This is a genomic window from Rhizobium sp. NZLR8 (assembly GCF_019685025.1).
Classification (GTDB): Bacteria; Pseudomonadota; Alphaproteobacteria; order Rhizobiales; family Rhizobiaceae; genus Rhizobium.
Genome location: NZ_JABDVY010000006.1, coordinates 1 through 113,274, shown reverse-complemented (window position 1 = coordinate 113,274; position 113,274 = coordinate 1). Strand labels below are relative to the sequence as shown.

Here is a 113,274-nt window from a genome sequence, read left to right as displayed (position 1 = left end):
AGGAAATTCCGCCGGAGATCAACTGGGTGCTGCGCGTCGACGGCCATACTGACAATGTGCCGCTTGGCGGAACCGGCCGCTATCGCGACAATTGGGAACTCTCTTCGGCTCGCGCGATTTCGGTTGTCAAGTTTCTGATCGCACAGGGTGTGCCGGCCGACCGGCTTGTTGCCGCCGGCTTCGGCGAGTTCCAGCCGATCGCGCCGGGCGAAACACCGGATGCACGCGCCACCAACCGCCGCATCGAGCTGAAGCTGACCGAAAAGTGATCAGCTTGGCATGGACTGCCGCGCCTCCTTCAGCCGGTCGGCGAGAAAATCGCGCACCGCGGGGCTGTCGCTGAGGCCGATCGCCGCCATGTAAGCGTCGGCTGCGGCGGCATCGTCGCCGGTCCGTGCCAGAAGAAAGGCTCGCACGGCCCAATAGGGCTGATATGCCGCAACGTCGCGCGGGTCGAGCTTGTCGAGCTGTTCCAGGCCGGCGGCGGCGTTCGAGGCTCTGCCGATCACCGCAGCCTGGCTGACGCGTGCGCCGAGCGTCGGTTTCATCATCACCAGTGCCGCGTAGAGTGTCGTCAGCGCCTGCCAGTCGGTCGTTCCCGAAAGCCGGCGCGCCGCATGCACGGATTGGATCGCCGCCTGGCACTGAAAGGGGCCGAAATGGTCGAAACCTCCGGCCTTGCGCAGCAGGGCATCCGCTTCGGCTATCATGATCGCGTTCCATGCAGCCGTATCTTGCTCGTCCAGCGGCACATATCGGCCATCGCTGTCGCGCCGGGCCTTGTGGCGGGCCTCGCACTGAAGCATCAGCGACAGGAGGCCGATCGCCTCCGGCTCGTCCGGCAGCACCGTCAGAAGCGCCCGGCCGAGCCAGATCGCTTCGCCGGCAAGCGAATGGTGTTCTTCTACGCCGTCGAGACCGTCCCATCCGAGGCCGTAGGCGGCGTAGATCGCCGAAAGCACGGCGGCGAGCCGCCCTGCTAGAGCCGGGCGAGGCGGGATGGCGAAGGGAATGCCGGCATCGCGGATCTTCACCTTGGCCCGCACCAGCCGCTGGCTCATCGTCTCCGGCGAAACGACGAAGGTCCGTGCGATGGTTCTCGCCTCGATGCCGAGAACGGTCTGCAGCATCAGCGCCGTATGCACGGAGCTGTCGATGGCGGGATGGGTGCAGGCGAAGAGCAGCTTCAGCCGCTCATCGGGAAAGACGGCGTGGCCAGCATCATTCATACGTTCCTCCGCCTCCTCGAAGGCGAGCGATATCGTCGTTTGCGCATTGGTCTCGACGGTACGGTGGCGGGCCGCCTGCATGAGGTTGCGGCGCGCGGCCACCAGCAGCCAGGCTTCCGGGTTGCCGGGAACGCCGCGCTCCGGCCAGACACGAAGGGCCGAAGCCAGCGCTTCCGACAATGCGTCTTCCGCCGCCGGCATGTCGCGCGAGCGGGCGGCGAGGAAGGCGATCAGCTTGCCGTAGGACTGTCGCGCTACCTTTTCGGCAGCGCGACCGGCATCGGACGGCATTACCGCCTCACATCTGCAGGCGCGGGCGCACCTCGACCGACCCCTTGTCGGAGATCGGCACGCGGGTCGCCCATTCGAGTGCGGTGTCGATGTCGGGAACGTCGATCAGATAGAAGCCGCCGAGTTGTTCCTTGCCTTCCGGATAGGGTCCGTCTTGAACATCGTGTTCCTGACCTTTGCGACGCACGATCGTGCCGGTCTCCGGGCCTGTCAGCCCGGCGCCTCCGGTCATGATCCCAGCCTGGGCGAGCGCCTTGCTGTAGGCGACCCAGCCGTCGCGATAGGCGGGATCGCTGCGACTGGCGAAATCCTCGGCGGCTTCGCGAATGATAAGAGCATATTGCATGAAAAACTCCTGATCTCGTTGTGGCGTTGATCCGGGCATCGCGATATCGGGAACATCCCGACAGCCGTGACTCCCGGAGGAGCGGTTCAGCCGTTCCGAGACAATGAGGCGCGGCCAACGGCCATTTCGACATGGTTTTCAAGAAATCTGCAAAAAAGAGAAGTGGCGCGGAGATCACAAGCAAATAGGCCGGGCTCGAGGCGCCAGCGCTGCTTATCGGCCGCGCGGAGAGGCAGGGCGGCGTTTCACGCCGCCGCTGCCATCCTGTTCAGGCTTCGGCCTTCGTCTGGTCGATGACGTCGGCACCTGGCGTGTTCTTCTTGATCGATTCGATAGCACTCATGGCGGACGCCTTCGCCTTGTAGCCTTCGGACGAGAACATGGCTTCCCCGTTCGATGCCTTGAAGCGGAAGCGGAACTCGCCGGCCTTATCCTTATAAACTTCGAATTTATACATGGATGTCTCCCGAAACGCTGAATTGCAACCATCAGCGTCAGGGAGGCTAGATCAAAATGGCGAGCTTTTCCACTGCCTTAATTAGAATTGGCTGCTCAGCGTCCAATTGCCACGATTTCCATCGGACGCAAGCGAAAGCGTCTGCGCCGCCGCCGTCACTCCATCTGGATGTTCGCGCCCTTGACCACCGGTCCCCATTTGGCGAGCTCGGCCTTCACATGGGCGCCGAGTTGCTCCGGCGTCGAGCCGACGATGGTGGCGCTGAATTCCTTCATCCTTTCGGCAACGGCGGGGTCTTTAAGCGCCTTATTGGCCGAGGCGTTGAGGCGCATCACGACCTCGCTCGGCGTCTTAGCCGGCGCGAAAAGCGCATTCCAGGTATAGGTCTCGTAACCTGCTATGCCTGACTCGGCGATCGTCGGCACGTCGGGAAAGGAGGGCGCGCGCTCGGCCGTGGTCACTGCCAGCGCCCGCAAAGTGCCGGCCTTGATGTGGCTCGACGAAGAGGGCAGTTGTCGAACATAATCGGCACCTGATTGCCGATGACGTCGTTCAATGCCGGTCCGGCGCCCTTATAGGGAATGTGCTGCATGCTGACGCCAGCCATGGCTTTGAAGAGCTCGCCGGAAAGATGCAGCGGCGTGCCGTTGCCCGACGAGGCATAGCTGTATTTGTCGGGCTCGGCCTTCAGCAGCGCGACCAGTCCCTGCACGGTCTTTGCCGGCAATTCCGGATTGACGACCAGCACGTTCGGCACGACGACAAGCAGTGAGACCGGCGCGAAATCCTTCTCGGGATCATAGGGGGTCGACTTGAGGATCAGCGGATTGAGCGCGTGGGTCGCGACGGTGCCCATCAGAATGGTGTAGCCGTCAGGTTCAGCACGGGCGACGTTATCCGCGCCGAGATTGCCGCCGGCGCCAGCGACGTTTTGGACGATCACCTGCTGGCCGAGATCCTCCGACATCTTCTGCGCGACGATGCGGGCAACGACATCGGTCGAGCCGCCGGCCGCGAAGGGCACGACCATGGTGATCGCACGATCGGGAAAATCCGCGGCAGCGGCTGATGTGCCGGCGGCAAGGGCCGCAAGCACGCCGAAACCGAGCGCAAGGCCCGCACGTCGCGTCATATCGAAAGGCGCCATTCCTATCTCCTCCCAAGAATTTCGATAGCGATATTCCCCACCCCGGGGAATGTAGAGCTTAGGGCAGGAGGCACGAAAGACAACCGCAGGGAGGTGCGGGGGAGCCAGACTTTATGGGTATTCGGCGACACGTTTCCCGCTCGCGCATCGTCGGACGCTCAGCCGAGAGCATCCCAGTCCGGGGCAAACGGTGGCCGAACGAAGCGTTGATCCTTCAGCAGCGCCGCGACGGCTGCGCGATCCTCGTCGTCGAATCCGAGCTTGCGCAGCCCCACCGATGCTTCTCCGGCGAGGCTGGCCGCTGTCAGTCGGCCGCCTCGGGGCGGCTCTGGCCGACCAGTTCCGCGATGACGCTTGCGAGTGTCACGGTGCCCTTGACCGCCGACTTGCCCTGGTCTTGGAAGGCGATCCAGCCCTCGTTGAAGCCGTCGAGCATGCGGATACGGGACTGCGGGTTCCGAGCGCCCTGAGCGCGGAAGATCTGCTCCCAGCTGTCGCGCGCCAGAATCTCGACCCCGACGGGATGTCCGAGGGCTCTCGTGAAGGCGAAAGCGATGTCTTGCGGCGATACGCGGGCCGGCCCTTCCAATTCGACGACCCGCGTCCCGCTCCAGTTCTCGCGCAAGAGTGCGGCCGCCGTGCGCCCGACATCTTGCGTCGCGACCATCGGAAAGGTTTTGTCGGCCGGCTGCAGGAAGCTGCGCAGGACGCCTTCGTCACGCGCGGCTGGGATGTCCCACAGGGCATTCTCCATGAACCAACTGGGCCGCAGGAAGGTAATCGGCAAACCGAGTTCGCCGAGAGCCTGCTCCAGCAGCGTGCGCTGGGTCAAAAGGTTCTCATGCGGCGCGTCCGCCCCAATGGCCGACAGGCAGACGATCTTGGCGGGACGCGCCTCGGTCAGAGCGGCCACCAGCGCCTCGACCACGCTCCGCGCTTCGGGAAAGCAGGGTTTGGGATCGAATTCCGATGGCGGCAGGATGAAGACGCCCTCGGCACCGCGGAAGGCGGCGGCGAGACTCACCGCATCGTCCATCTCGGCGAGTGCGACCTCGCAGTTCATCGCCGACCATTCGGCCGCCTTGGCCCGGTCACGCAGGACGGCGCGGACGGGCAGCGTGTCGGCAAGCAGGGCGCTAGCGAGGGCGCCGCCGACCTTGCCGGTGATTCCGGTGATTGCGTACATGTCGGTTCTCCTGAAGTTGGGGCTCGCGCGGTGATCAGGCGAGCCCGGCGCGGGGATCGCAGGAAAGCCGGCTGGTAGCCGCTTGCCCACGATGGCGTTGTGGTCCCGCTTTTGTACGCCGCATCATGGAGTGATTCACGCGCATTAATATCAATGTTATAGTGATTAAAAATCACCATCATATCGGGAAGCGTCCTTCCGACATCGACGCTGGCAAGGAGGGATAGAATGGCTTTCGACACGCGGCTTCTAACCGGCGTCGGCGTCCTTGCGGCTGTCACGGAGGCTGGAAATTTCGCGCGGGCGGCCGAGATGCTCGGCCTCACGCCGTCGGGGGTGAGCCGGGCGGTGGCGCGTCTGGAGGCGCGGGTCGGCGTCCGCCTCTTCGACCGCAACCCGCGCGAGGTCAGCCTCACCGAGGAAGGACGGCGCTTCCACGCGCAGGTGATGCCGCTCCTTGCCGGTCTCGACGAGGCGGCGGCAGAGGCGGCGGGCGCTGCGGCGGTCGTGCGTGGCCGACTGCGCGTATCCGTTGACCCCTGGTTCGCCCGAATGGTCCTCGCGGCGACGCTCCAGCAGTTTCTGGTGCGTTATCCGCTTCTGTCGGTCGATTTGTTCACCAGCAACTACCGGGAGGAGATGATGGCGGGCGTCGATGTGGCGGTGCGCTTCGGGCCACCGGATGGGTCATCGCTCATCTTGCGCAAGCTCCTCGAAACACCGATCCTGACGGTTGCCGCGCCGGCTTATCTCAAACGCCATGGCCAACCGCGGTCGCCCTATGATCTCGCCCACCACGAGGCGCTCCGCTTCCGCGATCCACAGACGGGATTGCCGTTTCCGTGGGAGTTCCACCGAGGCGGCGAGCTCGTCGAGGTCAAGATGTCCAGCCGGCTGGTGTTGGATGATCCTTCCGTCGCGGTGTCCGCCTGTATGGCGGGCCAGGGGGTGTTCCAGAGCCTCGCCGTGGGTCTTGCACCCTTCCTGGCACGTGGTGAACTGGTGCGGATCCTTCCGGACTGGTCGGAGGAGCTTTATCCGCTCTATGCTTATCAGCCCTCGCGCCATCTCCCTCCGGCAAAGGTCAGAGCGTTTCTGGACTTCATCCAAGAGATTGCGGCCGGATTGTGAGGCGCTAGTCGTTCATGCGCCCGGAAAACGCGAGTGGCTATTTCGTGGCAGCGAGCACATCCTCGTTGGCGGCGTCGAATTGCAGCCGCGCCAGCCGCGCATAGATGCCGCCATGGCGGATCAGGCTCTGGTGGGTGCCCTCCTCGACGATGCGGCCCTGATCCATGACGAGGATGCGGTCGGCCTTCAATACGGTTGCTAAGCGATGGGCGATGACGAGCGTCGTGCGGCCGTCCACCAGGCCGTCGAGTGCCTTTTGCACCAGCGTCTCGCTTTCGGCGTCTAGCGCGGAGGTCGCCTCGTCGAGCAGCAGCACCGGCGCGTTCTTCAGGATGGCGCGAGCGATGGCGATGCGCTGGCGCTGGCCGCCGGAGAGGGTAATGCCACGTTCGCCGACCTCGGTCTGGTAACCCTGATCCAGCCGCGTGATGAATTCATCGGCCTGGGCCGCAAGGGCTGCTGCGCGGATCTCGTCATGCGAGGCTCCGGGACGGCCGAAGGCGATGTTATCATGGATCGAGGCGGCAAAGATGGTGACATCCTGGGGTACGATGGCAATGCGCTGGCGCAGCTCGTCCGGCGTCGTAAGCTGAGCGTCGACATCGTCGATTTTCACGCTGCCCAGCTGCGGATCGTAGAAGCGCAGCAGCAGCGAGAAGACAGTGCTCTTGCCGGCGCCGGAAGGGCCGACGATGGCGACCGTCTCGCCCGGCGTGATGGCGAAGCTCAACCCATGCAGCGCCGATTTGCCGGGGCGCGAGGGATAGGCAAAGTGCACATCGGCAAATTCGACGCGGCCACAGCCGGGCGAAGGAAGAGCCTGAGGGCTGGCGGGGGCGGCGATCGGCGAGACTTCGTCGAGAAGCTCGGTCAGCCGGTCGGCAGCACCGGCTGCCTGCGAGAGTTCGCCCCAAACCTCCGACAGCGCGCCCAGCGAACCGGCGGAGATGACGGCATAGAGCAGGAACTGGCCGAGCGTGCCGGCCGAAAGCGTCCCGGCGAGCACGCTGTGGGCGCCGACCCAGAGCACGGCGACGACGCTGCCGAAGATCAGCGTGATGGCGATCCCGGTCAGCAACGCGCGCGAGCGGATGGCGGCGCGGGCAGCCTCGTAGGCGGATTCGACGGCGGTGCCGTAGCGCGTCGCTGCGGCATCTTCGCCGTTGAAGGCCTGGACAGTGCGGGTCGCGGCGATCGTCTCGTTGGCGAAGGCGGAGGCACCGGCAAGCGTATCCTGGGCAGCGCGTGAGCGCTTGCGCACCGAGCGGCCGAAGGCGACGAGCGGGAAGACGATCAGCGGGATCGCTCCGATGACAAGGCTGGAAAGCTTCGGCGAAGTGACGATCATCATGCCCATCGCGCCGAGACAAAGGATGAGATTTCTGAGCGCCACCGAGGCTGTGGCGCCGACGGCGGATTTGATCTGCGTCGTATCGGCGGTCAGGCGCGAAACGATTTCGCCGGACTGGTTGACGTCGAAGAAAGAGGGCGACAGCCTCGTCACATGGGAAAAGACATCGCGGCGAAGATCGGCGACAATGCGCTCGCCGATGGTGATGACGAAATAATAGCGCAACGCGCTTGCGACCGCGAGCACGACAGCCATGATCATCAGCATGGCGAAGTAGCTGTTGATGAACCGACCGTCGGACTGGGTGAAGCCATGGTCGATCATGCGACGCACGGCGAGCGGCAGCGCCAGCGAGGTGATGGCGGCAAGCGCCAAGGACATCAACGCGCCAGCCACCAGGCCGCGATACCGTATGACGTAGGGCGTCAGCCTGCCGAGCGGCCGTAGCGACCGCCTCTTGTTTTCCTCAGCCCGTGCCTGCTCTGCCAACTCGTCTCCGATCGCCCGCAGGACCCGCTCAATGCGGCCTGCTGGCTCTTGTTATCTAGGCGTCCTTCATGTATAGGCACCGCATCCTAATGGGAAGCCGTAGCCATCATGACTGCGGCTTCATTTATTCAATCGGTTCTTTGGCCGCAACTGCATGCGGCAAATTGAACTCCGGTAGCGCAGGAAGATTGTTATGAAGGCAGGCATCCATCCCGAATATCACATGATCAAGGTGGTCATGACCGATGGCACCGAATACGAAACCCGCTCGACCTGGGGTTCGGAGGGTGCTGTCATGAACCTCGAAATCGATTCCAAGTCGCATCCGGCCTGGACCGGCGGCAACCAGCAGCTCATGGACCGCGGTGGCCGCGTCTCCAAGTTCAACAAGCGTTTCGGCGGCCTCGGCCTCTAATCGCTTTTGCTCGATGGAATTGAAGAGAGCCCGGTTTTGCCGGGCTTTTTTGCGTTCTCGATGTTCGGAAATAGCTGAGTTAGCAAGCAAATAAAAAACCGGCCGCAGACGCGGCCGGTTTTTATCGAATTCTCGCAGATACGGTCAGTTGTTGCCGAAGGCGGTCTGGAGCAGGGAAAGCTGGGCCTGGACGCTGTTCTGATTGTCATGAACGATCACAGCTTCGGACGGGCGGTAGATCTCGCGGTCGAGCAAGGCGATACGGTTCTGCAGACGCAGCGAGCGCTCAACGAGGTCGCGGAAGGATTCCGGCAGGTCGCCCCAGCCCGGCGCGGCGCGGTCGACGTTGAAGCCATCGAGACGAACCTTGTTCTTCTCGGCCAGCACCTGGTCGCGAGACATTTCGCCATTGTTGACGGCGCGCTGCAACAGCAGCCAGGAGGCCATCTGCATGAGGCGGGTGGTGAGACGCATCGATTCTGCGGCGTAGAGAACCGAAGCCATCCGCGGCAGAACCTTGGAAGCAGCGCGGCCCTGGCCATCCAGATAGGCGGCAGTCTCTTCGACCAGCGACATGCCTTCCGCATAAAGTGCCTTGAACTGCGAGGATGCAGCGGCGCGACCTGCAAAACTGATCGTGTTCAATCCAACTTCCGACATCGCAATAGTCCCTGTTGCACGCAGCTACATATATTCAGGTAACGCGGGCACCGACGGAAAAGTTTCCGAGCCCGGTCTTTATGACTTTAAGATGGTATCATTAGCCCAAATGCGCAAGCCGTTTCTTAAGAAAGGGTTAATCTCCACAGTTTCGTGGAGAAGCGCCGGCCAGAGGAAAAAGAAGAGCCGCAAAAGCGGCTCTCAAGGTAAAACAGGGAGAAAAATCAGACCAATTCACCGCTTGGAAAACTGTCTGAGATCCAGAGAAAATCCGGATGAGTACAGTAATACCTTATAAAGCTTAATAATTTATTAACATTGTGCCGAAGTAAGACTTGAGGCGAACTCGTTTATCCGCCTACAGCTTTGATTTTCGGGGTTTTATCGGACTATGAGCGGAAAAGGCTTTCCGCTGCCTGCCGCCCGGAAGCCTTGCGGGCGGCTTCGGCCTCGAGACGGGCGATCTCCGCCTTCAGCAAATCCACCCGCGCGTTCAGTTCGTCCACCGAAAGCATGGAGAGATCGGCGCCGATCTCGTGGGCGGTCTTCTTCTGCGGCCGGTCGTCATCGATGAAGCTCATGGGTTCTCCTCCGTTGCTGCCTGAAGCATCCTGCCGAAAAGTTACGGAATCGGAATTTAGGCCGATCCGGCCTGAATTCATCCTCAACTCTGTTTTTATGCGTGTCGCTATGCCGGAACCGCTGCACCCTTTCGGGCGACCTGCATTAGCCGAACTTTACAGCGGGATCACCGCTTTCGGGAGACTTCCCGGTTTCAGGCGGTTTGCCAGCGCCGCGATCGGCAAGCGACATGCTTTGCGGTGTCAGCATCGGCGAGGTGCCGGTCGGGATCGTCGTGTAGGCGTCACGATCGCTGGCCGGGACGGCGGCGCGGATGCGGCTCCGGATGATCGCGTAAACGGTGATCAGCACGTGGGCGATGGCGGTGACGAGGAAAAGCGCATGCGGAGTGATCACCGACATGACGGGACCGCCGATCGTCGGGCCGATTACCGTGCCGATGCCGTAGAGCAGCAGCAGTCCACCGGAGACCTTGACGAAATCCTCCGATGCCGCGAAGTCGTTCGCGTGGGCGACGGCGATCGGATAGAGCGTATTGGCCACCGCGCCGTAAAGGACCACGAGCCCAATCAGCAAGGCGGGCGACGTCGGGTGGAGCAAAAAGATCAGCAAGCCGGCAAGGGCGGCGACCCCGGACATGGCAGCGAGCACATAGCGCCGGTCGATGCGATCGGAAAGCCGGCCGGCCGGCAGCTGCATCACGGCGCCGGCGAAGATGGTGGAGCTCATCATGATGGCGATGCTGGTGTCGGAGAGCCCGGCGCCTGCGCCGAAGACGGCGCCGAGCGTACCGTAGGCGCCGTTGGCGATGCCGACGAGCAGAATGCCGAGGCAGGAGACCGGCGAATTGCGATAGAGCGCCGGCAGGTCGAGGCGCACCGCCTTCAGCGGCTGCGGCGAAGCGGCGGTCGAAAGCGTCGTCGGCAGCATGGCAATGCAATAGAAGATGCCGCAGATCATGAACAGCACCGGCGTGCGCACATCCTCGAGCGGGATCATCATCTGGCCGCCGACGACGCCGAGCAGCGTGATGCCGATATAGAGCGAGAAGATCGCGCCGCGGCTTTCGTTGCTGGCGCGCTCGTTCAGCCAGCTTTCGATGATCATCGAGGTGCCCGCCGTGGAGAAGCCGGTGACGGCGCGCAAGACGACCCACCAGACCGGATGGATGAGGATACCGCTGACCAGGGCGATGATGGCGATGATCGAGATAAAGCCGGAGAAGGCGCGCACATGGCCGACGCGGCGCACCAGCTTCGGCGCCACTAGGCAGCCGATGACGAAGCCTCCGGCCCATGAGGTGCCGAGCAGGCCAAGTGTCGTCGTGGCATAGCCTTCGAGATTGCCGCGCACGGGAAGCAGGATGCCCTGCAGGCCGTTGCCCATGAAAAGGAAGAGCGTGCCAAAAAGCAGCGCGGCGACGGACAGAAGGTTTCTCTTCATTTCCCCAGACTCGGTCTCAGTGATTTTGAAATAGACATAAGGCAGGACCTGCGTCAGCCAGCCTCAAGATGATTGATTGTGCCCCGGAATGTCTTTACGGCGTGTGGAGATCCTGTGTTCGCGCGGAAAAATGTCCGTCCTGTGACATTCCGAAAAATGGAAAAAATAAAGCATGACAAAGCTGATAGCCTTGCTGCTCATCCTTGCCATGGCGATACAGGTGATCAAGCCGCTCGGGTTTCCCGGCCTCAGGCGGCGGATGGATTTCTGGAAGATCGCGCTGATCGCTTTCGCCGTCTGGGCATTGGCATTGCTTTCGCGCGACTTCCTGATGTAACCCCTCGATCACATGAACCGGAGGCACGGCCCAAACTGCGGTCGCTAGTCCTGCAGAATAATTTCTCCACGCATGACGGAAACGCAGCGTCCCGAGATGACGACATCGGTGACGATGCCGCCCGATTTCACGACATCGAGGGTGATGACGCTGCGGCGGCCCATTTCGACGCCCTGTTCGACGGTGATGCGGACGTTCATATCGGCGGCCGGCGCAAGCGAAACGAGATAGGCGCCGAGTGCGGCCGAAGCGCTGCCGGTTGCCGGATCTTCGGGCACATTGTCGAGCGGTGCGAACATGCGGGCGCGGATAGTCCACGGATCGTCGGATGCGCGGACATAGAGGAAGAGCGAGAAGTCGTGGCCGCTCGTCGTCTGCCGGCCGGCAGCCGCCTGGAAACCGGTAAGGTTCGGGCGGGCGGCGGCCAGCGCTTCGAGCCCATCCAACTCGGCGACGGCGAAGTTCAGCCCGACGGACGCAAAGACCGGGGCGTGGACGGTGCTGACGACGACGCCGGGTTCGAGCGAGACGCAGCCGGCGATGGTTTCTTCGGCAATGGTCTCGCCGATCGCCAACGGCTGCGGCGCGCGGATGGCGGTGGCCTCGATCCGTCCGTTGTTGCGTTTCAGGCTGACTTCGACGATGCCGGCCTTTTCCTCGAAGCGCAGCTTCTCGCCGACCGGCTTGCCGAAGATCTCCGTCCGCTGGCCGAGCACATAAGCGGTGCCGACATTCGGATGGCCGGCGAAAGGCACTTCCATCGTCGGGGTGAAGATGCGCACGCGGGCGGAATTCTCAGGGTCTTCGGGCGGCAGGACGAAGGTGACTTCGGAATAGTTGAACTCGGTGGCGATCTTCTGCATCGCCGCGTCGGTCAGGCCGCGCGCATCGGAGATGACGGCAAGCGGATTGCCCTCGAAGCGGGTGGAGGTGAAGACATCGACGGTGACGTAGGAGAGGGTGTCCATGGCGGCTCCTGCTGCAGTTGCCGCTATGGATAAGCACGATCTTGCGGCGAGGCGAGCCGCTTTCTTGTCGCCGTGACAATGCAGGAAGGGGCGGCAACATGGTGTTGTCGCCCCTTCTTTATCGGAGTTAAGGCTGCTGAAAAAATCAAGCTGCCTTTTCGAGGTCCTTCTTCCAGCTGCCCTTGGCCGCGAGGCTGTTCATCTCGGCACGGTGGGTGAATTCGCGCTGGCCGGCGGCGACGTTCTCAGGCTTGCCGTTCCAGGCCTTGAGGGCGCTGTCCTGCAGGGCGCGGCCGTAGGAGAAGGTGACGAGCCAGGGCAGGTCGGCACTGGAATTGATGGCGGAAAGATGCGCCGTCGCTTCTTCGGTCGTCTGGCCGCCCGACAGGAAGGCGATGCCGGGGACGGCGGGCGGAACGGTCGCCTTCAGAACCTTGACCGTGCGCTCGGCAACTTCCGCGACCGAGGCCTTGCGGGCGTTCTTGCCGTCGATGACCATGTTTGGCTTCAGGATCATGCCTTCGAGGTTGACGCGGGCATCGGCCAGTTCCTCAAAAACGATGCGCAGCGTCGATTCGGTGACTTCGGCGCAGCGGTCGATCGTGTGGTCGCCCGGTTTCCCGTCCATCAGGCATTCCGGCTCGACGATCGGAACGATCCCGGCCTCCTGGCAGAGTGCGGCATAACGAGCAAGCGCCTGAGCGTTGGCGCGGACGGAACCGCGGGTCGGCAATGTCGACGAGATGGCGATGACACCGCGCCACTTGGCGAAGCGGGCGCCGGCTTCATAATAGCGGGCAAGGCGTTCGCCGAGGCCATCGAGGCCTTCGGTGATGGTTTCCGCAGGATATTTCGCCATCGGCTTGGCGCCGGTGTCGACCTTGATGCCGGGAATGGCACCTGCAGCGCGAATGATGTCGACGAAAGGCGTGCCGTCCGCGGCCTTCTGGAAAAGGGTCTCTTCGAAGAGGATGACGCCGGAGATATATTTCTTCATCGCCTCGTCGGAGCGGAAGAGCATCTCCCGGTAGTCACGACGGCTGGTTTCGGTCGATTCCAGGTTGATGGTGTCGAAACGCTTCTTGATGGTGGAGGTCGATTCATCTGCCGCAAGCAGTCCCCGGCCGCCTGCAACCATCTGCACTGCAATGTCTTCCAGTCGTTCGCTCATCTCGTTCTCTCCACAGCATTAAACATCGGCGATTTAAGAATATAGGACGGCGATAACAGAAGTTGATAGTGAGGAAAATGGAAGGCTAAGTCATTGAAACGATTGAAATCAATTCAATCGTTTGAATATCTGGGATTTTTTCCACCGGCTGAGCAAAAGACCGCGGAAGGCGCTCTCGCCGCCGCGGTCTATCCACATGTAAAACCAGTCGAATCGGCTTGTGACTATCTGGCGGCGTTGAGGACGGCGACGCCGGGAAGCTCCTTGCCCTCCATCCATTCGAGGAAAGCGCCACCGGCTGTGGAGACATAGGTGAACGCGCCGGCAACGCCGGCATGGTTCAGCGCCGAGACGGTGTCGCCGCCGCCGGCAACGGAGGTGAGCTTGCCGGCTGCAGTGCGCTCCGCGGCGTATTTCGCGGCAGCGACCGTGGCGGCATCGAAGGGCTCGATCTCGAAGGCGCCGAGGGGGCCGTTCCAGACGAGAGTCGAAGCGCGCTCGATCCAGGCGTTGATGGCCTCGACGGATTTCGGCCCGACATCGAGCACCATGGCATCAGCGGGAATGGCGTTGATATCGACTGTCTCATTGGCGGCACCCGCCTTGAACTCCCGGGCAATCACGCCGTCTTCCGGCAGGATGATGGCGCAGCCGGCGGTCGCGGCCTCGATCATGATCTGCTTGGCGGTTTCGGCGAGATCATGTTCGCAGAGCGACTTGCCGACATTGGTGCCGCGGGCGGCGATGAAAGTATTGGCCATGCCGCCGCCGATGACGAGCGCATCGACCTTCTTCACGAGGTTCATCAGGAGGTCGATCTTGGTCGAGACCTTGGCGCCGCCGACGATCGCGACGACAGGGCGGGCGGGATCACCCAGACCCTTTTCCAGCGCCACCAGTTCGGCCTGCATGGTGCGGCCGGCATAGGCCGGCAGGTGGTGGGCGAGGCCCTCGGTCGAGGCATGGGCGCGGTGGGCGGCGGAGAAGGCGTCGTTGACATAGATGTCGCCGTTGGCAGCAAGCGACTTGGTGAAGTCGGGGTCGTTCTTTTCTTCGCCCTTGTGGAAGCGGGTGTTTTCCAGAAGCAGGATATCGCCGTCATTCATCGCCGCGACGGCGGAGGCGGCCGCCTCGCCGATGCAATCGGACGCCGTCAGCACGGCATGATCGAGCACTTCCTCGACCGAAGGGGCGATCAGCGACAGCGACAGGTCCGGCGAAGGGCCGTCCTTCGGCCGGCCGAAATGAGCAAGCAGGATCACCTTGGCGCCCTTCTCGGACAGTTCGAGGATCGTCGGCGCCACACGCTCGATGCGCGTCGTATCGGTGACCTTGCCATCCTTGACCGGGACATTGAGATCGACGCGGACGAGAACGCGCTTGCCGCGGATGTCGGAAAGATCGTCGAGGGTCTTGAAAGAAGGCATGGGGAAATCCAGTCTTGGTTGGCGGAAGTTGCGGCGACCATAGCAAGGATCATTTGAGACGCAAGGCGTTCAACGGCCGTTTTCGCGTGTGCCTTCGTCACGTCGGGGCGGTGCTTTCGCCGCGATTTCGGAGGCGGCGGTTTCGCGGCTTCGGCGCCCTTTCAGCCGGTCGCGGATGCGTTGGATGATGTCCTTGAGATTGATGAAGATTGGCAGCGTGATCGCTGGTTCGACCGCTTCGAGCGACATTCCGACGGAGGTGATGTGGTCGTGCTCGTCGAGATCGCGGACGATGAGAATGATGGAGCCGAGACGGACGCGGTCGGCATAATCGGCCTTACCGCCGAGGCGCTGACGCATCAATTCGGCGATCGTCAGGCCCTTTTCCGTTTCGTTGAGCAGGCCGGGGCCATAGGCGGCGTCGAGATCGGCGGCGGGGCGGGCAGGTGAGAGCGCGAAGGCTCCGAAAAAATCGGCATCGTCCTCATCCACTGGCGCACGGCTGGCGAAGAGCCGGTCGAGCAGGCGGGAGTAGCTCGGCACGATGAAGAGGTAGACGAGATCGTTCTCGCGCAGCCGCCCGGCATATTGGTAGCGCATCGACTTGCCGTCGCGGATCACCAGCGAAGGCGTCGCCCAACGCGGGATGCGTTCGCCACGCAGCACTGGACTATCCTTGATGACGCGGTAGGAGAGCAGTTCGTGGTTGGCCGCGCCCGGCAGGTCGACCTCGACCTTATCGACGGCACCGATGCGCGGCGGAATGATCAGGCCGAGCTTCTTGGCGACGGGCTTGATCGTCCAGCCCTGGAGGAGCAGCGAGACCAGCACAATAATGAAGGCCGTGTTGAAATAGATTTGTCCGTTCTCAAGCCCGCCGAGGATGGGCATGATGGCAAGCAGAATGGAGACGGCGCCACGCAGGCCGACCCAGGCAACGAAGCCGATTTCCTGCTGCGTGTAATCAAACGGGAGCAGCGACAGCCAGACCGCCAACGGCCGGGCGACAAAGGTCAGGAAGAGGGCAAGCAGAATGGCGGGCACGATGATGACCGGGAATTGCGACGGCGTCGCAAGCAGGCCGAGCACCAGGAACATGATGATCTGCGCCAGCCAGGTCATGCCGTCCTGGAAGCGTTTGATGGTGCCGATCGCCTGCATCTTGCGGTTTCCGGCGTAAATGCCGGCGACATAGACGGCGAGGAAGCCGCTGCCGCCGACCGCGCCGGTGAAGGAGAAGACGAGAAGGGCAAGCGCCAGCACGAAGATCGGCGTCAGGCCGCGATCGGTGTCCAGCTTACTGACGATCAGCACGATCATCATGCCGCCGAGCAGGCCGAGGATGACGCCGAGGCCCATCTGCTGCACGAACATGGCGAGCATGCCGATATTGATGCCGGCGGAACGCTCGCCGCTCGCCAGCACCTCGACAAGGGCGATGGTGAGGAAGATCGCCATCGGGTCGTTGGTGCCGGATTCGACCTCCAGCGTTGAGCGCACCTTGTCGCGGATGTTGATGCCGCCAATGCGCAGCAGGAAGAAGACGGCGGCGGCATCCGTCGATGCGACGATCGAGCCGAGCAGCAGACCTTCCAGCCAGGTGAAGTTCAAAAGCCACATCGCCGCGAAGGCAAAGAGCGAGGCGGTAATCAGCACGCCGACCGACGCGAGTGCCAGCGAGGGAACGGCCGCCAGGCGGAAGGCCTGCATCGGCGTGCCAAAGCCGGAATCAAACAGGATGACGGCCAGCGCGATAGAGCCGAGAATATAGGCGAGGTAATTGTTGCTGAACTCAATGCCGAGCCCGTCGACGCCGGCGGCGAGGCCGATCATGAGGAAAAGCAGCAGCAGGGGGGCGCCGAAGCGGAAGGCAAGCAGGCTCGAAAAAGCGGCAAGAAGCACGAGCGCCGTCGAGACCAGCACCACGATATAAAACGCTTCCATGCCCACCCCTTTCCATCGACTGCTTGACGAATACAGCCGCCCCGGCCGATCCGCCTTACTCCAACCCCTCCTCACCCGCGGCGGTCCAGTAAACGGCAAAACGTCAGAGAAGGGTAGGCCTTGCGGCTTAACCTCGTCGCGACGCTGCATCATGCTACTGAACGGCTGCCGGACGGCCAACCGACACGGAATGCTACGGGAGAAATTGTCTATAAGGAATGTATCGGAAATTCAGGCGAGAGCAGGGCAAAAGAGACAGGCACGGATTTTTCCTGCCGGTATCTGCGAACGACAACAGGCCAAGCCACGTTTTTGCGTTCACGCGGTGCGTCTGCCTTCTCAATGATGGGAAAAGGGATTGCAGGCGCGCATGCAGAGAGCGGGGCCGCTGCTCTGCTATCCCAACACCGCCTGAAAAATGACGATGGCGAGAAACGAGAGACCGATGAACGCGGCGACCCAGATAACCAGGCGATTGGCCTTTGCAAGCACCGCAGGTCGGACGTCCCGCTTGCGGTGAAACCGCTGCCGCCGCTTGAGCGTGGTGTGGGACAAGCGTTTTTGTGCCTCTGCCATTAATCGCCTCCACTTGGATTATCTTCGCCATTGCGCGGCGCTATGCATCTCGGCAATCTATCACGCTTTGCCAGCGGATTGCCAAGTGATCAATCCTTGCCTGCGGACGGCAACGCCACACCGAACCCGTCGCGTCGGTGTGGCTTTCGAAATCGGAAAACGATGCAGATCGTCGGTCAGTCTTCTGAGTCCTCGCCCACGTCGGTCAGATCCGCGACCGGGACCAGGAAAACGACGAACTCGTCCTCGATGGTCCGTTCCGGATCATCGTCGAATTCATAGGCGTGCTCGACTTCGCTGGCCTCCTCGGCGGTTGCCTTGCGCAGGCTGAGCACCGCTTTACGGTCCCACAGGGGTTTGCCTTCGGATTCCAGGATGGTCAGATCGTCACGAAAGTCTTCCGCCTCGAAGAAATGGGTCGCTTCCTCGTGATTTTCGGAGCGAAAGCTGGCAACGGCACGGCCGGCGATTTCTACGGTAAAGTAATCCATCCATCTCTCTCATATCAGCGACACTGCTGCCGCACGGTATTGGTGTTCCGCGCCTGGCCGGTGGCCGATGCGGCGCGAGGAAACTGGGCATTTTGGAATGTCCAGGCGAGTTATCCTAACAGATCTCATCTCTGCAATGGACGAAAAGATACCAGTGCGGAAAGGTTGGTTTCGTTTGCGGCATGGCAACAAAAAGCGGCCCGGTTTCCCGGGCCGCTTGCATGTCGATGCCTTAAGAGCGCTCAGATGAGCTTGGCAAACGCAACAGCCGTGTCGGACATGCGGCTGGAGAAGCCCCATTCATTGTCGTACCAGGACAGGACGCGCACGAAATTACCTTCCATGACTTTAGTCTGATCGGTTGCTAAGATCGAGGAGTGGCTGTCGTGGTTGAAGTCACGGGAGACGAGCGGCTCGTCGGTGTAGCCGAGGACGCCCTTCAGCTTGCCATTTGCGGCAGCCATGATGGCTTCGTTGATTTCGCCAACGCTGGTGGCCTTCTTGGCGACGAACTTGAAGTCGACGACGGAAACGTTAGGGGTCGGAACGCGGATCGAGGTGCCGTCGAGCTTGCCCTTCAGATGCGGCAGAACGAGGCCGACTGCCTTGGCAGCGCCTGTCGAGGTCGGGATCATCGAAAGAGCGGCGGCGCGGGCGCGATACAGGTCCTTGTGCATCGTGTCGAGCGTCGGCTGGTCGCCGGTGTAGGAGTGGATCGTCGTCATGAAGCCGTGGTCGATGCCGACGGCGTCGTCGAGGATCTTTACAACCGGCACCAGGCAGTTTGTCGTGCAGGACGCGTTGGAGATGACCATGTGCTCCTTGGTGAGCTGGTCATGATTGACGCCGAAGACGACAGTCAGATCGGCGCCGTCTGCAGGTGCCGAAACGATGACGCGCTTGGCGCCGGCCGTCAGGTGGGCGGCAGCCTTGTCACGGGAGGTGAAGATGCCGGTGCATTCCATCGCGATGTCGACGCCGAGTTCGCGGTGCGGAAGTGTCGCCGGATCCTTGATGGCGGTGACCTTGATCGGCTTGCCGTTGCCGACGATGATCGAGTCACCCTCGACTTTCACGGTGGCCGGGAAGCGACCGTGGATCGAGTCGTAGCGTAGCAGGTGGGCATTGGTTTCGACGGGGCCGAGGTCGTTGATGGCGACGACTTCGATGTCGGTGCGGCCGGATTCGACGATGGCGCGAAGGACGTTGCGGCCAATGCGGCCGAAGCCGTTGATGGCAACCTTGACTGTCATGTTCATTCACTCCCGATAGAGTAGGGCCCGATACAGCCGGGCCTGGAATTGAGGAGATGGAGAGCGCCTCAAGGCGCCCTCATTAAAGCTTTGCTTCCGCGGCCGCAACGACGGCGTCGGTGGTGATGCCGAAATGCTTGTAAACGTCCTTCACCGGGCCGGAAGCGCCGAAGCCCTTCATACCGACGAAAGTGCCTTCCGGTCCGATAAAGGCATCCCAGCCTTCGCGGACGGCGGCTTCGACGGCAATCTTTACCGGTGAGTTGCCGAGGATTTCCTTGCGATAGGCGTCCGGCTGCTCGAAGAACAGTTCCGTGCAGGGAACCGATACGACGCGCACCGTGACACCCTTGGCTTCAAGGGCTGCGCGGGCGGCGATGGCGATTTCGACTTCTGAACCGGAGGCGAAGATCGTCACTTTGGCGTCGGCATTGCCGGCCAGCGTATAAGCGCCCTGTTCGCAGAGGTTCTTTTCGCTGTATTCGGTGCGAGACGCAGTGAGGTTCTGGCGCGTCAGAGCAAGGCCCGAAGGACGGTTGTGCGTCTTGATGGCGATCTGCCAGCATTCCGCCGTTTCCGTGGCGTCGGCCGGACGGAAGATCATCAGGTTCGGGATGGCACGCAGACCGGCGAGCTGTTCGACCGGCTGGTGCGTCGGGCCGTCTTCGCCGACGCCGATCGAGTCATGCGTCAGGACATGGATGACACGGATGCCCATCAGCGAAGCAAGGCGGATCGGCGGGCGGCAATAATCCGTGAAGATCAGGAAGCCGCCGCTATACGGGATCAGTCCGCCGTGCAGCGCAATGCCGTTCATCGCAGAGGCCATGCCGTGCTCGCGGATGCCCCAATGCATGTAACGGCCGGCGAAATCCGTCGGCGTGATCGAGTGCATCTGGCTGGTTTTGGTGTTGTTCGACGGCGTCAGGTCGGCGGAGCCGCCGAGCGTTTCCGGCAGGAAGCCGTTGATGACCTCGAGCGCGTCTTCCGAAGCCTTGCGAGTGGCAACGGTCGGCTTGGTCTCGGCAAGCTTCTTCTTGAAGGCGCTGATTGCGGCATCGAAGCCTTCCGGCAGCTCGCCTGCCATGCGGCGGGTGAATTCGGCCTTGGCCGGAGCCTTGGCCAGACCCTGTTCCCAGGCGTTGACGAGATCGACGGAGCGGGCGCCGGCTGCACGCCAGGTATCCAAGACGTCCGACGGGATGACGAAGGGCTCAGATTCCCAGTTCAGCGCCTTGCGCGTGGCGGCGATTTCCTCGGCACCAAGCGGGTTGCCGTGGACCTTATGGGTGCCTTGCTTGTTCGGGGCGCCGAAGCCGATGATCGTCTTGCAGGCGATGAAGGTCGGCCGGTCGGACTTGTGGGCAGCCTCGATCGCTTCGGCGACGGCAGCCTGATCGTGACCGTCAATCTCGATCGTGTTCCAATGAACGGCCTTGAAACGGGCGACCTGATCGGTGGAATCCGAGAGAGACACGGCGCCGTCGATGGTGATCGAGTTGTTGTCCCAGAACAGAACGAGCTTGTTGAGCTTCAGGTGGCCGGCGAGCGCGATGGCTTCGTGGCTGATGCCCTCCATCAGGCAGCCGTCGCCGCAGATCGCATAGGTATAGTGATCCTGAAGATCGGCGCCGAATTCCTCGCGCAGCTTGCGTTCGGCGATCGCCATGCCGACGGAATTGGCAATACCCTGGCCGAGCGGACCGGTCGTCGTTTCGATGCCGGTCGCGTGACCGTATTCCGGATGACCGGCAGTCTTCGAGCCGAGCTGACGGAACTGCTTCAGATCTTCGATCGTCATGTCAGGATAACCGGTCAAATACAGCAGCGAATAGAGCAGCATCGAGCCGTGGCCGGCCGAGAGTACGAAGCGATCGCGGTTCGGCCAGCGCGGCTTCTTCGGATCGAACTTCAGATATTTGGTGAACAGGACCGTTGCCACATCAGCCATGCCCATCGGCATGCCGGGGTGGCCTGAGTTCGCCTTTTCAACGGCGTCCATGGCGAGAAAACGGATTGCATTCGCCATCCGGTCGTGTTGTTCGGGAGAGGTCATGGCTTTTCCGCAAGTTCCGGGTGTCGGGGGATGGCCTCGAGCCTCCAAGACCATCGAGTGAAAGCGGCAGAGACATAGCAGTTGGGGCGGGCAAGTCAATAAATGGCAAGCCAAATCCGGGCGGGTAATGGCAATTTTGACATTTGATCGCGCGGTTGTACAAATGACAAATCACCTATTGTCGGCATGTGTAAAACGCTCATCCACAGGATAGGCCGGTAGGCAGGTGACAGGATTTATTGACGGGCCGTCGGCGAGCTGCATATCTTTTTTAAATCGCAGGATCGGCGCGGCGTGCCGATTCGCGGATCCTGCGCGGGAATCGGGAAGGCATGATGCCCACAGGCAAAACCATGGAAGCAGCGCTCAACGAATTGAGACAGGCGATTTCGGGCCTCGAAAATGCCGTCGACATGCGCGTCGAGCGGCAGCGCGAGCAGGGCGAGATCGAGGGCGAGGTGCGGCGCGTGCACGCCGACCGTTCGCGGCTGGCGCAGGAGCTCGACCAGGCCGAATTCCGCGCAAACCGGCTTGAGGAAGTCAACCGCGAGGTATCGCGGCGGCTGGTGACGGCCATGGAAACGATCCGCGCGGTTCTGGATCGCTAGAACAGGATGATTTTAGGCCAAGTTGGCCCAAAATCTGAATCCTGTTCTCATTTAAGCGTTAAGCATGATGTCGTCCGAAAACCGCTCATACCTTTCGGCATCATGCTCTCGTAGAAAGAGTTTGGCATGGCGCAGGTGACGGTAACGATCGACGGCAAGGCCTATCGCATGGCCTGCGAGGAAGGGCAGGAGGACCACCTGACCGATCTGGCGACCAGTTTCGACCGCTATGTCGGCCATCTCAAGGGGCAGTTCGGGGAAATCGGCGATCTCAGGATCACCGTCATGGCCGGTATCATGATCATGGACGAGATTTCCGAGTTGACGCGCCGCGTCGCCGGGCTCGAATCCGAGCTCGAGTCGCTGCGCGGCAACCGCGACACGGTGCTTGCGGCCACCGCCCGCACCGAAGAAAATCTCGCGGCGGCGCTCAGCGAGGTTTCAAGTCGGATTCGCGGAATCACCGACAAGCTGAACGGACGGCCCGCCCCGAACTCAATGGATCTGAATTAAATAACGACGACGTGCCGCCGCCACTGGCGCGCTGGCGCAAACGACCTTATATATCGCGATGCGGTCTGCGCCTCTCGACAGGAACCACAATCCCTGGGGCCATACTCGATCCAAAGGGAGCTGTCCCTGGCTAGGCCCGTGGGCCTGGACACACGGCGCCCACCTACGTTTGTAGGCACCCAGGATCGTAAACATCCATCGGTTGTCGTGGATCGCACCTTTCCCTTCCATCCCCTTCGACGGCGCCGGACCGACAGGGCGAACGCGGTTTACGCGTCCGCCCGGTTCAGCGCGTCCGCTATTTTTTCAGACCTGGAAGGGTGACCTGGAAGACCTGGAACAACGTGTCGACATCGGCACCGCCGTCCGCTTTGTAAGCCACACCGACCTGGAAACCATCCTGTGTCAAGAAGTCGTTGTCATTGGCGAGGAACAGGAAGTAGTCGTCCGGCAGGTTCGGGTCGAGAACGCTTGCAAGACCCATGGCTTCCCATTTTTCTGACAGGTTGTTCTTGTCGTTCGGCGCACCGTTGTGCAGGCCGAAGCGAGCAAGGTCGGCCTTGTTGTTGATGTCGATGAAGGGCGTCAGCGTCGCCGGCGTCAGCGAGGGATCGACGACGCCCTTCGGCGCGATCGGCTTGTCGGCATCGAAATCGCTGCCGGCGATATCGGTCGCATCGGAGAGGTCGACGATGTTGATCTTGCGGTAGAGCGAGGTGTCGCCCTTCAGGCCCTGGCCGTTGCCGCTGTCGCGGGCGAGCATCAGGAAGGTCTTGTCGGACAGGGCGACGATTTCGCTCTCGGCGGCGATCACCGTCTTGTCCTTGGCATCTTTGAAGACCGGCAGCGGCACGACATATTCATGCACCAGCTTCAGATGATCGGGATCGGCGGCGTCATAGATCATGGCGCGGGTATTCTGACGGGTCGAGCTGGAATCGCCGCCGTCCTGGCGGGTGGCCGACTGCAGCACTGATATGATGAACTTGCCGTCCGGCGTCATTGCCATGCCTTCGAGACCCTGGTTGTTCTGGCGTCCGGTCTCCGGATCCTTCGGATCAGGAGCGGAGGCGCCGGGGCCGGGATTGTTGGAGGCGAAGCTCAGCGCGCCCTTGCGCATCGGCAAAAGCGCCTTCGGCGGCTGGGTCGCCGAGAGCAGGTGGCCGTCGGCTGCGAAGCGGTAGATATAAGGGCCGTATTCGTCGCTGACGAACATCGTGCCGTCGGCCATGCGGATGATGGCTTCATTGTCGAGCGCGATCTTGCCGTTTACAGCCTGCGGCAGCGGCGGAAAATTGTCGGCAGCGACGCGCACGCCGGATTCCGGATCGAGACCGGTCATGTCAGCGCCCTTGTCATCGACAAAGAGCATGGAATCGACAAGCTTTGCGTCGACGCCGGACTGCTCCTTGCCGGCCTCGGGTGTTGCGCCCGGAGCAACCGGCGTGAGGCTGATCGCGATGGTGTTCAGGCGCGGGCGGTAGTCGACTGTGCCGGTGACATTGTAACCCCGGTCGGGCAGCAGGTAGAGCATGCCCTTGTAGCTGGCGCCGTCGCGGCTCCAGGCGGTTGGATCGATCGCCATGCCAGAGCCGGAACCGAAGGTCTCACCGAATTTGTCGCGTTGGTTGGCCGGGATGCGGCCGATGCCGACCAGGCCTTTGTTGATGAAGGTGAGGCGGCCGGCGGTGGCGGAATTCTCGGCCATTGCGACGGCCGGAACGGCGGCGGATGCGGCAAGAACCGCGGCGAACAACCGCGATGCATATGGTCTGACGTTTTTCATGAAAAATACCCTCTCGGTCAAAAGCGCTCTCGAAACGGCTTCCGCCGGCAGGCCGGACACCGCAGACGGTCTATGACGGGATCATGATATCTGGATGACGCTTTGCAGCGAAAAGGCCATGCCGAGAGAATGTCGGGCATCCGCGTGTCCGCATTCCAGCTTGCTGCTTACCCGGCCGGATAAGGCCCTTCGGCAAAGACCTCGTCGCGGTAGAATTTCGAGCCGACGTCCAGCGCCAAGGGGCTGCGCCATTCCCTGTTGTCGCGCAGGCAATCGAGTACGAGTTGGAAATCATATCGGGGCTGCCAGCCCAGTTCCCGCCTTGCGCGGGCGTTGACATAGACACGGTCGAGCGTCGGGGACATCGTCCACCCGCGTGATGCATAGAGGGCGCCTGTACCCGGAAACAGTCGTTCGACGACAAGAGACGCGTCGTGCCGGATCGCGACGAGATCGGTCGCCGAAAACGGCGTCGTGGCGGAGACGATGTAGCGGCCGAAGCCGATTGCCGGCGCCTTGTCGAGCGCCAGCAGATGGGCGCGGACCACATCGGCGATATCGACGCGGCGGTGAAGAAGCTCGTTGGCTTGGGCATTCTCTGCCGAATAGCCGCCGCGAATGTGAGGATCGTCGTCGATTTCGGGAAAGAAGCGCGATGTCCTGAGAATCACGACCGGCAGGCCGGAGTTGCGGGCGAAGAATTCGCACAGACCTTCGGCGGCGAGTTTCGTCACTCCGTAGATGTTTTTCGCGACTGGAAGCATGTCCTCGGTCACCCATGCCGCCGGTTCGCCGGCGGCCGGCGTCAATGCCGCACCGAAGGCGCTGGTGGTGCTGGTGAAGACGAAGCTTGCAACGCCGGCGGCGACCGCCTCTTCGAGCAGGTTCAGCGTGCCGCCGACATTGGTGTCGAGGAAATCGCGATTGCCGTGGGTCGCCACATGCGGCTTGTGCAGTGTGGCGGCATGGACGACGTGGCGGATGTCAGACATCGCCTGCCGGATGAAAGCGCGATCAGCGATCGAGCCGATCATGTCGGTGGACGCTGAGGGTTTGATATCGATTCCGCGCGCCGTCCGGTCTTGCGCTCGCAGGCTGCGCATCAGCGCCTCGCCGAGATGGCCGGCGCTTCCCGTCACCAGTATCGTCATTGCATCCTCTCCTTCGGCGGCGGCGGCTATAAAGACTGACGTTTGCGGACAACGCATGATTTATGCATGAGCATGCAGGAAAGCTGCAGGCTCAGCCGATGCTCTGACAAAGGGCCGCGATGCAAGCTGTTCGACCGCCGGATCATTATTCCGGCTGGCCTTCGAGATCGCTCCTCAACCGGTCGAGGATCGATAGAGCGTGGCCGGCGTAAGCGCTGATCCAGCGGTCATGGATGTGCTTGATCGGCAGGCTGTTCAGGTGGTTCCAGCGTTCGCGGCCTTCCTTCCGGGCGATGACCAGATCGGCTTCCTCCAGCACTTTCAGATGCTGCATCACCGTGCAGCGGTCCATTTGCGGAAACATCTCGCAGAGCGTCCCTGTGGTGCGGGGGGCATCCTTGAGCAGGTCGAGGATTTCGCGGCGGCGATGATGCGCCAGCGCCTTGAAAACGGGGTCGTCGGTCGATTCGCTTGACATGTTATGGTTTTATAACATAATGGATCCGAGTACAATGGAATACGAGCATAATGGAGAAGAGGAGAAGTGCCATGTCTCTCGGAATCCGTGTTTCCGGCCGCATCGGCCGTCCCGTCGCAGAGGTATTTGACGCCGTCGTTAACCCGAAGAAGCTCAGCAGCTATTTCACCACGATCGGCGGGGCGAGCGCACCGCTCGTCAAGGGCACGACGGTGACCTGGTGGAAGGACGCCCAAGTGGAGGTGGTCGAACTCGTGCCGGAAAGCCGCATCGTGCTCCGCTGGGATGGCGGCATCGACGACGACAAGACGACCTATAAGACGTCGGTGGAGATGAATTTCAAGCCGCTGGAGGATGGCGGCACCTTGGTGACCATCGCCGAGACCGGCTGGCGCGAGGACGATGCCGGCCGGCGCGGCAGCTATCTAAACTGCGAGGGCTGGACTCAGATGCTCTGCTGCATGAAGGCTTTTATCGAATATGGCATCAATCTGCGCGAGGGCATGTTCCTCAGCGAAATGAAGGGAGAGCCGGCCAGCGCGCCGGATGTCTGACGAACCTCAAGGAGATCGGCGGCGCAATCGTCGCATTCGCCCATAGGGGCCAGACTTCGCTTGCCTGTCACACTGCGGGTGCTAATTTCCGGATTCGATACTTCATCTCGATTTCCAGGAGATTTTATTATGCAGCTTGGCATGGTTGGTTTGGGCCGCATGGGCAACTACATGGTCCAGCGGTTGATGCGGGGCGGTCACGAATGCGTCGTCTACGACGCCAGGCCGGAAAGCGTTGCCGAACTCGCGGGCCTCGGTGCGACCGGCAGTGCTTCGCTCGAAGAGTTCGTCTCGAAGCTCACCCATCCCAGGGCAATCTGGCTGATGCTGCCGGCGGCGATCGTCGACAAGGTGCTGGCGAGCCTGATGCCGCTGCTGCAGAACGGCGACATTGTCATCGACGGCGGCAACTCGTATTACCACGACGATATCCGCCGCGGCGCCGAACTTATCACCAAGGGCATCCACTATGTCGATGTCGGCACCAGCGGCGGCGTCTTCGGCCTGGAGCGCGGTTATTGCCTGATGATCGGTGGCGAAAAGGGCACCGTCCAGCATCTATCCCCAATCTTCGCGACGCTGGCGCCCGGCGCCGGCACGACGGAAGCCTCGCCGAACCGCACCGCCGAAGCGGCTGCGGCCAGCACCGCGGAACAGGGCTACCTGCATTGCGGCCCGCATGGAGCCGGTCATTTCGTCAAGATGGTGCATAACGGCATCGAATATGGCCTGATGGCCGCCTATGCCGAGGGTCTCAATATCCTGCAACACGCCAATATCGGCGCTGCCTCGCATGTGGCCGACGCGGAAACCGCGCCGCTTGCCCATCCCGAACATTTCCAATACGACTTCAACCTGCAGGATGTCGCCGAAGTCTGGCGCCGCGGCAGCGTCATCACCTCCTGGCTGCTCGATCTGACAGCCGATGCGCTGCATGCCGACCCCTCGCTGTCGAAATATGCCGGCCGCGTCTCCGACAGCGGCGAGGGCCGCTGGACGATCATGGCGGCAATCGACGAAAGCGTGCCGACACCGGTGCTGAGTGCTGCGCTCTACGGCCGCTTCTCCTCGCGCGACAACGACGAATTCGCCAACAAGGTGCTGTCGGCGATGCGGGCGGGCTTTGGTGGCCACGTGGAAAAGCCGGCCGCCAAATCGTGAAGTCAGGCGTCGTGCGCGCCCGTTTCGCATTGTGACCTGGTGTGGCGAGGGCGGCGGCCATAAAACTGCCGGCCTTTCCTCACGGTCTTCGCTTTCGCCCTCCTTGCTGCCGGCATCGGTCGCGGCTATTCCATTGCTATCGGGAGACGTCCGCCTCGCCTTGTGTCGGCGGCCGGCGCTCCATCGGAGGGCGGCAATGAAGCGTGACATGGCAGGGATATTCAGGGTCGCCCTATTCTGGACAATGGCGCTGTCGACGCTTGCTGCGGCAGTTTCCCCAGGAGCGGCGCAGAGCCCATCTTCGGTTCCTGCCGCAGCAGGTCCGCCGGCCGAAGTGCGTGAGATGATGGAGCTCATGCAGAAACCTGAAGTCAAGCAGTGGATGTCGAACCAGATGGCGACAGCACCTGCGGGCGGTTCCGCGGCTGCGGATCAGATGTCGGTGCTGTCAGGCCTATTGCAGCATGCCCGCCGGCACGTCTCGATGGTCTCCGATGCAGCGATGACGCTACCCTTTCAGATCGGCAATGCATCCTCGCTGTTCTTCGGTGAGATCGCCGCGAACGGCTGGTCGCGCATGGTGGCGCAGTTCCTGGCGATCTTCCTGCTCGGCGCTATTGTCGAGAGCATTGCCCGTTATGCCTTCCGCCGTCGCCGGCGTCGCCTGGCTGAGATGGCCGGCATGCATTTGGCGCCGCGCGTCATCCCGGCGTTGATCTTCGCGGCGGCAACGGTGCTTGCGCTTCTCAGCCTCGGCTGGCCACCGCTTAGCCAGAGCATCGCGATCGTCTGCGTCGTCGCGCTCATCGTGCAACGCTTCACGATCTGCCTCGGCGGCGTGCTGGTCGATCTCATCTGGCTGGCGCGGGCCGAAGAAGAACGACAGGGCATCACCGCCCCGACCATGCCGGGGCGTGCCGTTGCGCTCTTCTGGTACCGCCGTTGCGCGACCTTCGTCATCTATTTCATGCTTGGCTGGGCGGTGATCCAGTCGATGGAGCCGCTCGGCTATTCCGCGAGTGTGCGGCTCCTCGTCGGTTATATCCTCGGCATCGGCCTGCTATTGATTGCGATCGCAGCGGTCTGGTCGCGGCCGCACAAGGATGAGAAGCGCGGTCACGGGACCTCCTGGGCGCTCATCGTTTATTTCCTGTTGCTCTGGAGCCTCTGGGTCGCAGGCTTCAATTGGCTGCTCTGGCTCGGCATCTATGTGCTGCTGCTGCCGCGCGTGCTTGCCGTCTCGACGATTGCGGTAAAATCGCTGCAGCAGACCGAAGCAAGCTTCCTGGCCACGCGCCGCATTGCGGCCGTGTTGCTCGACCGCGGTGTGCGGGCGCTGATCATTGCCATTGCCGCCATCTGGCTCGGGCGCATGCTCGGCGTCGGCGCCGATACGATGGCCGCCGGCGACACCATGGTCGACAAGATCGCGCGCGGCGTCATCGGCGGCATCGTCATCCTGCTTGCCGCCGATCTTCTCTGGCATGTCATAAAGGCCTATATCGACGGCAAGCTGCTCGATTCATCCGTGGATGGCGGAGCAACGGACGAAGAGAAGGCCAAACGCGCACGGATACTGACGCTGCTGCCGATCTTCCGCAATATCCTTGCCGTCGTCATCGCCGTCATCGCCGCTTTGATGGTGCTCTCCGGCCTCGGCATCGAGATCGGGCCGTTGATCGCCGGCGCGGGCGTCGTCGGCGTCGCGGTCGGCTTCGGTGCGCAGACGATCGTCAAGGACGTCATCAGCGGCATGTTCTATCTCTGGGACGATGCCTTCCGTATCGGCGAATACATCGAAAGCGGCAGCCACAAGGGCGTGGTCGAGGCTTTCAGCCTGCGCTCGGTGAAGCTCAGACATCATCGCGGGCCGCTGACGACGGTGCCGTTCGGCGAACTCGGCGCGGTGAAGAACCTCAACCGCGACTGGACGATCGACAAGATCAGCCTCAACGTCAAATACGACACCGATCTGGTCAAGGCGAAGAAGGTGATCAAGCAGATCGGCCAGACGCTGCTCGAAAATCCGGAATTCGGCCCTCATATCATCGAGACGCTGAAGATGAAGGGTGTCGAGCAGTTCGGCGAATTCGCGATCGAAATCCGGCTGTCGATGATGACGAAACCCGGCGAGCAATTCGTCATCCGCCGCAATGCGCTGGCGATGATCCGCAATGCCTTCAAGGAGAACGGCATCGAATTCGCCGTGCCGACGGTGCAGGTGGCGGGTGATCGCGATGCGGAGGTCGATGCTGCCGTCGCCCGCTACGCCGCCCATGCGCGGGCGAATGGCGAGCCGGCGGCATAACCGCCTCACATTGCACCGGCGGCTGTAATCAACAGGCCGCCGATGATCGCCATGTTGGTTTTCCAGGTGTTGATCGCGCTTTCGCGGGCCGTTCCCTGCATATCCCAGAAATTCAGCAGCATGACCGTGGCGGCAAGAGTGAAGAGGATGAGACCGAATGCCGCTGCCGTGACGAAGAGGCCCAGCATCAGCAGGAGGCCGGCAACGATCTGGAATATGCTGCCCGAGAGCAGCACCGATTTCGCAAGAGGGACGCCGCGGGCCTCGATCGCGTCGGTCAGCGGCACGATGACGAAAAAATGATGAATGCCGCCAGCGACATAGATGCCGCCCAGCAACAGACGGCCGAGGACGATCATCATCAGCGCCGGGCCATCATGCATATCGAACTGTTCTCCCGCATCTCAAATCTCCGGCAAGGGTCAAGCTCGCCCGAAGCTTACGAAAATGCAATGTGCCGTCACGCTCGCCTGCGCAAATTCGCCCCAATTGAGGGTGATGGAGGCCAAGGCGGCGGGGCTGGGGTAGCGGCGGCACGGCTTCATGGAGCTTATATGCCTGTCATGTTACGTCTTTCAAAAATGATTCCCGCCGAGCTGGCAATTGCAGCAGGATAAGAGATGTCGGGTCACGACAATTTGAAAGAGATGGAAGACGCGGACGGATTTTCTTTTCGCGGATTGTTCAGGCGTTACAGAACGCCGCTGACGGCAGCGGCGACACTCGTGGTCTTCTGCCTCGTCGGTTATGCGATCATGCAGCTCACCAACGAGGTGCGCTATGACGACGTTGTCGATGCGCTGGCGGCGACCAGACCGAGCGCTATCCTGCTTGCGTTGTTCTTCACGGCCCTAAGCTTCCTCTCGCTGATCTTCTACGATCTCAACGCGATAGAATATATCGGCAAAAAGCTGCCTTTCCCGCATGTGGCGCTGACGGCGTTCAGTGCCTATGCCGTCGGCAATACCGCGGGCTTCGGCGCGCTTTCCGGCGGCGCGATCCGCTATCGCGCCTATACGCGCCTGGGGCTTTCGCCCGAAGATATCGGCCGCATCATCGCCTTCGTCACACTCTCCTTCGGTCTCGGGCTTGCGGGGGTCGGGGCGATCGCCCTCATCATCATCGCCGATGAGATCGGTCCGCTCATCGGCGTCAGCCCCTTCCTGTTGCGGTTGGCCGCCGGTTCGATCGTCGCCATTCTGGGCGCAGTGATGATCATCGGCCGTGACGGGCGCGTGCTCGACCTCGGTCCCGTGGCAATCCGCCTGCCGGATTCGCGCACCTGGTCGCGGCAGTTCCTCGTCACCGCCTTCGATATCGCCGCTTCGGCGTCGGTGCTCTACGTGCTGCTGCCGCAGACGGCAATCGGCTGGCCGGTCTTCCTTGCCGTCTATGCGATCGCGGTCGGTCTCGGGGTGCTCAGCCACGTTCCGGCCGGGCTCGGCGTGTTCGAGACCGTGATTATCGCGTCACTCGGCAGCGCCGTGAACATCGATGCCGTGCTCGGATCGCTGGTACTTTACCGGCTGGTGTACCATGTGCTGCCGCTGCTGATCGCCGTGCTCGCGGTGTCGGCGACGGAGCTACGCCGTTTCGTCGATCATCCGGCCGCTTCCAGCGTGCGGCGCATCGGCGGAAGGCTGATGCCGCAGCTGCTGTCGGCTCTCGCCCTGCTGCTCGGCGTCATGCTGATCTTTTCGAGCGTCACGCCGACACCGGACCAGAACCTCGAATTCCTCTCCAACTATCTGCCGCTGCCGATGGTGGAAGGGGCGCATTTCCTTTCCAGCCTGCTGGGGCTTGCGCTCGTCGTTGCGGCGCGCGGCCTCGGCCAGCGGCTCGACGGCGCCTGGTGGGTCGCGGTGTTCTCCGCCCTTGCCGCACTGACCTTGTCGCTGCTGAAGGCGATCGCGCTGGTCGAAGCCGCGTTTCTCGCCTTCCTCATCTTCGGGCTCTTCGTCAGCCGGCGGCTTTTTACCCGCCATGCCTCGCTGCTCAACCAGGCGCTGACGGCGTCCTGGCTGATGGCGATTGCCGTCATTGTCGTCGGCGCCGTCGTCATCCTGCTCTTCGTCTATCGCGATGTCGAATACAGCAACCAGCTCTGGTGGCAGTTCGAATTCACCGCCGAAGCGCCGCGGGGACTGCGCGCTGTTCTCGGCATCACCATCATCTCGTCGGCGATCGCCGTCTTCAGCCTGCTTCGGCCGGCGACCTTCCGGCCGGAACCGGCGACGGAGGAGGCGCTAGAGCGTGCCGTCGAGATTGTCGCCAAGCAGGGCAACGCCGACGCCAATCTGGTGCGCATGGGCGACAAGAGCATCATGTTCTCGGAAAAGGGTGACGCCTTCATCATGTATGGTCGGCAGGGCCGGTCCTGGATCGCGCTGTTCGACCCGGTCGGCGAACATCGCGCCGTGCAGGAGCTCGTCTGGCGTTTCGTCGAAGCGGCGCGCGCCGCCGGCTGCCGGGCCGTGTTCTATCAGATTTCGCCGTCGCTGCTTTCTCCTTGCGCCGATGCCGGCCTTCGCGCCTTCAAGCTCGGCGAACTGGCAGTGACCGATCTGAGGGCCTTCGAGATGAAGGGCGGCAAATGGGCGAACCTTCGCCAGACGGCAAGTCGTGCCCAGCGCGACGGGCTGGAATTTGCCGTCGTCGTCCCTGAGGATGTGCCCTCGGTCATCGATGACCTCTCCGCCGTTTCCACGGCCTGGCTCGAGCATCACAACGCCAAGGAAAAGGGCTTTTCGCTCGGCGCCTTCGATCCTGACTACGTCTCCTCCCAACCGGTCGGCATCCTGAAAAAGGACGGCATGATCGTCGCTTTCGCCAATATCCTCGTGACCGAATCCAGGCAGGAAGGCACGATCGATCTCATGCGCTTCTCGCCGGATGCGCCGAAGGGCTCGATGGACTTTCTCTTCGTGCAGATCATGGAATATCTGCGCGGCGAGGGTTTCACCCACTTCAATCTTGGCATGGCGCCCCTTTCGGGCATGTCGAAACGCGAGGCGGCGCCTGTCTGGGACCGCATCGGCAGCACCGTCTTCGAACATGGCGAGCGCTTCTACAACTTCAAAGGCCTTCGGGCATTCAAATCAAAGTTTCATCCGCACTGGCAACCGCGCTATCTTGCGGTCTCTGGAGGGGGCAATCCGATGATCGCGTTGATGGACGCGACATTTCTGATCGGGGGCGGATTGAAAGGGGTAGTGAGAAAATGATCAGGACATTCCTTCTTGCCGCAGCATGCGCCTGCATGCTCGCGGCCGCACCAGCTGACGCCGCCGAGGAGACCACGCAGAGCTTTGAAACCGGGCTCATCCCGTCACCGCACATCTTCCTTCCGGAAGGGGAGGTAAAGGGCACGGTGATGCTGATCTCGGATGCCGCCGGTTGGGGCGACTATGAGAAGGCGGAGGCCGACAGGCTGGTCGCCGAAGGCGCCGTCGTCATCGGCGTCGACTTTCCCTCCTATATCCAGGCGCTCAGCCAATATGACGTCAGCCTCAACGATGGCTGCGTCTACATGGTTTCGGACATCGAATCTCTGAGCCAGCAGGTCCAGCGCGCGACCGGCAACAATGCCTATCACCTGCCGATCGTCGCCGGCATCGGCGAGGGCGGGGCCTTAGCGCTGGCGATTGCCGCGCAGACACCGGATGCGACGATCGGCCAGACACTTGCCGTCGATCCGGTCGCCGGCATTCCGCTTGCCAAAGAGCTTTGCACGCCGGCTTCCAAGAAGGTCGTCGGCCAGCGTATCATGTATGGCCTCAGCGACGGTGCCCTGCCGGATCCGATCGTCACCGTCTTCACGCCCAATGCCGCCAAGGATGGCAAGGCGCATGCCGAAGCGCTGAAGAGGGTCCATGCCGCGATCGAGATCCGCGATTCCACCGACGATGCGCAGACGGTGTTTGCCGATACGCTCGACGATCTCGTCACCGCTTCCGGCGCCTTCGGTAATCCGCTCGGCCTGCCGCTTGCGGTCCTTGAGGCGACCCCCGCCCTCGATACGATGGCGGTGATCTATTCGGGCGACGGCGGCTGGCGCGACATCGACAAGGAGGTCGGCGGCACGCTGCAGAAGGAAGGCATTCCGGTCGTCGGCGTCGATTCGCTTCACTATTTCTGGTCGGAACGCAAGCCGGATGAGACCGCCGCCGATCTTTCGAAGATCATCGATTTCTACCGCAAGCAGTGGAAGGTGAAGCATGTGCTGCTCGTCGGATATTCCTTCGGCGCCGATGTCGTGCCGGCGACCTACCAGCTTCTCAAGCCCGCTGAAAAATCGGCGGTGGCGCAATTATCGCTGCTGTCGCTCTCGCACCAGGTCGACTACGTCATCTCCGTTCTCGGCTGGCTTGGCCAGAAAACGGATGGTGCCGGAGGCGATCCCGTCAGCGATCTGAAGAACGTCGATCCAAAGCTCGTGCAATGCATCTACGGCAAGGACGACGATGACGATGTCGCCTGTCCGGCATTGAAGGATAGCGGCGCCGAGGTCATCGAACTGCCCGGCGACCACCATTTCGACGAGAATTACGACCTTCTTACCAAGACGATCATCGACGGTCTGAAAAGACGCCTGCAGGATTAACGCATCAGCTTCGCTTCGCTCCAGCCAAGTTCGGCGAGTTCCTCGCCGCGAAACCGCGCATCGTCGGCGACGATGAATTCGTCGAGCTGTGGCGGAGCAACGCTGGTGCCGGAGAGCATCGCATGCACCTGGCCGCGATGATGCGTCTGGTGCTGGAAGAGGTGAGCGAGCACGTCTTCCATCCGCTCTTCCTGGATGCGGGCGCCGCGATGGAGGCTGATGGTCGAGGTGAGCCTCTCCGGCGTCAGAGCCTCGCAAAGTGCGGTGAGGCGCTGATCAACCTTGGCCTGCGCTTCGGTCAACGATGAAACGTCATCGAAGGGTTCATCGACCTCGAAGGCCTGGTAGCCGAGCGTGCCGCCTTCCAGTCCGTCGACATAGAACCAGTCGACCGTGATATTGTGGTTCAAGGTTTCCTTGATCGAGGGGAAGAAGCTTGTGCGCGGCGCTTCGAATTCGCCGGGCTTCAGTGCCGCGCAGGTCTGAAGCAGACGGTGGTTGGCAAGGGCGTTGTTATAGCCAAGTTTGCGGAATGCCCTGACGGGATCGAAGGTCGGCATCGGCAGCTTTCCTCTTCAAGTGCTTCTAGAACAGGATGGTTATAGGCCCGGTCGGCCTAAAATGATCCTGTTCTGCATTAAAGAGTTAGAGCGTGATGTGATAAGAAAACCGCTCACACTTTTCTGCATCACGCTCTGGAACGGTTGCCTCAGTCTCAGTCATCGAGGTTGCCGTCGCGCCAGACGAGATGACGGGGTGCTAGGGGCAGGTTCTCGATTTCATTGGCGATGAAATAGGGCGGAATGTCGAGCGCGGTCAGGGCCGTGCGCGTTGCCGCCACCCATTTGAATTCGAGATGATTGTCGCCGTCTTCGACGCGATGAATGATTTGGTGTGGCTGAAACGGGAATTCCGGCGGGATGTCCATCAGGTAATAGAAGCCGAGTTCATGCCAGTTGCGGTGTTCGTAGCGGAAGAAGTTCTCGACGATCCAGAGCAGGCGGGAAATTGAGACTTCGACGCCCAGCTCCTCCACCATCTCGCGTTTCAGCGTTTCTTCCGAGGTCTCGCCGATTTCCGCCCTGCCGCCCGGAAAGGTCCAGAAGGGTTCATGCACGGCGCGATGGACGAGCACGTGGCCATCGCGGAAGCCGAGACCGGCGATGCGATAATTGAATCGCTCGGCGCCCGCATTCAGGCGGATGAGAGTGCGCTTGGTCATGCTATTCTATCCGAGATCGATCACGACAATTTCCGGCGGGACGCCGAAGCGCACCGGTGCGATGGAGCAGCCGAGGCCGCCGGACACGATGATATTACGACCCTCCTCGACCATATGGCCATATGCGTAACGATTGCCGTAACGCGAGGGGACGATCGGCGAACGGCCGAGGAAACGGATCTGTCCGCCATGTGTGTGGCCCGATAGCGTCAGCGAGACGCGCTCGGGCACCCGCGGAAAGATATCGGGCTCATGGGCGAGCAGGATGACGGGTGCATCGTCGGTCACCTGAGCCATCGTTCCATCGAGATCGTCGAGGCCGAGCATATGGGTGCGGCCCCACTTTTTGCCGGGCAGCAGCGCCAGCTGATCTTCGAGGCCTGCCAGCCAGAAGCCGCGGCCATCCTTTTCGACCCGAACGGCGCGGTTGCCGTAGACCGGGATTCCGACGTCGGCAAGCGCCCGGTGCCCGAACGTTTCCATGCCGCCGTTTTTCTGGGCCGACCTGTCTTCCCACCAATCGTGGTTGCCCATGATCGCATGGACGCCGAGAGGGGCCCGCAAGGTGGCGAGCGCCTTCGACCATTGGCTCGAATGCACATATTGCGTCACCATGTTCATGCCGGCAGCATAATCGCCGAGGAGAACGGTGACATCGCCTTCGAGTTCATTGGCTCTGTGGCAGATCGCGGTGATGCGGCTTGCCGACATCCACGGTTCGCAGGCATGAAGATCGGCGAGCGCGACGATGCGGAGCTTGAGCCCTGGCGTCCATCCGGGCGGGGTCAGCCGGTAGCGGGTGATGGCGAGCCTTGCCAACGGTTCATAGGCAAAGGCGTAACCGCCGAGGGACATGACGCCTGCGACACCGCCGCCAAGAACCTTGAAGAATCCGCGGCGGGTGATCACTCAGTTGTCCTCCTGGAACAGCCGGAACTGCGCAGCCTCCATATCCTTGGGCGGTTGCATTCCCAGATGTTTCCACGCGATTGCGGTCAGAACACGGCCGCGCGGCGTGCGCTGAATGAAACCCTGCTGGATCATGTAGGGCTCGATGATGTCTTCGATCGCGTCGCGCGGCTCGGAAAGCCCGGCGGCGATGGTCTCGATGCCGACCGGGCCGCCGCCGAAATTGACGGCGATCATGTTGAGATAGCGTTTGTCGAGCTGGTCGAAGCCGACATTGTCGACCAGCAGGCGGGTCAACGCCTCGTCGGCAATCTCGCGGGTGACGGATTCGGCCCTTGCCACCTCGGCGAAGTCGCGCACACGCCGCAGCAGCCGGCCGGCGATGCGCGGCGTGCCGCGGGCGCGTCTTGCAATTTCGCGGGCGCCTTCCTCGGTAATCGGCAGGTTCATCAGCCGGGCGCCGCGGCGCACGATCAGTTCCAGCTCCTCGACGGTGTAGAAGCTCAGGCGCACCGGAATGCCAAAGCGGTCGCGCAACGGCGTCGTCAACAGGCCGAGGCGGGTGGTGGCCGCCACCAGGGTGAATTTCGAGAGATCAATTTTCACCGAACGAGCGGCAGGGCCTTCGCCGATGATAAGGTCGAGCTGGAAGTCTTCCATGGCCGGATAGAGGATTTCCTCGACGGCGGGATTGAGGCGATGGATCTCGTCGATGAAGAGCACGTCGCGCTCCTCGAGATTGGTAAGCAGGGCCGCGAGATCGCCGGCCTTGGCGATCACTGGACCGGATGTCGAGCGGAAATTGACGCCGAGCTCCTTCGCCATGATCTGCGCCAGCGTCGTCTTGCCGAGGCCGGGCGGGCCGACGAAGAGCACATGGTCCAGCGCCTCGCCGCGGTTCTTCGCCGCCTCGATGAAAACTTTCAGATTGGCGCGCGCTTCGGCCTGGCCGGTGAATTCGTCCAGCGATTGCGGGCGCAGGGTGATATCGAGATCTTCGCCCCGCTTTTCCGGCGATATCAGGCGGGCGGGTTCGCTCATGAAAGAAGCTCCATGCCTGGCACGGTCTTGAATGCGTGCCGGTCAAATGTCTTAGTCGCCTGGCATCCCTCAGCCGCGGCGCGATAACCAATCAAGGCATCGGCAAAATCGGCATTGCGCGTTTCCACGGCTCTTAGCACCATGATAACGAGGGTTTGGTTTTCGATGTCCAAACCTCTGACGTGTGTCAATTTGCCGATTGCATGGACGACGTCCTTTTTCTTGAAGCCGAACCGCGCGCGCAATGCCCAATCCAGTTCCAAAAGGTTCAGCAGGGAGAGAAATCCACGATAATCCCTGCCGATACCCCCGCCGAATTTCAGTGCAGCCGCCCTTTGCTCCGGATCATCGTCGACGATGAGTCTCAGCAGGACGTTGGTATCTACGCCATAGGCGATCATGCTGCGATATCCGATTTCGATCGTCTGGCTTCATCGACCACGTCGCTGCCCGCAGCATCGGTGACGGCCACGTCGATCTCCTCCAGCGAGGCACGACCATTCGGAGGCGCTCCGAGAAGGCCTGCAAGGTCGTTGAAGTTGATCGATTTCGGTGTCATCACGACTTCTCCGTCGATGACGGAGAAAACCAGTTGATCGCCAGGTCGAAGGCCGAGAGCATCCCGCAAGTCTTTGGGGAGCGTGATCTGACCTTTGGGCGAAAGCGTAAATTCTCCCCACATCGTTCGGAAATCCCATTTTTGTGCGGCAGTTGGAATGCTTGCAAACTGGCAGAAAAGTGACAGTTTATCCTACTTTATCGCGCCAATTCTTTCAATCCCAACCTAATCAACTTTGCGCTGTCGGCGCCGTCGCCCGCCACCTTCATCGCCGCGGCAATGGCATTTGCCGCCTGGTCGCGGGAATAGCCGAGGTTCGTCAGTGCGGAAACCGCATCGGTAACTGGTGCGGCCGCGACACCTTCGCCGAGTTCCTGCTTGAGGGCAATATTGATCCCTTCCCCGGCAAAGGCCGGCGCCCGGTTCTTGAGTTCGGTGACGAGGCGCATCGCCACTTTCGGGCCGACCCCCGGCGCGCGGGAGACGGCGGTGCGGTCCTGCAGAGCTATTGCATTGGCGAGTTCGCCCGGCGTCAGGGTCGAGAGTACGGCAAGCGCCACCTTGGCGCCGACGCCCTGGACACTCTGGAGCAAATTGAACCATTCCCGCTCCAGCGCCGTCATGAAGCCGAAGAGCTTCAATTGATCCTCGCGCACATAGGTCTCGATGAACAGCATGCAGGCCTCGCCGGCCGAGCCAAGCTTGGAGAGGGTGCGGGCGGAGCAATGGGCGACGTAGCAGACGCCGTGCACATCGACGAGTACATAGTCTTCGCCGATCTCGTCTATGGTGCCTTTCAGCTTGCCGATCATGGGTCGCGGTCTTTCAAGGGTGCGTTTCGGGTGTGATAAGTTCCACGGAGGGAAAGTAAGACCGGTATCCGCCGGGATCGCGGGTCAAAATTTTGTAACCCCTGATCGTCGCATGGGCGCCGATGAGGAAGTCGGGCAATATCCGTTCGCGTCCTCCGCCGGCACGACGGTAAAGCCGGAAAGCTTGAGCAGCGGCAAATACAGCCGGCCAAGGCAGGTTCTCGCGGCGGAATTCATCCTGCGGAAGCAGTTGCTCAACTTCATCCATATCGTCGTAGCGAACGGAAAATTCGGAATAGATAATCGGATTTATGAGCACTGGCCCATCTCTGAAGACGTCGAGCAATTTCCGACGCGACCACCCATGCCAGTCCGAACTGACCACGGCCAGGTCGACGAGGATGTTTGTATCGACAAGCGTCGCCATCAGCGATCACGGGTCATCGACATGAGGTCTTCGGCATCGATCTTCTGATCACCGGTTCCTTCGAGACGACGGATCGTCTGCAGGAACCGGTCGAGCCGACCTCTATCCTCGATCTCCTGCCTGCCATTTTTCGGCGAGACAACCAGCTTGCCGTTCTCGATCGAGAAGATGACCTCGCTGTTGGCCTCGATGCCGGCAAGCTCCCTGAGATCGCGAGGGATGGTGACCTGGCCTTTGGACGTGACGCGCATCTTGTTGCTCCTTCAAAGTAAGAATTATCCTTACCATCGGAACAAGTCAAGAACAAACTAGCCGGCCAGTGCCTGCCGCATCCGGTTGCTGCCGCGATTGTGGGCATGGCAGATGGCGATCGCCAGGGCGTCGGCCGCGTCATCGCCCTTGAATTCAACTTTCGGCATCAGGATTTTCAACATCATATGGATCTGGCGCTTTTCGCCATGGCCGACGCCGATGACCGCCTTCTTCACGGCATTCGGAGCATATTCGGAGACCTGCAGTCCGGCGCGGGCCGGCACCAGCATGGCGATGCCGCGGGCCTGGCCAAGTTTCAGGGTCGCCACAGCATCCTTGTTGACGAAGGTCTGTTCGACGGCAGCTTCATCCGGCGTGTAGCTATGGACGACCTCCGCCAGGCCATCGTGCAACTGGCAGAGGCGAGAGGCGAGGTCCATGTCTCCATCGGAGGTCACGGTTCCGGAGGCCACAAACCGCAGGGAATTGCCCAGCGTGTCGATGATTCCCCAGCCGGTGCGGCGAAGCCCGGGATCGATGCCGACGATGCGAATCGTATTTTGCATGGTTCAACCTATAGCGACTGCGAAATAACTGCCATCGATATGTGAACAAAACAAAAACATTCTCGGATTTAAGCCGCTCCATTTACCGCGAATTAAAACAGATGCTTGAATTCTAGTGTCAAATACGAAGGGGGGTCTCGTGTCGCAAGGAGATAAGCCCCCCGATGTTCTGTTTAAAGATCGGTCGATCAGGCATGCGCTGCGTGCCCACGCCGGCAGGCGTGTCAGAAGGGGTTCGTCGTACATGGCTCAGAGATTTCAGTCCCTGTCCTTCAAGGTCATTGCCACATTCATTCTGCTGACCGTGCTATCGATCGCCGTGATCGACGTGCTTGCCTATTTCGCCAGCAGCCGGATCTCCGACGAGCAAGCGCTGAAGGCTAAGGAGAGCGTACTGATCTTTCGCGGCGACATGCTGCAGGACCAGCTGACGCAGCTTGAAAACCAGGCAAATTCCATCGCGCGCATCGAATCGTTGCAGATGTCGATCACCAGCCTGAAGAGCGGCTGGAAGACGATCGAGAAGACCTCGGGCGATGCCCGCGCCGAATTGAAGAAGGTTTTCATTGCGGGCAATCCCAACCCGGCCGACCAGCGGGAGAAGCTGATGAAGCCGGAAGGACCGAGCGGCTTTTATTATTCGAACCACGAGAAGACGCAGGGCGAAGTTGCCCGCGATCTCGAGGGTACCGCCTTCAGCGATCTGCTGATTGCCGACCTCGACGGCACGGTCCTCTATTCCTACAAGAAGCAAGACGATTTCGCCGAGAACCTCAAGTCGGACGCGTGGAAGACCACCGGCGCCGGTATCGCCTTCGCCAAGGCGATCGAGAATACCGCCAAGGCGACCGATGACGCCGCGCCGACGGGTTTTTCCGGTCTTCGCGTCGATACCGCCAGCGGCAAATCGGCGATCTTCTATGCCGTACCGATCATCAAACTCGGTGCGGCCAAGGGCATCATCCTCTTCAAGGTGCGCGACGACATCGTCACCGGTATCCTTGGCAAGGGCATCGTCCAGGGCAGCACGGCGCAGGCAGCGATCGTCTCCAGCGATGGCTCCGCCGTCGGTCTCGACGCGAGCGGCAAGCTTGCGACGCTCGATGCGGCTCCTTTCACCTTCATCAAGAACGCGCTTGCCAGTTCGGCGATGACGGTGGCCGACTTCAGCCGGGCGGACGGCGCGGCCCGCGCCTATGTCGGCGGTATCGACTATCGTGGCGACCGCTTCCTCGTTGTCGAGAGCGTGCTTTTGAGCGAGCTTAATGCCGGCTCGATCGAGATCGCCACGCTGCTGACGATGATCGGCATCGGCGTGCTCGTCGTCATGGCGGTCGCGACCGGCCTCGTCACCAATTTCCTGTTTTCGCCGCTTGCGCGGCTTGCCGGCGTCACCCGTGATGTTGCCGACGGCAAGCTCGACAGCGAGATCGGCAGCCAGAACCGCAAGGACGAGATCGGCACGATGGCGAATGCGCTCGCCCGCTTCCGCCAGTCGCTGATCGAAAGCCGCGAACTCGAAGCCGCCAGCGAAGAAACGCGCCTGAAGGCCGATCACGACCGCCAGCAGAACCTGGCTGAGCGCGAAGCCGAGGCGAAGAGCCTGCAGCACGTCGTCGAAGCGATCGATGAGGGTCTGCATCATCTGGCGACTGGCGATCTCGCCTACCAGATCGATACCCGTTTCCCGAATGAGCTTGAAAGCCTGCGCGTCAATTTCAACGAGGCGCTGGCGACGCTGAGTGAAACAATGACGGCTATCGGCGGCAACTCGATGGCGGTGCGTGCCGGCTCAGAGGAGATGCGCACCGGCGCCGACGAGCTTGCAGGGCGCACCGAGCGTCAGGCCGGCTCGATCACCGAGACGGCGAATGCGATCAGCGCCATCACCCAGTCCGTCCGCCGGCAGATCGAGCGAGCCGAACAGGCCGAGCGCATCGCCCGCGACGCCAAGAAGGAGACGACTGGCTCCGGCCAGATCATGCGCGAGACGATTGCAGCGATGGAGGCAATCCAGACGTCTTCGCGTCAGATCAACACGATCATCTCGGTCATCGACGACATCGCTTTCCAGACCAACCTCTTGGCGCTCAATGCTGGCGTCGAGGCGGCGCGTGCCGGTGAATCGGGCAAGGGCTTCGCCGTCGTCGCCATGGAAGTGCGCGAGCTGGCACAGCGCTCATCGAGTGCGGCAAAGGAAATCTCCAGCCTGCTGCAGAAATCGACATATGAAGTCGAAAGCGGCGTGGCGCTTGTGGAAAAGGCTGGCGTTGCGTTGACCGGCATCGGCGCCCATGTCGAGGCGATCAACGGACAAATCAATGAGATCATGGGTGCGACCCGCGAGGAAGCCAATACGTTACGCGAGATCAACAGTGCCGTCGCCGAACTCGACGCGATGACGCAGCAGAACGCGTCGATGGTCGAGGAGACGACGGCGGCGATCCACAGGCTGGCAACGGAAGCCCTGGAAATGGATCGCCAGCTCGGTAATTTCACGCTGCCGCACGGAAACCACCACCCAAGCGCCGAAGTGCATGTGCTGCGCCGTCACCGGTAAACCGTGGCTTCTGAGAGCTGACACTGGGTCGCGCTCGCGCGGCCCTTTTGTTTGGGTGCATGGTTTGGAATGGCTGGGGCGGCAACCTACATAGACGGCATCGTTCAACTGCCCGGTAGGTTTCCCATGGTTCCCTTCTCCATACTCGACCTTTCCCCCGTTGCCGAAGGCAGCAGCATCCGCCAGTCTCTCGAGAGCTCGGCGCGGATGGCCGGGAAGGCCGAGCAATTCGGCTACAAGCGCTTTTGGCTCGCCGAGCATCACGGCATGCCGGGGATCGCCAGCGCCGCCACTGCCGTCGTCATCGGCCATGTCGGCGCCGCAACAACGCGCATCCGTATCGGCTCCGGCGGCATCATGCTGCCCAATCATTCGCCGCTCGTCATTGCCGAGCAGTTCGGCACGCTCGAGGCGCTCTTCCCCGGCCGCATCGATCTCGGCCTCGGGCGCGCGCCGGGAACGGACATGCGCACGGCACAGGCGCTGCGGCGCAATCTCGAGGCCGGTGCGAACAGTTTCCCGAACGACGTGGTGGAACTGCAGCAACTCCTCGATACGCCAGTCGAAAACCAGACGATCCTTGCGGTTCCCGGCAATTCATCGCATATCCCGATCTGGCTGCTGGGCTCCAGCCTCTACAGTGCCCAGCTTGCTTCCATGCTAGGACTTCCCTATGCCTTCGCTTCGCATTTTGCGCCCGACATGCTGCTTGATGCGATCGCGATCTACCGGGACCGCTTCCAGCCCTCGTCGACGCTCGACAAACCTTATGTGATGGTCGGCGTGATGGGCGCGGTGGCTGCGACCGACGAAGAGGCGCGGTACCATTTCACCTCCGCCGAGCAGCAGTTCGTCAACCTGCGCCGCAATGTCCGCGGCCCGTTCCCGCGCCCGTTGGCCGATATGGAAAATTTCTGGTCGCCGATGGAGAAGATGAACGTCGAACACACGCTGCGTTACGCCGTGGTCGGATCGCCGACGACGGCGGAGGCGAAACTGACGGAGTTTCTCAAGGAAACGCAGGCCGACGAGGTGATCATCTCGATGCCGATCCACGACATCGAAGCGCGGTTGACGTCGGTGGAACTGTTTGCGGGCTTGGGAAATTTCATGCGGGCGGCCGCGTAGGCTTGCCAAGCTGCGCCTCGAGGGCGGAACATCGCGAGCGCTGACCGTCCATCGGCAGCAGAAACCCGGCATCGCGGCCGGGTTTTCCATTGATGATCGTTCTGAGGAAATTCAGGCCGAGAGTTTCGCCAGCACTTCTTCCGAGACCTCGAAGTTTGAGTAGACGTTCTGCACGTCGTCATCGTCTTCTAGGCTGTCGATGAGCTTCATCAGCGACTGGGCCTTTTCTTCGTCCACCGGCACGTTGTTCTGGGCGCGCCAGACGGCTTTGACAGTCTCGGCGTCGCCCAGGCTCGCTTCCAGCGCTTTTGCCACCTCTCCGAGAGCTTCGAATCCGCAGGTGATGTAGTGGCCGTCTTCGTCGGTCTCGACATCGTCGGCGCCGGCTTCGATCGCGGCTTCCATCACCTTGTCGGCATCGCCGACGGACAGCTTGTAGGTGATTTCGCCGACATGGTCGAAGGAGAAGGAAACGGAACCGGTTTCGCCAAGCGCTCCGCCAGCCTTGGTGAAGATCGAACGGACGTTGGAGGCGGTGCGGTTGCGGTTGTCGGTCAGAGCTTCGACGATGATCGCCGTGCCGCCGGGGCCATAACCCTCATAACGGACTTCATCGTAGTTTTCGCCGTCGGCGCCAGCTGCCTTCTTGATGGCGCGGTCGATATTGTCCTTCGGCATGGACTGGGCCTTAGCGTTCTGGATCGCCAGGCGAAGGCGGGCGTTCATCGTCGGGTCGGGCAGGCCGGCCTTGGCGGCAACGGTGATTTCGCGCGCAAGCTTGGAGAACATTTTTGACCGCACGGAATCCTGACGGCCCTTGCGGTGCATGATGTTTTTAAACTGTGAATGGCCAGCCATGGCACCCCTGTCCACGTCATATTGTTCGGAATGGGCCGCCTTATAAGAGCGAAACGGTACCCGTTCAAGGAAAAAGCAGTTTGGAACAAAGGCGGGGGGATGACGTTTCAGGAACTCCATCCAACGGAAAGGAACGGTCATGGCAAGTCTCAGCGATGCGCAGGAACAGCCAGCACGTCAGCTCTGGGATCAGGTCAACGATGTTCATGCCGGCATGCTCGGGATTTCCGGGCTGGACATGCACATGCAGCCGATGGCGCCGCATGCCGATCCCACCACCAACACGATCTGGTTCTATACCAAGACCGATGCCGACATCGTGCGCGCCATAAAACCGGGAAGCCGCGCGCATTTCTGTGTTATCGGCAAGGATCACGACTATCACGCCTGCCTTGCCGGTGTGATCGACGTGCGCCCTGACCCTTCCAAGATCGAGGAATATTGGACTTCGATTGTCGCGGCCTGGTATGATGGCGGCAAGAAAGACCCCAAGCTCACCATGCTTTCCCTCCATGTCGACGATGCCGAGATCTGGGTTTCCACAGGCAACAAGCTGAAATTCGGCTGGGAGATCGCCAAGGCCAATCTTGACGACGACAAGATGCCGGATGTCGGCATCAAGCGCCACCTGCAGTTCGCTTGATGATTTGAAGAGTGTCGCTTTAGGCCCGGGGAAAATCGCCGGGCCTTTTTACTGCACACCCTTCAGTACATAGATCAGCGGCCTTTTCGGCAGGGTGCGCATGGAGATGGTGATACTGTCATCGGGCGCATTGACGACGTCGAAATCCTTGCCGAACATTGACACGAAGGCTTCGACCGGCGGGCCGCGCCGGTGCATCGGCAGAATCAACGACGAGCGTAGCCGCTTGATGACGCGGCTCATGCTGTCGGCGCCCATGGTCAGGCCACCATCGACCGGGACCATGACGATGTCGAGGCGGCCGATCTCGGTGTAATGGGCATCCGTCAGTTCATAGTGCAGGTGGCCGAGATGGCCGATGCAAAGGCCGGCGATTTCGAAAATGAAGATGGAGTTGCCGTTTTCCTGCGAGCCGCCAAGGCCATAGCTGAAACGGATATCCGTCGGGACATTGCGGATATAGGCATCGCCAATGACGAGATTGATGTTGGCCTTCTCGCCCGGAACGTCGCTCCAGCCATGCAGCACATGCTTGATCTCAGGATCGGGCGTCAAGGTAAAGTGGCTCGTGTGCGCCTTGTTCATGGTCACGACATCGGGCATCGTTCCCGGCTTGTACCAGCCGTTATAATCTGTCGCGATGACGATGCCGCCGGGCGTGTCTATCTCGAAGGTGGAATGGCCGAGGAAGGTGAATTTGACGTCTTCGCCCTCGGAGACGGCAGGCGTTAGCGGCGTGGCGCCGGAAAAGCTTGCGAAGGTTGCCTGCGGGACGTTCTGCGCGATCGCCTGGCAGTGGCTGACGGGCGGTCGCTCACCCTGTGCCCCGGCAAGACCTGGCGCGGCGAAGGCCGCAAGGCATGCGATAGCAAGGACAAGATATTGCGGCTTCATGCCACCCCCTCCGGCGCTCTATCACTTTGAATTGGCGGCGGAAGGATGCGGCATGAGGTCGCAGCGGTCCAGACTAGGATGCTCACGATTGCGTGTGGGTCTGCGTATCGGCGCGGGGGCGGCGGGCTTAGAGCATTTCCGTTTTTCTCCAAACCACGGAAATGCTCTATCTATTTGTTTTAACACAGTTCCGGACGCAAAACTGTTGCTCACTTTTGCTGGAATTGCTCTAGCGCCAGAACTCCGGCACCGTCTCGGCCAGCCGCGGCCCGAGCCGAAGCGGCGCGATCTTTTCGGCCAGGCCGGTTCTATCGGAAATCTCCACGCCGACGCCGCAGATCGTCGCCGGGCCGTTCGCGGCTTCCATGCGGCCCTTCGGCATCTTGGAGATGAAGCGGTTGAGCGGCTCTTCCTTATCCATGCCGAGAGAAGAGTCGTAGTCGCCGCACATGCCGGCATCCGACATATAGGCGGTTCCGCCGTTCAGGATCTGTGTGTCGGCGGTCGGCACATGCGTGTGGGTGCCGACGACGAAACTGGCGCGGCCGTCGACGAAATGGCCGAAGCATTGCTTCTCGCTGGTCGCCTCTGCATGAAAATCGAAGATGATCGCATCGGCCTGCTCCTTGAGCGGGCAGGCAGCGAGGATCACTTCCGCCGATTTGAACGGGTCGTCGAGTTCCGGATGCATGAAGACCCGGCCCATGACGTTGGCGACGAGCACGCGCGCGCCATTCCTGGCATAGAACAGGCCGGAGCCGCGGCCGGGCGTGCCTTGCGGATAGTTGGCCGGCCGCAGAAATTGATCGTGCCTCCCGGCAAAGGCCACGGCTTCCTTCTGGTCCCAAACGTGATTGCCCGTCGTCACCACATCGGCGCCGGCATTGATCGTCTCCAGAAAGATGTCCTCGGTGATGCCGAAGCCGCCGGCGGCATTCTCGCCGTTGACGACGACGAAATCGAGCTTGAGGTCGGAGATCAGGCCGGGAAGGCGCTCCCAGACTGCCGTGCGTCCCGTCTTGCCGACCATGTCACCCAAAAAAAGCAGCCGCATTCCCTATCCAATCCAAGAGGCAAAAAAGCGAAGGCCGCTTTCTGTCAGGATGGCATCCAGGCTTATGTCGTGCGGCTCAGCGGGCACATGTGCCACTTCCTGGCAGTCGAATGCAATGCCGATCAGCTTCGGATGCAGGCCTTTTTGTCTCAGCCGGCTGATGGCGCGGTCGTAGTGGCCGGCGCCGTAACCGATGCGGTGGCCGCGGGCATCGAAGGCCGAAAGCGGCACGAGCATGATTTCCGGATTAAGAATGGCGGCATCCGCGCCAGGGCCGACCGTGCCGAAACCGGTATCGACAAGCGGCGCACCCTCCGCCAACTCGCGAAAGACGATGGTCTGTCGATCGAGGATCGCCGGCACGCAGAGCCGCGCACCGCGCACGGCAAAGCGCGCCATCAGCGGCCTGAGATCAGCTTCCGAACGGATCGGCAGGAAGCCGGAGACAATTGTGCCCAGCGCAAAACCAACCGCTTCGCCTGCATGTTCAGCCATTGCGAGACTCTTGGAGGCGCGTTTCTCGCCCGGGATGGCGTCGCGTGCGGACAGCCGTTCGTTGCGCAGCTGTGCTTTCAGTTGTTGAGCGGTCATTCGATCTACCGGTATGAGAGATTGACCGAGCATAGACGCCTGGATGTCCGATGCAAATGCCGGATGCGACAGTGCTGCGCCCGTTTCACGCCCTGTCGGCGGGATGCGGCCGGAGGTCAGATGACGATGCTTGTCGGTATTGTCGCGGTGCCGGTGGATAAGCCTGCCATATCAGGCACGGCGTTGGCCCCGCCCTGCCAGTCCTGCTGCCGCAGGTCGTGCATCGCCTTTTCGAGCAATTGCCTGAGTTCGCGCACGACCGCCTTGAACGCTTCCATCGTTTCTCGGTCATCGGACGAGATGCCCGAGGATTTTGGCGCGTCCTCGGCGGTGCTCTCATAGGCCTCGCGGGCCTGGGCGGCGTCGACCGGTTCCTGCGATCCGGTCGCGGTTTTTTCTGAGACATCCGTCAGTGCAGCCTCAGTCCCGCTCGTCGCGGCGGCTGTTGCATCCGTGGTTGCGTCCACCGGAGCGACTGCTGCAGGGCTGCCGGTCGCGGCGGCCGATGCGAATTCTGAAGCGGCGGTGCCGACCTTGCGCGCCAGTTCGGCGGCCAGACGGGCGACCACCTCGGGCGGCATATTGGAGCTGCGCAGCATCTCCAGCTGTTGCTTTGCCTCGTCGAGCTTGCGTTGTGCCTTTGTCTTGGCTTCGTCCCCGGAATTCGCCAAGGTCTGCCGCATCTGCTGCAGCGTCTGGGTGCTGCGCTGCAGCTTCAGCACACCCTGATCGGTCTCGTTTCCGGCGGCAGACATTGCTGCAGCAGAAGGCGTGCCGCGCAAGATGATGGAGGCAGACGTAGTTGCGACCTGCATGAACAATCCCCGACAGCCCGATTGCAATTCGGCGCATCCTGCAACGTCAGACTTGCGTGGACCTGTGTTCTGGGGCCGCCCGTAGGGCCGCGGCGAGCCGTTGCATCGTTTCTTCAAACAGCGTTGCTCCGCCCGGCAACCAGCCGAGCGCGCGGATTTTCGCCGTGCTCATGCGATTGAGCGCCACCCTGTCGGCGGGGGGCGGCAGCACGTGCCGACAGCCGGTCTCGCGCCGGATAGGCGAAAGAATATCGCGCGTGTCGACTGATATGTCCGAGACGTTGAAGACCTCGCCGGAGATGCGGGTGCTTTCCGTCTCCAGCATCAGCCGTACCGCACGCCCGAGGTCGCGGCCGTGAACTTCCGTTCCTACACGCGAAACAACCGCCCGGCCGGCGAGATAATCGGCGGTAAGCCCGTCCCATTTGTTCGGCGAGAGATCGCCGTAGATCCCGGTCGCCCTCAGGCTCACGCCGGCAAAACCCGGCGTGGAGAGGTGGGCAAGCGCGCGTTCGGCATCGAGCTTGACCTGGCCGTAGAGCGTTTCGGGCTTGGCCAGCATGGTTTCCGCCAGCTCGGTTCCCTCGGGATGTTCGCCATAGGCGGCGCGGCTGGACAGGAAGACGCAGCGGCGTGTGCCGGCGCGTTTGGCGGCTTCGAAAAGCCGGACGGTGCCGTCGAGGTTCAGCTTGTGGAAATTCTTCGGATCGTCGCCCTCGCCGCCGCGATATTTGCCCGGAACATGGCTCAAGGCGGCGTGGACGAAGAAATAGGCATCGTCGAAAACACCGATCTGATCCTTGTCGGGATCGAGCGAAAGCGCTGCGAAATCGACCGGGCGCGAGAAGAGGCGGGGCAGCGGCGCACAGCGCCCTCCGACGATCACCTGATATCCGCCAGCCAGCAGCTCCTCGACGACATACCGGCCGACGAGACCCGTTCCGCCAGATACCAGTACCTTCATGCTGCCCCTTCCGGATTATCCAGCGCCGTGATCTCGGGCACATCGCCGTCATCGTGGAAACGGTGCCACAAATCGATCAAGGGTTGTAGTCGCGCTGCCTTGGGATGATCCTTTTCCCACGGTTTTTCATATTGGTAATGCAGGATCGAAATGTTCTTCCAGTCCCAAAGCTCGGGCATGGTGAACCATACATATTGCAGCATGTTGAAATAAACAGGCAGGCCGTGCCAATCCGGGAAGAAAGTCTCGAGAAACGTCTGATCGGTGCGCCGCCAGAAAACGTCTGCCGTGTCGAGCGTTTCGAGCATGTGCCGGAATGTGTCATGCGACGGCGTGGCGACGAAGACGCCGGAATTCATGCGGCGAAAGTCGGCGAGGTTTTCATAGACATTCGGGGCGGCGGAGAATTCCGGATAGTGGAAGAGCCTGTCGACGTTCTTCAGTACGAGGGCGTCTGCATCGATGAAGACGCAGCGCTCATATTCGACAAGCTGCCACAGCCTGAGCTTGCAGAAATTGTCGAGCGGCGAATGAAAATCCGGTTTGCGGCCCTTGGTGAAGGGGGCCGCCGAATGGAGCTGGCCACGGGCATGGCGTTCGTTGAAGGCAGCTGACAGCGGCAAATGCTCGACCTCGATCAGGCGGCAGTCGAGGGTTTTGAGCGGGACGAGGGCGGTGGCATCGACGCCGCCGGTGTGGAGAACGACGATGTCGGCGGTGGTGTCGGTGCGGCGCAGCGAATTCGCCAAGGCGGTGGCGCCCATGGCGTAGTCGGCGTTGGTGACGAGGGTGATATAGGCGAAATGGGCTGGTTTTTCGCTGGCGCTCGTCATGTCGCCGCTCATGATACCGACTTCAGCCGCTTGCCTTCGGGATCGTGATTGATCGTCGCGGCGATGTCCTTGGTCCAGGCGGAGACGGCCGGCACGCGCGAGCGGTCGACGCGATAGGCGAATTTCTTCGCGACATCGACGATCTCGCCGAGCAGGCCCGCTTCCAGCGTGATCGGTTCGAGGCCGAGATCGCGGAATTTTTCGTTCCGGACGATCAGCTCGTTCTCGGCAGCTTCCTTGCGCGGGTTGGGCAGCCAGGCGATCTCGGCGCCGCTGATCCCCGCGATCATCTCTGCGAGGTCGCGCACCCGGTGGGTTTCGGTCATCTGGTTGAAGATCTCAACGCGCGCGCCGCGAGCCGGCGGGTTCGCAAGCGCCAGCTCGATGCAGCGCACCGAATCCTGGATGTGGATGAAGGCGCGGGTCTGGCCGCCGGTGCCGTGTACCGTCAGCGGATAGCCGATCGCCGCCTGGATCAGGAAGCGGTTCAGCACCGTGCCGTAATCGCCGTCGTAGTCGAAACGGTTGATGAGCTGTGCGTGGCGGCGCGTCTGTTCGGTATGGGTGCCCCAGACGATGCCCTGGTGCAGATCGGTGATCCTGAGACCATCATTCCTCGCATAGAACTGGAAGAGAAGCTGATCCAGGCACTTGGTCATGTGGTAGATCGAGCCGGGGTTGGAGGGATAGAGGATCTCCTGGCTCACCGTCTCGCCGCCTTGAGTTTCGATGCCGACCGGCAGGTAGCCCTCTGGGATGGCAGCGCCGACCGTCGAGTAGCCGTAGACGCCCATGGTGCCGAGATGGATGAGATGGGTATCGAGATTGAGCTCGGTCAGCGCGTTCAGCAGGTTGTGCGTGGCGCTGACATTGTTGTTGACCGTGTAGTTCTTATGGCGGTCGCTCTTCATCGAATAGGGTGCGGCCCGCTGCTCGGCAAAATGGATGACGGCATCCGGACGGTGTTCGGAAAGCCAGTTCTTCAGCAGTTCGTAGTCCTTGGCGAGATCGATCAGATTGAAGTGGATGCGGCGTCCGGTTTCGACATGCCAGATGCGGGTGCGCTCCTGGATCGAATCCATCGGTGTCAGCGACTGAACGCCAAGTTCCGTGTCGATCCAGCGGCGTGAGAGATTGTCGAGGATATGAATGTCATGTCCGGCATCGGAGAGATGCAGCGACGTTGGCCAGCCAATGAAACCGTCTCCGCCCATAACCGCAATCTTCATCACATCGTCTCCTTATCGGTCACTCAATGTCGGGAATAGTTAGGAATTATGACAATCATTCAATGCTTGCCTGTCAGGAAGCGTTGCGCCAAAGAGGGCACCTCAGTTTGGAGAAAATTATGACGGAGCGCCCTTTTTCCATTTCGGGAGAGCTGACCGAGGCCGGGCATCGCCTTGTCCAGCGGGTCTATTATGAAGATACGGATTTCTCCGGCCTGGTCTATCACGCCCGCTATCTGCATTTCCTGGAGCGTGGCCGCACCGATTATCTGCGTTGCCTCGGCGTCGAGCAGCGCGAACTCGTCAGCGCCGACGAGGAGGGCCTGGTCTTCGTCGTCCACCGCATGGAGATCGACTTCAAGAGCCCGGCGCGCATGGACGATGTGCTGACGATCCTGACGCACACGGAAAAGGCCGGCGGCGCCAAGATGGTGCTCAATCAGCAGATCCGATCCGGCGAGACGCTGCTGATTGCCGCCAAGGTGATCATCGCCGTCATCAACGCCAGAGGGCGGCCGCGGCGGCTGCCGGAAACGCTGGCGGTGAAATTCCTGGAAGGCAGCACGCCGCTATAGCCGCGAATCGCCCGGAATTCGGGCTTGTAAAAACTTGATCTTTATGTGAAGGAATTCCCCGCGCCGCAGGATGAGCGCTCTTTCGGCAGCCGGATCTTGCTCCGGTCAAGTAGTCCATGGGATGAAATCTTCCAAACACAGGCTTGCTGTCACAGTCCGGCACTAACGATCTATTAACCATAATAGTGTCTTACTGGGAAAGTCGGAGTTTGTGCGGTGCACGCCTTCCTTTGACCAAATTTGACGGCAAGAAGGCGGAAGATGAGCTTGGAAGCTTGACCAGGGCTTTGGGCGGCGGCCACCGGACACTTCTTGCGAGATCAATTTGTGCCGCCCGGTCCAGCACCGGGCGTTTGGATTCGGGGATTTTGGATCAATGGAACAAGTAGGATTGGCAGCAGCAACGACGGACGTCAGCCTCTGGTCGCTTTTCATGCAGGCCGGAATCGTCGTCAAGCTCGTAATGCTCGGGCTTATCGCAGCCTCGGTGTGGACCTGGGCGATCGTTATCGACAAATACCTGGCCTATGGCCGCGCACGGCGCCAGTTCGACAAATTCGAACAGGTGTTCTGGTCGGGCCAGTCGCTGGAAGAACTCTATCGCTCGCTGTCGGAGCGCAACAATACCGGGCTGGCATCGATTTTCGTTGCGGCCATGCGGGAATGGAAGAAATCCTTCGAACGCGGCGCCCGCTCACCGATCGGCCTGCAGATGCGTATCGACCGGGCGATGGACGTGACGCTTGCCCGTGAGACCGAATTTCTCGGCGCCCGCCTTGGATCGCTGGCAACGATCGGTTCGGCCGGCCCGTTCATCGGTCTCTTCGGCACGGTCGTCGGCATCATGACCTCGTTCCAGGCGATCGCAGGTTCGAAGTCGACCAACCTTGCGGTTGTCGCACCCGGTATCGCCGAAGCGCTGCTTGCCACCGCGATCGGTCTCGTCGCCGCTATTCCGGCGGTTATCGCCTACAACAAGTTCTCTGCCGATGCCGGCAAGCTCTCGGGCCGCATGGAAGGTTTCGCGGATGAATTCTCCGCCATACTTTCGCGCCAGATCGACGAGAAGCTACAGCCGCGCGCTGCCGCTCAGTAACCAACGGAGTATACTGACATGGGTATGGCTGTTGGAGGCAATGACGGCGGGGGCGGTAGACGCCGCCGTCGCGGCGGTCGGAACAGGGCCGTAATCTCCGAAATCAACGTGACGCCGCTCGTCGACGTCATGCTCGTGCTTTTGATCATCTTCATGGTCGCGGCACCGATGATGACCGTTGGCGTGCCGATCGACCTGCCGGAGACGCAGGCCAAGGCGCTGAATTCCGAGACGCAGCCGATCACCATCTCCGTCAAGAACGACGGCGAAGTGTTCCTGCAGGAAACGGCGATTCCGGCCGCCGAGATCGCCGCCAAGCTCGAGGCGATCGCCACCACTGGTTACAACGAACGGATCTTCGTGCGCGGCGACGCGACAGCGCCTTACGGCGTCATCGCCGACGTCATGGCCCGTATTCAGGGCGCAGGCTTCAAGAATATCGGCCTCGTGACGCAGCAGAAGAAGGACCAATAGCGTTCAAGATGAAGACCAGCGTCGTCACATCTGCTGTTCTGCACTGTCTGGTGCTTACCTGGGCGATGGTGTCGCTCAGCGCGCCGGAATCCTTCAAGGTGGAGGATTTCGAGGCGATGCCGGTCGATCTGGTGCCGGTGGAATCCATTACCCAGATGCAGCAAGGCGACAAGAAGGCTCCGAAGAAGGAGACTTCCGCACCCGTGCCGACGACGCGGCCGCCGATCGCGCAGCCGGCCGAGAATGCAGGCGACAACAATGTCGATCTGAAGACGCCGCCGGTCCCGAACGCCAAACCCAGCAATACCGAGGCTGCGGCGGCGAATTCGAGCGACAAGCCGATGCCGAAGATCGATCCCAAGCCGAATGACGTCAAGGAGATCGTCAAGGAGGAAACGGAGGTCGAGCAGCCGAAGGAGGTCGCTTCCATTCCGCCGCCGAAGCCTGTCGAGGTGACGCCGCCGAAGCCCGAGGAAAAACCGCCGGAAGAACAAGCCAAGCCGGAGGAGCCGCCGAAGCCCGATGCCGAGGCGCTGCCGGACAATGTACCGACGCCTGTCGCCAAGCCGCAGGTGAAGCCGCCGGAACCAGAGAAGCCCGTCGAAAAGCCGCCGGAAAAGACTGCGGACCAGCCTAAGACCGCCGACACACCGACCGACAAGAAGAAGGCGGACAAGAAGCAGGAAACGGCGAAATCCGCCTCACCGATGAAGAGCGACTTCAACGCCGACGAGGTTGCTGCGCTGCTGAATAAGACCGATCCTTCCGCTGGGGGTGCGAAGCGCTCGACGCAGGAAGCATCGCTTGGTGCGAAGAAGAGCAATGGTGGTGCTGCACTTAGCCAGAGCGAGATTGATGCCGTACGCGGCCAGATCTCTGGTAACTGGACGGTTGTTTCCGGGTTGGCCGGCGCCAACGAGGTTCATCTTAAGGTTCGTGTTCAACTTGATCAGGCCGGTAATGTCGTTGGCGATCCCGAGGTCATTGCTTCAGGCGGGCCGGATTCAACACGCCAAGCGCTTAAGAGCAGTGTCTACCGCGCTGTTATGAAATCATCTCCTCTCAAAAATTTGCCTGCAGACAAATATGAGGGAGAAAACGGCTGGAACGAGATGGATCTCAACTTCGATGCCAGCGATCTGGGGATTTAAGTGTCGAAGAACCTGATCCATTTCGCGAAGCCTTTCGGGATATACGCGGTGTTGACGGGGTTTATCCTTGGCCTCGCATTTCCGCTCAGTGCAAATGCAGAGGCGGCTGTTCGCCGAAACGGCGACGTCCTCAGCGCGGCTGAAGTTACGGCGCTGAGAAATGCGATTGAACGCCAATTCATCGTCGACAGCCGCCTGAAAGATATCGGCAGCGTGCATATGACGATTCACATAAAGCTTGCTGGAGACGGACAGATCGTAGGCAGCCCTGATGTACAGGTCATCGGTGGCAGTGAGCGTACGCGGAAAAGTATTGCCGATTCGGGCCTTCGCGCAATTCGTCGCGCAGCTCCTTTTACGATGCTTCCAAAAGAGAAATACGATGTCTGGAATGAAGTCACGTTTAACTTCGACATCAGCGCTCTTACCCATTAGATGCTGAAAGGCTTGTTTGATATGGTCAAATGTTCTCTCATCCGCGCGTTGGTGGTCGCCGTCGGTATGACTGCTGGCGCTGTTGTCTCCTCTCCGGCAAATGCGCGTGTCGAAATCAACATCAACAAGGGCAATATCCAACCGCTTCCGATCGCGGTGACCGACTTCCAGGGCGACATGGGCGCGCAGGTCTCGCAAGTCATCGCCGACGACTTGCAGCGGTCCGGTCTCTTCGCACCCATCAACAAAACCGCCTTCATCGAGAAGATTTCTAATCCCGACGCTTCGCCGCGCTTCGAGGACTGGAAGGTCATCAATGCCCAGGCGCTGGTCACCGGCAGGGTCACCAAGGAAGCGGATGGCCGCCTTCGCGCCGAATTCCGCCTGTGGGATACTTTTGCCGGACAGCAGATGGCCGGTCAGCAGTTTTATACGCAGCCGGAGAACTGGCGCCGCGTCGCGCATATCATTGCCGATGCGATCTACAAGCAGATCACCGGGGAAGAAGGTTATTTCGATACCCGCGTCGTCTTCGTCTCCGAATCCGGCACTAAGCAGCAGCGCAAGCGCCAGCTGGCGATCATGGATCAGGACGGCTTCAACGTGCGCATGCTGACGGATGGCAGCGATCTCGTGCTGACGCCGCGTTTCTCGCCGAGCCGGCAGGAAGTCACCTACATGTCCTTTGCCAACCAGCAGCCGCGGGTCTATCTGCTGCAGCTGGAAACCGGGCAGCGTGAGGTCGTCGGCAATTTTCCCGGCATGACCTTCTCGCCGCGCTTTTCGCCGGATGGCCAGAAGGTGATCATGAGCCTGCAGCAGGACGCCAATTCCAACATCTATACGATGGACCTGCGCTCACGCACGACGACGCGCCTGACCTCGACGGCTGCGATCGACACTTCGCCGTCCTATTCGCCTGACGGCGCTCGCGTCAGCTTCGAAAGCGACCGTGGCGGAAAACCGCAGATCTATGTGATGAATGCCGATGGCTCGGGCCAGACCCGCATTTCCTTCGGTGACGGTTCCTATTCGACGCCGGTCTGGTCGCCGCGCGGCGATCTCATCGCCTTCACCAAGCAGGCCGGCGGCAAGTTCTCAATCGGCGTGATGAAACCGGATGGTTCCGGCGAGCGTATTCTGACGACCGGCTTCCACAATGAGGGCCCGACCTGGGCGCCGAACGGCCGCGTGCTGATGTTCTTCCGCCAGGCGGCAGGCGCAGGTGGTCCGCAGCTCTATTCGATCGATCTGACCGGTTACAACGAGCAGCTTGTGAAGACGCCGAGCTACGGTTCCGACCCCGCTTGGTCGCCGCTTATGGAGTAGGCAATGCGCTTCTGCCTTCATGTCGTCCCAAAGTCATGGAATCGAGCGACCAAGGGACAAATCAGTAATTCGTTAACCATAATTTTTGAGGGGCGGTTAACCGAGTGCGGTTACTGTCCGGAAACCCTGATGAACCCGCAAGGAGACCGGCCATGAGCCGAATTCATACCCCGGCAATGAGCCGCATGCAGAATTTCGCCCGCAATCCCGTCATGATCGCGCTTATCGCCGGTCTCGCGCTCGCGAGCTGCGCCAAGAAGCCGCCGAACAGCCCCGGCGATATTGGCCTCGGTGGTGGCGCGGGTGGCGCTGCAACGCCGGGCTCTGCCCAGGACTTCACGGTCAATGTCGGCGACCGCATCTTCTTCGATACCGACTCCTCGTCGATCCGCGCCGATGCTTCGCAGACGCTCGACCGTCAGGCCCAGTGGCTCGGCCGCTACCCGAACTACCAGATCACCGTCGAAGGCCATGCCGACGAACGCGGTACACGCGAATATAACCTCGCACTCGGTGCCCGCCGTGCGGCTGCCGCCAAGGATTATCTCGCTTCGCGCGGCGTTCCGGCGCAGCGCCTGAAGACGATCTCCTACGGTAAGGAACGTCCGGTTGCCGTCTGCGACGATATTTCCTGCTGGTCACAGAACCGCCGCGCAGTCACGGTTCTCGGCGGCGCCGGCATGTAATTGCCGACTTAGTTCGCTTTCGGAAGGCGGTCCCATCAGGGGCCGCCTTTTCTTTTTGACCACACTTTGGCCAGACTCCGTTGCTTTTTGACAGCAATTGGAAAAATCTCCTGTTCGTGTCATCGAGGCGCGAAGAATCACTGGGACAGGACGATACATATGAAGAAACTTGTCGTGGCAGGCATGCTGTGCCTCGCGGCCGTGACCGGGAGCGAGCGGACGGCCTATTCGGCCTCGTTGTTCGGGCTGCATCTTGGCGGCCGATCCGCGGAAAACCAGCCGGCACCGCCCGTCATCAAGGTGCAGAGCGGCGATGCCGAGGTCCGCGTGCAGCAGCTCGAAGAGCAGCTGCGACAGCTAAACGGCCGGATCGAGGAGATGAGCTTCCAGCTGTTGCAGATGCAGGAGACGATCCGCAAGCAGCAGGAAGACAATGAATTCCGCTTCCAGCAGTTGGAAAAGACGGGTGCCAGCGGCGGCGGTGCCAAGGCTCCTGTCAAGAAGAGCGAGACCGATGTCGCTCCGGCAGCCTCCGGCGGCGATGACATCGCCAAGGTGATCCAAGCACCGCAGGGAGCCGAAACGGCTCCCTCCACCAACGTGCCTGCCAATAGCCGCCTCGGCCAACCGCCGAAGGAGCTCGGCTCGATCGATTTCGATCAGAAGGGCAATGCGATCGGCGGAACTGTCGATGAAAATGCGGGAATCGGCTCCGGCCCGGTTCCCAATACCGCTAATCCGCAGCAGACCGCTTCGCTCGGTGGTGAAGCGGACCAGTACAAGTCGGCCTATGGCCACGTCTTGTCCGGCGATTACAGCACGGCCGAACAGGAATTCACCCAGTACATCACCCGCTACCCGAGCAGTGCGCGGGCGGCGGACGCCAATTTCTGGCTTGGCGAAGCGCTCTATTCGCAGGGCAAGTACAATGAGGCGGCCAAAACCTTCCTCAATGCGCACCAGAAATACGGCACGTCAGAAAAGGCGCCTGAAATGCTGTTGAAGCTCGGCATGTCGCTTGCTGCGCTCGACAATACCGAGACGGCCTGTGCGACGCTGCGCGAAGTCTCGAAGCGTTATCCCAAGGCTTCGCGCGCCGTCATAAGCAAGGTTGCGAGCGAACAGAAGCGCCTCGCCTGCTAAGGTCTTCCGGCATGTCTCCGGAAGCCCGATCGCCGCAAGAGGCGATCCTCCAGTTTCTCACCTCGCTTCAAAGCCCCGCACGCATTCTCGTCGCGATATCGGGCGGCAGTGATTCCACCGGCCTGCTTCTCCTCCTCGACGAAGCCGTGAAGGCCGCGCCTCATCTCAAAATTTCCCTGTGCGCTGCGACCGTCGACCATGCATTGCGCGCCGGCTCCGAAGACGAGGCGCATGCAGTCGCAGCCCTCTGCACTTCGCGCGGCATTCCCCACACCATCGCGACCTGGCAGGGCGACAAGCCGAGAACCGGCATCATGGCCGCGGCCCGCGAGGCACGTTACAGCCTTCTGGCCGAAGCGGCGGCAGCGCTTGGCGCCGATCTCATCGTTACCGCCCATACGCTCGGCGATCAGCGCGAAACACTTGCCATGCGCGGCATGCGAACGGACCAGGCCTCGACCGGCATTGCCGATGCGGTGCTCTTCAACCGGCATTTTTGGGTCCTGCGGCCGCTTCTCTTTTCCAGCCGGGCGGATATCCGCTCTTTCCTGAAAGAGCGGGGCGTGCCGTGGATCGACGATCCGAGCAATGAGGATGTGAAGTACGAGCGCGTGCGAATCCGCCGGCAGCTGTCGGCCGGTGCGGGTCCGGAGAAAAATATCCGCAGGGCCTGGGAAGAGCGACTGGCGCTTTCGGCCAAGGCCGCGGAATGGCTGGACCGTCATTTCAGGCTTCACGGCGGCCTGCTCGGGCAGGTGATGCCTGACGGGTTGCGGCGGGATCGGGCAGTCCTCGACTATGCGCTCGGCCGTCTGACAGGCGTTTTCGGCGGGCAGCCGTTTGCCCCGGGGAGGGCGCATATGGAGCGTATCCTTGCATTTGCCACCGGCAGCCAGCCGGCACGGATGACCGCCGGCAGGGTGGTGTTCGATCTCAGGCGTGACGGGCTTTATCTCACACGCGAAAGCCGGGGGATTTTGCCGCTGGTGTTGCGGCCGGGAGAGGCGGGTGTTTGGGATGGGAGGTTTTTTGTGCGCAACGGAGTGGCCAGACCAATCGTCGTCGAGGCCGCATCACACTCCCCCTCATTCCTGTCCCTCGGGTCAAGCCCGAGGACAGGAATGAGGGAACATCATTTTGAGCACCTTCCCAAGGCGGCATGGAACCGCGCCATAGCCTCAGCACCGGCTTTATCCGCCGAAGGAGCGCTTTTATCTCAGGAATATGCCCGCATGGTCGACCTCACGCCCTATTTCGCACCGTTCGACCGCTTTTTGACACGATTTGATTTCATCTTTGCCGATAGGCTTTCGGCGGTTTTCGTAACGGCGCCCTATCCGAGGCCGCCTTTAAGAAGTATTGACGGAAAAACCATCTGACCTGGGGGATCGCCTTGGCAATCGCACGGCGCAACCCTATGTTAGAAGCGAATAAGACGGTCGCCATGAGGCGGCTGTTCCAGTGCTGGGGAGTTCAATGAACCCTAACTTACGTAATTTCGCCTTGTGGGCGATCATAGCGCTTCTGCTGATCGCCCTTTTCAGTATGTTCCAGACGGCGCCGGCGCAGACGGGCTCCCGCGAAATCCCTTATTCGCAGTTTCTGCGTGAGGTCGATGCGGGCCGCGTGAAGGAAGTCGTGGTCACGGGGAACCGTCTCTCCGGAAGCTATGTTGAAAATGGCACCACCTTCCAGACCTATTCGCCCGTAATCGACGACAGCTTGCTTGATCGCCTGCAGTCTAAGAACGTCCTGGTTTCGGCCCGTCCTGAAACGGACGGTTCATCGGGTTTCCTCAGCTATCTCGGCACGCTTTTGCCGATGCTTCTGATTCTCGGCGTCTGGCTGTTCTTCATGCGGCAGATGCAGGGCGGCTCGCGCGGCGCGATGGGCTTCGGCAAGTCGAAGGCCAAACTGCTCACCGAAGCGCATGGCCGTGTGACCTTCGACGACGTCGCCGGTGTCGACGAAGCCAAGCAGGATCTCGAGGAAATCGTCGAATTCCTGCGCGATCCGCAGAAGTTCCAGCGTCTCGGCGGCAAGATCCCGCGCGGCGTGCTGCTCGTCGGTCCTCCGGGCACCGGTAAGACGCTGCTCGCCCGCTCGGTTGCCGGCGAAGCCAACGTGCCGTTCTTCACCATTTCAGGTTCCGACTTCGTCGAAATGTTCGTCGGCGTCGGCGCCAGCCGTGTACGAGACATGTTCGAGCAAGCGAAGAAGAATGCGCCCTGCATCATCTTCATCGACGAAATCGATGCCGTCGGCCGTCATCGCGGCGCCGGTCTCGGCGGCGGCAATGACGAACGCGAGCAGACGCTCAACCAGCTGCTGGTCGAGATGGACGGCTTCGAGGCAAATGAAGGCGTGATCCTGATTGCCGCCACCAACCGCCCTGACGTCCTCGACCCGGCGCTGCTGCGTCCCGGCCGTTTCGACCGTCAGGTCGTCGTGCCGAACCCAGACATCGTCGGTCGCGAGCGCATCCTCAAGGTACATGCCCGCAACGTTCCGTTGGCACCCAATGTCGATCTCAAGATTCTTGCCCGCGGCACGCCCGGGTTTTCCGGCGCCGACCTGATGAACCTCGTCAACGAAGCCGCACTCATGGCCGCCCGCCGCAACAAGCGCGTCGTCACCATGCAGGAATTCGAAGACGCCAAGGACAAGATCATGATGGGCGCCGAGCGCCGTTCCTCGGCAATGACCGAGGCGGAGAAGAAGCTCACCGCTTACCATGAGGCCGGACACGCCATTACCGCGCTCAATGTCGCGGTCGCCGATCCGCTGCACAAGGCGACGATCATTCCGCGCGGCCGTGCACTCGGCATGGTCATGCAGCTTCCCGAGGGCGACCGCTACTCGATGAGCTACAAGTGGATGGTTTCGCGTCTTTGCATCATGATGGGTGGCCGCGTCGCCGAAGAGCTTACCTTCGGCAAGGAGAACATCACGTCAGGTGCCTCCTCCGACATCGAACAGGCGACCAAGCTTGCCCGCGCGATGGTCACGCAATGGGGATTCTCTGACCAGCTCGGTCAGGTCGCTTATGGCGAGAACCAGCAGGAAGTCTTCCTCGGCCACTCGGTTTCGCAGTCGAAGAACGTTTCGGAAGCAACCGCGCAGAAGATCGACAATGAAGTGCGCCGCCTAATCGACGAAGCCTATACCCAGGCCCGTACGATCCTAACAGAAAAGCACGACGAATTCGTTGCTCTTGCCGAAGGTCTGCTCGAATACGAGACGCTGACCGGCGAAGAAATCAAAGCGTTGATCCGCGGTGAGAAGCCGTCTCGCGATCTTGGCGATGATTCACCGCCAAGCCGCTCGGCTGTTCCGAAGGCCGGCGCACGGCCTGCCACCAAGGGTGATGAGCCCGAAGGCGGCCTTGAACCGCAGCCGCATTGAGCGGCTAGCACCATCTTGAACAAGGCCGGATTTCCCAAACGGGAGACCCGGCCTTTTCCATTGGTAACGGGATATAATCATTTTTCTTGCTAATTTACGTGCTGATAGCCTCATTTTGTGGCATTCCGCTGAATTGAGGCAAGCGTGAATCACGCTCCTGAATGAACGACATTCCATGGAAGCCGGATTCGCTTGGAACGGTGCGCTGCCTTGACTGGCGCGCGGAAAAACGCAGGAGTGCAGATGAAAAGACGCTATTTCGGTACGGACGGCATTCGTGGCCAATCCAACGTCTTCCCGATGACGCCAGATCTCGCTATGCGGGTCGGCATTGCCGCCGGCACGATCTTCCGCCGCGGCAACCATCGCCACCGTGTCGTCATCGGCAAGGATACGCGTCTTTCCGGTTATATGCTTGAGAACGCCATGGTCGCGGGCTTCACGGCTGCCGGGCTCGATGCCTTTATTCTCGGCCCGATTCCGACACCGGCCGTCGCCATGCTGACGCGCTCGCTGCGCTGCGATATCGGCGTGATGATCTCGGCCTCGCACAATCCTTACGAGGATAACGGCATCAAGCTCTTCGGTCCGGATGGTTACAAGCTTTCCGACGACCTCGAAGCCGAGATCGAGGACCTGCTGGAAAAGGACCTGAACGCCCAGCTCGCCAAATCCGACGATATCGGCCGCGCCAAGCGCGTCGACGGCGTGCATGACCGCTATATCGAACATGCCAAGCGCACGCTGCCACGCGACGTGACGCTGCAGGGCCTGAGGATCGCGATCGACTGTGCCAATGGTGCTGCCTACAAGGTGGCGCCCGCCGTGCTCTGGGAGCTCGGTGCCGAGGTCGTCACCATCGGCAACGAGCCGAACGGCACCAACATCAATCTCAATTGTGGCTCCACCAGCCCGGTCGCTCTGCAGAAGAAGGTCGACGAGGTGCGCGCCGATATCGGCATCGCGCTCGACGGCGATGCGGACCGCGTCATCATCGTCGACGAAAACGGTTCGATCGTCGACGGCGACCAACTGATGGCCGTCATCGCCGAGAGCTGGGCCGAGAGCCAGCAACTGCGCGGCAACGGCATCGTCGCCACGGTGATGTCCAATCTCGGCCTCGAGCGCTTCCTCGACGAGCGCGGTATGGCGCTTGCCCGCACGCGGGTCGGCGATCGTTACGTCGTCGAGCATATGCGCCAGCACAATTACAATGTCGGCGGCGAGCAGTCGGGCCACATCGTGCTTTCGGACTACGGTACGACGGGTGATGGTCTGGTCGCAGCGCTGCAGATCCTGGCCGCGGTCAAGCGCACCGGCCGGACCGTCAGCGAGGTCTGCCGCCGCTTCGAGCCGGTGCCGCAGCTCCTGCGCAATGTCCGCATCAGCGGCGGCAAGCCGCTGGAGGATATCCAGGTGCAGAAGGCGATCGCCGATGCCGAAGCCGAACTCGCCAAAAACGGCCGCCTCGTCATTCGCCCCTCGGGCACCGAGCCACTGATCCGCGTCATGGCCGAGGGCGACGACCGCGCTCAGATCGAGCGCATCGTCAACGAGCTGATCGGCACGATCTCGAACGTTCGAACCGCCGCCTGATTCTTTGTGGACATATCGGGCTCGACGGCAAGCTTGGCGACATGGTTGGGCCGATGCTCGGAGAATGGGCGACGAGTGCGCAACCCAGCCAAATCGTCTCGTCAGATCACTTCAGAGACTTTTACTGCGGCAATCCATGTTTCCTCTACCGGAAGCTTCAAGATCTCCGGTAAATAATCGTGGTTAAGTAGCTTTTAACGTTTCCCATTCATTATCCATCCGAAGCGTATCGGTTTGGCAGCGACTTGAGCCTGCCGACTCAACGAATTTTGGAGTGGGATCCATGAAAAGAAGCTTGTCCGGCATCTTCGCCGCATTATTGATCGCGACAAACGCCTATTCCGCCGACCTCGCCCCTGCCGAGCCTATCCCGGAACAGCCGCCCGAAGTGACGGTCAGCGAAGCGACCGGCTGGTATCTGCGCGGCGATGTCGGTTATGCCTTCACCGATCTGCGCGGAGCACGCTATTTCCAGGGCAGCAATGCCAGCGAGGTCGATTTCGACCGTGCCGACCTGGACGATGCATGGACGGTCGGCGGCGGTGTCGGTTATCAGATCAACAGCTATCTGCGCACCGATCTGACGTTCGACTATCTGACGCAGGCTGATTTCAAGGGCTCGACGGTCGGGCAGTGCGGCTTCCCCTTGGTGGATTGCACTTCCAGCGACCGCTCTTCGCTGACTGCCTACACGCTGCTCGCCAACGCTTACGTCGATCTTGGCACCTATGGTTACGTCACGCCTTATGTCGGTGCCGGTATCGGCGGTTCCTATGTGAAGTGGAAGAACCTGCGTAACGTCGCCTGCGCCGATGACGGCAGCTTCTGCGACGACCAGGTCACCCATGGCGGCAAGGGCAACTGGCGCTTCACCTACGCTCTCATGGCCGGCGCCTCGATCGACGTCACCTGCAACGTCAAGGCCGATGTCGGCTACCGCTACCTGCATATCGACGGCGGCAACATGTTCGGTTATGCCGAAAACGGCGGCCCCGGCCGCGACAAGGGTCTCAGCGTCCACGAAGCCCGCGTCGGCGCCCGCTATCTGTTCGGCGGCTGCGCCCAGGCGAGCTATGAACCTCCGCCGGAAATCCCGCTGCAGCCGGCGGTCTACAAGTAAGCGCAATTCGCCTAGATCAGAGAGCCGCCCATCCGGGCGGCTTTTTGCTGCGTCAAGCGTGTCTGCGTCAAAATATCCTCTCTCTGCGACACTTCTATCTTGACTATGACGCCTGCTACCCATAGACACGGCGGCGGGACACCCTTCCCCAACGAAGGGCTTTCTATCTGAGAGGATAGCATCATGGCGAAGACCGCAAAGCCGGACATCCGTCCGCACAATACTCATTTTTCGTCTGGCCCTTGCTCGAAGCGCCCCGGTTGGTCGCTCGACGCCCTTTCCGACGCGGCTCTTGGCCGTTCGCATCGCGCGAAGGTCGGCAAGGCCAAGCTCAAGCAGGCCATCGACCTTACCCGTGAAATTCTCGACGTGCCGGCGGATTACCGCATCGGCATCGTTCCGGCGTCCGATACGGGTGCCGTCGAAATGGCGCTCTGGTCGCTGCTCGGCGAACGCGGCGTCGACATGCTCACCTGGGAAAGCTTCGGCGCCGGCTGGGTCACCGATGTCGTCAAGCAGCTGAAGCTCAAGGACGTGCGCAAGCTCGAGGCTGGTTACGGCGAGCTTCCCGATCTCTCCGCCGTCGATTTCGATCGCGATGTGGTCTTCACCTGGAACGGCACTACTTCGGGCGTGCGCGTGCCTAACGCCGATTTCATCTCTGCCGACCGCAAGGGCCTGACGATCTGCGACGCCACTTCGGCCGCTTTCGCGCAGGAACTCGATTTCGCCAAGCTCGATGTCGTCACCTTCTCCTGGCAGAAGGTTCTGGGCGGCGAGGGCGCCCACGGCGTCATCATCCTTTCGCCGCGCGCCGTCGAGCGTCTGGTCGCCTATACGCCGGCATGGCCGCTGCCGAAGATCTTCCGCATGACCTCTGGCGGCAAGCTGACCGAAGGCATCTTCCAGGGCGAAACGATCAACACGCCGTCGATGCTCTGCGTCGAGGACTATATCGACGCGCTTGTCTGGGCCAAGGGCCTTGGCGGCCTCAAGGCACTGATTGCGCGCGCCGATGCCAATGCCAAGGTCATTCATGACTTCGTCGCGGCAAACGACTGGATTGCCAATCTCGCCGTCAAGGCGGAAACGGCCTCCAACACCTCGGTCTGCCTGAAGATCGTCGACAAGGATATCGCAGCGCTCGACGACGACGGTCAGGCGAATTTCGCCAAGGGGCTGGTCGGCCTGCTCGAAAAGGAAGGCGTCGCCTATGACGTCGGCCATTACCGCGACGCGCCGTCCGGCCTGCGTATCTGGGCCGGCGCTACGATCGAGGCATCCGACATGCAGAAGCTGATGCCCTGGCTTTCCTGGGCCTTCGAAACGCAGAAGGCGCAGCTCGGCCAGGCTGCCGCCTGACGTGATCGCATCCGGCTCCGCCCCAGGGCGGAGCCCAGCATTCTAATTTCATCCATCGCTGAACACTTTTGAAGGAGGCCACAATGGCACCTCGCGTTCTCGTATCCGACGAATTGTCGGAAACCGCCGTCCAGATCTTCCGCGACCGCGGCGTCGAAGTCGATTTCGAACCGCAGCTCGGCAAGGATAAGGACCGTCTGCTCGAAGTCATCGGCAAGTATGATGGTCTGGCCATCCGCTCCGCCACCAAGGTGACGGAAAAGATCATCCAGGGGGCGACGAACCTCAAGGTCGTCGGCCGCGCTGGCATCGGCGTCGACAATGTCGATATCCCGGCTGCCTCGCGCCGCGGCATCATCGTCATGAACACGCCCTTCGGCAACTCGATTACGACAGCCGAACACGCGATTGCGCTGATGTTTGCCGTCGCTCGCCAGCTTCCGGCAGCCGATACCTCGACGCAGGCCGGCAAATGGGAAAAGTCGAAGTTCATGGGCGTCGAGATCACCGGCAAGACGCTCGGCGTCATCGGTGCCGGCAATATCGGCTCGATCGTCTGCGCCCGTGCCATCGGCCTGAAGATGCATGTCGTCGCCTATGACCCGTTCCTCTCCAAGGAGCGCGCCGAGGAGATGGGCGTCACCAAGGTCGAGCTGGAGGAGCTTTTCGCCCGCGCCGACTTCATCACGCTGCATGTGCCGATGACCGACAAGACGCGCGGCATCCTCAACAAGGAAGCGCTGGCAAAGACTAAGCCGGGGGTGCGTATCATCAACTGCGCCCGTGGCGGCCTGGTCGATGAAGCAGCGCTTGCCGAAGCCATCAAGTCCGGCCATGTCGCCGGTGCCGCCTTCGACGTGTTCGAGGTCGAGCCCGCCAAGGAAAGCCCGCTCTTCGGCCTGCCGAACGTCGTCTGCACGCCACATCTCGGCGCCTCGACGACCGAGGCTCAGGAAAACGTCGCCCTGCAGGTGGCCGAACAGATGGCGGATTACCTCGTCAAGGGTGCGGTCTCCAACGCCATCAACATGCCGTCGATCACCGCTGAGGAAGCGCCGATCCTGAAGCCCTTCATCCGCCTTGCCGACGTTCTCGGCGCCTTCGTCGGGCAAGTCACCGAAGAGCCGATCAAGGAAATCGAGATCCTCTACGACGGCATCACCGCCAACATGAACACACGGGCGCTGACGAGTGCGGTGCTTGCCGGTCTCATCCGCCCACAGGTCGCCGACGTCAACATGGTTTCGGCGCCAATCATGGTCAAGGAAAAAGGCGTCGTGCTTTCCGAGGTCAAGCGCGACAAGACCGGTGTCTTCGATGGCTATATCAAGCTGACGGTGACGACCGAAAGCATGACGCGTTCGGTCGCCGGCACCGTGTTTTCGGATGGCAAGCCGCGGTTCATCCAGATCAAGGGCATCAACCTCGATGCCGATGTCGGCTCGCACATGATCTATATCACCAATACCGACGTCCCCGGCATGATCGGCTTCATCGGCACGACGCTTGGCGGTGCCGGCGTCAACATCGCAAACTTCCAGCTCGGGCGTGACAAGCAGGGCGGTGACGCCATCGCGCTGCTCTATGTCGATGGCAAGGTTGAAGACGCCGTGCTTGCGCAGTTGACGGCCAACCAGGCGATCCGCCAGGCAAAGCTGCTCACCTTCAACATCGACTGAGTTCGCCCTCCCAAGGCAAGACACGGAAAACCCGGCGCATAAATCGCGCCGGGTTTTCCTTATCAGGAACGGATGAGGCTTAGTGGTACCGGCGACGGCGGACGATCCTGCCGAGACGGGCGGCATCGTCTTCAGCCTTGGTGCGATGAAGGAAAGCGAGCCGGCTGCCGTCAAAACCCTGGAAGAATTCGTCCCAGGAAATTTCTTCCTGCGATTCCGAGGAAAAATCGACGCGGACGGTTTCGCTGTCCGGTGCGTTCTTGATACGGGCGGGATGGCCGCCGCGTTCTTCGATCCAATGTCTGATCCTGCTGTAATCCGTCGTTGCGCCCAACCTGCCCATGAAATCCTCCTCAGCAACGCAATTGCAACTTAGATCATCTGCAACGCACGATCGGCGGAATTGTTCCGGTTCATTCAAGTAAGTTTATCGAAGGCGGAAACCGCGATGGTAAACCCTCGGCTTTGCACATGCTGCAGGCGGAAGCCCAAAGTTTAAGTCTAGTATGATTCTGATTTTATTTAACTTTTCCTGGTATGCGCTTGGCATCGGCATCAACCGCGTGCGAATTCCATGGCCCCCTTGCAGAAGACCGAGCAGATCGAAGTACTGAACGACGACTTCCGGTCATTGTTTGCAACGCATCCGTCGCCGATGTGGGTCTACGATCCGATATCGCTGCATTTTCTCAGCGTCAACGAGGCGGCGGCAGCACTCTACGGCTACGGCGCAGACGAGTACCGGCACATGACGGTGCTCGATATCCGCCCCCAGCATGAGCGGGAGCGGATGATCGACGCCGTCAATGGCCGTACCGACATGGAAAAGGCAGAGCGTTGGGCTCACCTCAAGGCGAGCGGCGAGACCTTTGACGTGCTGACCTATGGCCGCGAAGTGCGTTTCGAGGGCCGAGCCGCGATCCTGGCGATCGTGCAGGACCGCACCGAGGTCAACGCAGCCAGACGTCAGATCAGCGATACGCGCTCGCTTCTCGACAGCATCGTCGACAACTTGCCGGTCGGCGTTTTTGTCAAGGACATGGAAGCGGACGGGCTTTACCTTCTTTTCAACGAGGCCTGCGGTGAAATTGTCGGCATGAGGGCGCAGGAGGTGGTCGGCCGAACCGACCGGGCGCTGTTTCCCGCCGGTCAGACAGATGCCTTTCGCGAGCAGGATCGCCGGGCCTTCGACGCCGATACGACGATCAGCTTCGAGGAGACTATGCTGCGCGCCGATGGCGTGCCACGCATCCTGCGCACCGTCAAACGCGCCTTGCCGACGCCGGAGGGCCGTGCACCGCGCTACCTGCTCGGCATCTCGCAGGACGTGACGGAGGAGCGCGCCGTCGAGGCAAAGCTTGCCCATCTTGCCATGCATGATTCCCTGACCGGCCTGCCGAACCGGGCAGCCTTTTCCAATCATATCAGCCAGCGCGCGGTCGAAGCGACCGCCGACAGCCCGATCGCGCTGCTCTATATCGACGTCGATCATTTCAAGCTTATCAACGACAGCAAGGGACATGCCGCCGGCGACGCGCTGCTTTGCCAAGTGTCGGAGCGGCTGCTGCGGCTGGCTGAGGAGGGCGATCTTGTCGCCCGTCTCGGCGGCGATGAATTCGCCATCGTGCTGGAGTTCGGCGAACCGGAGCGGGCCGGGCGTTTCGCGCAAGGGCTGTTGCAGACGCTTGCCGGCGCCTTCGATCTCGATGGCGTCCGGGAGCATGTCACCTGTAGCGTCGGTATCGCCCTGGCGCCCGCTCATGCCCGCGATGCAGACGTGCTGATGCGACACGCGGATCTGGCGCTCTATGCCGCCAAGGAGAACGGGCGTTCGACCTATCGTTTCTACGAGACGGAGATGCGGCTTGCCGCCGAGCGCCGGCATATGATGACCGCCGAGCTGTGGGAGGCGCTGGAGAAGCGCCAGTTCGAGCTGTACTACCAGCCGATCGTACAGCTCGACAATGACGACATCGCCGGCTTCGAGGCACTGATCCGCTGGCGCCACCCCAAGCGTGGGTTGGTTGCGCCGATGGAATTCATTCCGATCGCCGAGGAGACCGGCCTCATCGTGCCGATCGGCGACTGGGTGATCCGGGAAGCCTGCCGCGCGGCAGCCGGCTGGCCGACCCATTTGAGGATCGCCGTCAATCTCTCCGTCAGCCAGTTTCGACATGCAAGCCTGCTTTCGACAGTGGTCGCGGCGCTCAACGAAACGGGCCTCAATGCCGACCGGCTTGAAATCGAAATCACCGAGTCCGTGTTCCTGGCTGATGCCGATCAAAGCCTGCCGCTGCTGCGCGCACTGAAAGAGCTTGGCGTACGCATCGCCATCGACGATTTCGGCACCGGTTATTCGTCGCTGAGCTATCTCAGGTCGTTTCCGTTCGACAAGATCAAGCTCGACCGCAGCTTCGTTTCGGGCATTGAGACGGATGCCGGTAATCTCGCCATCGTCCGCGCCGTCGTCGGTATCGGTTCCGGCTTCAACGCGACGACGCTGGCCGAAGGGATCGAGACGGAAGAGCAGTTGCAGAAACTGCGCGCCGAAGGTTTCAGTGAGGTGCAGGGTTATCTGTTGGGCCGGCCGATGCCGCAGCACGACGCCGAGGTGCTGATCCACGGCCGCGCGCTGAGGGCCGCTTCGTCACGTTCATGATTTCCAAGCAGGCTTCGATGACGCCGCGACATTTGCAAATCTCGCCGCGCTCGATAGGGCGTGGTTCAGCGTCTGTGTGAATAGTTAAGTGATGACTTGACAATTGAACGTCACGACGCAATACTCAAGCCCATGCTTAACTATTCGACCATTGACGATATTCTGAAAGCCCTCGTCGAGCCGACGCGGCGGCAGATCGTCGAGCGGCTGAGCCGTGGCCCGGCCAGTGTCAGCGAGCTGGCGCAACCCTTCGACATGTCGCTTGCGGCGATCGTCCAGCATTTACAGGTGCTGGAGGAAAGCGGCCTCATCCGCAGCGAGAAGATCGGACGGGTTCGCACCTGCCGCATCGAGCCATCCGGCCTCGATCGGATCGCCGGCTGGGTGGCCGAGCGCAGAAGCCTGATGGAGCGGCGGTTCGATCGCCTGGGCGACATGCTTTCACAGCCGGCCGTAAATAACCAACGAGAGGGAAAAGAGTGATGACCGAGCAGTCCACGCAATCGACGGCCGCCGAACCAGCCGTTTCCCACGCCACCTTCGCCGTGGAGCGTGCCTATCCCGTGCCACCTGAGCGCGTCTTCTTCGCATTTGCTGATCTTGACAGCAAGCGGCGCTGGTTCGCCGAAGGCGAAGGGTGGGAGGTGCTGGAATTCACCTCGGATTTCAGTGTCGGCGGCGCCGAGTTTTCGCGCTTCCGCTTCGGTGATGGACCGGAGATCACCAACGACACGCAATACCAGAATATCGTGCCGGACGAGCGCATCGTCATCTCCTACCGGATGGCAGTGGGCGGAGTGCCGATCTCGGTCTCGCTGGCGACCATCGAATTCAGTCCCTCCGGCAGGGGCACAGTCATGACCTATACGGAGCAAGGCGTCTATTTCGACGATGCCTCGGCGGGCGCCAACCGCGAAATCGGCTGCCGCGAGCTGATGGAGGCCCTAGCAAGGGAACTTGATGTGGCCGCCTGAGAAGCAGGCATGCGGCCGGATGCCATCAAGCATTCGTCATTTTGAGAAAGGCGGGCGAAGCCGCATAATTGTCGTGGGCTGGATAGGAGGATGTGTATGAAACACTTTTCATTCTCGACGATCGGACTGGCGTTCGTAACCGCCATCATCGCCAATCCGAGCATCGCATTCGCCTGCAACAAGCTGATCGGCACCTGAGCCGCACCCCCGCTCCAAGGCGCGGCTTCGGCTGCGCCTTCTCTTCAGGCGGGAATGCGAAATATCGGTACCCGAAGGCTGCCCCTTGCGTCCACGGACAATCCTTTCTATATCGGTCCTTCATCGAGAGACGGCGGCCGATCCCGCCGAATATCGGCAAATCCGCCGCAATTGCAGCGCAAGGGCGGATCGTGACCCAAGCAGAATTTGGCACCACCGTTGAACACACTGGATTTTGACAAGCAGCCGGAAGATACCCGTGTCGTCGTCGCCATGTCGGGCGGCGTCGATTCATCGGTCGTCGCCGGCCTTCTCAAACGCCAGGGTTACGACGTGCTCGGCATTACGCTGCAGCTTTATGATCATGGCGCCGCCGTTCACCGCGCCGGTTCCTGCTGCGCCGGCCAGGATATCGACGATGCGCGTCGCGTCTGCGAAACGCTCGGCATTCCGCATTACGTGCTCGATTACGAAAAGCGCTTTCGCGAGACGGTGATCAATCCCTTCGCCGAAAGCTATGTGGCGGGCGAAACGCCGATTCCTTGCGTTTCCTGCAACCAGACCGTCAAGTTCGCCGATCTTCTGGCAACCGCCAAGGAGCTTGGCGCCGATGCGCTGGCGACCGGCCACTATATCCGCTCGGGCCTGAACCCTTCGCCCGAAAATCCCGGCCGCCGCGCGCTTTTCCGCCCGGCCGACGCCGATCGTGACCAGAGCTATTTCCTGTTCGCCACGACCCAGGAACAGATCGACTACCTCCGCTTTCCCTTGGGCGGCCTGCCGAAGGCCGAGACCCGCAGGCTCGCCGAAGAAATGGGCCTCGTCGTCGCCAAGAAGGCCGACAGCCAGGACATCTGCTTCGTGCCGCAGGGCAAATATTCCGACATCATCACCAAGCTGAAGCCGAATGCGGCACTCGCCGGTGAAATCGTCCATCTCGACGGCCGCGTGCTCGGAAGCCATGAGGGCATCCTGCACTTCACGATCGGCCAACGCCGCGGCATCGGCATCGCCACCGGCGAGCCGCTCTACGTGGTCTTTCTCGACGCCCGTTCGCGCCGCGTCATCGTCGGGCCGAAAGAGGCGCTGGAAACGCACCGCGTCTACCTGCGCGACGTCAATTGGCTGGGCGACGAGACGCTTGCGCAAGCCGCCTCCGGTAAAGGCTTCGCCTGTTACGCCAAGGTTCGCTCGACACGGGCGCCGGCACCCGCCGTGCTGCATATCAATGCGAACGGCACTTATGTCGACCTCACAGTCGGTGAGGCGGGTATCGCCCCCGGCCAGGCCTGCGCGCTTTATTCCGCACCCGGCGACAACGCCCGCGTTTTCGGCGGGGGTTTCATCGAGCGCTCCGAACGCGAACCTTCGGCGGAAGCTTCGCTGAAGGCCCTCTTGACCAGCCCCGTCGCCGCCTGAAACCGATAGGGAACAACAGGTGGTAAACCCACCGTTTTTCTCGATCATGCGCTTGACACAAAGCCGAAGCGCACCTTATAAGCCGCTCATCCCACGAGCCCGCTGCGCTTCGCGAGCAGGTGTCGTTTGGCCAGTGGCGGAGTAGCTCAGTAGGTCAGAGCAGAGGAATCATAATCCTTGTGTCGGGGGTTCAAATCCCTCCTCCGCTACCAGTCTTATCACGGACATTTCGACAGGCTGGACAGGAGCGCTTTGCTCGGTCTCGTTTTGGTCTCAGCTTTCCGGCGCGGGAAACCCCGCGCCGTCCACGCACCAGTCAAACGATGAAATGAAAATCGTCGTATCGCGCACCATAATAATCCGGACCGCTCGTTTCTGTAATGACGGGCTCGGTGTCGAGCACAAGATAGTCGATTTTGCCCCAGGCGCTGAGATCGATCACTTGTGGTGCGTCCATGCTGTCGGCGGTCACGTTAACCGTGGTCGAGAACACGATATTGCCATTGAGATGACCTTCGATCGTCAGAACGTTGTCATAGTCCGACGTGCCGTTTGCGACGCTGAATTGCTCGATCTGGAAGGTTCCGCCATCGGCGGATAGAATGGGTGTCCAGAACACGCCGCCCGACAGAACATGGTTGCCGTCGGCTTCTTTCTGAACCGTGGCGTCGTCACCATCTCGCCAGGCGCCCCAATCGAAGCCTTTATAGCCGGTCGGGAAGTCGTATTTGCCGACATCCTCAAAATTGACGAATACGTCGCCACGTTCCGGCAAGTCGACAGCGATATTGAGCAAGCCGAAGTCCGTGGCGCCTTTGCCATCGGAAATCTTGAAATTGAACTGGTCGACGAGTTGATCCCCTGGGCCGAGCGCTGATACCACCGGGTTGGAATGATCGAGCGCATAAGTGTAACCACCGTCGGAATAGACAGTCAGCGTGCCGTATTTCCCCTCGATCGTCGTGCTCGTGGCGGGCCCGTTCGGATCGGCGGGTTGGGGAATTCGTTGTCCATTGACGAAGTTCAGGCGCACCCGATCTCCATCGACATCGGTGGAACTGGTATTTTCGAGGATGTCGCCACTGATCGGATCGTTGATATCGAAAACAGGCAAGTATACGTCAACTGCGACCGGCTTGTGGTTTGCCATTTCTACCTCCCTTGTGATGTTGTGTTCGACTATGCAACCCTGTCGGGTGGCTTGGCAATGTAAATTGCCGGAGCATGAGATTAATTCGTCTACTCCAGCCGGCAAATTCGACTGGCTGCAGCTCCCGGCACCAAATAAAGAAGGCGGCGATGACGTCGGTCCTGCTCGTAATTCAAGTGTTGGTGCTGCTGCGGTCTCGTCGGCCGTGGCAGAAGCATTCCTGGCAGGAAATAATGACCGGCCAACAATGACGTCGTCATGACGATATACCGAATGAGTTGCTGACGTACGAAGCGCAACCTTTGTGACGGAACGAGGGAATAACCGGGAGGGCCTACGGTTCTGCGATCGTCTCATTAGTGCAGCCCGCCGACCACGAGCAATGTCTCGACAGCATCATGAGCGCTGAAGAGACTTTCCAATGTTCCCGTCCAGGCCAGTCTGCCTCGCTCGAGAATGACGACCTGATCGGCGAAATCGAGCGCGCTCCGGATGCCTTCAAAACGCAGACCTCTATGGCTCGCGCACCAGTCTCAAATCTTCATATCAGAATGGCAATCCCACATAGTTCTCCGCGAGCGCCGTCGAGGCGGCGCGGGAATGAGTGAGATAATCGAGTTCCGCCTCCTGGATCTTCTGGTCGAAATCGCCGGTATCGGGAAAACGATGCATCATCGTCGTCATCCACCAGGAAAACCGCACGGCTTTCCACACACGGGCGAGTGCTTTCTGCGAGTAGGCGTCGATGCCGTCATCCGAGCCTTCGCGATAATGCTCGATCAGCCCGGAGAATAGATAATGGACGTCGCTGGCTGCAAGGTTCAGCCCCTTGGCGCCGGTCGGCGGAACGATATGGGCGGCGTCGCCGACCAGGAAAAGCCGGCCGAAACGCATCGGCTCGGCAACGAAAGAGCGTAAAGGAGCGATTGATTTCTCGAAGGACGGCGCAGTCGTCAACGCCTCGGCGTGATGCGCCGGCAGGCGCCGTCTCAACTCGTCCCAGAAGCGGTCGTCGCTCCAGTCTTCCGCCTTCTCGTCGCGCGAGCATTGGATATAATAGCGGCTGCGCGTGGCCGAGCGCATCGAACAGAGCGCGAAGCCCCTTGGATGGTTGGCGTAGATCAGCTCATGGCTGACAGGCGCCACGTCGGCAAGAACGCCCAACCAGCCGAAGGGATAGACCTTCTCGAAACGCCGGATCGCCCGTTCGGGGACGGCCTTGCGGCTGGCGCCGTGAAAGCCGTCACAGCCGGCGATGAAGTCGCAATCGATGCGCCCGGCAGCGCCGTCCTTTGTGTAGGTGAGGAAGGGAGCGCGGCCGTCGAAATCATGCGGCGCGACATCGGCGGCATCGTAGATCGACAGGGCGCCGCTTGCTTCGCGCCGCTCCATGAGATCGCGCGTCACCTCGGTCTGACCGTAGACCGTCACGCGCCGGCCGCCTGTCAGTTCATGCAGGTCGATGCGATGGTCGCGTCCGTCGAAGGCGAGTGAGAAACCGTCATGCGGCAGGCCTTCGGCATGCAGCCTCGCTGCCGCTTTGGCTTGATCCAGCAGTCCGACGGTGCCTTCCTCCAGAACGCCGGCGCGAACCCGGCCGAGGATGTAATCCTTGTTCACGCGATCGAGAATGACATTGTCGATGCCGGCCTCGGTCAGAAGCTGACCGAGCAGCAGGCCGGATGGCCCCGAGCCGATGATGGCGACCTTGGTTCGCAAATGCGTCCTCCCTGCATTTTTGCGTTTTGCCAGATTCTGCCCCGTCGCCCTTGCTGCAGCAATGGACATCCCGGCCTTAAAATTGCACTAATCGAACATTAGTGCGGGAGAGCCCGATGAGCAGACATGTCCCGACCTACGAGCTCTACGGTGAGAATACTGGGCGAGAGCCGGATTTTTGGTTGCATTGCGAAACAGTTCGCTCCCGCAGCAGCTTGCATCAATGGGAAATACGCCCGCACCGTCACGAGAGTTTCTTTCAGATATTGTACATCAAAGCGGGTTCCGGCGATGCGATCTTCGGCGAGGAGAGGCATGCCATCCGGCCGCCGGCAATCGTCACCGTACCGCCCGGGCTCAATCACGGCTTTCGGTTTTCACGCGATATCGACGGCATTGTGATCACCCTATTGCGATCCCATCTCAGCCATCTGCCCGGCGAGCGGAGCCAGCTCGGCGAATGGCTGGCGACGCCGCATCTGACGCCCCTCGATCCTGATAATGCCGAAGCTGTGTATGTCATGCAGACGGTGCGGCGACTGGGCGACGAATTCGAAAATCGCCGCAGCGGCCGCAACGAGACGCTGGGCGCCTACGTGGCTCTGGTGCTGCGGCTGACGGCGAGGATTTCACAGGAGGGAAACAGTGACGAACTTGCGTCGAATGAGAACGAGCGGCGCATGGAAAAGCTAAACGAGCTTCTTCAGCAGCATTTTCGATCGCACAAGCCCGCTTCCTTCTACGCCAGAGAACTCGGAGTTTCGCCGGCACATCTCACCCGGATCGTCCGGTCGATGACTGGCAGCACCCCGCACGCTTTGATCGCCGGCAAACTCGTCGACGAGGCGAAACGCCAGCTCGTTTTCACGCTTGGCAGCGTTCAGGAAATCGGATTTCGGCTCGGCTTTGCCGACCCCGCCTATTTCTCGCGCTTCTTCCTGAAATATACGGGAGAAACGCCGCGGGTCTGGCGCATGAGGGAGAAGGTTCGGCTTGAACGCGCGTAGGGTTTCGGCATTCGGCTACGCAATCGCAGGTCTCGGAATCATTGACGGCATCGTCGAGGGTGATTGCGCGGGTGAAACAGTTGCCGCCGTGCACGACGCGGTGGCCGGCGGCGCGGGTGGCGGCCATGTCGAAATGATCGCCGAGATGCGCAAAGGTCTCATCGATGACGCCGTGCAGGTCTTTCATCACCTCGGCCTTCAACGGCATGTCGAATGTCTGCGATCCCCGGTTTAGTCCGAGTAAGAGCGGCTCGGCGCGGAAATCGATCACGCCCTTGCCGAGGCGCCCCGCTTTGGCGCCATCAATCGCGAAGATATCGATCTTGCTGGGATTGTGACGCCGCATGTTCATGGACGCGCCGGCCGGATATCGGTGACGGTCTATCGTCCGATGTCAGTGGCTCACGGGCCAGACAGGCGTCATGAGAGCTTCACGCGGCGGAATTATTAACAAAAGGCAAATTTGCAAAACGGAATAAGGAACTATGCCATGGCCGATATTGCCCCCAGCCAGGTTCATAGCGACGCTTCCCACCCGCTCCACAGTTCGAATTCGGCCGGCAAATGGTTCTTGCCGGTATTCGGGCTGGTTCTGGTCTGCGGCCTCGGATATGTCGCCTATGCACTCGGACGCGACCTGACAACCGCAGTTGCCGTTCCCTGGATTCTCTTGGGCCTTGCACTGCTGATTGCGCTCGGCTTCGAATTTGTCAACGGTTTCCACGATACGGCCAATGCCGTCGCCACTGTCATCTACACCCGTTCCATGCCGGCGGAATTCGCCGTCATCTGGTCCGGCTTCTTCAACTTTCTCGGCGTACTGACCTCGAGCGGCGCCGTCGCCTTCGGCATTCTGGCGCTGCTGCCGGTGGAACTGATCCTGCAGGTGGGCTCCGGCTCTGGCCTTGCCATGGTGTTTGCGCTGCTGATCGCCGCGATCGTCTGGAATCTCGGCACTTGGTATCTCGGCCTGCCGTCGTCGAGTTCGCATACGCTGGTGGGATCGATCATCGGCGTCGGCCTAGCAAACCAGTTCCTGGCACCAGCCGGCACTGCGACCAGCGGCGTCGACTGGTCGCAGGCGACCAATATCGGCCTGTCGCTGCTGATCTCGCCGCTGATCGGCTTCGGTCTCTCCGCGGTGCTTCTGCTGGTCATGAAGCTTCTGGTGCGCAACAAGGCGCTCTATGCCGAACCGAAGGGCAACCAGCCGCCGCCGCTCTGGATCCGTGCGATCCTGATCTTCACCTGCACCGGCGTCAGCTTCGCCCACGGTTCCAATGACGGCCAGAAGGGCATGGGCCTCATCATGCTCATCCTGATCGGCCTCGTGCCGACAGCTTTCGCACTAAACCGCACGCCCGATGTCAACTATCTTGAAGCCTACAAGTCGGCATCGGTCCAGGTGGAAGCCGCGCTCGGCAAATATGTGAAGCCAGGCGTGACCGTCACCGACTACAAGGCCGAAGTCAGCAACGCCGTCAAGAACAAGACCTGGACGGATGCGACGACGCCGGCCCTGCAGCAATATATTCATCAGACGAGCGCCGAAGTCGCTGGCTTCCCGACGCTCGAAGCGGTGCCGACCAATCTCGTCGGCAACGTCCGCAATGACATCTACTTGATTGGCGAGGCGCTGAAGCTGATTGACAAGCAGAAGCTGTTGCCGATGGATGCCGGCGATCTCCTCGCGGTGACGAACTATCACAAGGCGGTCGACAACGCGACGAAGTTCATCCCGCTCTGGGTAAAGGTGGCGGTCGCGATCGCGCTTGGCCTCGGCACGATGGTGGGCTGGAAGCGTATCGTCGTCACCGTCGGCGAGAAGATCGGCAAGACGCATCTGACCTACGGGCAGGGAGCGGCAGCCGAAGTCGTCGCGATGATCACCATCGCCTCGGCCGATCAACTCGGCCTGCCGGTCTCGACCACGCATGTGCTGTCGTCGGGCGTCGCCGGCACCATGGCGGCGAACGGTTCCGGCCTGCAATGGTCGACCGTGCGCAACATGCTGATGGCCTGGGTGCTGACGCTGCCGGCCTCGATCGCAATCGCCTTCGTGCTCTTCGTAATCCTGCGTCAGGTCTTTTAGAGCAAATTCCAGGAAAAGTGCGAAGCAGTTTTCCGTCCGGAATTGCGTCAAAAAGGTAGGCATAACGTCAGGCCGTTGAGGCTAGACTGGCATTACGATCGCTGATGAAGATGCCCGCCTCGGCGGCGGGCATCGCCTTACCGAAAAGATAGCCTTGGCCGATGTCGCAGCCGAGCTGCAGCAGGAAGGCGAGCTGGCCGTGCTCCTCGACGCCCTCAGCGGTCGTCTTGATGTTGAGGCTCCTGCCGAGTCCGAGCATGGCGCGGACGATTTTTTCCTGACGTTCGTCGTCGCGATAGGTGGCGATGAAGCTTTTGTCGATCTTGATCTTGTCGAAACGATAGCGGGCGAGCTGGGCCAGGCTCGAATAGCCCGTGCCGAAATCGTCGAGTGCGATCTGGATGCCGGCGGCGTGCAGTTCGTCGAGAATCACGGCGGCGATGGCCGGATCCTGGATCAGCGCGTTCTCGGTGATCTCGACTTCCAGGCGCTGCGGCGGCAGCCGGCTTGCCGAAAGCACCTTGAGAATGCGCGAGGTCAACAGCCTGTCTTCCATCTGGACCGGCGAGACGTTGAAAGACAATGTCACATGCTCGGGCCAGGTGAGTGCATCGCTGCAGGCCTGAGCAAGGAGATCCTCGAACAGCGCAGTGATCATGCCGGTTTCCTCGGCGATATCGATGAAGACCGGAGGCGGAATGTTGACGCCATCGTCGCCGATCCAACGCGCCAACGCCTCGAAGCCGCAGAGCTGACCGGTCTTCAGGTCGATCAGCGGCTGATAGAAGGGTTTGATCGCCTTATTGGCGATTGCCGCGCGCAGCCGGGTTTCCAGTGCAGCGCGTTCCGTTACCTTGTCCTGCATTGCAGGTTCGAAAACGAAATAGTGGTTGGGTCCTCGAGATTTCGCCTCGTACATGGCGAGGTCGGCACGATGAGCGGCATCTTCCAGCGGTTCGGCTCGCTCGGCCCAACGGTCATAGCCGACGCTGGCGCCGACTTCGACGGCAAAACCATCGATATGGATCGGCCGGGTGACGGCTTGGATCAGCAGCCTGGCAAAACGCTCCTCGCGCTGCGCCGTCAGAGCAAAGGCGACAATGATGAATTCGTCGCCGCCGAAGCGATAGACGCAATCGGCGTTGCCGAGCGCGCAGATCCGTCTGGCAACCTCGATCAACAGAACGTCGCCGCCCTTGTGACCGACGAGATCGTTGACCTTCTTGAAGCCGTCGAGATCGACGGAGAAGATGGTGACGTTGCGGCTCCACTCTTCGACCTCGTACTCGTCGTCCTTGACTGGCCGTGAGAGAATCTTGCGCTCGAAGGCGTAGCGGTTCGGCAGTTTGGTCAGATGGTCGTGGGTGGCGGTCCAATCGGCCTTCGCCTGAGCGGCGGCGCGCAGTTCGGTTTCCTTGCGCAGGTCGGCGATGCGCAGCACCGAATAGATGAAGCTCATGGCGCCGGCGATACCGAGCGCCAGAACGAGCTTGTCGGCGCCGTATTCGCCGAAACCGGTCATGAAGAAGACAAGGCTGTCGTCAAGCTGCAACAGCGCGCCGAGGAGCCAGAGGGTTATCCCAAGCCCGACAATCGACACGCATTGCCTTCCGGCCTTGCTTTGGAAAAACACCGGCATATGGTCTTCTCCGACTCCACCCGCGCCGAAGTAATCATGAAAGTCTGAAATGTTCGTTGAAACCAGAAGGCGAATTATCAGAGGGGCAGCCTATGGCTGTGCCGTGGAGGGACTGAGGGCGCTTTCGCGGAACCGGGTAAAACGCTGAGCGCGATCGTCGTCGTGGTTGCAGACCGGCAGGCGGGGGAAAGAACGAAGGCGAGCGTGCCGTGGCACCGCTCGCCCTTTTCGTGCTTCAGGCGGTAACGATCAGCAGCGGTACGCTGACGATGAGACCGACCAGAACCGCAATTGTGGCGACACGCACCAAACGCAGGCGCCGCGTGCGCTCCCCACTCCAGTCATATGTCATGTCTTCCATCTCCTTGGGACAAGGAAGTAGTCCCGGTAGAACCGGGTTCAATAGAGATGACGCGATTTGCTTGTGTAAGGCTGGATAAAATGAGGGATCGCTAATGCTGGAATCGCAGAGACCAGCGCCGTCCATTGCTGGTCATGCGAACAATGCCAAGCGGCTCGACGTCGACGAGCCAGAAGGAGGAGAGCGGCGCCTGAAGTACGTACGCGATCGCCGCTCGGATGACGGCCGCGTGGCTGACGGCGATCACATGGCCGCCGAGAGCGGATTCATTGTCCATCCAACCGCCGACACGTGTTCTGAGATCAACAAGGCTCTCGCCCCCGTGCGGAGCCGCTTCAGGATCGCACATCCAGGCCATGAGGTTCTCCGGCTCTTCTGCCTCGATCGCTGCGATCGACCTGCCGGCCCAGCGCCTGTGATCGCAGTCGCGAAGCGCCTGATCTATCCGGGCGTCGAGGCCGAGGGCTTCGGCCGTCTGGCGGGCGCGCAAAGCCGGGCTGGTGACAATACGATCGGCGCGGGGCAGGGCGGTCATCCTGGCCGCTTCTTCCGCGGCCTTGTTGTCCAGCGGTTCATCGAGCGGGAACAGGGCCTTGCGGCTCGCTGCCGTCGCGCCGTGGCAGATCCAGATAAGTCGCGTATTCACGGTCGTTGCGATCTCCGGATAGCGGTGGGAACAGCCCTTCGCCGCTTCATGAAGTTTCGTTGACAGGCTCTTCGGCCTGCAGATATAACCGTGCTGTTGCGGGTTTGGAAGCCGGTGTAAATCCGGCACGGTCGCGCCGCTGTGACCAGCGTGTCGAAGGTTCTTCGCGCTGGAAGTCAGACCCTGCCGCATAAGCACTCTTTCGACTGAACGCGTCATTCCCGGAGGAATACATGTCTGACACCACTTTTGCGCCCGTCGCGGCACCGGCGCCAATCCCGGTAGGAGAAATCCTGCCTTGGGCGATCTTCGGCGGCCTGTTGATGCTGATCGCCATCTATTTCGTCGGCACCGAGGAAGGCGCGATGGCGCTGTTCAACGGCATGTATGTGCACGAATTCGTGCATGACGGCCGTCATCTCCTCGGCTTTCCCTGCCACTAAGGGGGATCCTGACATGGTCGGAAATCTTCTACTTCGCGGCATGCTCGCGGGGCTGATCGCTGGCATTCTGGTTTTTGCTTTCGCGCATATCTTCGGCGAGCCGCTGGTCGATGCGGCGATCGCCTTCGAGGAGGCGAGCGCCCAGGCGGCGGGCGAAGCTGCCGAACCTGAGATCGTCAGCCGTGCCACGCAGGCCGGTCTTGGCCTCTTCACCGGCGTCATGGCCTACAGCATTGCCGTCGGCGGGCTTTTCGCGCTCGCTTTCGCTTTCGTGCACGGCCGCATCAGCAGGCTTTCGGCACGCGGCACCTCGGCGGTCATCGCCCTTGCCGCCTTCGTGGCGATCGTCGTCGTTCCCGGTATCAAGTATCCGGCCAATCCGCCGGCGGTCGGCAATCCCGATACGATCGGCGTCAGGACCGAGCTGTTCTTCCTGATGATCGTCGTCTCGATCGCTGCTTTGATTGCCGCGGTGGCGCTGTCGCGGCGCCTTTCCGAGCGTTTCGGTCTGTGGAACGGGGCGATCATCGCCGGCATCACCTATCTCGTCTTCATGGGCCTGGTGCTCTATTTGCTGCCGTCGATCAACGAAGTGCCGGAGAAGTTCTCGGCGATGGTGCTCTGGCGTTTCCGCACGACCTCGCTCGGCATGCAGGTGATCCTCTGGGCAACGCTCGGTCTTGGCTTCGGAGCGCTGGCGGAAAAGCTGCTTGCCGTGAAGGGCGGGCAGCGGGCTCGACCGGCACCGGCATTTCACTGAACGCATCGAGGGGCGCCGCCTTGCCGGCGCCCTCAAGTTTTTCGAGCGAGTATGAAAAGCAGCAAAACCATATCGATTCTGTCGACGGCGTTTGCCGCCGCCGCTTGGTTTTGTGCGGTTGGCGAAAACGCGCTTGCCCATAGCCGCAGCGTCGGCGGCAGCGATACCGGCCTCGATATCCCGGAAATCTCGCATGGCGAGATGGCGGTGATTTCAGACTACCGCGGCGAAATTGTCGGGTTGGCGTCACGCGCGACTGATACAAACGAGCTGTTCCGGCGCGTTCTGAACTATGCCGAAATCCAATATTCCTATTGTCTCTGGGGGCGGATGCCGGGCAGCGTGAGCGACGAGGAGAGCCCGTTCAACGAATGTGCTCATGCTTATCTCGCGGCGGCCAAGGCGGTATTGCTTGAGATGCGTGAGATGCCGCGGGAGGCCGTTGCGGCTAATGAAATCATTTCCGCGGTCGATGCCGACATGGTGCGGCGCAGCCTGGCGCTCATCACTTGCAGGTTCAGCGGCGAGGCCTTCAACACAGCCGATGTCGTCAAGCCGCGCTGGAGCAAAGTGCCGTTTCATCCCGCCAGCATGGCGTCGCTGACGGGGCTCGCCGCTCTGTTCGCCCTTGTGACGTTTGCGCTGGGCCGCTTTCTGCGGCCGAAGGCTCAATCGTCGGAATAGCGCTGCTCGCGCCACGGATCGCCATAGATGTGGTAACCGTTCTTTTCCCAAAAGCCGGCCTGGTCGGCGGGCATCAGCTCGATGCGGCGCAGCCATTTGGCGCTTTTCCAGAAATAGAGATGCGGTACGACGAGGCGCATCGGGCCGCCGTGATCCGGCGTCAGCGGCAGGCATTCCCACGATGTCGCAAGGATCGCATCCTCGGCGGCGAAATCGGCAAGCGGCAGGTTGGTGGTATAGCCGTCATAACTCGTCAGCATGACGTAACCGGCTTCGGGCTTTGGCATGGCGCGATCGAGCAGATCGCGGGTCGAAACGCCTTTCCATTTGTTGTCGTAGCGCGACCAGGTGGTGACGCAGTGGATATCGCTGACCTTGGTGCTCTGCTCGATCGCCTGGAAGTCGGTCCAGGTTAGGGTGAGCGGCGTTTCGACGAGGCCGCGCAGCTCGAGACGCCAGCTATTCGTGGAGATGACGGGCTGCTGGCCGAGATCGAGCACCGGCCAGTTTTTGACGAGGTGCTGGCCGGGCGGCAGGCGCTCAGCTTCGGGACGGCTGATGCGGCCGGTCAGGAATTTACCTTCAGCCGCCCATCGACGCTTGGAGCTGGTGAGCTTGCTGTCGGCGGGCGTCTGGTCGTCGCTCATGATCGGGTTCCCTACGATGCCGCAATAGGACATCGGCCTTTGCCGGGTGTCAAGTTTCGACGGGCCCTTGGAAATCACTGTGGGTATTATTAGACTTGTGCCGTCGGGTATGCCTCACTGGGGAGTGGAGGCAGAAAGGGGAGGAGCAGGATCTGTCTTCGAGATATCGTGCGATAGCGGCGCTGCTGGTGATGCCGCTGATCATCTTCGTCTTCTTCACCTATGGAGGCGCGATCGCGACGCGCGCCTATATGGGGGAAGCTTCGGCGCAGGCGAGAACGGCGCTGCGCCTTGCCGTCTCGGCGCTCAGCGGTCATCTCAACCGCTACGAGGCGCTTCCGGCGCTGATCGCCGATCACGACGATATCAAGGAACTGGTGAGTGCGCCTGAAGATGCAGCACTGCGCGGCGCGGCCAATCTCTATCTCAAGGAGATCAACGGGCTGCTGAAATCCTCCGACATTTATGTGGTCAAGCCGGACGGAGAGACGATCGCGGCGAGCAATTACGATGGACCGGGAAGCTTCGTCGGACAGAATTTCAGCTATCGGCCCTATTTCCAGGAGGCGATCGAAGGCCGGCAGGCGCGGTTCTATGCGCTCGGCACCACCTCGCTGAAGCGGGGCTATTATTTCGCTGCGCCGATCCGGGCCGGCGCGGATATTCGCGGCGTCATCGTCTTCAAGGTCGATATCGACATGATCGAATCCTCCTGGGGCGGCGGCGAATACAAGATCTTCGTCTCCGATCCGGAGGGCATCATCTTCATGTCCGGCAGCCCGGAATGGCTCTACGGTGCAATCCTGCCGCTGACGGCCGACCGCATCGCGCGAACGGAAGCGTCGCGGCGTTATGCCAATGCCAGGCTGACGGCACTGCCAGTGACCCGCCAGCGCCTTGAGCCGCACGAGCTGATGACGCTCACTGGCGAGCGCGGTTCGAGCGAATATCTGGTGCTGTCGCACTACATGCCGGCCGAGGACTGGACGGTGAACGTGCTGATGGAGACGAGTTCCATCCGCACCCAGGCGCGCACCGCGCTTGCGGCGGTTTTTCTCGTCCTCTGCATTGCCGGGCTCGCGGTTGCTGTTCTGCGGCAGCGGAGGGCGCGCTTGGCCGAGCGCATGCAGATGCAGGCTGAAGCTCGCAACGAGCTGGAGCGGCGCGTCGAGGAACGCACGGCCGATCTTGCCCGCGTCAACAGCCGCATAGAAGAAGAGATTGCCGAACGGCGTCTGACCGAGCAGCAGCTCCGTCAGACACAAGCCGATCTCATCCAGGCGGGCAAGCTTGCCGGCCTCGGGCAGATGTCAGCTGCGCTGTCGCACGAGTTCAACCAGCCGCTCGCCGCCGCCAAGACCTATACGGACAGCGCCTCCGTTCTCATCGATCGCGGTCGGACGGAGGAGGCGGGGGACAATATCCGGCGGATCGGCGGGTTGATCGACCGCATGGCCGCAATCAGCCGGCACCTGCGCAATTTTGCGCGCAAACCGAACGAGAAGCTCGGGTCGGTTTCTCTCGACGAGGCGATGCATGATACGCTCGAGATCATCGCCTGGCGGCTGAAGGCGGCCGATGCCGAACTCAGGCTTGATTTGGGTAGCCGACCGCCGATCGTGCGCGCCGGTTCGGTGCGGCTGCAGCAGGTGCTGGTGAATGTGATTTCCAACGCGGCCGATGCGGTCGAAGGGCTGGATGACAGACGCATCGAGGTTTCGGCCTTCGAGGCGGCCGGCAAAGTGGTACTGACCGTGCGGGACCATGGGCCAGGTGTACCGGCGGCCATCGCCGAGCGCATCTTCGATCCCTTCTTCACGACGAAGGGCGTTGGCAAAGGGCTCGGTCTCGGGCTTTCGATCTCCTACAACATCATCAAGGATTTCGGCGGCAGCCTTACTGCTGCCGATCATCCCGAAGGAGGCGCGGTATTCCGCATCGAGCTACAATCGGCGGCACGGCTGATGCCGGAGGCGGCGGAATGAACGATGCGAAGATCCTTTTGGTCGACGATGAGGAGGAACTGCGCCGCTCGACAGCGCAGGCGCTGGAGCTTTCCGGCTTTAGTGTCGAGACCTTTTCGAACGGCGATCATGTGCTGGAGCTGATCGGCTACAGCTTTCCCGGCGTCGTCGTCAGCGATATCCGCATGCCCGGCATGGACGGCATGACGCTGATGCAGAAGATCCGCGAACTCGACCCAGAGGTGCCGGTCATTCTCGTCACCGGCCACGGCGACGTTCAGCTTGCGGTGAAAGCGATGCGCGAAGGCGCCTATGATTTCATCGAGAAGCCGTTCACCCCCGAGATGCTCGCCGGCGTCATCCGCCGGGCGATGGAGCGGCGCGGCCTCGTGCTCGAAAACCGGCTGCTGAAGGCGGTCGCCGGCAAGCGCGACGATATCGAGGCGCGGCTGCCGGGGCGCACGCAGGTGATCGTGGATCTGCGCTACCGCATTCGCGCGATCGGGGCGACCGATGCCGATACCCTTATCGTCGGCGAGACCGGGGCCGGCAAGGAGGTGGTGGCGCGGGCGCTCCATGATATCAGCGCCAGGGCGAGCCGGCCGTTCATCGCTATCAATTGTGCCGCGCTGCCGGCGAACCTGATCGAGAGTGAGCTTTTCGGCCATGAGGTGGGGGCCTTTCCGGGCGCGGTGAGGCCGCGTTACGGAAAATTCGAACACGGGCGCGGTGGCACGATCCTGCTTGACGAGATCGGCTCGATGCCCATCGACCTGCAGGCGAAGTTCCTGCGGGTGCTGCAGGAGCGGGTGATTTCGCGGCTGGGCTCGAACGAGGTCGTGGCGCTTGACGTACGCTTCATCGCCACGAGCAAGGTCGACTTGGAGGCGGAGGTGGCGGCCGGACGCTTCCGGGCCGACCTCTTCTATCGGCTGAATGTCGCGACGCTGCATGTGCCATCACTGTCGCAGCGGCGGGCGGATGTTCCGCTGCTCTTCCTGCAGCTGGTGCGGGAGGCAGCTGCTCGCTACGGCCGCGACGAGATGGTCGTGCTGCCTGATGTGATCGCCGACATCGCCCAGCGCGACTGGCCGGGCAATGTGCGCGAATTGAGAAATGCCGCCGATCGTCTGGTGCTCGGCCTCGATGGCGGTGGGCGGCAGGCGGGCGAGGCGGTGGGGCTGGCCGAGCGCGTCGCCGAATTCGAGCGCGGCGTGATCGCCAGCGCTCTCGTTGCTCATGGCGGAAGCCTGAGACCTGTTTATGAATCGCTCAGCATCTCGCGGAAGACTCTCTACGAGAAGATGCAGAAATACGGGCTCGACAAGAAGCTGTTGGCGACGGAGATATCCGGCGAAGTCCAGCGCGAGCCTTGAGCCGAGCGCGGCGTGGTTGCCGGACGAGGTTTCCCGATTTCAATTTCACTGTCCAGCGTCGGCGGGTGGTTCGCAATCGATAAATCGCCGCTTGACAGGCAACTGTTTGGTTGCCTATAAACAATAACAGGCAACCAGATGGTTCCGTATAAAGACATGGATGACGATGCGGTTTTTCGGGCTCTGGCGGATGCGAGCCGGCGGCAATTGCTCGACCGGCTGCATGCCAGAAGCGGCCAGACGCTGGCCGAGCTCTGCCAAGGGCTCGCCATGACGCGCCAGGCAGTGGCCAAACATGTCGCGATCCTGGAGGAGGCGAGCCTCGTTTCGTCGCAGCGCCAAGGTCGGGAGAAGCTGCATTTCATTAATCCCGTGCCGATCAACGAGATCGCGCAACGCTGGATCAACAAATTCGAGCGGCAGCAGCTGAATGCGCTCGCCGATCTGAAGAAGACCCTCGAAGGCAAGGGCGGCAACTAGATCCGCGGCCTGGCCATCGGGAGTACTTAGACCACGATGCCGAAAAGTGTGAGCGGTTTTCGGACGACATCATGCTCTAACTATCTAATTGAGAGCAGGATTCAGATTTTAGGCCGACCCGGCCTAGAATCATCCTGTTCTTGTCCTGGCGACAAGGGAGTATCATCATGGCTGGCAGTACATACAACTATGTCACCTTTATCCGCACGACGCCCGAGCAGCTTTGGGCGGCGTTGACGACAGCCGAATTCATGAAGAAATTCTGGCTCGGCGCACATTTCGACACCGAGTGGAGGGCAGGCGCTGCCTGGAAGCTTCTGTTTGAGGACGGATCGGTCGCCGACACCGGCGAGATCCTGGAATGCGATCCGCCGAAACGGCTCGTATTGAAGTGGCGGAACGAGTTCATGCCCGAGCTGAAGGCCGAGGGCTATTCGCAATGCGTGATGGAGATCGAGCCGGTCAATGATACGGCCACCAAGTTGACGGTCACCCATTCCATCGCAGTCGAGAACTCCAAGCTCATCGATGCCGTTTCCGGCGGCTGGCCACGCATTCTCTCCAACCTCAAGTCGCTGATCGAGACCGGTGAAGTCGTGCTGCCTCCCAAAAAATAAGCCGGTGGTCATGGTGCAATGGGTGGATTTCCACCCATTGCGCAGGCCGTTTGTTTCCAAATGGACCCATGCCGCATCGCACTATCGCAAAATCGTCTTTCGAAAGCGTTGGCGATGATTGCAGGTCGATTTTTCCTGGCGGCAAATGAGTGATCCGAACCGGCGCGGAGGATGCGGCGGCGGGCTTGCTTATTTCATCAGGGAGGAAACGATGAAAATCCAGAAGGCCATGCTCGGCCTGACCGCGGCTGCCGCGGTCTCTCTTCTCGTCAGCGTCGCTTCGGCGCAGACCTATCCCGAGCGCACCATCACCATGGTCGTGCCGTTTGCGGCCGGCGGCCCGACGGACACCGTGGCGCGCCTCGTCGCCGAATCCATGTCGAAGGATCTCGGCCAGCAGATCGTCGTCGAAAATGTCGGCGGCGCCGGCGGCACGCTCGGCGCCCGCCGCGTGGCGAGTGCCGATCCCGACGGTTACACCGTCCTGCTGCACCATATCGGCATGGCGACCAGCGCCACGCTCTACCGCAAGCTCGCCTATGACCCGCTCGGCGCCTTCGATTATGTGGGCCTCGTCACCGAGGTGCCGATGACGATCGTCGCACGCAAGGACTTGGAGCCGACAGACCTCAAGGGGTTGATCGATTACATCAAGGCCAACAAGGACAAGGTGACGGTCGCCAATGCCGGCATCGGTGCGGCCTCGCATCTCTGCGGTATGATGCTGATGAGCGCCATCCAGACACCGCTGACGACCGTGCCCTACAAAGGCACCGGCCCTGCCATGACCGATCTGCTCGGCGGCCAGGTCGACGTCATGTGCGACCAGACGACCAACACGACGAAGCAGATCCAGGGCGGCACCATCAAGGCCTATGCCGTGACCTCGCCCAACCGCCTCGACGTGCTGAAGGACGTTCCGACTGCAGTCGAAGCCGGCCTTCCGGGTTTTGAAGTCGGCATCTGGCACGGCATCTACACGCCGAAGGGCACGCCGGCCGCGATCAACGAACGTCTGTCGAAGTCGCTGCAGGTCGCGCTGAAGAACGCGAATGTCGCCGCACGCTTCGCCGAACTCGGCACGGCGCCATCCTCGGATGCCGATGCGACGCCGGCTGCGCTGAAGGCCAAGCTCGAAAGCGAGATTGCCCGCTGGAAGCCGGTGATCGAGGCTGCCGGCGAATATGCGGACTGAGACTTGTCTCGTCCAGGACATGCCGGATGAGCCCCTCACCCTAATCCTCTGCCCGCACGCGGGGAGAGGGGACTTGCCCATTACAATGGTGGCAAAGCTGAGAGGTTTGCGGCATATCCCCTTCTCTCCGCTTGCGGGGAGAAGGTGTCGGAAGGCGGATGAGCGGTAATTGCTGCAGTAACGACGCTCCATCTCCAATTCCAGGAGACACCATGAAATCCATCAGTTTCGATACCACCAATGCGATCTGCGGAGCGCTCTTCGTCGCGACCGGCGCCTTCTTCGCCCTCCAGTCGCTGGGGCTCGACCTCGGCACGGCAGTGCGAATGGGGCCGGGTTATTTTCCGCTGGTGCTTGCCTGCGTGCTCGTGCTTCTCGGCGCCGTCATCTTCATTCAGGCCCTCCGGGTCGAGGGTGAGCCGATCGATCCCTTCGCCTGGCGCGGCATGCTTTTCATCCTGCCGGCGCCGGTGTTCTTCGGGTTGACGGTGCGCGGGCTCGGATTTGCGCCGGCGCTGTTCTTCGCCGCATTCGTCGCCTGCTTCGCATCGCAAAAGATGAATGTGTTGCTCGCTATCATTCTTTCGCTGCTGCTGACGGTTTTTTCGGTGGCGGTCTTCAGCTACGGGCTCGGGCTGCCGTTCGAGCGCTTCGGCCCCTGGGTCCGGTTCTAGGAGGCGATGATGGATCTTTTCAGCAATCTCGCGCTCGGTTTTGCGACAGCCGGCACTCCGGAAAACCTGCTCTTCTGCCTGATCGGCGTGCTGCTCGGCACGCTGATCGGCGTGCTGCCCGGCATCGGCGCAACGGCGACGATCGCCATGCTCTTGCCTATCACCTTCCAGCTCGAACCGGTCTCCTCGCTGATCATGCTCGCCGGCATCTATTACGGCGCGCAGTATGGCGGCTCAACCACGGCGATCCTCATCAACATGCCGGGTGAATCCTCCTCCGCCGTCACCGCGATCGACGGTTACCAGATGGCGCGCAAGGGACGGGCGGGGGCAGCGCTTGCGATCGCGGCGCTCGGTTCGTTCTTCGCTGGCACGGTCTCGACCTTCCTCGTTGCGATCTTCGCGCCGCCGCTGACCGCGATCGCGCTGCAATTCGGCTCGGCGGAATATTTCTCGCTGATGATCGTCGGCCTCGTTTCATCGATTGCTCTCGCGCATGGCTCGGTCGTCAAGGCGCTGGCGATGGTGGCACTCGGGCTGCTGCTCGGTCTCGTCGGCACCGACATCTATACCGGCACGCCGCGCTTCACGCTCGGCATCCGTGAATATGCGGACGGGTTGAACTTTGTGGCGCTCGCGGTCGGGGTCTTCGGGGTGGCGGAAATCCTGCGCAACCTCGAGGGCGAGTCGACACGCACGGTACTGATGGCCAAGGTGTCCAGCCTTTTGCCCTCTCGCCAGGAATTCAAGGAGATGATCGCGCCGATTATTCGCGGCACGGTGATCGGCTCGGCGCTCGGCATTCTGCCGGGCGGCGGCGCGATCCTAGCCTCCTTCGCCTCCTATACGGTGGAAAAGCGGATTTCGAAGACGCCGGCGGAATTCGGCAAGGGCGCGGTTGCCGGTGTCGCCGGACCGGAATCGGCGAATAATGCCGGGGCGCAGACCTCATTCATTCCGCTGCTGACGCTCGGCATTCCCGCCAATCCCGTCATGGCGCTGATGGTCGGCGCGATGATCATCCAGGGCATCGTGCCAGGCCCGAACGTCGCCACCGAGCAGCCGGCGCTGTTCTGGGGCATCATCGCCTCGATGTGGATCGGCAACCTGATGCTGGTCATCCTCAACCTGCCACTGATCGGGCTCTGGGTGAAACTCCTGACCGTGCCTTATTACGTGCTCTTCCCAATCATCATGGCCTTCTGCTCGATCGGGGTCTACAGCGTCAACGCCAATGTTTATGACCTCTATGCCGTCGCCTTCTTCGGGCTCATCGGTTATGTGCTGGCAAAGCTTCGCTGTGAGCCGGCGCCGCTTTTGCTCGGCTTCGTGCTCGGACCGCTGCTCGAGGAGAATTTGCGACGTGCGATGATTCTGTCGCGCGGCGATCCAACGATCTTCGTCACACGGCCGATCAGCGCCACTCTTCTGGCCATCGCGCTTGCCGTGCTTATCATCGTCTTCCTGCCAAGCGTGAAGAAGAAGCGCGAAGAGGTGTTCGTCGAAGAGACTTGATGATTGAATTTGCGAACCGTTTGATAAACAAGGGATGATCTGACGCGGGCGCCGGTTGGGCGCCCGTTTCGCATGAAGGGATTTCCAGGCCCATGAGCATTCCCGCCCGGATCAAGGACGATCTGCCGTTCCTCACGGCCTTGCGCCGCGATCTGCATGCCCATCCCGAACTCGGTTTCGAGGAGGAGCGCACTGCCGGTATCGTCGCGCGACTTCTCGAAGAGGCTGGCATCGGCGTGCATCGCGGGCTGGCCGGTACCGGTGTGGTCGGCACGTTGCAGGTCGGCAACGGCACGCGCCGGATCGGGCTCAGGGCCGATATGGATGCGCTCGCCATGCCTGAAACGGCGGAGCGGCCCTATAGATCGACGGTGCCCGGCAAGATGCATGCCTGCGGCCATGACGGTCATACGGCGATGCTGCTCGGTGCCGCGCGGCATCTTGCGGCGACGCGAGGCTTCTCCGGCACGGTGCATTTCATCTTCCAGCCGGCGGAAGAAGGGCGAGGCGGGGCAAGGCGCATGGTCGAGGAGGGGCTGTTCAAACTTTTCCCCTGCGATGCCGTCTACGGGCTGCATAACATGCCTGGACTTGCGATTGACCAGATCGCCGTGGTCGAGGGGCCGCAGCTCGCCTCTTCCGACAGCTGGCGCATCTCTTTTCGCGGCATCGGCACCCACGGCGCCAAGCCGCATCTCGGCCGCGATCCGATCACGGCCGCCGGCACCTTCCTGTCATCGCTGCAGACCATCGTCGGACGGGTGGTCGATCCGCTGCAGCCGGCCGTCGTCAGCGCGTGTTCCCTGCAGGCCGGTGACCCGAAGGCGCTGAATGTCATTCCCGATATCGTGGAGATCGGCGGGACGGCGCGGGCCTATTCACCCGAGGTACGCGATCAGCTGGAGACCGAGATCGGTCGGTTGGCGCATGGCACTGCGGCTATGTACGCGGTTGCCGTCGACTACGTATTCGAGCGGCGGATTCCGCCTGTTATCAACGATGCGAATGCAACCGCGCGGGCGCTCGCCGCGGCCGGCTCGGTATTCGGCGGGAAGGTGCGGACAAGCTTTCCGCCGTCCACGGCAGGCGACGACTTTGCCTTCTTCGCGCAGAATGCGCCGGGCTGTTACGCCTGGCTCGGCAACGGGCCAGCAGTGGATGGGGCGCTGCATCACAACACAGCTTATGATTTCAACGATGGGGCGCTTGGATATGGGGCGGCTTACTGGGTGGCGTTAGTGGAGCGGGAGTTGAGGATTTAACGCATGTCGCCCGGAAGTGTGCAGCGGTTTCGGGATAACGACATGCATAAAAACAATGAGCTAAAGCGCGTCACATGAATCAAGTCTAATCCGACGCGCTTTAGACCCGCGTTTGCGGTGGCACGGCACACCGTGCAATCGCTGGAGCCCTACAAAACCTCCAGCACCGGATTTTCCAGCAGCTCGCCCGTCACCACATCGGCAATTCCCCGGTCCGTCTGGTGCGGGCCGACATTGCAGGCGAGCGTTGCGCCGAAGCAGGCCTTGAAGACCCGATAGGGCGGTTTCCAGTCGACGATTTTTTCCATGGCCTTGCGGATGCCGGCAAAGGCCGAAGCGGTGTCCTTTAGCGATGCGTCGGTCACTAGGCCGGAGAGCGGCAGCGGCAGTAGCGCCTCGATCTTTCCGTCTTTGGCGACGGCCATTCCGCCTCCGGCTGATATGACGGCGTTGGCGGCAAGCGCCATGTCGCGCGCATTGCCGCCGAAGACGGTGAGGTTGTGGCTGTCATGCGAGACGGTGGTGCAGAAGGCGCCGCGCCATTCACCCCAGCCGGTGAGGAAGCCGATGCGCGGGGTGCCGTCGGCTTTGCCGTGGCGATGGGCGACGGCGATCATGGCGCTGCCGGCCGGCGGTACGACGAACCCGTCTCTGACCTCTGTCTCCGCCTCACCCCATTGCGTGAAACGCGGGCGGTCGATGGTGGCGACACGGACGCGCTCGCAGCTCGACGGAATGCGGAAATCATCTTCGGCAAATTGCGGGAGCTTCACCGAATTTTCAAGCGGCGCCGGATCGAGCTGCTGGATGTCAACCTGCATGCTGCCGTTGCGGGCGACGACGCGACCGCTTGAGATGACCAGCCGCGACCGGAATTCCGTAAGGTCCTCGAAGAGCACGATATCGGCGCGGCGGCCGGGGGCGATGAGGCCGAGATCGGATCGCTTCAGCCGCTGTGCGGCGTTGAAGGTTGCGGCACGGATCGCCCACTCCGGCTTCATTCCGTAGCGCACCATCCGGCGGGCGACGTCGTCAAGGCCGCCGCCTTCGTAGAGTTCATCGGGAAAGACGTCGTCTGTGCAGAGTGTCACGGTCGGGGGCAGGTGGCCGAGACCATTCAGCACCTCGACGAATTCCTGGAGCAGATGGTCGTGCGATCCGCGCAGCTCGATCGTCAAGCCGGCGGCAAGCTTGGCCGCGAGGTCGCCGCCGGAAGTGAGTTCGTGGTCGGACGTGATGCCCGAGGCCATGAAGGCGTTGAGGTCGGGGCCTTCGAGGCCGCGGGCATGACCGCAGACGAGCTTGCCGGAGGCAAGGCCGGTATTGACGATGGCCATCATGCGCGGATCGCCGTCGATGACGCCACGCATGTTCATCACCTCGGCGACGCCGCCGACGGCGGAGGAGCGCAGTATCTCGGCGATGACGGAGGCATCGAAATCGGCACCGGCAAGTTCCAGGCCGGGCGCCGACGGCACGCAGGAGGGAGCGAGCAGGATCATGCGCAGCGGCAGGCAGCGTGCCGCCTCGATCGCCCAGCGCACACCGTCAAGGCCATGGACATTGGCGAATTCATGCGGATCCCAAACGACCGTGGTGACGCCGCGCGCCAGCACGGCGCTCGCATATTCCGCCGGTGTCACCATCGAACTTTCGACATGCATGTGGGTGTCGATCAGACCGGGTGTTGCGATGCCGCCTGCCGCATCGATGATCTCGACCGCATCCGTGCGGCTTGCCGAGGTGTGGACGCTCGCAATCAGGGCGCCAACGAGGCCGATATCGGCCTCGCGGATCAGGCCCGTCACCGCGTCGAGCAGCCGGCCGCCGGTAATTAGCATATCGAAGGGAGCATCACCGCGTGCGGCGGCGACGGCCCGCGCGCGCATGGCGGGATCGTTGAGATCGCCAGGTTCCTGGCGAGGGATGGCGTTCACTTCCGGGCCTCGTTGACCAGGGCTTCAAGGATAATGACACGCGCCCTGTCGGCATCGATGTCGGCGGCAAACTGGGCATTGAAGGCTGCATGCGTGGCGCGGGTCTCGACGACGGTGCGGCCACGGGTCAAGGCGCCCTGCAGTTCGACGTCGATACGCGCGGGCCGGAAGCTGACGACATCGGCAGCGACGAAGGCGACGGCGGCTGTGGGATCGTAGATCGCCATGCCCGGGCGGCCGCGGCTGGTGCCGATGCGGATATAACCCGAAAACATATCGGCGATCAGATCGGCATTGGCGCCGCCGGCATCGCGCACCGGCTCGGCATCCTCCGGCCTTGCCAGCACCTTGCGGCAGAGATCGAGATCGACCATGCGCAGCGGCAGGCCATGGGCGATGACGATCGACAGGGCCTCGGGATCGGCGAGCGCGTTGAACTCGGCAGACGCCGTATGGTTGCCTGAGGTGACGCCGCCGCCCATCCAGACGAGTTCGCTGATACGGGCGGCAAGATCGGGGCGAGCGAGCGCCACGGCGGCGATATTGGTGAGGGGCCCGAGCGCCAGCATACGGTGCTGGCCCTGATCTTCCAACCACCGGCAAAGCGCTGCAAAGGCATCGCTTTCAGCAAGAGCGGGGGCCTCCGGCAGGCTCCTGCCGATGGTCGGGATGCCGGTTTCGCCGAGGATCGCCTGAGCGGTTTCGAGCTTGCCGAGAACAGGCATGGCGCGACCGGTGTGGATCGGGAATTTCCAGCCGAAGGCAATGGCAGCGGAGGCGGCATTGGTTTTCACCTGCGGCAGTGGCGTATTGCCGAAGACCAGCGATACGCCGTCGATGTCAAATTCCGATTGACCCACCACCAGAATGGCGGCGATGTCGTCGAAGCCCATGTCGGTGTCGATCCAGACGCCCATGATCTCACCCGAACCGCTTGAGGCTGGCCGCGCCGGCAACCGGCAGGTCGAAGGCGAGCGCGCTGCCGATCTCATGCGGCGGCAGACCGGCATCAATCTCGGCCTTGATCGGGCCGAGCGCGGTATCGAGGAGATATTCGCGTGTGTTGCCTGCGAAAGACGTGCCGCGCACGGTGCCTTGAAAGGTGCCCGAGCCGAGGATCACTTTGCGTGGCCGCCAGGCGAGGCCCGCCGCAGCTTGCGGTGCGGGGCCGGAAAGGGCGATCGGGCCGTTCGTTGTCACAAGCTTTCCATCCTTCAGCGGGAAGACATTCTCGAAGCCGACGAAATCGGCGACGAAGGCAGAGGCCGGATTGTTGTAGATCTCTTCCGGCGTGCCGATTTGTTCGATGCCCCCGTTCAACATCACGACGATGCGGTCGGCAAGCGCCAAGGCCTCCACCTGGTCGTGGGTGACGAAGATCATGGTGACGCCGGTCTCCTTCTGTACCCGCTGCAATTCGGCGCGCATCTCAAGGCGAAGGCGGGCGTCGAGATTGGAAAGCGGCTCGTCGAGCAGCAGAACTTTCGGCTCCATCACCATCGAGCGGGCGAGCGCCACGCGCTGCTGCTGGCCGCCGGAGAGTTCGGCGGGCTTGCGGCGGGCGAAAGCCGACAGGCCGACCGATTTCAAGCCGGAGGCGACACGGGCGTCGAGATCTGCGCCCGAGATACCCTTGAGGCGCAAACCGAAGGCGACGTTCTCATAAACCGTCAGATGCGGGAAAAGCGCGTAGGACTGGAAGACGAGCCCGACGGCGCGCTTGTTGGCCGAGACGCGGGTGATATCGGCTCCATCGAGGCTGATACGGCCGGAGGTAGGCCTCAGCAGACCGGCGATCGCCCGCATCGTCGTCGTCTTGCCGCAGCCTGAGGGGCCGAGAAGGGCAACGAGCTCGCCCTTGCCGATCGTAAGGTCGAGATTGCTGACCGCGACCGTGTCGCCATAGGTAAGCGTCAGCTTGTCGAGTTGAAGATAGGCATCAGACATAGCGCGAGAATCCCAGGAAACGTTCGGCGAGGAAGACGATGCCCATCGAGAGAAAGGCGAGGAGGGCGGAAAGCGCCGCGATCGACGGGTCGTAGGTGGTTTCCATGTAACCCAGCATGTCGATCGGCAGCGTGTGGACGCCGGGACCGGAGAGGAAGAGCGAGACGGGCACCTGATTGAAGCTGGTGACGAAGCCGAGGATGAAGGCGGCAAGGATGCCGCCGCGGATATTCGGCATCACCACGCGGAAAAAAGCGCCGAGTCTGGAGGAGCCGAGCAGGACGGCGGCCTCCTCGATGTCCGAGCGCAGATTGTCGAGGCTCGCCGAGACGACGCGCACGGCATAGGGCAGTACGAGGGCCGTATGGGCGAAGAAGAGTGCCAGCGTGATGTCGAAACCGAAGGGCACGACGAGATAACGCAGCAGCGACAGGCCGACGATGATGCCCGGCACGATAATCGGCAGCGAGACGATGGTGCGGACGGTCTCGGCCGCGGGCAGCCGGTAGCGGGAGAGCGCGTAGGCGGCCGGGATGCCGAGGACGAGGGCGGCGAGCGTTCCGAACACGGCGAGGAACATCGACATGGCGAAGCTGTCGCGGAAACTCTCGACGGTGAACACCTTCATGACCCACCGCAGCGACAGGCCTTGTGGCGGAAAGGCCAGCGTATCGCCGGCCGATAGTGAAGCGGCAATGATGATCAGGAACGGACCGATCAGAAAGACCAGCAGCAGGAAAAGCACGATGGGCGAAAACAGGCGGAGGCTCATCGGCGGTTCCTCGCCGTCGCAAGACGTTTCAGCAGGATGTTGGCCGCAAAGCTCATGATGATCAGAATGAAGGCAATGACGCTTGCCGAGACGAAATCATTGGCGACGGAAACCTGCTGATACAGCAGCGTTTCCAGCATCAGCACCTTTGAACCGCCAAGCACGGCCGGGGTGATGTAGGCGGTCAGCGATCCGGTGAAGACAAGCGTGCCGCCGACGACGAGGCCTTCCGTGGTCAGCGGCAGGATGACCTTCCAGAAGACCTGGAACCAGTTGGCGCCAAGCACGCGGGCGGCGGGGATCGCATCCTTCGGCATGTTCTCGAGGGAGCTGATCAGCGACAGGATCATCAAAGGCAGAAAGAGTTGCAAGAGACCGATGAAGACGGCGGTTTCGGTGAACAGCAGCCGCAGCGGCTCGGCGCTGAGACCCAGGCGCGCTATCGCCTGGTTGACGATCCCGGTGCGGCCGAGAATGACGATCCAGGCATAGGTGCGCGCCACCGGAGAGATCATCAGCGGCAAGGTGACTAGGCCGATCATACGGCCCTTGCCATTCGGCGGCAGGTGGACGATGGCGAAGGCTGCGGCATAACCGATGACCGCCGAGACAGCTGTGACTTCGAGGCCGAGCCGGAAGCTGCGCAGGAAAACGGTGCGGTTGAGCGCCTCAGAGAAGAAACCGGCATAGGCCGACAGCGTCCAGCCGCCGCCGGCATGGAAGCCCTCCGACAGCAGGATCGCGACGGGCAGCAGGAAGACCAGGGTCGCAAAGACGGCTGCCGGCAGGGCAAGCGCCAGGGCTTCTGCGCGGTTCTGGAACATGAGGCGCCTTTCGAGCGGACAGAGGATTGTCCCGGCAGAGGAGCCGGGACCGGTTCTCAGACAGGCCTTATTGGCCGACCTTTTCGTTCCATGTCTTCAGCCAGCCGGCGCGGTTGTCGAGGGCGACGGCGGAGGGGATCAGCTTGAGGCTCTTGGCGGTTTCCTCGCCATAGGTAAGGTTGTTGGCTGCTGCCTCGGAAAGCTTGACCTCGCGGTTGGCGGGGCTGTCGATCAGCTTTTCGGCGAGCTTGGTCTGGATATCGGTCGAGAGCCAGAAATCCATGAACTGCAAAGCGAGGTCCTGGTTCTTCGAACCCTTGGTCAGCACCAACACATTCATGCCGCCGGTCTGGCCCTCCTTCGGTGTCGCCCAGGCGACCGGCACGTCGAGCTTGGTGAAGCCGGCCCAGGAGAAACGGCCGATCGGGGCTGCCCAGATCTCCTCCTGCTGCATCAGCTGCACCAGTTGCGAGGATTTTTCATAGAAGGTGACGACCTCGTCCTTCTTTTCGCCCAGCGCCTCGATGGGTCCCTTCAGATCGGGCGTATCCTTACCAAGGGCCAAGCCCAGCATGTAGAGCGCCGGCGGGCCCTGATTGGTGGTCACGTTCGGAAAGGCTACGTGCCCGACATATTCCGGCTTCAAGAGATCGTTCCAGGAATCGATCTTCATCTTGTCGGACCGATAGGCGATCGAGGTGGCATAGAAGGTATAACCGACGCTCATGCCGTCGCCATTCGGGTCCTTGGCGACGTCGTAGAGTTTGGCAAAATTGGGGAGCTTGGCGGTGTCGATCTTGTCGATCAGGCCGGCGCGCGAGGCGGCCAGCGCATCGGCCATGGAAACGGCGGCAAGATCTATGACGGGATTGGCCTTGTTGGCTTCCAGCTTGGCCAGACGCTCGACGCTGTTGCCGGTCTCGACCACCAGCTTGCAGCCGCATTTGGCCTCGAAGGGATCGTAGACCAGCGTCTTGAAATCGTCCTGTGCAAAGGCATAGACGGAAATGGTCAGCGTGCGATCGGCTGCGGCCGCTCCAAGCGGAGACAGGGCAGCGAGCGCTGCCGAGGCAATGAGAGCTTTTTTCATCTTACGTGTTCTCCATCTCTGAGGTTTTTGGTGCCGGGTGCGCAGGCCCGGATGATTGGCGGACGATCAGCTGCATCGCGACGCGATTGATCTCGGCGGTAACCAGCATGCCTTGCCGCATGCTGCTTTTTCTTATGGTATCCACCAGCGCCGACACGGCAATCCCGGCAATAGCGTCCATATCCATACGAACCGTCGTCAGCGACGGCGTGACGACCGGCGACCAAATGAGGTCGTCGAAGCCGGTGACGCTGACGTCGGCCGGAATGTTGATGCCGGCCTGCTGCAGCTCCGTCAGCGCGCGCAGCGCCTGCAGGTCGGAGAGTGCTGCGAAGGCGGTGAACCCCTGCCTGACTTTTTCGGCGAGACCGAGCGGGCAGCCGCTGCCGCCATCCTGCTCCAGTCTCTCGATCCACAGTGTTTCCGAATGCATGCCCGGGCGCATGCCGGAGCGGATGCCGCCGGCGCGGTCATTCTGGACGTTGGATTCCTGATTGTTGCCGATGATGAGGATGCGGCGATGGCCGAGGCTGGCGAGATGGCCGGCGATTTCGCACCCGCCCTGCCAATGGTCGGCGGCAACGGTATTGCCTGGCGTCGACGCGGTGTCGATAACGGCGACCGGGCAGGCGGCGGCGGAAATGCGAGTGGCGCGGCGGGGAATGATGACCATGCCGTCGACGCCGCGCTCGACCAGCCGATTGATCGCCTCGGTCTGCTTGGCGACATCGCCGCGGGAATCGGCGATCAGCACGCCGTAACCGGCGGCGGAAGCGGCGAATTCGATCGCCTGGGCAATTTTCGGGAACAGCGGATTGGCGATATCGGGCAGCACCAGGCCGAGAACGCCGCTGCGGCCGGTCCTCAGGGCCCGCCCGGCCTGGCTCGGGACATAACCGAGTTCGGCCGCATGCTCGCGGATCCTTTCAACCAGTTGGCCGGATACCCGACCCTTGCCGGACAACGCATTGGAGACCGTGGCGACGGAAACGCCGAGCGACGTTGCTATCCTGCTGAGGTTCGGTCCCGAACGCGATGAAGCCATGATCGACGGCGCTCTTGATTAATCGTTTAATCAAGCTCTACCTCAGCTCTTTTCGCTTGTCGATTCCCAATTCATCTTATGTGAGTTATCCGGATACAAAATTTGGTCGACATGAAAAAAGCCCCGCGAGACGATCGCGGGGCTCTGTACGTCAGACGGCACAAGGCGGCCGATCAGGTTTTCGCGGGCTTCACCACGACAGTGGTGTTGGCTACGGTCGTCTTGCCGCCGGGGGCAAAGCCGCCGCCGACCGCGACGTTCAGCGAGACATAGTCCTTGGCCATCTGCTGGACGGCTGCGGCAAGGCTTGCTTGGGCAAGCGAAACCTGGCGCTGGGCGTCGAGAACGTCGAGCAGCGAGGAAGCGCCGTCCTTGTAGGATGCTGTGGAAAGTTCGAGCGTCTCTTGCGTGGTCTTTACCTGTGCCTGGAGTGCCGAGACCGTGCGGGCGTCACGCCGGACGGCCGAAAGCGCGTTCTCGACCTGTTCGATCGCGGTCAGCACGGTCGATTTCCAGTTGAGATAGGCCGTAGCAGCATCCGACTGTGCCGATTTGACGTTGGCGCGCAGGCGGCCGCCATCGAGAATCGGCAGGTTGAGGGTCGGGCCGAAGGACCAGGGCGACAGGCCGCCATGGATGCCGCGCTGATTAATATAGGCCGGCGAAATCGAGCCGCTGAGCGAGATGCTTGGATAAAGCTGCGCCTGGGCAACGCCGATATTGGCCGTTGCGGCAGCGAGGTCACGTTCCGCTACGCGAATATCAGGACGGTTACGGATCAGGTCCGCGGGGATGCCGGAGGTGATGCTGCCGCGGAACACAGGCTGACCGGCGCCCCTTAGCAGCTCATCGACGAGAGCTGATGCCGGCAGGCCGAGCAACGTGGCGATGTGATGGGCGGAAATGCGGATATTGGTTTCGAGGCCGGGAATTTCGGCGAGCGTCGACTGTACCAAGCCTTCCGCCTGAACGACGTCGAGACGCGAGGCGGCACCAGCTTCAAGCTGGAATTTGGTGAGTTCGTAGGTCTCCTGGCGAGACTTCAGGTTAGCCTTGGAAAGCGCCAGGCGCTGCTGGAAATAGCGGACGTCGATATAACTCGAGACCATGTCCTGCACGAGAGTGAGCTTGGCAACGTCCGCGGATGCGTAAGCGGAATCGAGCGAAGCGAGAGCGCCTTCCGTGCTGCGTTTGTAGAGGCCGAAGATATCGAGCAGCCAGCTCAGCTGTGCTTCGCCGCCGCTGGTGTTGCGTGTGTCAAACTGCGTGCGCAGCTCACCGCTCTGGCCGCTGACCGTGTGCGAGGCGTCGACTGTCAGGTTCGGCAAGCCGCCGGCTCCTGCTACGGTGACGTTGGCGGAAGCCGCATTGATACGTTCGATCGCCTGCTGGATTGACAGGTTCTGGTCGAGGCCGCTCTGGACATAGCCGTCCAGCTTGCGGTCGTTGAACGCATTCCACCAGGCCACAGTGGTGACATCGCCATCGCTCTTGGTGTTGCCCTCTCCGAATTTGGCGGGCAGTGGCATCTCAGGAGGAACATGATCCGGGCCAACAACGCAGCCCGACAACAATAACAATAATGCCGGTGTGGCAATACGAAGAGATACCATTCATTTCTTCCTGTACTCGAGCAAGTCAATTCTTGTCCGAAGCTTCATGCTTCACTAACGGCCGTCGCGCCTCGCCCTACCAAAAAACACCATGCCGAAGCAGTCGGCCGCAATGTAGCAACGAGAACCGCATTATCACAGTGCATTTATATCACACTCCCGCCGCATTTTTTCCGCGTGTGGCAAAGATGCGTCGAATGACGACAAAGAAGGACGGTACGAAGAAGATTCCGAGCATCGTCGCCGCCAGCATGCCGCCGAGAACGCCGATACCGATGGCGTTTTGTGCCGCCGAACCCGCGCCTGTCGCGATCGCCAGCGGCACGACGCCCAGAATGAAGGCAAGCGAGGTCATGATGATCGGCCGCAGGCGCAATCTCGCTGCTTCCAGCGTCGCTTCGTAGAGGCCCATGCCGCTTTCCATGCGGTCCTTGGCGAATTCGACGATCAGGATCGCGTTTTTTGCCGCCAGGCCGATGGTTGTGAGCAGGCCGACCTTGAAATAGACGTCGTTGGCCTGACCGAACAAGGTTGCTGCCGTCAGCGCCCCGAGAATACCGACAGGCACCGCCATGATCACCGAGAAGGGGATCGACCAGCTTTCGTAGAGTGCTGCAAGGCAGAGGAAGACGACGAGAACGGAGATCGCATAGAGCATCGGCGCCTGCGAACCGGAAAGGCGCTCTTGATAGGAAATGCCCTGCCAGGCGACGGTATAACCGCCGCCAAGCTGTTCGGTCAGCGCTTCCATTTCGTTCATTGCATCGCCGGAAGAAATCCCGGGTGCGGAAGCTCCGTCGAGCGGAATGGCGCTGACGGCGTTGAAGCGGGCAAGCGAGGGCGCACCTTTCACCCACTCAGTCCGGGTAAAGGCGGAGAATGGCACCATTTCGCCGTCATTGTTGCGTGCGTACCAGTGGTCGAGATCACTCGGCTGCATGCGGAAGGGCGCATCGCCCTCAACGTAGACGGGCTTGATCTCGCCGTTCAGGGTGAAATCGTTGACGTCGCGGCCGGTGAAGATGATCGACAGCATCGAATTGACCGCAGCGATGTCGACGCCCATCGCACCGATCTTTTCCTGATCGAGCACGATTCGCATCTGCGGCTCGACTTCCTTGTTGCTGCTGCGCAGCGCCACGATCTTGCCCGAGGTGTTGCCCATCTGGATCAGCCGCTTGGAGGCGGCCGTCAGGGCGTCATTGCCGTGGCCGCCGGTATCGACGAGATACATGGAGAAGCCGCTCGACACGCCGAGGCCCTGGATCGCCGGCGGCAGAAGCGCGAAAACCTGCGCCTCGCGGATCTTGAAGAAACTGCCAAGCGCACGGTTGACGACTGACTGGGCGCTCAGCGCCGGATCGGTACGCTGCGAGAAATCCTTGAGCTTGGTGAAGACGATGGCGCTGTTCTGGCCGGAGCCGTTAAAGCCGAAGCCGAGCGCGCCGAACACGGATTCGACCGCATCCTTCTCATTTTCCCGATAGTACTTCTCGACCTTTTCGACAACCGCCTGGGTCTGCTGAGTGGTCGAGCCCGGCGGCGTGGTGACGATGGTCAGCAGCACGCCCTGGTCCTCCTGCGGCAAGAACGAGCTCGGCAGGCGGGTGAAGAGATAGGCGCAGCCGGCGCCGACGAGCAGGAAGACCAGCATGACGCGTATCGGCCGCTTCAAGAGATAGCCGATGGTGCTGACATAGCCGTTGGTCGAGCGCGTGAAGTTGCGGTTGAACCAGTCGCCGACGCGGTGTTTCCTGTGTTCGCCGACCGGCTTCAGCATCGTGGCGCAAAGTGCGGGCGTCAGCACGAGGGCGACGAGCGCCGACAGCAGCATGGCCGAGACGATGGTGATCGAGAACTGACGATAGATGATGCCGGTCGAACCACCAAAGAAAGCCATCGGAATGAAGACGGCGGTGAGGACGAGGGCGATGCCAACAATGGCGCCGGTGATTTCGCCCATCGACTTTTCCGTCGCCTCGAGCGGCGAAAGCTTCTCTTCGGACATGATGCGTTCGACGTTTTCGACGACGACGATGGCGTCGTCGACGAGAAGGCCGATCGCCAGCACCATCGCGAACATCGTCAACGTATTGATCGAATAGCCGGTGACCGCCAGCACCCCGAAGGTGCCGAGCAGGACGACGGGAACGGCAATCGTCGGGATCAGCGTAGCCCGCAGGTTCTGCAAGAAGATAAGAAGGACCACGAAAACGAGCACGATCGCCTCGATCAGCGTGTGCACCACCTTTTCGATAGACAGCTCGACAAAGGGCGTCGTGTCGTAGGGATAGGTGATTTCCACACCGGCGGGCAGGCCGCGGCCGATGACAGCGAGGGCAGAGCGCACGCGGGCGGCGGTATCGATGGCGTTGGCGCCGATCGCCAGATTGACGGCAAAACCGGTCGAGGGCTGGCCATTGTAGCGCGAATTGCCGCCGTAGCTTTCCTGGCCGATCTCGATGCGCGAGACATCGCCTAAGCGCACCGTCGCGCCATCCTTTTCGACCTTCAGGATGATGTGCTCAAAATCGGCGACGGTGGTCAGCTGACTTTGCGCAGTGATGGTAACGTTGATCTGCTGGCCGGGGATCGCCGGCTGGGCACCGAGCGAACCGACCGAGACCTGGGTGTTCTGCGCCTGGATGGCTGCGGTGACGTCGCTCGGCGTCAACTGGTATTTCAGCAGCTTGAAGGGGTCGAGCCAGACGCGCATGGCGTATCCTGAGCCGAAGACGTTGATGCTGCCGACGCCTTCCAGGCGCTGGATCTGGTCCTCGATCGAGGTCGACACGATGTTGCCGAGGTCGACCGAATTGCGCTTGCCGTCGGTGGAAACGAGCGAGCCGACGAGAAGAATGCTCGAGGTCGAGCGGGTGACGCTGATCCCGGCATCGATGACGTCGCTCGGAAGCTGCGACTGAACCAGCTGCAGCTTGTTCTGCACCTGTACCTGGGCGATATCAGGGTCGGCACTCGTCCCGAAGGTCAGCTGGATGCTGGCCGAACCCGTCGACGAGGTTGAGGTCATATAGGTGAGATCGTCGAGGCCGGTCATGCCGTCCTCGATAATCGTCGTCACCGATTTCTCGACGGTCTCAGCACTCGCGCCCCGATAGGTGGCATTGATACGGACCGTCGTCGGCGCGATGTCGGGATATTGCGAGATCGACAGGGTGGAGATCGCCAGCAGGCCGGCGAGCATGATGGTGATCGCAATGACCCAGGCGAAAATCGGACGTCGGATGAAAAACTTGGCCATCGGTTGTTCCTGTGCGGCTGAGACGGTGACGTAGGGGCTCGAAGCGATTACTTCGCTGCGGGCTTCTGTGCGTCACCGGCCGCGGGCTGCTCGGCAGCCACGACCACGCCGTTGTCGGTGATCTTCATCGGAACCGGCTTCACCGGCATGCCTGAGGTGATCGATTGCAGGCCACTGACGATCAGCTGATCGCCGTCCTTGATGCCTTCGGTCACGAGCCAGGAATTGTTGGAGGGCGAGCTGTTCTCGAAAGCGCGGGTTTCGACCTTGCCATCGGCGGAAACGAACTGTGCCGTCAGCCGGCCATTGGCATCACGGCTCGTCGCCAGCTGCGGCAGCGCATAACCCGCCTCGGCGCCGAGTTCGACGGTTGCCCGGACATACATACCGGGCAGCACGATACGGTCGGGATTTGGAAAGAGTACGCGGATAATGAAGGTGCCTGTGGTCTCACTGACCACCTGCTTCGACATGTCGAGCTTGCCCTGCTGATTGTATTCCTTGCCGTCTTCGAGGATCAGGTGGAAGACGACATTGGCGGCGCCCTTGATGTCGCCGGCGGCCACCGCATCGCGCAGCTTCAGCAGGTTGGTGCTCGATTCCGTCAGCGAGATATAGATCGGGTCAAGTTGGCGGATCGTCGTCAGCGCCGTCGTCTGATTGGCTGAAACGACGTTGCCGACATTATAGGCCGTCTGGTCGCTGATGCCGTCGAAGGGCGCGATGATTCTGGTGTGGTCGAGATCGATCTGTGCGGCGGACAGCGCTGCCTTTGCCGACTCGACTTCGGCCTTGGCCTGGAGAAGTGTCGTCTTGGCTGTTTCGAATTCGATCTGGGTGGCGCCGCTGCCGACGAGGCGCTGGTAGCGGTCGAGATTGCTTTCAGCGCTCGGCACACTCGCCTCGGCTTTGGAGATTGCTGCCTTCGCCTGCTCGACGGCAGCGATATAGGGCGCATCCTCGATCTGGTAGAGAAGATCGCCCTTCTTGATCTCGCCGCCTTCTTTAAAGGCGATCTCGCGGATGAGACCGCTCACCTGCGGCCGGATATCGGCCGTCTGGAAGGTCTCGGCGCGGCCGGGAAGGATCGTGGTAATCGGGAAACTACCCTTTTTCAGCGTGATCACACCGACGGGCGAGGCCTGCTGGGCCGCGCCGGCACCTGCATTGCCGGCGGGCTTGCTGGCGTTATCGCTGCAGGCTGCGAGCAATGCGCCGAACGCCAGCGCCGAGGAGATGAGGAGGGCACGCCGTATCATTCTGAATTCCCTGTGCGGTGGCAATGGCCGTTCGATCCACGGGCTCGGCTCAGCCGAGCGCAGGCTTATAAGCGTCAGGACTGGTTCGGCATTCAAATGCCATCATCCGAATTTAACAAAAGCTTTACGAAGTGACGTAAGTCAGCAATCGTCACTTAGCAAGCGTTATTTTGCAGTGCGGCATCGACGAAGCCCACGATGTGCTCGGCGCGGTGTACGAGTGTTTCCTTGTCGTCGCGGGCGATCAGGATAGGGTGCAGCACGCAGGCGAGCACGTCTGCGACGGTGCGTGCCGCGCTCTCGGGATCGCGGCAATGATAACGTCCCTCCGCCATTCCTTCGCGGATGATCTCACCGAGCTTTTCTTCGATACGGGCGCGATAACGGTTGCCGGCCTCGAGTTTGGCTTCGATTGTCGAAAGCACCATTTCGAAGATGTAAGGGTTCTTCTGGATGTCCTGCAGATGGCCTTCCAGCAGGCGAAGGACGAAGCGAAGCAGTTGCTCCTTCGGCGGCAGGTCCTGGTCGAAGGCTGCGAAACGCTCGGTCGCATTGTCGAGATGGCGCCCGGCGATCGCATCGATCAGCGCGACCTTGGAACGGAAATGCTTGAAGACATTGGCCGGCGACATGTGGAGCGCGCCGGCGATGTCGGCAATCGACACCGCGACATAGCCGCGCTCGCGAAACAGCATCTCCGCCATGGAGAGGATGTCTTCTCGCGTTTCCTCGGCCTTGCGTCTCGGCCTTCTTGCCATCCGTCCCCCGCCGGGCGAGCCCGATCCTTCTTTCGGCTGATGTTAGCGCGATTGCACGAAATGCAGCAAGCCGGTGATTAGCCAGCCGCTTTCGCACGCCGCCATCTCAGAGGAAGTAGGGGGCGAGGTTCTTTCGGACACGGGCAAGCGGCGTCTCGCCACTATCGTCGGGCACAAAGCGCTGGCCGGTGATCGCCTCATACGCCTTGATATAGACGGCCGAGGTCTGCTCAATCAGTTCAGCAGGGATTTCAGGGATCTCATCCTTATAGGGATCGCAGCGCTCGGCCACCCAGGCGCGGACGAAATCCTTGTCGAAACTTTCCGGACGTTTTCCGGCGGAGAAGCTTGCCGGATAGCTTTCGGCAAGCCAGTAGCGGCTGCTGTCGGGCGTGTGGATCTCGTCGGCGAGGATGATATTGCCGTCGCCATCGGTGCCGAATTCATATTTGGTGTCGACCAGAATCAGACCGCGTTTCGCGGCCATCTCCTGGCCGCGGGCGAAGAGCGCAAGCGCGTATCGCGATAGGGTCTGCCACTGCTCCTTGGTCAGAAGGCTACGCGTGACGATTTCGTCAGGGGTCAGCGGCTCATCATGGCCGCCATCGAATTCCTTGCTGGTCGGGGTGATGACGGGTTCGGGCAGGATCTGGTTGTCGCGCATGCCGTCGGGCAGGCGCATGCCGTACATCTCGCGCTCACCCTTCTTATAGAGTGTCAGGATCGACGTGCCGGTGGTGCCAGCGAGATAACCGCGCACGACGATTTCGACCGGCAGGATGTCGAGCCGCGTGCCGATGACGACATTCGCATCGGGATAGTCGAGAACGTGGTTCGGGCAGATATCCCTTGTCGCCTCGAACCAGTAGCGCGCCGTCTGCGTGAGCACCTGGCCCTTATAGGGAATGCAGGTGAGAATGCGGTCGAAAGCGCTCAACCGGTCGGTGCTGATGATAATCCGGCGTCCGTCCGGAAGATCATAATTCTCTCGCACCTTGCCGCGATAATAGTTCGGCAGTTCCGGGAAATGGGCTTCGGAGAGGATTCGCACGGCGCTCGACTGTCCTTGTGATTGGGTGAAGGCTTCCTGTCGTTTCATTGCCGGGAAGTCAAGGTGGCGCCCAAGTATCGCATCACAGCCAGAACAGAGCCAGGAGAAACAAAGCGAGGCCGTAACTTGTAACGGCAAGTGGCCAGCCGGCGCGCAGGAAGTCGCTGAAACGGTAGCCGCCAATGCCCATTGCCAACGTATTGTTATGATGGCCGAAGGGCGTCAGGAAATCGAGCGAGGCGCCGGCTGCGACAGCGATCAGATAGGCGTGCGGCGCATGGTTGCCGGCTTTCGCGAATTCCAATGCGATCGGGGCCAGGACGATTGCGACCGTCGCGTTGTTGACGAAGGGCGTCAGCGCCATCGCGAGGAAGAGGATCAGAGCAATGCCGAAGAGCGGATGGGTGATCGGCACGACGAGGCTCAGCCAGCCGGCGATGGTTTCGGCCGCTCCGGTGGTTGCCACCGCCTGACCGATCGGGATCATTGCCGCCAGCATGATAATGATCGGCCAATTGAGATCGGCCATCGCCTGGCGGATGTTCAGATGATTGAGCAGGGCAAGCACTAGCACGACGCCGGCAAAGGAAACATCAGGACGCAAGCCGGCCGCGGAGGCGGCGATGCCGCAGGCAAAGAGCGCGAAGGGCCGCCAGGAGAGCGAAGCGGGTTCGCTCGAAGCAGCCGAAGCGAGCGGCAGGCACTCGCTTTCTTCAAGCGCTTCGGCGATCGCTATGCGCGGCCCCTCTAACGTCAGTATATCGCCAATCGACAGCTGCAGGTCGAGGAATCGGCCCTCTATGCGCGGCGCGCGCATGGAAAGAGCGGTGACTGCGACGCCGCGACTGTGAAAGATTTCGAGCGAACGGATCCGCGATCCGACCAGCGTGCTTTCCGGCATGACGACGGCTTCGACACGGGTAAAATCCGGCTGCAGGCCGTGCGGATGGGCATCAGCCATCAGCGCCTGCGCGGCGGCAAGGCCGACAAAGACCGTATCGCCGCCTTCGGCAAGCAGCACGTCGCCGGCTTCGATCACCGATTGGTCGAGCGGTCCGAAGACGAAATTGTCGCCACGGATCAGCGCATGCGGCTTGATGCCGAAACGCGGGGGGCAATCGGAAAGCCGCACGCCGATCAGCGGCGAAACATCGGGGATGCGACGCTCGACGACGATACGGCGCGTGGCCGGAAAGGTCGTCGCCGGCGCCTCGTCGAGATATGGAAACAGCCGTTGCACGCGAAAGGCGATGATAAAAATGCCGGCGATTGCGACCGGCAGGCCAACATAGGCGAAATCGAAAAAGCGAAAGCTCACGCCGGTCGCTTTAGTGAGCGCATCGCTGACGAGCAGGTTGGCCGGCGTGCCGATCAGCGAAACGAGACCGCCGAGCAGGGCTGCGAATGAGACCGGCATGACGAGCTGGCGGCGGGGGATGGCCAGAGCCGTGCCGAGCCGCAGCGCCACCGGCAGGGTGATCGCAAAGGCACCGATATTGTTCATAAAGATGGAGATGACGCCGGTAAGAGAAGAAATGCCTGATATGACCTGGAAACCCGAGGGGCCCGCGGCCGCGAAACGGGCAGCAAGACCGTCGAAGAGCCTGGCGCGCGCCAGCACCTGGACGATCAGCAGGATCTCGACGACGGTGACGACGACGGGGCTGGCGAAGCCCGTGAAGATCTGATCGGCGGGATAAAGGCCGAGTGCATGGCCGGCAAGCAGACCGGCGATCGAGACCACCTCGATGCGGAAGCGATCGAGTGAGAAGAGAACGAGCATCGCCAGCAGAAGGATCAGCAGGGATGCTTGCTCGAACGTCATGCATGGATCCGGTGTTTCATCGACGAGGCGGACTGTAATCGTTCCTCATGCGCTGTACAGAGGTGCCTTCAGGCAAAGATTGGACAATTCCCATATCTCGCATCAAGCTGGCGAAGCCTGCCACCGGCCCGCTGCGTTCCGCTCCAGAATGGGCGTTGCGAAAACGCCGACGGTGCGCGCGATCCATTGCGGTGCGACGGCCGCAAGGCTCTCGCGCCAGCGCTCCGATTGCAGCATCGCCGCACCGGGGCGGCGGGTTCGATGCCGCAGGCCGTCAGCAGGTGAAGACCGGCGGCGATCGAGGCGCCGCTGGAAATGACGTCATCAATCAGAGCGACGCGCCGTCCGGTCAGCAGCGGCAGCATTCGCGGATCGATATAGAGCCGTTTCTGTTGCGTCGGCGTGGTGATCGAGGACAAGGCAACGGAGAGCTCGTCGCGGTACCAGAATTTGCGTGAGGTACCGAGCGGAACGTACCTGCTATGACCGAGCTTCTGGGCCACGGCGGCGGCAAGCGTCAGGCCAAGCGTCGGCAGGCCGGCGACAACATCGATGCGCATGGGCCTGATCTTTTCGACGAGGCTTTCGGCGAGCGCATCGAGCACGGCGAAGCTCGCCTGGTTGACGATCAGCGAGGCGAGGGCGTGATCGCCATCTGCCAGTATGCGGATCGGCAGGCGAAGTTGGCGGCCATCCTCCAGCGCGGCGACATAAAAGGAGGTGAATTCCTGGTCGTCGGGAAAGGTGCCGGGAAGATGAATCTCCTGCCAGAAATCATGCGGCGCCATCGCCATCACATCGGTCAATTGCGTCTCGACCTTTCCACACCGGTTCTACGACGCAGCACCTGCAGTTCCGCCTCGCTCAGCGGACGCACGGCGCCTTTCGCCAGTTCGCCGAGTTCGAGCCCGCCGATTGCGACGCGCACCAGGCGCAGGCATTCGGTTCCGAGTGCCTCCAGCATGCGGCGGATCTGGCGATTGCGGCCCTCGTCGAGCTCGACCTCGATCCATGAATTCCTGTCACCCTGGCGCAAGCGCCGCGCGGCGGTCGCCGTCAGCAATTCGCCGTTGTCGCGGATGCCCGATGTCATGGCGGCGATACCCTCATCGTCCATGACGCCGCCGATCTGGACATGGTAGGTCTTCGTGACATGGGTGATCGGATCGAGCAGGATCTGGGCGAATTCGGTGTCGTTGGTGAACAGCAGCAGCCCCTCGCTTGCCTTGTCGAGCCGGCCGACGGGGGAGAGATGCGGGATGTCAAAATCCCGGAGGCAATCATAGACCGTCGGCCTGCCTTCGGGATCATGGCGGGTCGTGACGAGACCGCGGGGCTTGTTGAGCATCAGATAGATTTTCGCCTCTGCAGCGACAACGAGCCCGTCGACGCTGATCCGCGCAGTTGCAAGATCAACCCATGCGGCGATATCGGTGATGGTGCGGCCGTCGACGGCGACGCGGTTTTCGGCAATCAGCCGTTCGGCCTGCGTTCGGGAGCAATAACCGAGCTTGGAGAGGGCGCGGGGAAGAGTGACCCGTTTACCTGCAGCGCTATCGGCGGGCTTTGTCCGCTCACGCGTCTTATGCGGTGGGCGCCGCTCCCTCATCTGACGTCCTTGTCTTGCCTCGTGCCCTCTCTTGGCATGAACGGCGCACGGATACCAGCGACGCAAAGAAAAACGGAGGGAATGAAATGCCGCAAAAGGCCTCAGCGCTTAAGGGCAAAGCGCCGTGGGGGGCTTGCTGGGATCTGACCGCCTCAGCGGCAGACCATGAAGCCGGCCAGTTCCTTGCGGCTGACGACGATGCCGGCGGCGGCCTTGACCGGGTCCGGATGTGTGTATGACAGGCTTGGCATTTCCGGCAGGTCGAGTGCCTGGCGCATATTCATGATGCCGACGGCGTGACGACCATTGGCGCCGTCGACGCTGACTTCGATGATGCAGTTGGCCCTCTTGTTTTCCATGGTAGTCCTCCCTTCGTTTTTTATGTTCCCATAGCTGGCATTAAAAATTGGTTTTTGTAAGACATAAGCGTTTACGCACCCGACCGAAAGACAGATCGGCGGGTGCGTAAAGAACCGGTTGATGCGTGGATGCGGCGACTTAGCGCCACCATTGCCGAGGTTGCGGCTGTTGACTGCCGGACAGCAGATATCCGGCGAGGAATCCGATGGCGCCTGCAAGCGCCAGCGCGGTGGTCGTTGCGGCCGGATGCTCGCGGGCGGCGTCGGCGGCAGCGACGCCTTCAGCCTTGATTTGTGCGACGGCGTTCTTTGCCCGGGGCAGGGCTTCTTCATAAGCCTTGCCGGCGCGGCCGCGCACTTCGTAATAGGCTTCGGCGCCTTGAGCGGAAATCATCTTCTGCAGGCGCGAGACTTCCTGTTGGAGTGCGGCGATGTCCTTGCTGACAGATGCTCTGATATCATCGGTGTTGGCAGCCATGTCGGTCTCCTTCCTTCAATGGGAGAGAAAACACCTCAGACGGAGATAGGTTCCGAAATGCCCGCCGTTGATTTGTGACGGAAATTTAAAGCTCGCCAATTGAGGGCGCTTGATCCTTCATTAACCATAAATTCGCGCAAGCCACTGTTTTTCGTTATCTTTCCCCAGTTGAAAGCGACTTTCCGACGGATTTTTGACCAGACGATAAACAAATTTTCAGGAATCCGCCCCGCGACAGCCCCTTGTGGATAATGTCCACCGACAAAAATGCCAGCCGAATCAGCCTGTTACAAAATTGTCAAAAAACTTTCGGCATGGCTGTTGACTGTTTGGGAGGGTTAGTTCTATAAGCCCACTCACTGAACGAGGGCGGCGGCGCTGCTGGCGACGAAGTCTTTCGTTCTAAAGAAACTCAAGCGGATTGGCGATTGCTGGTTTGTGTTC

105 protein-coding genes, 1 tRNA gene, 1 other RNA gene, 4 pseudogenes and 1 riboswitch (1 of these 112 only partly in view) are annotated in these 113,274 nt (G+C 61.4%); of the genes and pseudogenes, 47 read left to right on the top strand and 64 right to left on the bottom strand.

Going from position 1 to position 113,274, the window contains the following annotated elements; genetic code table 11:
- A protein-coding gene (locus HJB89_RS15635; protein WP_207581713.1) for a peptidoglycan -binding protein crosses the window boundary here: on the top strand, positions 1-269 show its end. It extends 763 nt beyond the left edge of the window; 269 of the gene's 1,032 nt are visible here — the last part of the coding sequence; its start codon lies beyond the left edge, outside the window; the stop codon is at positions 267-269.
- Here the strand turns inward: HJB89_RS15635 and HJB89_RS15630 are convergent, their stop codons facing one another.
- The 5 genes and pseudogenes from HJB89_RS15630 to HJB89_RS15605 all read right to left on the bottom strand — a co-directional run bounded on the left by HJB89_RS15630 (position 270) and on the right by HJB89_RS15605 (position 4,656).
- Positions 270-1,520 (bottom strand): RNA polymerase sigma factor, encoded by a 1,251-nt coding sequence (locus HJB89_RS15630; RefSeq protein ID WP_207581712.1) that lies wholly within the window; start codon positions 1,518-1,520, stop codon positions 270-272.
- A gap of 7 nt (positions 1,521-1,527) precedes the next feature.
- Entirely contained in the window at positions 1,528-1,866 is a 339-nt protein-coding gene (locus HJB89_RS15625; RefSeq protein WP_207581711.1) for a YciI family protein, read from the bottom strand.
- 268 nt (positions 1,867-2,134) lie between these two features.
- Positions 2,135-2,323 (bottom strand): YegP family protein, encoded by a 189-nt coding sequence (locus HJB89_RS15620; protein WP_007631484.1) that lies wholly within the window; start codon positions 2,321-2,323, stop codon positions 2,135-2,137.
- Between the two features lie 155 nt (positions 2,324-2,478).
- A pseudogene (locus tag HJB89_RS15615) lies at positions 2,479-3,470 on the bottom strand (Bug family tripartite tricarboxylate transporter substrate binding protein).
- A gap of 304 nt (positions 3,471-3,774) precedes the next feature.
- Entirely contained in the window at positions 3,775-4,656 is an 882-nt protein-coding gene (locus HJB89_RS15605; RefSeq protein WP_207581709.1) for an NmrA family NAD(P)-binding protein, read from the bottom strand.
- A 228-nt stretch (positions 4,657-4,884) separates the two neighbouring features.
- On the opposite strand from HJB89_RS15605, the gene HJB89_RS15600 reads away from it, so the two are divergent.
- Positions 4,885-5,787 (top strand): LysR family transcriptional regulator, encoded by a 903-nt coding sequence (locus HJB89_RS15600; RefSeq protein ID WP_221150165.1) that lies wholly within the window; start codon positions 4,885-4,887, stop codon positions 5,785-5,787.
- 37 nt (positions 5,788-5,824) lie between these two features.
- Here the strand turns inward: HJB89_RS15600 and HJB89_RS15595 are convergent, their stop codons facing one another.
- The gene (locus HJB89_RS15595; protein ID WP_207581707.1) at positions 5,825-7,627 is read right to left on the bottom strand and encodes an ABC transporter transmembrane domain-containing protein; all 1,803 of its coding nucleotides are present in this window, start codon (positions 7,625-7,627) and stop codon (positions 5,825-5,827) included.
- 193 nt (positions 7,628-7,820) lie between these two features.
- On the opposite strand from HJB89_RS15595, the gene rpmE reads away from it, so the two are divergent.
- Complete coding sequence (rpmE, locus tag HJB89_RS15590; RefSeq protein WP_003542805.1) at positions 7,821-8,042, top strand: 50S ribosomal protein L31; 222 nt, start codon at positions 7,821-7,823, stop codon at positions 8,040-8,042.
- Between the two features lie 144 nt (positions 8,043-8,186).
- On the opposite strand, the gene HJB89_RS15585 is transcribed toward rpmE, so the two are convergent.
- From HJB89_RS15585 to HJB89_RS15575, 3 genes are all read right to left on the bottom strand, one after another.
- Entirely contained in the window at positions 8,187-8,702 is a 516-nt protein-coding gene (locus HJB89_RS15585) for a DUF1465 family protein (RefSeq protein ID WP_003542804.1), read from the bottom strand.
- Positions 8,703-9,091: 389 nt separating this feature from the next.
- Positions 9,092-9,283 carry a DUF1192 domain-containing protein gene (locus HJB89_RS15580; RefSeq protein ID WP_207581706.1) on the bottom strand — a complete coding sequence of 64 codons (192 nt, stop codon included), beginning with the start codon at positions 9,281-9,283 and terminating at the stop codon, positions 9,092-9,094.
- 145 nt (positions 9,284-9,428) lie between these two features.
- On the bottom strand, positions 9,429-10,727 hold the full coding sequence (locus HJB89_RS15575; protein WP_207581705.1) for an MFS transporter: 1,299 nt from the start codon (positions 10,725-10,727) through the stop codon (positions 9,429-9,431).
- A gap of 172 nt (positions 10,728-10,899) precedes the next feature.
- Between HJB89_RS15575 and HJB89_RS15570 the strand changes: the two genes are divergently transcribed.
- On the top strand, positions 10,900-11,064 hold the full coding sequence (locus tag HJB89_RS15570) for a hypothetical protein (protein ID WP_207581704.1): 165 nt from the start codon (positions 10,900-10,902) through the stop codon (positions 11,062-11,064).
- Positions 11,065-11,108: 44 nt separating this feature from the next.
- Here the strand turns inward: HJB89_RS15570 and HJB89_RS15565 are convergent, their stop codons facing one another.
- The 8 genes from HJB89_RS15565 to tkt all read right to left on the bottom strand — a co-directional run bounded on the left by HJB89_RS15565 (position 11,109) and on the right by tkt (position 20,950).
- Positions 11,109-12,032, bottom strand: a complete 924-nt coding sequence (locus HJB89_RS15565; RefSeq protein WP_207581703.1) for a PhzF family phenazine biosynthesis protein — start codon at positions 12,030-12,032, stop codon at positions 11,109-11,111.
- 145 nt (positions 12,033-12,177) lie between these two features.
- A complete protein-coding gene (locus tag HJB89_RS15560) occupies positions 12,178-13,203 on the bottom strand; it encodes a class I fructose-bisphosphate aldolase (RefSeq protein ID WP_207581702.1) in 1,026 nt (341 codons plus the stop codon).
- 224 nt (positions 13,204-13,427) lie between these two features.
- Positions 13,428-14,630, bottom strand: coding sequence for a phosphoglycerate kinase (locus HJB89_RS15555; RefSeq protein ID WP_207581701.1), 1,203 nt, complete (start codon positions 14,628-14,630; stop codon positions 13,428-13,430).
- Positions 14,631-14,699: 69 nt separating this feature from the next.
- Positions 14,700-16,574 (bottom strand): potassium/proton antiporter, encoded by a 1,875-nt coding sequence (locus tag HJB89_RS15550; RefSeq protein WP_207581700.1) that lies wholly within the window; start codon positions 16,572-16,574, stop codon positions 14,700-14,702.
- Positions 16,575-16,970: 396 nt separating this feature from the next.
- Positions 16,971-17,150 carry a hypothetical protein gene (locus HJB89_RS15545; RefSeq protein ID WP_207581699.1) on the bottom strand — a complete coding sequence of 60 codons (180 nt, stop codon included), beginning with the start codon at positions 17,148-17,150 and terminating at the stop codon, positions 16,971-16,973.
- 176 nt (positions 17,151-17,326) lie between these two features.
- Positions 17,327-17,641: a hypothetical protein gene (locus tag HJB89_RS15540; RefSeq protein ID WP_207581698.1), complete on the bottom strand. Its 315-nt coding sequence runs from the start codon at positions 17,639-17,641 to the stop codon at positions 17,327-17,329.
- Positions 17,642-17,883: 242 nt separating this feature from the next.
- Positions 17,884-18,894 carry a type I glyceraldehyde-3-phosphate dehydrogenase gene (gene gap, locus HJB89_RS15535; protein WP_207581697.1) on the bottom strand — a complete coding sequence of 337 codons (1,011 nt, stop codon included), beginning with the start codon at positions 18,892-18,894 and terminating at the stop codon, positions 17,884-17,886.
- An 82-nt stretch (positions 18,895-18,976) separates the two neighbouring features.
- Entirely contained in the window at positions 18,977-20,950 is a 1,974-nt protein-coding gene (gene tkt, locus HJB89_RS15530; protein ID WP_221150164.1) for a transketolase, read from the bottom strand.
- Between the two features lie 332 nt (positions 20,951-21,282).
- Between tkt and HJB89_RS15525 the strand changes: the two genes are divergently transcribed.
- From HJB89_RS15525 to ssrS, 3 genes are all read left to right on the top strand, one after another.
- On the top strand, positions 21,283-21,558 hold the full coding sequence (locus HJB89_RS15525; RefSeq protein ID WP_037078920.1) for a DUF4164 domain-containing protein: 276 nt from the start codon (positions 21,283-21,285) through the stop codon (positions 21,556-21,558).
- Between the two features lie 126 nt (positions 21,559-21,684).
- Complete coding sequence (locus tag HJB89_RS15520; protein ID WP_221116399.1) at positions 21,685-22,071, top strand: cell division protein ZapA; 387 nt, start codon at positions 21,685-21,687, stop codon at positions 22,069-22,071.
- A 59-nt stretch (positions 22,072-22,130) separates the two neighbouring features.
- Positions 22,131-22,289: non-coding RNA, 6S RNA (gene ssrS, locus HJB89_RS15515), on the top strand.
- 80 nt (positions 22,290-22,369) lie between these two features.
- Here the strand turns inward: ssrS and HJB89_RS15510 are convergent.
- The 3 genes from HJB89_RS15510 to HJB89_RS15500 all read right to left on the bottom strand — a co-directional run bounded on the left by HJB89_RS15510 (position 22,370) and on the right by HJB89_RS15500 (position 25,486).
- Positions 22,370-23,857 carry an esterase-like activity of phytase family protein gene (locus HJB89_RS15510; RefSeq protein WP_221150163.1) on the bottom strand — a complete coding sequence of 496 codons (1,488 nt, stop codon included), beginning with the start codon at positions 23,855-23,857 and terminating at the stop codon, positions 22,370-22,372.
- 167 nt (positions 23,858-24,024) lie between these two features.
- Complete coding sequence (locus HJB89_RS15505; RefSeq protein WP_221150162.1) at positions 24,025-25,008, bottom strand: NAD(P)-dependent oxidoreductase; 984 nt, start codon at positions 25,006-25,008, stop codon at positions 24,025-24,027.
- 145 nt (positions 25,009-25,153) lie between these two features.
- The gene (locus HJB89_RS15500; protein WP_221150161.1) at positions 25,154-25,486 is read right to left on the bottom strand and encodes a helix-turn-helix transcriptional regulator; all 333 of its coding nucleotides are present in this window, start codon (positions 25,484-25,486) and stop codon (positions 25,154-25,156) included.
- A 71-nt stretch (positions 25,487-25,557) separates the two neighbouring features.
- Here HJB89_RS15500 and HJB89_RS15495 point away from each other — a divergent pair, with 71 nt between their 5' ends.
- The 3 genes from HJB89_RS15495 to HJB89_RS15485 all read left to right on the top strand — a co-directional run bounded on the left by HJB89_RS15495 (position 25,558) and on the right by HJB89_RS15485 (position 29,509).
- Positions 25,558-26,040, top strand: a complete 483-nt coding sequence (locus HJB89_RS15495) for an SRPBCC domain-containing protein (RefSeq protein WP_221150160.1) — start codon at positions 25,558-25,560, stop codon at positions 26,038-26,040.
- Between the two features lie 129 nt (positions 26,041-26,169).
- A complete protein-coding gene (gnd, locus tag HJB89_RS15490; RefSeq protein WP_207581690.1) occupies positions 26,170-27,201 on the top strand; it encodes a phosphogluconate dehydrogenase (NAD(+)-dependent, decarboxylating) in 1,032 nt (343 codons plus the stop codon).
- A gap of 196 nt (positions 27,202-27,397) precedes the next feature.
- Entirely contained in the window at positions 27,398-29,509 is a 2,112-nt protein-coding gene (locus HJB89_RS15485) for a mechanosensitive ion channel family protein (protein ID WP_221150159.1), read from the top strand.
- Between the two features lie 5 nt (positions 29,510-29,514).
- On the opposite strand, the gene HJB89_RS15480 is transcribed toward HJB89_RS15485, so the two are convergent.
- Positions 29,515-29,892 (bottom strand): DoxX family protein, encoded by a 378-nt coding sequence (locus HJB89_RS15480; RefSeq protein WP_221150158.1) that lies wholly within the window; start codon positions 29,890-29,892, stop codon positions 29,515-29,517.
- 237 nt (positions 29,893-30,129) lie between these two features.
- On the opposite strand from HJB89_RS15480, the gene mprF reads away from it, so the two are divergent.
- Positions 30,130-32,733 carry a bifunctional lysylphosphatidylglycerol flippase/synthetase MprF gene (gene mprF, locus HJB89_RS15475; RefSeq protein ID WP_207581687.1) on the top strand — a complete coding sequence of 868 codons (2,604 nt, stop codon included), beginning with the start codon at positions 30,130-30,132 and terminating at the stop codon, positions 32,731-32,733.
- Positions 32,730-34,112: a virulence factor family protein gene (locus tag HJB89_RS15470; protein WP_207581686.1), complete on the top strand. Its 1,383-nt coding sequence runs from the start codon at positions 32,730-32,732 to the stop codon at positions 34,110-34,112. Before mprF ends, HJB89_RS15470 begins: the two co-directional genes overlap by 4 nt.
- On the opposite strand, the gene HJB89_RS15465 is transcribed toward HJB89_RS15470, so the two are convergent.
- From HJB89_RS15465 to ruvC, 10 genes are all read right to left on the bottom strand, one after another.
- Positions 34,109-34,672, bottom strand: a complete 564-nt coding sequence (locus tag HJB89_RS15465; protein WP_207581685.1) for a DinB family protein — start codon at positions 34,670-34,672, stop codon at positions 34,109-34,111. The genes HJB89_RS15470 and HJB89_RS15465 overlap by 4 nt on opposite strands.
- A gap of 155 nt (positions 34,673-34,827) precedes the next feature.
- On the bottom strand, positions 34,828-35,334 hold the full coding sequence (locus HJB89_RS15460) for an NUDIX hydrolase (RefSeq protein ID WP_207581684.1): 507 nt from the start codon (positions 35,332-35,334) through the stop codon (positions 34,828-34,830).
- 6 nt (positions 35,335-35,340) lie between these two features.
- Positions 35,341-36,243, bottom strand: a complete 903-nt coding sequence (locus HJB89_RS15455; protein WP_221116393.1) for a metallophosphoesterase — start codon at positions 36,241-36,243, stop codon at positions 35,341-35,343.
- Positions 36,244-37,284 (bottom strand): Holliday junction branch migration DNA helicase RuvB, encoded by a 1,041-nt coding sequence (gene ruvB, locus HJB89_RS15450; RefSeq protein ID WP_130678301.1) that lies wholly within the window; start codon positions 37,282-37,284, stop codon positions 36,244-36,246.
- Complete coding sequence (locus tag HJB89_RS15445; protein ID WP_221150157.1) at positions 37,281-37,685, bottom strand: PIN domain-containing protein; 405 nt, start codon at positions 37,683-37,685, stop codon at positions 37,281-37,283. Before HJB89_RS15445 ends, ruvB begins: the two co-directional genes overlap by 4 nt.
- Entirely contained in the window at positions 37,682-37,966 is a 285-nt protein-coding gene (locus HJB89_RS15440) for an AbrB/MazE/SpoVT family DNA-binding domain-containing protein (protein ID WP_207581681.1), read from the bottom strand. Before HJB89_RS15440 ends, HJB89_RS15445 begins: the two co-directional genes overlap by 4 nt.
- Before the next feature lie 74 nt (positions 37,967-38,040).
- Complete coding sequence (gene ruvA, locus HJB89_RS15435) at positions 38,041-38,655, bottom strand: Holliday junction branch migration protein RuvA (protein ID WP_221116389.1); 615 nt, start codon at positions 38,653-38,655, stop codon at positions 38,041-38,043.
- Positions 38,656-38,668: 13 nt separating this feature from the next.
- Entirely contained in the window at positions 38,669-39,082 is a 414-nt protein-coding gene (locus HJB89_RS15430; RefSeq protein ID WP_207581679.1) for a type II toxin-antitoxin system VapC family toxin, read from the bottom strand.
- The gene (locus HJB89_RS15425) at positions 39,082-39,333 is read right to left on the bottom strand and encodes an AbrB/MazE/SpoVT family DNA-binding domain-containing protein (RefSeq protein ID WP_221116388.1); all 252 of its coding nucleotides are present in this window, start codon (positions 39,331-39,333) and stop codon (positions 39,082-39,084) included. Before HJB89_RS15425 ends, HJB89_RS15430 begins: the two co-directional genes overlap by 1 nt.
- A gap of 57 nt (positions 39,334-39,390) precedes the next feature.
- Complete coding sequence (gene ruvC, locus HJB89_RS15420) at positions 39,391-39,900, bottom strand: crossover junction endodeoxyribonuclease RuvC (protein WP_209881823.1); 510 nt, start codon at positions 39,898-39,900, stop codon at positions 39,391-39,393.
- 244 nt (positions 39,901-40,144) lie between these two features.
- Between ruvC and HJB89_RS15415 the strand changes: the two genes are divergently transcribed.
- On the top strand, positions 40,145-42,460 hold the full coding sequence (locus tag HJB89_RS15415) for a methyl-accepting chemotaxis protein (RefSeq protein ID WP_221141886.1): 2,316 nt from the start codon (positions 40,145-40,147) through the stop codon (positions 42,458-42,460).
- Positions 42,461-42,586: 126 nt separating this feature from the next.
- Entirely contained in the window at positions 42,587-43,588 is a 1,002-nt protein-coding gene (locus tag HJB89_RS15410; protein WP_221116437.1) for an LLM class flavin-dependent oxidoreductase, read from the top strand.
- A gap of 111 nt (positions 43,589-43,699) precedes the next feature.
- On the opposite strand, the gene HJB89_RS15405 is transcribed toward HJB89_RS15410, so the two are convergent.
- Positions 43,700-44,446 (bottom strand): YebC/PmpR family DNA-binding transcriptional regulator, encoded by a 747-nt coding sequence (locus HJB89_RS15405; RefSeq protein WP_207581675.1) that lies wholly within the window; start codon positions 44,444-44,446, stop codon positions 43,700-43,702.
- Between the two features lie 139 nt (positions 44,447-44,585).
- On the opposite strand from HJB89_RS15405, the gene HJB89_RS15400 reads away from it, so the two are divergent.
- On the top strand, positions 44,586-45,089 hold the full coding sequence (locus HJB89_RS15400) for a pyridoxamine 5'-phosphate oxidase family protein (RefSeq protein WP_207581674.1): 504 nt from the start codon (positions 44,586-44,588) through the stop codon (positions 45,087-45,089).
- A gap of 48 nt (positions 45,090-45,137) precedes the next feature.
- On the opposite strand, the gene HJB89_RS15395 is transcribed toward HJB89_RS15400, so the two are convergent.
- The 7 genes from HJB89_RS15395 to HJB89_RS15365 form a co-directional block, all read right to left on the bottom strand.
- Complete coding sequence (locus tag HJB89_RS15395; protein ID WP_207581673.1) at positions 45,138-45,983, bottom strand: MBL fold metallo-hydrolase; 846 nt, start codon at positions 45,981-45,983, stop codon at positions 45,138-45,140.
- A gap of 229 nt (positions 45,984-46,212) precedes the next feature.
- A complete protein-coding gene (locus HJB89_RS15390; protein WP_164008083.1) occupies positions 46,213-47,037 on the bottom strand; it encodes a TIGR00282 family metallophosphoesterase in 825 nt (274 codons plus the stop codon).
- A 3-nt stretch (positions 47,038-47,040) separates the two neighbouring features.
- The gene (locus HJB89_RS15385; RefSeq protein WP_221116386.1) at positions 47,041-47,628 is read right to left on the bottom strand and encodes a 5-formyltetrahydrofolate cyclo-ligase; all 588 of its coding nucleotides are present in this window, start codon (positions 47,626-47,628) and stop codon (positions 47,041-47,043) included.
- 116 nt (positions 47,629-47,744) lie between these two features.
- Positions 47,745-48,443 carry a hypothetical protein gene (locus HJB89_RS15380; RefSeq protein WP_207581671.1) on the bottom strand — a complete coding sequence of 233 codons (699 nt, stop codon included), beginning with the start codon at positions 48,441-48,443 and terminating at the stop codon, positions 47,745-47,747.
- Positions 48,444-48,489: 46 nt separating this feature from the next.
- Positions 48,490-49,407, bottom strand: coding sequence for an NAD(P)-dependent oxidoreductase (locus HJB89_RS15375; protein WP_221150156.1), 918 nt, complete (start codon positions 49,405-49,407; stop codon positions 48,490-48,492).
- Positions 49,404-50,240, bottom strand: coding sequence for a glycosyltransferase (locus HJB89_RS15370; protein WP_221150231.1), 837 nt, complete (start codon positions 50,238-50,240; stop codon positions 49,404-49,406). The genes HJB89_RS15375 and HJB89_RS15370 overlap by 4 nt, the downstream gene beginning before the upstream one ends.
- 8 nt (positions 50,241-50,248) lie before the next feature.
- Complete coding sequence (locus HJB89_RS15365; RefSeq protein WP_221116383.1) at positions 50,249-51,469, bottom strand: NAD-dependent epimerase/dehydratase family protein; 1,221 nt, start codon at positions 51,467-51,469, stop codon at positions 50,249-50,251.
- Between the two features lie 119 nt (positions 51,470-51,588).
- Between HJB89_RS15365 and ybgC the strand changes: the two genes are divergently transcribed.
- The 14 genes from ybgC (at position 51,589) to serA (ending at position 67,520) form a co-directional block, all read left to right on the top strand.
- Positions 51,589-52,044, top strand: coding sequence for a tol-pal system-associated acyl-CoA thioesterase (gene ybgC, locus HJB89_RS15360; protein WP_012758853.1), 456 nt, complete (start codon positions 51,589-51,591; stop codon positions 52,042-52,044).
- A gap of 376 nt (positions 52,045-52,420) precedes the next feature.
- Positions 52,421-53,140 carry a protein TolQ gene (gene tolQ / locus HJB89_RS15355; RefSeq protein ID WP_221116382.1) on the top strand — a complete coding sequence of 240 codons (720 nt, stop codon included), beginning with the start codon at positions 52,421-52,423 and terminating at the stop codon, positions 53,138-53,140.
- Between the two features lie 18 nt (positions 53,141-53,158).
- Positions 53,159-53,614, top strand: coding sequence for a protein TolR (gene tolR / locus HJB89_RS15350; RefSeq protein WP_207581667.1), 456 nt, complete (start codon positions 53,159-53,161; stop codon positions 53,612-53,614).
- Positions 53,615-53,622: 8 nt separating this feature from the next.
- Positions 53,623-54,765 (top strand): hypothetical protein, encoded by a 1,143-nt coding sequence (locus HJB89_RS15345; RefSeq protein ID WP_221150155.1) that lies wholly within the window; start codon positions 53,623-53,625, stop codon positions 54,763-54,765.
- Positions 54,766-55,200, top strand: a complete 435-nt coding sequence (locus tag HJB89_RS15340; RefSeq protein ID WP_221150154.1) for a cell envelope integrity protein TolA — start codon at positions 54,766-54,768, stop codon at positions 55,198-55,200.
- 21 nt (positions 55,201-55,221) lie between these two features.
- Positions 55,222-56,529: a Tol-Pal system beta propeller repeat protein TolB gene (gene tolB / locus HJB89_RS15335; RefSeq protein WP_221150153.1), complete on the top strand. Its 1,308-nt coding sequence runs from the start codon at positions 55,222-55,224 to the stop codon at positions 56,527-56,529.
- A gap of 152 nt (positions 56,530-56,681) precedes the next feature.
- Positions 56,682-57,215: a peptidoglycan-associated lipoprotein Pal gene (gene pal / locus HJB89_RS15330; protein WP_221116380.1), complete on the top strand. Its 534-nt coding sequence runs from the start codon at positions 56,682-56,684 to the stop codon at positions 57,213-57,215.
- Between the two features lie 159 nt (positions 57,216-57,374).
- Complete coding sequence (gene ybgF / locus HJB89_RS15325) at positions 57,375-58,358, top strand: tol-pal system protein YbgF (protein ID WP_221116379.1); 984 nt, start codon at positions 57,375-57,377, stop codon at positions 58,356-58,358.
- Positions 58,359-58,369: 11 nt separating this feature from the next.
- Positions 58,370-59,737: a tRNA lysidine(34) synthetase TilS gene (gene tilS, locus HJB89_RS15320; protein ID WP_221116378.1), complete on the top strand. Its 1,368-nt coding sequence runs from the start codon at positions 58,370-58,372 to the stop codon at positions 59,735-59,737.
- A 97-nt stretch (positions 59,738-59,834) separates the two neighbouring features.
- Complete coding sequence (gene ftsH / locus HJB89_RS15315; RefSeq protein ID WP_207581661.1) at positions 59,835-61,763, top strand: ATP-dependent zinc metalloprotease FtsH; 1,929 nt, start codon at positions 59,835-59,837, stop codon at positions 61,761-61,763.
- Positions 61,764-62,006: 243 nt separating this feature from the next.
- On the top strand, positions 62,007-63,359 hold the full coding sequence (glmM, locus tag HJB89_RS15310; RefSeq protein ID WP_003582103.1) for a phosphoglucosamine mutase: 1,353 nt from the start codon (positions 62,007-62,009) through the stop codon (positions 63,357-63,359).
- A gap of 283 nt (positions 63,360-63,642) precedes the next feature.
- A complete protein-coding gene (locus HJB89_RS15305; RefSeq protein WP_207581660.1) occupies positions 63,643-64,479 on the top strand; it encodes an outer membrane protein in 837 nt (278 codons plus the stop codon).
- A gap of 183 nt (positions 64,480-64,662) precedes the next feature.
- The gene (locus HJB89_RS15300; protein ID WP_221116376.1) at positions 64,663-65,841 is read left to right on the top strand and encodes a phosphoserine transaminase; all 1,179 of its coding nucleotides are present in this window, start codon (positions 64,663-64,665) and stop codon (positions 65,839-65,841) included.
- Between the two features lie 83 nt (positions 65,842-65,924).
- Positions 65,925-67,520: a phosphoglycerate dehydrogenase gene (gene serA / locus HJB89_RS15295; protein ID WP_221116375.1), complete on the top strand. Its 1,596-nt coding sequence runs from the start codon at positions 65,925-65,927 to the stop codon at positions 67,518-67,520.
- Positions 67,521-67,599: 79 nt separating this feature from the next.
- Here the strand turns inward: serA and HJB89_RS15290 are convergent, their stop codons facing one another.
- Positions 67,600-67,863, bottom strand: coding sequence for a hypothetical protein (locus HJB89_RS15290; protein WP_207581657.1), 264 nt, complete (start codon positions 67,861-67,863; stop codon positions 67,600-67,602).
- A 231-nt stretch (positions 67,864-68,094) separates the two neighbouring features.
- On the opposite strand from HJB89_RS15290, the gene HJB89_RS15285 reads away from it, so the two are divergent.
- The 5 genes from HJB89_RS15285 (at position 68,095) to HJB89_RS15265 (ending at position 72,982) form a co-directional block, all read left to right on the top strand.
- On the top strand, positions 68,095-70,179 hold the full coding sequence (locus HJB89_RS15285) for a bifunctional diguanylate cyclase/phosphodiesterase (RefSeq protein WP_221116374.1): 2,085 nt from the start codon (positions 68,095-68,097) through the stop codon (positions 70,177-70,179).
- 132 nt (positions 70,180-70,311) lie between these two features.
- The gene (locus HJB89_RS15280) at positions 70,312-70,662 is read left to right on the top strand and encodes a helix-turn-helix transcriptional regulator (protein ID WP_207584371.1); all 351 of its coding nucleotides are present in this window, start codon (positions 70,312-70,314) and stop codon (positions 70,660-70,662) included.
- Positions 70,662-71,153, top strand: a complete 492-nt coding sequence (locus tag HJB89_RS15275; RefSeq protein ID WP_207581655.1) for an SRPBCC family protein — start codon at positions 70,662-70,664, stop codon at positions 71,151-71,153. Before HJB89_RS15280 ends, HJB89_RS15275 begins: the two co-directional genes overlap by 1 nt.
- Before the next feature lie 417 nt (positions 71,154-71,570).
- The gene (gene mnmA, locus HJB89_RS15270; RefSeq protein ID WP_221116372.1) at positions 71,571-72,770 is read left to right on the top strand and encodes a tRNA 2-thiouridine(34) synthase MnmA; all 1,200 of its coding nucleotides are present in this window, start codon (positions 71,571-71,573) and stop codon (positions 72,768-72,770) included.
- Positions 72,771-72,905: 135 nt separating this feature from the next.
- Positions 72,906-72,982, top strand: a tRNA-Met gene (locus tag HJB89_RS15265).
- A gap of 104 nt (positions 72,983-73,086) precedes the next feature.
- Here the strand turns inward: HJB89_RS15265 and HJB89_RS15260 are convergent.
- The 3 genes and pseudogenes from HJB89_RS15260 to pobA all read right to left on the bottom strand — a co-directional run bounded on the left by HJB89_RS15260 (position 73,087) and on the right by pobA (position 75,639).
- Entirely contained in the window at positions 73,087-73,920 is an 834-nt protein-coding gene (locus HJB89_RS15260) for a VCBS domain-containing protein (protein ID WP_221116371.1), read from the bottom strand.
- Positions 73,921-74,276: 356 nt separating this feature from the next.
- Positions 74,277-74,414 (bottom strand): annotated as a pseudogene (locus HJB89_RS33755) (ABC transporter ATP-binding protein); the annotation flags it as partial.
- 52 nt (positions 74,415-74,466) lie between these two features.
- Positions 74,467-75,639, bottom strand: a complete 1,173-nt coding sequence (pobA, locus tag HJB89_RS15255; protein WP_221116370.1) for a 4-hydroxybenzoate 3-monooxygenase — start codon at positions 75,637-75,639, stop codon at positions 74,467-74,469.
- A 116-nt stretch (positions 75,640-75,755) separates the two neighbouring features.
- Here pobA and HJB89_RS15250 point away from each other — a divergent pair, with 116 nt between their 5' ends.
- Positions 75,756-76,646, top strand: a complete 891-nt coding sequence (locus HJB89_RS15250) for a helix-turn-helix domain-containing protein (RefSeq protein ID WP_221116369.1) — start codon at positions 75,756-75,758, stop codon at positions 76,644-76,646.
- A gap of 34 nt (positions 76,647-76,680) precedes the next feature.
- Here HJB89_RS15250 and HJB89_RS33240 read toward each other — a convergent pair.
- Positions 76,681-76,998, bottom strand: a pseudogene (locus HJB89_RS33240) (acetate/propionate family kinase); the annotation flags it as partial.
- Between the two features lie 138 nt (positions 76,999-77,136).
- Between HJB89_RS33240 and HJB89_RS15240 the strand changes: the two are divergent.
- A complete protein-coding gene (locus HJB89_RS15240; RefSeq protein ID WP_221116368.1) occupies positions 77,137-78,738 on the top strand; it encodes an inorganic phosphate transporter in 1,602 nt (533 codons plus the stop codon).
- A 67-nt stretch (positions 78,739-78,805) separates the two neighbouring features.
- Here the strand turns inward: HJB89_RS15240 and HJB89_RS15235 are convergent, their stop codons facing one another.
- Complete coding sequence (locus HJB89_RS15235) at positions 78,806-80,377, bottom strand: bifunctional diguanylate cyclase/phosphodiesterase (protein WP_207581641.1); 1,572 nt, start codon at positions 80,375-80,377, stop codon at positions 78,806-78,808.
- 452 nt (positions 80,378-80,829) lie between these two features.
- The gene (locus HJB89_RS15230; RefSeq protein WP_207581640.1) at positions 80,830-81,384 is read right to left on the bottom strand and encodes a histidine phosphatase family protein; all 555 of its coding nucleotides are present in this window, start codon (positions 81,382-81,384) and stop codon (positions 80,830-80,832) included.
- Between the two features lie 77 nt (positions 81,385-81,461).
- Positions 81,462-81,604, top strand: a riboswitch (adenosylcobalamin (AdoCbl) riboswitch).
- Positions 81,605-81,617: 13 nt separating this feature from the next.
- On the opposite strand from HJB89_RS15230, the gene HJB89_RS15225 reads away from it, so the two are divergent.
- Genes HJB89_RS15225 through HJB89_RS15215 form a run of 3 tightly spaced genes read left to right on the top strand, consistent with a single transcriptional unit; the run spans position 81,618 to position 83,271 of the window.
- Positions 81,618-81,827, top strand: coding sequence for a CbtB domain-containing protein (locus HJB89_RS15225; protein ID WP_065692515.1), 210 nt, complete (start codon positions 81,618-81,620; stop codon positions 81,825-81,827).
- A 13-nt stretch (positions 81,828-81,840) separates the two neighbouring features.
- The gene (locus HJB89_RS15220; RefSeq protein ID WP_207581639.1) at positions 81,841-82,587 is read left to right on the top strand and encodes a CbtA family protein; all 747 of its coding nucleotides are present in this window, start codon (positions 81,841-81,843) and stop codon (positions 82,585-82,587) included.
- A 51-nt stretch (positions 82,588-82,638) separates the two neighbouring features.
- Positions 82,639-83,271 carry a hypothetical protein gene (locus HJB89_RS15215; RefSeq protein ID WP_221150152.1) on the top strand — a complete coding sequence of 211 codons (633 nt, stop codon included), beginning with the start codon at positions 82,639-82,641 and terminating at the stop codon, positions 83,269-83,271.
- Here HJB89_RS15215 and HJB89_RS15210 read toward each other — a convergent pair.
- On the bottom strand, positions 83,256-83,918 hold the full coding sequence (locus HJB89_RS15210) for a sulfite oxidase-like oxidoreductase (protein WP_207581637.1): 663 nt from the start codon (positions 83,916-83,918) through the stop codon (positions 83,256-83,258). The two genes, HJB89_RS15215 and HJB89_RS15210, sit on opposite strands and share 16 nt — an antisense overlap.
- 191 nt (positions 83,919-84,109) lie before the next feature.
- Here HJB89_RS15210 and HJB89_RS15205 point away from each other — a divergent pair, with 191 nt between their 5' ends.
- The 8 genes from HJB89_RS15205 (at position 84,110) to HJB89_RS15170 (ending at position 93,001) form a co-directional block, all read left to right on the top strand.
- Entirely contained in the window at positions 84,110-85,903 is a 1,794-nt protein-coding gene (locus tag HJB89_RS15205; protein ID WP_259669560.1) for a sensor histidine kinase, read from the top strand.
- On the top strand, positions 85,900-87,258 hold the full coding sequence (locus HJB89_RS15200) for a sigma-54 dependent transcriptional regulator (protein WP_207581636.1): 1,359 nt from the start codon (positions 85,900-85,902) through the stop codon (positions 87,256-87,258). Before HJB89_RS15205 ends, HJB89_RS15200 begins: the two co-directional genes overlap by 4 nt.
- 156 nt (positions 87,259-87,414) lie before the next feature.
- Positions 87,415-87,738: a helix-turn-helix transcriptional regulator gene (locus HJB89_RS15195; RefSeq protein ID WP_207584368.1), complete on the top strand. Its 324-nt coding sequence runs from the start codon at positions 87,415-87,417 to the stop codon at positions 87,736-87,738.
- Between the two features lie 167 nt (positions 87,739-87,905).
- On the top strand, positions 87,906-88,355 hold the full coding sequence (locus tag HJB89_RS15190; RefSeq protein ID WP_207581635.1) for an SRPBCC family protein: 450 nt from the start codon (positions 87,906-87,908) through the stop codon (positions 88,353-88,355).
- A gap of 211 nt (positions 88,356-88,566) precedes the next feature.
- Positions 88,567-89,550 (top strand): tripartite tricarboxylate transporter substrate binding protein BugD, encoded by a 984-nt coding sequence (locus HJB89_RS15185; RefSeq protein WP_221150151.1) that lies wholly within the window; start codon positions 88,567-88,569, stop codon positions 89,548-89,550.
- A 212-nt stretch (positions 89,551-89,762) separates the two neighbouring features.
- Positions 89,763-90,224, top strand: coding sequence for a tripartite tricarboxylate transporter TctB family protein (locus tag HJB89_RS15180; RefSeq protein WP_221131801.1), 462 nt, complete (start codon positions 89,763-89,765; stop codon positions 90,222-90,224).
- 9 nt (positions 90,225-90,233) lie between these two features.
- The gene (locus HJB89_RS15175; protein ID WP_221150149.1) at positions 90,234-91,739 is read left to right on the top strand and encodes a tripartite tricarboxylate transporter permease; all 1,506 of its coding nucleotides are present in this window, start codon (positions 90,234-90,236) and stop codon (positions 91,737-91,739) included.
- A gap of 92 nt (positions 91,740-91,831) precedes the next feature.
- The gene (locus HJB89_RS15170) at positions 91,832-93,001 is read left to right on the top strand and encodes a M20 aminoacylase family protein (protein ID WP_207581631.1); all 1,170 of its coding nucleotides are present in this window, start codon (positions 91,832-91,834) and stop codon (positions 92,999-93,001) included.
- A gap of 149 nt (positions 93,002-93,150) precedes the next feature.
- Here the strand turns inward: HJB89_RS15170 and HJB89_RS15165 are convergent, their stop codons facing one another.
- From HJB89_RS15165 to HJB89_RS15085, 17 genes and pseudogenes are all read right to left on the bottom strand, one after another.
- A complete protein-coding gene (locus HJB89_RS15165; RefSeq protein ID WP_221150147.1) occupies positions 93,151-94,938 on the bottom strand; it encodes an adenine deaminase C-terminal domain-containing protein in 1,788 nt (595 codons plus the stop codon).
- Positions 94,935-95,855, bottom strand: a complete 921-nt coding sequence (locus HJB89_RS15160) for a nucleoside hydrolase (protein ID WP_207581629.1) — start codon at positions 95,853-95,855, stop codon at positions 94,935-94,937. The genes HJB89_RS15165 and HJB89_RS15160 overlap by 4 nt, the downstream gene beginning before the upstream one ends.
- Before the next feature lie 4 nt (positions 95,856-95,859).
- The gene (locus HJB89_RS15155) at positions 95,860-96,885 is read right to left on the bottom strand and encodes an ABC transporter ATP-binding protein (RefSeq protein ID WP_207581628.1); all 1,026 of its coding nucleotides are present in this window, start codon (positions 96,883-96,885) and stop codon (positions 95,860-95,862) included.
- Positions 96,878-97,657 carry an ABC transporter permease gene (locus HJB89_RS15150; protein ID WP_207581627.1) on the bottom strand — a complete coding sequence of 260 codons (780 nt, stop codon included), beginning with the start codon at positions 97,655-97,657 and terminating at the stop codon, positions 96,878-96,880. Before HJB89_RS15150 ends, HJB89_RS15155 begins: the two co-directional genes overlap by 8 nt.
- Positions 97,654-98,481, bottom strand: a complete 828-nt coding sequence (locus HJB89_RS15145) for an ABC transporter permease (RefSeq protein WP_207581626.1) — start codon at positions 98,479-98,481, stop codon at positions 97,654-97,656. The genes HJB89_RS15150 and HJB89_RS15145 overlap by 4 nt, the downstream gene beginning before the upstream one ends.
- A 67-nt stretch (positions 98,482-98,548) precedes the next feature.
- On the bottom strand, positions 98,549-99,571 hold the full coding sequence (locus HJB89_RS15140; protein WP_207581625.1) for an ABC transporter substrate-binding protein: 1,023 nt from the start codon (positions 99,569-99,571) through the stop codon (positions 98,549-98,551).
- Position 99,572: 1 nt separating this feature from the next.
- A complete protein-coding gene (locus tag HJB89_RS15135) occupies positions 99,573-100,616 on the bottom strand; it encodes a LacI family DNA-binding transcriptional regulator (protein ID WP_207581624.1) in 1,044 nt (347 codons plus the stop codon).
- Between the two features lie 173 nt (positions 100,617-100,789).
- Positions 100,790-102,229, bottom strand: a complete 1,440-nt coding sequence (locus tag HJB89_RS15130) for an efflux transporter outer membrane subunit (RefSeq protein WP_207581623.1) — start codon at positions 102,227-102,229, stop codon at positions 100,790-100,792.
- A 151-nt stretch (positions 102,230-102,380) separates the two neighbouring features.
- Positions 102,381-105,491, bottom strand: coding sequence for an efflux RND transporter permease subunit (locus HJB89_RS15125; RefSeq protein ID WP_221131806.1), 3,111 nt, complete (start codon positions 105,489-105,491; stop codon positions 102,381-102,383).
- Positions 105,492-105,538: 47 nt separating this feature from the next.
- The gene (locus HJB89_RS15120; protein WP_207581621.1) at positions 105,539-106,750 is read right to left on the bottom strand and encodes an efflux RND transporter periplasmic adaptor subunit; all 1,212 of its coding nucleotides are present in this window, start codon (positions 106,748-106,750) and stop codon (positions 105,539-105,541) included.
- 155 nt (positions 106,751-106,905) lie between these two features.
- Positions 106,906-107,508, bottom strand: coding sequence for a TetR family transcriptional regulator (locus HJB89_RS15115; RefSeq protein ID WP_207581620.1), 603 nt, complete (start codon positions 107,506-107,508; stop codon positions 106,906-106,908).
- Between the two features lie 106 nt (positions 107,509-107,614).
- Entirely contained in the window at positions 107,615-108,559 is a 945-nt protein-coding gene (locus tag HJB89_RS15110) for a phosphoribosylaminoimidazolesuccinocarboxamide synthase (RefSeq protein WP_207584367.1), read from the bottom strand.
- 82 nt (positions 108,560-108,641) lie between these two features.
- Complete coding sequence (locus tag HJB89_RS15105; protein WP_221116347.1) at positions 108,642-110,384, bottom strand: SLC13 family permease; 1,743 nt, start codon at positions 110,382-110,384, stop codon at positions 108,642-108,644.
- Between the two features lie 102 nt (positions 110,385-110,486).
- A pseudogene (locus tag HJB89_RS15100) lies at positions 110,487-111,172 on the bottom strand (phosphoribosyltransferase).
- Between the two features lie 14 nt (positions 111,173-111,186).
- A complete protein-coding gene (locus HJB89_RS15095; RefSeq protein ID WP_207581619.1) occupies positions 111,187-111,993 on the bottom strand; it encodes a pseudouridine synthase in 807 nt (268 codons plus the stop codon).
- A gap of 152 nt (positions 111,994-112,145) precedes the next feature.
- The gene (locus tag HJB89_RS15090) at positions 112,146-112,352 is read right to left on the bottom strand and encodes a hypothetical protein (protein WP_007631295.1); all 207 of its coding nucleotides are present in this window, start codon (positions 112,350-112,352) and stop codon (positions 112,146-112,148) included.
- Between the two features lie 139 nt (positions 112,353-112,491).
- The gene (locus HJB89_RS15085) at positions 112,492-112,830 is read right to left on the bottom strand and encodes a hypothetical protein (protein ID WP_164007994.1); all 339 of its coding nucleotides are present in this window, start codon (positions 112,828-112,830) and stop codon (positions 112,492-112,494) included.
- Positions 112,831-113,274 lie beyond the last annotated feature (444 nt).

Excerpts from the sequence above, each read along its gene's own strand:
- HJB89_RS15425 (WP_221116388.1), bottom strand. The coding sequence starts at position 39,333 with ATGCGCGTCACGTCCAAAGGCCAGGTCACCATCCCTCGCGATCTCAGG.
- HJB89_RS15430 (WP_207581679.1), bottom strand. The coding sequence starts at position 39,082 with ATGGCGACGCTTGTCGATACAAACATCCTCGTCGACCTGGCCGTGGTC.
- HJB89_RS15460 (WP_207581684.1), bottom strand. The coding sequence starts at position 35,334 with ATGACCAAGCGCACTCTCATCCGCCTGAATGCGGGCGCCGAGCGATTC.
- HJB89_RS15395 (WP_207581673.1), bottom strand. The coding sequence starts at position 45,983 with ATGAAGCCGCAATATCTTGTCCTTGCTATCGCATGCCTTGCGGCCTTC.
- HJB89_RS15415 (WP_221141886.1), top strand. The coding sequence starts at position 40,145 with ATGGCTCAGAGATTTCAGTCCCTGTCCTTCAAGGTCATTGCCACATTC.
- HJB89_RS15370 (WP_221150231.1), bottom strand. The coding sequence starts at position 50,240 with ATGACGAGCGCCAGCGAAAAACCAGCCCATTTCGCCTATATCACCCTC.
- HJB89_RS15600 (WP_221150165.1), top strand. The coding sequence starts at position 4,885 with ATGGCTTTCGACACGCGGCTTCTAACCGGCGTCGGCGTCCTTGCGGCT.
- ftsH (WP_207581661.1), top strand. The coding sequence starts at position 59,835 with ATGAACCCTAACTTACGTAATTTCGCCTTGTGGGCGATCATAGCGCTT.
- HJB89_RS15115 (WP_207581620.1), bottom strand. The coding sequence starts at position 107,508 with ATGGCAAGAAGGCCGAGACGCAAGGCCGAGGAAACGCGAGAAGACATC.
- HJB89_RS15215 (WP_221150152.1), top strand. The coding sequence starts at position 82,639 with ATGAAAAGCAGCAAAACCATATCGATTCTGTCGACGGCGTTTGCCGCC.
- HJB89_RS15190 (WP_207581635.1), top strand. The coding sequence starts at position 87,906 with ATGGCTGGCAGTACATACAACTATGTCACCTTTATCCGCACGACGCCC.
- ybgC (WP_012758853.1), top strand. The coding sequence starts at position 51,589 with ATGACGGAGCGCCCTTTTTCCATTTCGGGAGAGCTGACCGAGGCCGGG.
- HJB89_RS15570 (WP_207581704.1), top strand. The coding sequence starts at position 10,900 with ATGACAAAGCTGATAGCCTTGCTGCTCATCCTTGCCATGGCGATACAG.
- HJB89_RS15200 (WP_207581636.1), top strand. The coding sequence starts at position 85,900 with ATGAACGATGCGAAGATCCTTTTGGTCGACGATGAGGAGGAACTGCGC.
- HJB89_RS15130 (WP_207581623.1), bottom strand. The coding sequence starts at position 102,229 with ATGGTATCTCTTCGTATTGCCACACCGGCATTATTGTTATTGTTGTCG.
- HJB89_RS15630 (WP_207581712.1), bottom strand. The coding sequence starts at position 1,520 with ATGCCGTCCGATGCCGGTCGCGCTGCCGAAAAGGTAGCGCGACAGTCC.
- HJB89_RS15185 (WP_221150151.1), top strand. The coding sequence starts at position 88,567 with ATGAAAATCCAGAAGGCCATGCTCGGCCTGACCGCGGCTGCCGCGGTC.
- HJB89_RS15285 (WP_221116374.1), top strand. The coding sequence starts at position 68,095 with ATGGCCCCCTTGCAGAAGACCGAGCAGATCGAAGTACTGAACGACGAC.
- HJB89_RS15410 (WP_221116437.1), top strand. The coding sequence starts at position 42,587 with ATGGTTCCCTTCTCCATACTCGACCTTTCCCCCGTTGCCGAAGGCAGC.
- HJB89_RS15120 (WP_207581621.1), bottom strand. The coding sequence starts at position 106,750 with ATGATACGGCGTGCCCTCCTCATCTCCTCGGCGCTGGCGTTCGGCGCA.
- HJB89_RS15280 (WP_207584371.1), top strand. The coding sequence starts at position 70,312 with ATGCTTAACTATTCGACCATTGACGATATTCTGAAAGCCCTCGTCGAG.
- HJB89_RS15205 (WP_259669560.1), top strand. The coding sequence starts at position 84,110 with ATGCCGCTGATCATCTTCGTCTTCTTCACCTATGGAGGCGCGATCGCG.
- HJB89_RS15175 (WP_221150149.1), top strand. The coding sequence starts at position 90,234 with ATGGATCTTTTCAGCAATCTCGCGCTCGGTTTTGCGACAGCCGGCACT.
- HJB89_RS15220 (WP_207581639.1), top strand. The coding sequence starts at position 81,841 with ATGGTCGGAAATCTTCTACTTCGCGGCATGCTCGCGGGGCTGATCGCT.
- HJB89_RS15525 (WP_037078920.1), top strand. The coding sequence starts at position 21,283 with ATGATGCCCACAGGCAAAACCATGGAAGCAGCGCTCAACGAATTGAGA.
- serA (WP_221116375.1), top strand. The coding sequence starts at position 65,925 with ATGGCACCTCGCGTTCTCGTATCCGACGAATTGTCGGAAACCGCCGTC.
- ruvC (WP_209881823.1), bottom strand. The coding sequence starts at position 39,900 with ATGCAAAATACGATTCGCATCGTCGGCATCGATCCCGGGCTTCGCCGC.
- HJB89_RS15260 (WP_221116371.1), bottom strand. The coding sequence starts at position 73,920 with ATGGCAAACCACAAGCCGGTCGCAGTTGACGTATACTTGCCTGTTTTC.
- HJB89_RS15545 (WP_207581699.1), bottom strand. The coding sequence starts at position 17,150 with ATGGCAGAGGCACAAAAACGCTTGTCCCACACCACGCTCAAGCGGCGG.
- HJB89_RS15305 (WP_207581660.1), top strand. The coding sequence starts at position 63,643 with ATGAAAAGAAGCTTGTCCGGCATCTTCGCCGCATTATTGATCGCGACA.
- HJB89_RS15480 (WP_221150158.1), bottom strand. The coding sequence starts at position 29,892 with ATGCATGATGGCCCGGCGCTGATGATGATCGTCCTCGGCCGTCTGTTG.
- HJB89_RS15300 (WP_221116376.1), top strand. The coding sequence starts at position 64,663 with ATGGCGAAGACCGCAAAGCCGGACATCCGTCCGCACAATACTCATTTT.
- rpmE (WP_003542805.1), top strand. The coding sequence starts at position 7,821 with ATGAAGGCAGGCATCCATCCCGAATATCACATGATCAAGGTGGTCATG.
- HJB89_RS15400 (WP_207581674.1), top strand. The coding sequence starts at position 44,586 with ATGGCAAGTCTCAGCGATGCGCAGGAACAGCCAGCACGTCAGCTCTGG.
- HJB89_RS15465 (WP_207581685.1), bottom strand. The coding sequence starts at position 34,672 with ATGCCGACCTTCGATCCCGTCAGGGCATTCCGCAAACTTGGCTATAAC.
- tolQ (WP_221116382.1), top strand. The coding sequence starts at position 52,421 with ATGGAACAAGTAGGATTGGCAGCAGCAACGACGGACGTCAGCCTCTGG.
- tilS (WP_221116378.1), top strand. The coding sequence starts at position 58,370 with ATGTCTCCGGAAGCCCGATCGCCGCAAGAGGCGATCCTCCAGTTTCTC.
- HJB89_RS15495 (WP_221150160.1), top strand. The coding sequence starts at position 25,558 with ATGTCTCTCGGAATCCGTGTTTCCGGCCGCATCGGCCGTCCCGTCGCA.
- ruvA (WP_221116389.1), bottom strand. The coding sequence starts at position 38,655 with ATGATCGGCAAGCTGAAAGGCACCATAGACGAGATCGGCGAAGACTAT.
- pal (WP_221116380.1), top strand. The coding sequence starts at position 56,682 with ATGAGCCGAATTCATACCCCGGCAATGAGCCGCATGCAGAATTTCGCC.
- HJB89_RS15485 (WP_221150159.1), top strand. The coding sequence starts at position 27,398 with ATGAAGCGTGACATGGCAGGGATATTCAGGGTCGCCCTATTCTGGACA.
- HJB89_RS15210 (WP_207581637.1), bottom strand. The coding sequence starts at position 83,918 with ATGAGCGACGACCAGACGCCCGCCGACAGCAAGCTCACCAGCTCCAAG.
- HJB89_RS15385 (WP_221116386.1), bottom strand. The coding sequence starts at position 47,628 with ATGACCGCTCAACAACTGAAAGCACAGCTGCGCAACGAACGGCTGTCC.
- HJB89_RS15155 (WP_207581628.1), bottom strand. The coding sequence starts at position 96,885 with ATGTCTGATGCCTATCTTCAACTCGACAAGCTGACGCTTACCTATGGC.
- HJB89_RS15550 (WP_207581700.1), bottom strand. The coding sequence starts at position 16,574 with ATGGAAGCGTTTTATATCGTGGTGCTGGTCTCGACGGCGCTCGTGCTT.
- HJB89_RS15145 (WP_207581626.1), bottom strand. The coding sequence starts at position 98,481 with ATGTTCCAGAACCGCGCAGAAGCCCTGGCGCTTGCCCTGCCGGCAGCC.
- HJB89_RS15105 (WP_221116347.1), bottom strand. The coding sequence starts at position 110,384 with ATGACGTTCGAGCAAGCATCCCTGCTGATCCTTCTGCTGGCGATGCTC.
- gap (WP_207581697.1), bottom strand. The coding sequence starts at position 18,894 with ATGACAGTCAAGGTTGCCATCAACGGCTTCGGCCGCATTGGCCGCAAC.
- HJB89_RS15470 (WP_207581686.1), top strand. The coding sequence starts at position 32,730 with ATGATCAGGACATTCCTTCTTGCCGCAGCATGCGCCTGCATGCTCGCG.
- HJB89_RS15140 (WP_207581625.1), bottom strand. The coding sequence starts at position 99,571 with ATGAAAAAAGCTCTCATTGCCTCGGCAGCGCTCGCTGCCCTGTCTCCG.
- HJB89_RS15605 (WP_207581709.1), bottom strand. The coding sequence starts at position 4,656 with ATGTACGCAATCACCGGAATCACCGGCAAGGTCGGCGGCGCCCTCGCT.
- HJB89_RS15580 (WP_207581706.1), bottom strand. The coding sequence starts at position 9,283 with ATGAGCTTCATCGATGACGACCGGCCGCAGAAGAAGACCGCCCACGAG.
- HJB89_RS15565 (WP_207581703.1), bottom strand. The coding sequence starts at position 12,032 with ATGGACACCCTCTCCTACGTCACCGTCGATGTCTTCACCTCCACCCGC.
- HJB89_RS15560 (WP_207581702.1), bottom strand. The coding sequence starts at position 13,203 with ATGAGCGAACGACTGGAAGACATTGCAGTGCAGATGGTTGCAGGCGGC.
- HJB89_RS15625 (WP_207581711.1), bottom strand. The coding sequence starts at position 1,866 with ATGCAATATGCTCTTATCATTCGCGAAGCCGCCGAGGATTTCGCCAGT.
- ruvB (WP_130678301.1), bottom strand. The coding sequence starts at position 37,284 with ATGAGCGAACCCGCCCGCCTGATATCGCCGGAAAAGCGGGGCGAAGAT.
- HJB89_RS15500 (WP_221150161.1), bottom strand. The coding sequence starts at position 25,486 with ATGTCAAGCGAATCGACCGACGACCCCGTTTTCAAGGCGCTGGCGCAT.
- tkt (WP_221150164.1), bottom strand. The coding sequence starts at position 20,950 with ATGACCTCTCCCGAACAACACGACCGGATGGCGAATGCAATCCGTTTT.
- HJB89_RS15575 (WP_207581705.1), bottom strand. The coding sequence starts at position 10,727 with ATGAAGAGAAACCTTCTGTCCGTCGCCGCGCTGCTTTTTGGCACGCTC.
- mprF (WP_207581687.1), top strand. The coding sequence starts at position 30,130 with ATGTCGGGTCACGACAATTTGAAAGAGATGGAAGACGCGGACGGATTT.
- HJB89_RS15445 (WP_221150157.1), bottom strand. The coding sequence starts at position 37,685 with ATGATCGCCTATGGCGTAGATACCAACGTCCTGCTGAGACTCATCGTC.
- HJB89_RS15095 (WP_207581619.1), bottom strand. The coding sequence starts at position 111,993 with ATGAGGGAGCGGCGCCCACCGCATAAGACGCGTGAGCGGACAAAGCCC.
- HJB89_RS15520 (WP_221116399.1), top strand. The coding sequence starts at position 21,685 with ATGGCGCAGGTGACGGTAACGATCGACGGCAAGGCCTATCGCATGGCC.
- HJB89_RS15390 (WP_164008083.1), bottom strand. The coding sequence starts at position 47,037 with ATGCGGCTGCTTTTTTTGGGTGACATGGTCGGCAAGACGGGACGCACG.
- HJB89_RS15225 (WP_065692515.1), top strand. The coding sequence starts at position 81,618 with ATGTCTGACACCACTTTTGCGCCCGTCGCGGCACCGGCGCCAATCCCG.
- HJB89_RS15250 (WP_221116369.1), top strand. The coding sequence starts at position 75,756 with ATGAGCAGACATGTCCCGACCTACGAGCTCTACGGTGAGAATACTGGG.
- HJB89_RS15440 (WP_207581681.1), bottom strand. The coding sequence starts at position 37,966 with ATGTGGGGAGAATTTACGCTTTCGCCCAAAGGTCAGATCACGCTCCCC.
- ybgF (WP_221116379.1), top strand. The coding sequence starts at position 57,375 with ATGAAGAAACTTGTCGTGGCAGGCATGCTGTGCCTCGCGGCCGTGACC.
- HJB89_RS15235 (WP_207581641.1), bottom strand. The coding sequence starts at position 80,377 with ATGCCGGTGTTTTTCCAAAGCAAGGCCGGAAGGCAATGCGTGTCGATT.
- tolB (WP_221150153.1), top strand. The coding sequence starts at position 55,222 with ATGGTCAAATGTTCTCTCATCCGCGCGTTGGTGGTCGCCGTCGGTATG.
- HJB89_RS15240 (WP_221116368.1), top strand. The coding sequence starts at position 77,137 with ATGGCCGATATTGCCCCCAGCCAGGTTCATAGCGACGCTTCCCACCCG.
- HJB89_RS15405 (WP_207581675.1), bottom strand. The coding sequence starts at position 44,446 with ATGGCTGGCCATTCACAGTTTAAAAACATCATGCACCGCAAGGGCCGT.
- HJB89_RS15170 (WP_207581631.1), top strand. The coding sequence starts at position 91,832 with ATGAGCATTCCCGCCCGGATCAAGGACGATCTGCCGTTCCTCACGGCC.
- tolR (WP_207581667.1), top strand. The coding sequence starts at position 53,159 with ATGGGTATGGCTGTTGGAGGCAATGACGGCGGGGGCGGTAGACGCCGC.
- HJB89_RS15195 (WP_207584368.1), top strand. The coding sequence starts at position 87,415 with ATGGATGACGATGCGGTTTTTCGGGCTCTGGCGGATGCGAGCCGGCGG.
- HJB89_RS15125 (WP_221131806.1), bottom strand. The coding sequence starts at position 105,491 with ATGGCCAAGTTTTTCATCCGACGTCCGATTTTCGCCTGGGTCATTGCG.
- HJB89_RS15345 (WP_221150155.1), top strand. The coding sequence starts at position 53,623 with ATGAAGACCAGCGTCGTCACATCTGCTGTTCTGCACTGTCTGGTGCTT.
- HJB89_RS15510 (WP_221150163.1), bottom strand. The coding sequence starts at position 23,857 with ATGAAAAACGTCAGACCATATGCATCGCGGTTGTTCGCCGCGGTTCTT.
- gnd (WP_207581690.1), top strand. The coding sequence starts at position 26,170 with ATGCAGCTTGGCATGGTTGGTTTGGGCCGCATGGGCAACTACATGGTC.
- HJB89_RS15290 (WP_207581657.1), bottom strand. The coding sequence starts at position 67,863 with ATGGGCAGGTTGGGCGCAACGACGGATTACAGCAGGATCAGACATTGG.
- HJB89_RS15375 (WP_221150156.1), bottom strand. The coding sequence starts at position 49,407 with ATGAAGGTACTGGTATCTGGCGGAACGGGTCTCGTCGGCCGGTATGTC.
- HJB89_RS15380 (WP_207581671.1), bottom strand. The coding sequence starts at position 48,443 with ATGCAGGTCGCAACTACGTCTGCCTCCATCATCTTGCGCGGCACGCCT.
- HJB89_RS15160 (WP_207581629.1), bottom strand. The coding sequence starts at position 95,855 with ATGGGCGTCTGGATCGACACCGACATGGGCTTCGACGACATCGCCGCC.
- HJB89_RS15135 (WP_207581624.1), bottom strand. The coding sequence starts at position 100,616 with ATGGCTTCATCGCGTTCGGGACCGAACCTCAGCAGGATAGCAACGTCG.
- HJB89_RS15585 (WP_003542804.1), bottom strand. The coding sequence starts at position 8,702 with ATGTCGGAAGTTGGATTGAACACGATCAGTTTTGCAGGTCGCGCCGCT.
- glmM (WP_003582103.1), top strand. The coding sequence starts at position 62,007 with ATGAAAAGACGCTATTTCGGTACGGACGGCATTCGTGGCCAATCCAAC.
- HJB89_RS15085 (WP_164007994.1), bottom strand. The coding sequence starts at position 112,830 with ATGGCTGCCAACACCGATGATATCAGAGCATCTGTCAGCAAGGACATC.
- HJB89_RS15620 (WP_007631484.1), bottom strand. The coding sequence starts at position 2,323 with ATGTATAAATTCGAAGTTTATAAGGATAAGGCCGGCGAGTTCCGCTTC.
- HJB89_RS15365 (WP_221116383.1), bottom strand. The coding sequence starts at position 51,469 with ATGAAGATTGCGGTTATGGGCGGAGACGGTTTCATTGGCTGGCCAACG.
- HJB89_RS15150 (WP_207581627.1), bottom strand. The coding sequence starts at position 97,657 with ATGAGCCTCCGCCTGTTTTCGCCCATCGTGCTTTTCCTGCTGCTGGTC.
- HJB89_RS15540 (WP_207581698.1), bottom strand. The coding sequence starts at position 17,641 with ATGGATTACTTTACCGTAGAAATCGCCGGCCGTGCCGTTGCCAGCTTT.
- HJB89_RS15090 (WP_007631295.1), bottom strand. The coding sequence starts at position 112,352 with ATGGAAAACAAGAGGGCCAACTGCATCATCGAAGTCAGCGTCGACGGC.
- HJB89_RS15555 (WP_207581701.1), bottom strand. The coding sequence starts at position 14,630 with ATGCCTTCTTTCAAGACCCTCGACGATCTTTCCGACATCCGCGGCAAG.
- HJB89_RS15275 (WP_207581655.1), top strand. The coding sequence starts at position 70,662 with ATGACCGAGCAGTCCACGCAATCGACGGCCGCCGAACCAGCCGTTTCC.
- HJB89_RS15180 (WP_221131801.1), top strand. The coding sequence starts at position 89,763 with ATGAAATCCATCAGTTTCGATACCACCAATGCGATCTGCGGAGCGCTC.
- HJB89_RS15505 (WP_221150162.1), bottom strand. The coding sequence starts at position 25,008 with ATGACGATACTGGTGACGGGAAGCGCCGGCCATCTCGGCGAGGCGCTG.